The following is a 115343-nucleotide window of genomic DNA, read 5'->3' on the forward strand; positions in this document are numbered from 1 at the left end:
GGGGGGGGGGGGGGGGGGCTTTTGTTCCCCCCCCCCCCCCCCCCGCGGGGGCCCAGGGTAACCGAGCGAGACGGCAGAGAAACCCTGGGCCCCGGCCTTCGCCGGGGAGCGAGGGTGTGGGGAGCAACACCCAAGGAGAGCAGTTACAAAAGAAAAGGGGGAGCGTTGCCGCTCCCCCTTCGCATTTCCGATGATGCCGAAGGCTTATGCCCAGGCGGCCATCTTGGCTTCGAGGTTCTCGCGGATCGCCTCGAAGAACTGCTCGGTGGTCATCCAGGGCTGGTCCGGACCGATCAGGATCGCGAGATCCTTGGTCATCTTGCCGCTCTCGACGGTCTCGATGCAGACCTGCTCGAGGGTCTCGGCGAACTTGGTGACGTCCGGGGTGTTGTCGAACTTGCCGCGGAACGACAGGCCCTGGGTCCAGGCGAAGATCGACGCGATCGGGTTGGTCGAGGTCGCCTTGCCCTGCTGGTGCATACGGTAGTGACGGGTGACGGTGCCGTGGGCGGCTTCCGCCTCGATCGTCTTGCCGTCCGGCGACATCAGGACCGAGGTCATCAGGCCGAGCGAACCGAAGCCCTGCGCGACGGTGTCCGACTGGACGTCGCCGTCATAGTTCTTGCAGGCCCAGACGAACTTGCCCGACCACTTGAGCGCCGAGGCGACCATGTCGTCGATCAGGCGATGCTCGTAGACGATGCCGGCGGCCTTGAACTTGTCGGCGAACTCGGCGTCGAAGGTCTCCTGGAACAGGTCCTTGAAGCGGCCGTCATAGGCCTTGAGGATCGTGTTCTTGGTCGAGAGATACAGCGGCCAGCCGCGGTCGAGCGCATAGTTCATGCTCGCCTTGGCGAAGTCGCGGATCGACTCGTCGAGGTTGTACATGCCCATGGCAACGCCGGCGCTCGGGAAGTCGAACACTTCATATTCGAGCTCGTCGCCATTGGTGCCGACCCACTTCATCGTGAGCTTGCCGGCGCCGGGGACCTTGAAATCGGTCGCGCGATACTGGTCGCCGAACGCGTGGCGGCCGACGACGATCGGGTCGGTCCAGCCCGGAACCAGCCGGGGAACGTTCTTGATCACGATCGGCTCGCGGAACACGACGCCGCCCAGGATGTTGCGGATCGTGCCGTTCGGCGACTTCCACATCTTCTTGAGGCCGAATTCCTCGACGCGGGCTTCGTCCGGGGTGATCGTGGCGCACTTCACGCCGACGCCGTACTGCTGGATCGCCTTGGCGGAATCGATCGTGACCTGGTCGTCGGTCGCGTCGCGATTCTCGACCGAGAGATCGTAGTACTTCAGGTCGATGTCGAGATAGGGCTTGATCAGGCGCTCACGGATCCATTCCCAGATGATCCGCGTCATTTCGTCGCCGTCGATCTCCACGACGGGCGTTGCAACCTTGATCTTCGCCATTGCTCGCTGTTCCTTTTAAGGGGTTTGGCGAGCGTCTAGGAGGATGGGGCGGGGGGATCAAGCCCGCCCCGGCAACCGGTATCAGTCGTTCCAGGCCCACCACAGCTGCGCGGGCGGAATATTGATCCACTCCATCGCATGATCGATGTGCGACCAGTGCGGGGTGAGGAAGTTCTTCACGCGCGGGTTGTACTGGTAGACCAGGAATGCGCCGCCCTTGCGGATCACCTCGCGGGTCGCCTTGGCGATCGCGTCGCCCACGCCCGGGGGCAGGGTCGAGAAGGGCAGGCCCGAGGCGATATAGTCGGCATGCTCGAAGCCATGCTCGGCGATGATCTGCTTCACGTCGGCGGCCGAGCCCTGGACCGCGATCAGGCGCGGATCGGGGATGCTCTGCTTCAGGTAGCGGATGAAATCGGGATTGGTGTCGATCACGATCAGCTTGCCGTCGGCCGACAGCTTGTCGAGGATCGGGCGGGTGAAGGTGCCGACGCCGGGGCCGTACTCGACGAAGAGCTTGGTGTTCTCCCAGTCCACGGGCGCGAGCATCTTGTTGATCGTGAAGCGCGACGAGGGCGCGACCGCGCCGACCATCACCGGGCGCTTCAGGAAACCGCGGAAGAACATGCCCCAGGGCGACGGCGTGCCGGCAGGGCGGCGGTTACGCGTACGGGCCTTCGCGGCGGTGGAAGCGGGCATGGGCGACCTTATTACAATTTCAGGACAGTCGCCCGCATTTGGGCAATTCGAGCGAACATGCAAGCGCAGCGACTGCATTTCACCGCATCCGCAGGCGTTCAGCTGTGGGCAAGTCCCGGTTCGGCACGATGGAGGCGTAACGAAGGAGGGTGGCGTGATCGGATCGGCGATGATGTTGTGGCTGGCCGGGCAGAGCGTCGCCGCGCCCGAGCTGATCAGCAGCGCGGACAGGTTCGCACCCATCGGCGACGCCGCGCTGGTGGCGCTGGCGAAGACGCCGTTCGATCCGAAGAGCGATCGGCGCAAATGGGTGCTGGCCGTGGGCCTGCACCGGGGCGTGCAGGTGGTGGCGAGCTATGTCTGCTCGGACGTCTGCCCCGACTATACGAAGCGAATCATCCGCTACAACCTGCGCGCCGGGCCGGGCTGCGAGGCTGCGGGCGGCGTCTCCAAGGCGCTTGCCGTGCCAATGGGGATCGGCGTGGGGCAGCGGCTCTACTGCCCGCCGGCAGTGATCGCGGCGCTCCAGGACTAGTCGGGCTTGCCGCATCGATACGCGGCATATTTTCCGGGAAATAGGCGACGGGATGCGCGTTTTGTCAGGTGCGTTGTGTTCGCTGCAACAGGGAGCTAGAGCCTGCCGATGGCATCCATGGACAAGCCCCCGCTCGGCACTCCCACGATCAAGTGGCGTTTTCCCGACATCCACCCCGAGGGCCGCAAATATGTGGCGATCGCGGCGGCGATCGCGCTGCTCAGCCTCTTCGTGTTCGATTTCATCACCTGGCCCCTGGTGTTCCTCACCTTCGGCGTCGCGGCATTCTTCCGCGATCCGATCCGGGTGACGCCGCAGGCCGAGGGCGTGCTGGTCGCGCCGGCGGACGGCCTCATCACGATGATCCAGCGGGTGGAGCTGCCGCCCGAGCTCAAGGGCGCGCAGGCGCTGGGCGAGGCGCCGATGGTGCGCGTGTCGATCTTCATGAGCGTGTTCGACGTCCATGTGAACCGCACGCCGATCACCGGCACGATCCGCCACGTCATCTATATCTCGGGCCGTTTCCTCAACGCCGACCTCGACAAGGCGAGCGAGGAGAATGAGCGCCAGCACTTCATCGTCGAGGACAAGAACGGGCTGCGCATCGGCTTCACCCAGATCGCCGGCCTGGTCGCGCGGCGCATCGTCAGCTTCACCAAGCCGGGCGACATGGTCGTGGCCGGCCAGCGTGTCGGCCTGATCCGCTTCGGCAGCCGCGTCGACGTGTTCCTGCCCGAGGATTATGTGGCGCAGGTCACGCTCGGCCAGCGCACCATCGCCGGCGAGACGATCATCGCGAAGAAGGGCGGCGCGGCCGTCACCGGCATCTCGCAGTGAGTGACCGGCGCGGCGACACACGGTTCCCGCGCACGCTCCGGCCCCGTCGCATGCGGCGGATGCGGCCGGTGCGGGGCATCCCGCTGCGCGCCATCGCGCCCAATACCGTCACTGCGCTGGCGCTCTGCTCGGGCCTGACCGCGATCCGCTTCGCCATCGACGGCAAGTGGGAGCTGGCGGTGCTGATGGTCCTCATCGCCGGCCTGCTTGACGGGATCGACGGCAAGATCGCCCGGATGGTGCGCGGCGAGAGCCGGTTCGGTGCCGAGCTGGACAGCCTGTCCGACGCGATCTCGTTCGGCGTCGCGCCGGCGCTGATCCTGTATCTGTGGTCGCTGCAGACGCTGGGCCGGTTCGGCTGGATGATCGCGCTGATCCACGCGCTGTTCTGCGCGCTGCGTCTCGCTCGCTTCAACGCGCAGATCGACGCAGAGGAACAGCCGCACAAGTCCGCCGGTTTCCTGACCGGCGTGCCGGCGCCGGCTGCCGCGGTGCTGACGCTGCTGCCGCTCTATCTCTGGCTGTTCACCGACGAGCCGCATCTGCGGATGCCGGTGGTGGTGGCGCCCTGGACGGCGTTCATCGCGGTGCTGATGATCTCGAGCGTGGCGACCTTCGCGCCGCATGTCCGGCTCAAGCAGCGCATCCGCTTCGAGGCGATCGCCGTGCTGGTGGTACTGGTCGCGGCCCTGGTCGCAGCGCCCTGGCCGACGTTGGCGGGGATCGCGATCCTCTATCTGGTCTCGATCCCGTTCAGCATGCGGAGCTATCGCCGGATCAAGCAGCTTCGCGCAGCGGGAACGCCGCGGGGCGGCGCACCGGAGTCGCATAGCGGACAGTGACGCGGCTCGGCACCAGCTCGGGCAGCGGCTGGACGAGATTGCTGCCGATCAGCTCGCGCATGCGGGGAAGCGCGGCGACGATCGAGGAGACGATCGTCCAGCCGGCAACGGCGAAGGCGGCGGCGAACAGCAGAACGATAAGCAATGCAGTCATCACTTGGCTCCCAAAACGCGCCGAACTTGGCGAGAACCCTGCGATTCCAACCTTTTGGCGCCCGCTGACGTTCCCTGTCCGCGTTGTGAACTCGTTATGTTCCGTTAACGTTCCATTGTCAAGCGCATGTTCTTCGCTTGTTCCAATGCCGCGAAAGCGCGTGCTTGCCAGCATGTCCGGCTTGCCGATAGCATCGTGGGAATAAGGGGGAGGGACATTGCATGCGACTGAAGATCCTGGCCGCGATGGCGGCTGTGACGACGCTATATGCCGATGCCGCCGCGGCGCAGGCGATCAATCTCCAAAGCTGTCCGGCGACGAAGCTCGAGGCGAGTTCGCTGATCTCGAAGCTCAAGCAGAATGGCGAGGCGCCGGGCGGCACGCTTTCCTTCGATACCGGCAATCTGCGCTTCCAGGGCGATCCGGTGCAGGGCCTGTACACCAACCGGGATACGGGCTGGCTCCATATCCGTCTGCCGCGCGGACCGTCCGCCTATGCGGCGGTGGTACGGGCGGCGCATGCGGCCGACGCCGCGCGGGTCAATTGCGACGAACCTGACAAGGGCTGCTATATCCGCATGAACGACAAGCGTGCCTGGGGGCTCTACAGCCTCGACTTCTCGACCTTCGAGGGGCGGTTCGTGAAGGAAGGCGAGCCGGACGGGCGCTACCTGATCTGCTTCTATTGATCTGATTCCCTCCTATATGAACAGCCTGGTTGCGTTCCTGCGCGCTTTCGCGTAGGGGCGCCGCCTCAACCCCGCATGGGAAGCATCATAACCCGGTGCCGAACGCCGTTCGGTCACTCGCTTCCCAGAGGAACAACCGGAAGGAGTTATCCCTATGGCGGCACCTGTCGTCTCTCTGCAGCAGCTGCTCGAATCGGGCGCGCACTTCGGTCACCAGACCCACCGCTGGAACCCGAAGATGAAGCCCTACATCTTCGGCGAGCGCAACGGCGTTCACATCATCGACCTCTCGCAGACCGTGCCGCTCTTCGCGCGCGCGCTTGAGTTCGTGAACTCGACCGTCGCCGCCGGCGGCAAGGTGCTGTTCGTCGGTACCAAGCGCCAGGCCCAGGAGCCGATCGCCGAGGCAGCTCGCCGCGCCGGCCAGCACTTCGTCAACCACCGCTGGCTGGGCGGCATGCTCACCAACTGGAAGACGATCTCGCAGTCGATCAAGCGCCTCAAGACGCTCGAAGAGCAGCTCGGTGGCGACACGCACGGCCTGACCAAGAAGGAAGTGCTGCAGCTCACCCGTGAGCGCGACAAGCTTGAGCTCTCGCTCGGCGGCATCCGCGACATGGGCGGCCTGCCCGACGTGATGTTCGTGATCGACGCGAACAAGGAAGAGCTGGCGATCAAGGAAGCCAACACGCTCGGCATCCCCGTCGTCGCGATCCTCGACTCGAACGTGAGCCCGGACGGCATCGCCTTCCCGGTTCCGGCGAACGACGACGCCTCGCGCGCCATCCGCCTGTACTGCGAAGCGATCGCCATTGCGGCGACCCGCGGCAACCAGGACCGCCAGGCGAGCTTCGGCGTCGACCTGGGCGCCCAGGAAGTCGCTCCGGTCGAGCCGGCGCTGACCGAGACCGCCGAGCAGGCAGTCGAGGGCGAGCGTCAGATCGACGCGTAAGCTTGTAACTGATTGTCTCCGAACTGACATAGGCGCGCATTAGGCGCCCGGTCAGTTCGGGGCGTCATCCCATCCCCGTTCGGGCTGCGCGTGTCGAAGCCCCGTACTTCTTCTCCCGTGCCGGGCCAAAGAAGGCGGCCCTTCGACAAGCACAGGGCGAACGGGGATTGATTTATCGGCCGTGCCACGGCGCGGCCTAACCAAGAGGAAAGAAACATGGCCGAGATCACCGCAGCAGCCGTGAAGGAACTCCGCGAGAAGAGCGGCGCGGGCATGATGGACTGCAAGAAGGCGCTGACCGAGACCAACGGCGACATCGAAGCCGCAACCGACTGGCTGCGCACCAAGGGCCTCGCCGCCGCCGCGAAGAAGTCGAGCCGCACCGCCGCCGAGGGCCTGGTCGGCCTGGCCGTTGCCGGCACCAAGGGCGTTGCCGTCGAAGTCAACTCGCAGACCGACTTCGTCGCCAAGAACGACATCTTCCAGACCTTCGTTCGTGACGTGACCGCGGTTGCGCTCGAGCTGGGCGACGACATCGAGGTGATCAAGGCGGCTCCGCTGCCGGCCGGCACCGTCGAGGAAGTGCTGACCAACAACATCTCGACCATCGGCGAGAACCAGGTTCTGCGCCGCGCCAAGCAGGTGCAGGTCTCGCAGGGCGCGGTGATCCCGTACGTCCACAACGCGCAGGCCCCGGGCCTGGGCAAGATCGGCGTGCTCGTCGCGCTCGAGAGCGATGCCGGCGTCGATGTGCTTGAGCCCCTCGGCAAGCAGATCGCGATGCACGTCGCGGCTGCCTTCCCGCTGGCGCTGTCGGTCGAGGACCTCGATCCGGAAGTCGTCGAGCGTGAAGCCGCGATCCTGCGCGAGAAGAACGCCGAGAAGATCGTCGGCAAGTCGGCCGAAGTCGCTGAGAAGATCCTCAACGGCCCGATCGAGAAGTTCAAGAAGGAGAACGCTCTCCTGACCCAGCTTTTCGTGATGGACGGCAAGACCCCGGTTCAGGACGTGATCGCCAAGGCGGCCAAGGACGCCGGCGCTTCGATCGTGCTGAAGGACTATGTCCGCTTCCAGCTCGGCGAAGGCATCGAGAAGGAAGAGAGCGACTTCGCTGCCGAAGTGGCTGCGACCGCCGGTCTCACCAACTAAGGTCTTCCCGGACCTGATGCGCGGGCGCTGTCACCCCAGGGTGGCGGCGCCCGTTTGCATTTCGGCGATTATCCGTCGTCCGCGGCAGGGGGGGGCTGCAATGCACCGGTCGATCTTGCGGTGTCGGATGCTGGCGGTAAGCTCGTCTACGTTGTGTAACGCGGAGTGTTCGGCAATGCGGTTGGGGTGGGGCGCGGTTCTTGTCGCCATGGCGCTTGCCGGCTGCGACGGTGGCGGGAGCACATCTTTTCCCGCGCCGACACCGACGCCCACTACCACGCCGGCGCCCACACCTACCCCCAGTCCCAGCCCCACACCGACTCCCACGCCGGCGGCCTATGAGACCGCGTTCGATTTCTCGCGGAATCGCACCATTCCGATGTTGTTCTTCAATTATCCCCAGGGCTTCGAGTATGAGGTCGGCAAGAAGCCGCAGCCCTACATCGTGGATGATTTCCATTTCTCCCAGGATCCTGCCGCCGGAACGGTCGAGATAGGATATGGATATGGCGCTGTGGGAATGTCCTTGGGAGATTTCCACTTCTTCTATCGGGCAAATCCATACAACGGTGTTTTGTATAATTCTCGGGCCGATATCCTGCGTGCGGATACCAATACCGGCCCCTATTCGCGCCGTGCGGTAGTCATTTTTCCCGTCGCCGGCATCCAGTACGCCGCCACGGGCGAGGGGAATAAGCCCGTCGCCGGAGCGGGGGGATATTTCGAGAGAATGCTCCTGGGCGCCCGAACCCGGCCGGGGGATGCGCCCGCAGCCGCCACGCTGACTTATCCCATTGCTCCGGACAGCTACAAGACGCTGGGCAGCTCGGGCGTCGAGACGCTCCTGTATCCTTCAGGCAACCTGGTCGTGAACACGGCGACCAGGGCAGTCGGCGGTACGATAACCGTTCCTTCGCTGAGCGGCGGACCCGCGGTGCACCTGACCATCTCCGGAACGCTCAATGCAGCGGATCTGAGCCTGTCCGGTGACGTGACGAATGATGCATCGATACCGGCGGGATCCTTTGCGGGCTGGCTGTTTGGTCCGTCCGCGACGGAAGCCGGCATCCTCATTCAAGTTGCCAACACGAAGACCGTTCAATCCTATTTCTTTCCGGTGGTGGGCAAGCGCGCGTCCTGAGCGGGTCGCTCCCGATCGGTGGCAGCCCTTTGCGTTTCACATTGTTGCGCAGGGGCGGGTGCTGCCGCAATCTCTCGACATTGTGCGCTTGGTTTCCTACCAATCTAATACCTTTCACCGGCAGGAGCCTGTTCAATGCGAGAATCCCGTTCCCTTCGTGCTGCTGTTCTGGCCCTGGCGATGGGAAGCGCGATGCCGGCATTGGCCCAGGTCTCGACCGCGCCCGCGATCTTCCCCGCGCCGGTGTCGCTGCGCCTGTCGGGCCCGAGCGTCGCGCTGGGCGATGCGGTGGTTCTGGTGCGCGAGGCGGGTGCGGATGCAGCGACCGAGAAGCTGGTGCGCGCGGTCCTGACCGAAGCCGGCGTGAAGAACATCCGTGTCGAGACGGTGCTGCCGAAGCGGCTCTATCTCACCCATGTCGTGATCGGCGGCGCCGGGGGCGCGGCGGTACGTGACGCGCTGGCGCGGACCGGCGGCGAAGTGCCGGCCAAGGCCGAGGGTTATGCGCTGGCGAGCGCCGCGCAGGGCGACGGCGCGCTGATCGTGCTGGCGGGCAGGGATGGCGACGGCCTCTACCATGCCGCGCAGAGTCTGCGGCAGATCGTGGCGCGCGGGCGCGTCTCCTCGGTGGTCGTCTCCGACTATCCGGCGATGCCTGTGCGCGGCTCGATCGAAGGCTTCTACGGCAAACCCTGGTCGATGGCCGAGCGCGAGGACCACATCGCCTTCCTCGCCCGGTTCAAGGCCAATACCTATATCTACAGCCCGAAGGACGATGTGTTCGCCCGCGACAAGTGGCGCGATCCCTATCCGGCCGACACGCTGAGCGCGCTGGGCAAGGTGGTCGACGTTGCCAATCGCGAGCATGTCAACTTCGTCTATGCGATCTCGCCGGGGCCCTCGATCTGCTACAGCGACGCCGCCGACCTGGAAGCGGTGCGCCGCAAGTTCGCCGCGCTGCGCGGGCTGGGCGTGCGCAGCTTCTATGTCGCGCTCGACGACATCGAATATACCAAGTGGAACTGCCCGGCCGACGAGGCGGCGTTCGGCGCGCCCGGCCAGAAGGCTGCCGCAGCCGCGCAGGCGAAGCTGCTCAACGCGGTGCAGGCGGACCTGACGGCGGCGGGCCATGGCTCGCTGACCATGGTGCCCACCGAATATTACAACACCACGGAATCGCCCTACAAGGCGGAGTTGCGCAAGGCGCTCGATCCCCGCGTGGTGGTGCAGTGGACCGGCACCGATGTTGTGCCCGCCTCGATCTCGGTGTCCGATGCGAAGAACGCCACCAAGGCATTCGGCCGCAAGACGCTGCTCTGGGACAATTACCCGGTGAACGATTTCGGCGAGACCACCGGGCGGCTGCTGATGGCCCCTTATGACCGCCGCCAGGCCGGGCTTTCGGCGGAGCTGAGCGGTATCGTCTCCAACCCGATGAACCAGGAAGTGGCGAGCCGTCCCGCGGTGGCCGGCCTGCTGGCCTTCTCGTGGAACGACCGCGACTATGACGTCCAGCGCACCTGGCGTGCGGCGGCGCTCGACCTGGCCGGCGGCGATGCCGGGACCGCCGAGGCACTGCTGACCTTCTTCGATACCCAGCATGTCGCGCCGACCTTCGGTCACCTGCCCTGGCAGCCCCAGGCGCCGAAGCTCCGGGCGTTGATCGATACCGCGCGCGACGCGCTGGCCGACAACGACCCGCACGCGATCGAAACCGCGCTCATCGACCTGGGCGAGGCGGCGGACGCGCTGGCGGCGGCGCCTGACCGGATCCGTGCCGGGGTGGTCGTGCCCGGCTTCGTGCACGAGACCGGGCCGTGGCTCGATGCCGCGCAGCTCTGGGGCCGTGCCCTGCGCCTGACCGTGGACGGCCTGGCTGCTGCCCGCGCCGGCCAGCCGGGCGCCGCGCGCTATTTCGCCGAGGCGACGGAACTGACGAAGAAGGCTGCGGCGATTCGCTCGATCGCCGGCGCCACCCGCTTCGAAGGGCCGGTAAAGGTGGCGGACGGCGTGCTGGACAGCTTCATCAGCGACGCGCCGGGCCTGATCTACGTCGCTCCGGCGCCTTCGCCGAAGGACTGATCGCGCCGGAACCGGCATCGTCCACAGCTGTTACCGTTGTCACGAGCGGACGCATGGCAAATAGGCCGTGCGCCCGCTTGTCCCTTTGGGCGCGCTCCTCTAGGGTCCGCGCCGCTTCCCCGTATCCGGCGTAACCAAAAGGCTTTCATGACCGCTCCTCGATTCAAGCGCATCCTCCTCAAACTCTCGGGCGAGGTCCTGATGGGGCAGGGGCAGTTCGGCATCGATCCGGAGACCTGCGAGCGCGTGGCGCTCGAAGTGAAGGCGGCCAAGGAGAGCGGGCTTGAGATCTGCATGGTCGTCGGCGGCGGCAACATTTTCCGCGGCCTGGCCGGCGCGGCGCAGGGCTTTGACCGCGCCTCGGCCGATTACATGGGCATGCTGGCGACCGTGATGAACGCGCTGGCGATGCAGAACGCGCTGGAGAAGGTGGGTGTCGACACCCGCGTCCAGTCGGCGATCCCGATGGCATCGGTTTGCGAGCCCTATATCCGCCGCCGTGCCGAGCGCCACATGGAGAAGGGCCGCGTCGTCCTGTTCGCCGCCGGCACCGGCCTGCCGTTCTTCACCACCGACACCACCGCGGCGCTGCGCGCGGCCGAGATGCAGTGCGACGCGCTGTTCAAGGGCACCAGCGTGGACGGCGTCTATGATGCCGATCCGAAGAAGGTGCCGACGGCAAAGCGTTACGATACGCTGAGTTTCAACCGCGTCCTCGCAGACAATCTGAAGGTGATGGACGCCTCCGCGGTCGCCCTGTGCCGCGACAACAATATCCCGATCGTCGTGTTCAACATCCGCGATGCCGGCAACCTGACCAAGGTGCTGGTGGGCGAGGGCACCTCGACCATCGTCCAGAACGAAACCCAATCCGCATAAGAAGGAGCCGATAATGGCCGCTTACGACAAGGCCGACCTCGAGCGCCGCATGAACGGCGCGGTGGAGTCGCTGAAGCATGACCTGCAGGGCCTGCGCACGGGCCGCGCGAGCACCACGTTGCTCGAGCCGGTGACCGTCGAGGTTTACGGCGCACACATGCCGCTCGCCCAGGTGGCGACGGTTGCGGCGCCCGAGCCGCGCCTGCTCTCGGTCACCGTGTGGGACAAGTCCAACGTCGGGCCCGTCGAGAAGGCGATCCGTTCGGCCGGTCTCGGACTCAACCCGATCACCGACGGCCAGACGCTGCGCCTGCCGATCCCGGACCTGACCGAGGAGCGCCGCAAGGAGCTCGCCAAGCTCGCCAGCAAATATGCCGAAGCCGCCCGCATCGCCGTGCGCAACGTGCGCCGCGACGGCAATGACAGCCTGAAGGCCGACGAGAAGAAGGGCGTTTTCTCGGAAGACGAGCGCAAGCGCCACGAGACCGAGGTGCAGAAGCTCACCGATGCCACGATCGCCGACATCGATGCGGCGGCCGCTGCCAAGGAAAAGGAAATCCTGGGCAAGTGACGTCGTCGCGCGCCCTGCCTGTTTCTTGCCGGAATGACGTCAGCGGTGCGTTCTATGGCTGCTAAGCCCGTTCCCGAGGCGGAAGGTGCGGCGCCCCCGCGCCACGTCGCCATCATCATGGACGGCAATGGCCGCTGGGCGAAGAAGCGGTTCCTGCCGCGCATCGCCGGGCACAAGCAGGGCGTCGAAGCCGTGCGGCGCATCAGCCGCGCGGCGCGCACCCTCGGCATCGAGGTACTGACGCTCTACGCCTTCTCCTCGGAGAACTGGCGGCGCCCGGAGGAGGAGGTGCGGGACCTGATGGGCCTGCTCCGCCACTTCCTGGCGAGCGAGCTCGACGAGCTGGTTTCCGAGGGCGTCAAGCTCCGGGTGATCGGTGCGTGGCGCAAGCTCTCGCCCGATCTGGTCGCGATGATCGAAGGCGCGATGGCACGCACCGCGAACAATCCCGGCCCGACCCTGGTGATCGCGCTTAACTATGGCGCCCAGGCCGAGCTGGCCGAGGCGGCGCGCGCACTGGCCGAGAAGGCGCGGGCAGGGGAGATCGATCCCGCATCGATCGACGAGGCGGCGTTCGAGGCCGCGCTCGATACGGGCGACCTGCCGCCGCTCGACCTGCTGATCCGCACCTCGGGCGAGCAGCGCCTGTCGAACTTCCTGCTCTGGCAGGCGGCCTATGCCGAATTCCTGTTCGTCGACACGCTGTGGCCGGACTTCGACGAGAAGGCGCTGGCCGCCGCGCTCGACCAATATGGCCGCCGTCAGCGCCGTTTCGGGGGCCTGTGAGCAAGAACGGTTCCGAACTCGCCACCCGGCTGGGTGTCGCCTTCATCCTGATCGGCCTGGCCTTTGCCGCGCTCTATTCCGGCGGCCTCGGCTTCTGGGTGGTGGTCAGCGTGGCCGGCGTGCTGATGATGGGCGAATGGGCGTTGCTCGCCGGCGCCAGCGACAAGGGCAAACGGCTCGCGCAATATGCGATCTCGGTGCCGCTGGCGGCGATGGCCCCGGGCCTCGCGGCCGGGCCGGGTTTCCTGGCGCTGGGCCTGATCCTGGGCGCCTTCTTCTTCCTGGTTATCATCACCCGCGGGCTGCAGCTGGCACTTGGCGCCTTCTATGTCGGCCTGCCGATCCTGGCGCTGGTGCTGCTCCGCGAGCAGCCGCAACAGGGCCTGCTGCTTACCTTCTGGGCGATGGCGCTGGTCTGGGCGTGCGACAGTGCCGCCTATTTCGCCGGTCGTGCGATCGGAGGCCCCAAGCTTGCCCCGGCGATCAGCCCGAACAAGACCTGGGCGGGGTTCCTCGGCGGCGTTGCGGGTGCGACGCTGTTCGCCTTTGTGCTGGTCTGGCTGTTCCACCTGCCGGTCGCGCTGGCCTGGGCGACGCCGGTGCTCGGTGTGCTGTCCCAGCTCGGTGACCTGTTCGAGAGCCATCTCAAGCGCTGCGCCGGCGTGAAGGATTCGGGGAACCTGCTTCCCGGCCATGGCGGCGTGCTCGATCGGCTCGACGGGCTGGTCACGGTCGCGCCGGTGGCGGCGCTGCTGGTGCTCTGGCTGGCCCGATGAAGCGCAGTGTCACGATCCTGGGCGCCACCGGATCGGTAGGCGGCTCGACGCTCGACCTGATCGAGCGCGAACCCGATCGCTTCGAAGTGATCGCGCTGACCGCCAACAGCGATGTCGAGAAGCTTGCCGCGGCCGCGATCCGCACCGATGCGCGCCACGCGGTGGTGGCGGACGAGAGCTGCCTCCCGGCGCTGCGCGACAAGCTTGCCGGCACGGGCATCACCTGCGCCGGCGGCGCGGAAGCCGTTTGCGACGCGGCGCGGATGGGCGCCGACTGGACGATGGCGGCGATCGTCGGCCTGGCCGGGCTCGGCTCGGCAATGGCGGCGATCGAACGGGGCGGCACGGTGGTGCTCGCCAACAAGGAGCCGCTGGTTTCGGCCGGCGATCTGGTCACCGCGGCGGCACGACGCCACGGCGCCACGATCCTGCCTGCCGATTCGGAGCATAATGCGATTTTCCAGTGCTTCGATTTCGAGCGCCCGGAACGCGTGCGGCGGATCATCCTGACCGCAAGTGGCGGTCCGTTCCGTGATTGGGACCTGGAAGCGATGCGCGGCGTCACGCCGTCCCAGGCATGCGCGCATCCCAACTGGTCGATGGGCGCCAAGATCTCGGTCGATTCGGCGACGATGATGAACAAGGGTCTCGAGCTGATCGAGGCGGCGCGGCTGTTCCCGGTCGCTAATGACGCACTTGAAATATTGGTGCATCGCCAATCGGTTATCCACTCGATGGTGGAATATGTCGATGGATCGGTGCTGGCCCAGATGGGCCCTTCGGACATGCGCGTGCCGATCGCGCACACGCTCGCCTGGCCCGACCGGATGGCGACGCCGATGCCGCCGCTCGACTTTGTGGCAATGGCAAGGCTGGAATTCGAGGCGCCCGACGCGGTGCGCTTCCCTGCCTTGCGACTGGCCCGCGAGGCGCTGGAGGCCGGGGGCGCTCGGCCAGCGATCCTCAACGCGGCCAATGAAGTGGCTGTCGCGGCCTTCCTTGCGGGCCGTCTCAACTTTCTTGAAATTGCCGCAATCTCTGCCGATACGCTTGACCGCTATGACCCGGTCGCTCCGGAAAGCCTCGAAGCCGTTTGGGCAATCGACGCCGAGGCTAGGCGGATCGCGGGCGAGCGTGTGAAGGACGGCGTCGCTTGATTCAATCTCCCGGCATCCTGGTCACCATCCTGGCGTTCGCGCTGGTGCTCGGGCCGCTCGTGTTTCTGCACGAGCTGGGTCATTACCTCGCCGGGCGCTGGTTCGGCGTGAAGGCCGACGAGTTCTCGATCGGCTTCGGCCGCGAGGTCGCCGGCTTCACCGACAAGCGCGGCACCCGCTGGAAGTTCGGCTGGTTGCCGCTCGGCGGCTATGTCCGCTTCGCCGGTGACATGAACCCCGCCAGCCAGCCCTCGCCGGAATGGCTCTCGCTGCCGCCCAGGGAGCGGGCGCAGACCTTCCAGGCCAAGCCGCTGTGGCAGCGCGCGATCATCGTCGCCGCGGGCCCCATCATGAATTTCCTGGTCGCGATCGCGATCCTCGGCGCCTTCGCGGTCGCCTATGGCAAGGTCGTGACCCCGCCGGTGATCGGCAGCATCGCCCCCAAGAGCGCGGCCGAGAGCGCCGGGCTCAAGCCGGGCGACCGGATCCTGTCGCTCAACGGACGCCAGGTCGAGGATTTCGTCGATATCGGCGTCTTCGCGATGATCCGCTCGGGCGAGGCGGTGAACATCGAATATCAGCGTGGCGGCCAGACCGCCCAGGCCAGCGCGACGATCGGCTCGCTGACCGAGAAGGACCGGTTCGGCAACATCACGCATCGCGGCGTGCTCGGCATCGGCCGTGTCGCGTCGGAGATCCGCCCCGTCGCGCTCTGGGAAGCGCCGGGCGAGGGGATCAGGCAGACGGTAGGGATCGTGAAGACCACGATCGAGGGGCTCCAGCGGATCATTCTGGGACGTATCCCGGTGAGCGAGCTGGGCGGTCCGCTCAAGATCGCCAAGGTCTCCGGCGAATTTCTCGCCATGGGACCGGTTCAATTGGTCTATCTGATCGCGCTGATCTCCATTAATCTGGGATTCATCAACCTGTTGCCAGTCCCCGTGCTCGATGGCGGCCATCTCCTGTTCTACGCAGTGGAAGCCGTTCGTCGCCGCCCGGTGGAGCCGCAGGTTATGGAATGGGCTTATCGTGGCGGTTTGGTCGCAATTCTCGCGCTCATGCTGTTCGTTACGTTCAACGACCTCGGCACGTTTGGCGTGTGGAGAAATCTGGCCGGGTTGATCGGCTGATGTGGTTCGTGCAGGGCGGTGCAAGCCGCGTGGCTGACGGCCGGGTATTTTGATTCCGACTGGGGTGGGATGGTGACTGCGATCAAGGCAACGAAAATCGGCGCGCGCGCCACGGCGACCCTCCTCGCGGGCACGGTGCTCTCGGGAGCTGCGTTCGCGCAGACCGCGCCCCAGGCGACCCCTGCGCCCGCTCCCGCGGCGGCCCAGGCCACGCCTGTCCCCGGCCTGCCGGCCCCGGTGACGCGCACGATCAAGTCGATCCGCGTCCAGGGCTCGCAGCGCATCGAGCCGGAAACGGTGATGAGCTACACCCGCCTGCGCGTGGGCGACGCCTATACCAACGAGACGCTCGATCAGGCGATCAAGGACCTGCTCGCGTCCGAGCTGCTCGCCGACGTGTCGATCGAAGGCGCCGAGACCGGTGAGCTGGTGATCCGCATCCGCGAGAACCCCGTGATCAACCGCGTGATCTACGAGGGCAACAAGCGGCTCAAGGAAGACAAGATCAAGAAGGAAGTGAAGCTGGCGCCGCGCCAGATCTTCACCCGCACCGCGGTGCGCGCCGACGTCGCGCGCATCATCGAGCTCTATCGCCGCCAGGGCCGCTTCGCCGCCGTGGTCGAGCCGAAGATGGTCAGCCTCGACCAGAACCGCGTCGACGTGATCTTCGAGGTCCATGAGGGCCCGAAGTCGAAGGTCCGCCAGATCAACATCATCGGCAACGAGGTGTTCTCCGACGGCAAGCTGCGCGGCGAGATGGCGACCAAGGTGGCGAGCCTCGCCCACCTGATGAGCTCGAACACGTCGTACGACCAGGACCGTCTGGCCTATGACCAGCAGAAGCTGCGCCAGTTCTACCTGACCAACGGCTATGCCGATTTCCGCGTGATCTCGGCCGTGGCCGAGCTGACGCCGGACAAGAAGGACTTCATCATCACCTATGTGGTGGAGGAAGGTCCCCGCTATAAGTTCGGTCCGGTCACCGTCGACAGCGCGATCCGCGACTTCGACGACAAGAAGCTCGCCAGCGCGCTGAGCATCAAGGAAGGCGACTGGTACAATGCGAAGGCCGTGGAAGACACGGTCGAGCAGCTGAGCGAGACCGCCGGTATCGCCGGCTACGCCTTTGCCGATGTCCGTCCGGACTTCCAGCGCGACAAGGAAGCGCTGACGATGGGGATGAACTTCCACATCGCCGAAGCGAACCGCACCTATATCGAGCGCATCGACATCACCGGCAACCGCCAGACCCAGGACAAGGTGATCCGCCGCGAGTTCCGCGTGGCCGAGGGCGACGCCTTCAACACCTTCCTGGTCAAGCGCTCGCAGGACCGCATCAATTCGCTGGGCTATTTCCAGGACAAGTTCGAGATCGAGCGTGTCGAGGGTTCGGCGCCGGACCGTATCGTGCTCAAGGCGAACGTCGAAGAGCGTGCCAACGGCGAACTGACCCTGTCGGCGGGCTTCTCGAGCCTCGAGCAGTTCATCCTCCAGGCCTCGATCCGCCAGCGCAACTTCCGCGGCATGGGCCAGACCGTGTCGGCCTCGGTCGATTATTCGAGCTACTCCAAGTCGGTCGAGCTGGGCTTCACCGAGCCCTATCTGTTCGACAAGAACATCGCGCTCGGCGGCACGATCTTCCGCCGCGACTATAACGCGTTCAACTATATCGGATCGGATCGCTCGACCACCTACAGCCAAGTCTCGACCGGCTTCCAGGTCGTCGCCGGCGTGCCGCTGACCGAGTACTGGACGCTGTCGGGCCGCTACTATCTCGCGCAGGACGACGTGACGCTCGACAAGTCGAGCTTCTACACCGACGGCCAGTGCGATCCGCTCAAGGCCGGACGCTACTATTGCGAGGCCGTGGGCAACCGCATCACCTCGCTGGTCGGCGTGACGCTGACCTATGACAGCCTGAACAGCCGCCTGCGTCCGTCGCGCGGTCAGCGCCTGTCGCTGAGCGGCGACTTCGCCGGTGTCGGCGGCGACGTGCGCTATCTGCGCGCGCGCTTCGATGGCGACAAATACTGGAATGTCGGCAGCGGCTTCATCGCCTCGGTCTCGGTCGAGGGCGGCTATATCCACAGCCTCGAGAAGAGCCGCGGTGCGGGCATCGATCCGGTGCGCATCACCGATCGCTTCTATCTGGGTGAGCCGCAGTTCCGCGGCTTCGACATCCGCGGCGTCGGTCCGCGCGTGCAGCGCATCAGCTACACCGGCTCGGTGGCAACCGGCGACCAGCTGCTGGTCACCGATCGCGACCAGATCGTCGACGACGCGATCGGCGGCAAGGCCTATTACCTTACCAAGGCCGAGCTCGAGATCCCGCTGGGCGCCGGCGCTGCCGAAATGGGCCTGCGTCCGTCGATCTTCGTGATGGCGGGCAGCCTGTTCAACATCACCCGCCCGGGCAAGACGATCGAGTTCGAGCAGGCGCGCGACAGCGGCGGCAAGCTGCTGTTCAACGCCGACGGTTCGCCGTCGCTGCTCCCGAAGGACAATTTCATCAAGGATTCGGCGGGCAACCAGCTCTACATCGTGAGCGCGTCCGACCCGACCTATTCGGGCTATTACACCACCTGTAAGGTCGGTTACTCGGCGAGCGCGACCACCGCCTGCTCGGGTACCTCGATCAACGCTATCGCCAATTCGCCGATCACGCCCTTCTACGAGCGCTATGTGGGCGACAGCCCGTCGCCGCGCCTGTCGGTCGGCTTCGGTGTGAACTGGAATTCGCCCTTCGGCCCGCTGCGTATCGACGTGGCCAAGACGTTGCTCCACGCCAAGGGCGACGACACCAAGCTTGTAACCTTCAACGTAGGGACTCAATTCTGATGATTACCAAGAAGCGCATTCTCGCCGCGCTGCTCGCGGCGCCTGCCGCGCTCGCAGTTGCTGCTCCGGCACACGCGCAGGTGAGCGGCAGCATTGCCACCGCGAGCCCGGTTCGCGTCGTCGATTCGTCCAAGGCGTTCACCGCTGCCCAGCAGCAGATCCAGACGACCTACAAGTCGGCCTTCGAGCAGATCAACGCACGCCGCCAGGCCGCGCAGAAGGAAGCCGAGCCGCTTCTCGCCCAGCTCGACACCAACAAGGACAAGAAGGTCGACGACGCCGAGCTCAAGGCTGCCCAGGCTGCCAAGAACCCGGTCCTCGACAAGATCGCCGCGCTGCAGAACACCGCCAATGCGGACGTCCAGAAGCTGAGCAACCCGGCCGCCCGCGCCGAGCTGTTCGCGATCGAATCGATCCTGCGCCAGTATGACGCCGCCCAGCTGCGTGTCGTCACCGCTCGCAAGATCGGCGTGATCCTGTCGCCGGAAGTGTTCATGTACGCGCCGGATTCGGCCGACATCAGCGACGCGATCACCGCCGAGCTCGACAAGACCACCCCGACCGTCAGCATCCAGCCGCCGGCTGAGTGGCAGCCTGCCCGCGAGACGCTGGCGATGCAGCAGCAGCTGGCCCAGCTCGAGCAGATCCGCGCCTATCAAGCGGCTGCCCAGCAGCAGCGCGCTGCCCAGGGTGCCGCTCCGGCCCCGGCAGCTCCGGCGCCCGCCGCTCCGGCTGGCGGCAAGAAGCCTGCTGAGCCGCGGTGAGCGAGGAAGTAACGGCACGCGCCGACATCGGCCCGCTTGATATCAAGCGGGTGATGGCGGCGCTGCCGCATCGCTACCCGATGTTGCTTGTCGATCGCGTCGAGGAACTGGTCCCGGACCAGCGCATCGCCGCGATCAAGGCGGTCTCGATGAACGAGGAATTCTTCCAGGGGCATTTCCCCGGAAGGCCGATCATGCCCGGCGTCCTCCAGGTGGAGGCGCTGGCGCAGGCGGCGGGTGTGCTCGCGGTCGAGAGCCTCGGCCTCGCCGGTTCGGGCAAGCTCGTCTATTTCATGTCGATCGACGGGGTGAAGTTCCGCAAGCCGGTCGAACCCGGCGTGCTGCTCCGCCTCGAGGTCGAGTTCATCCAGAAGCGTAGCCGCGTCTGCAAGTTCGCAGGCAAGGCGCTGCTGAACGGCGAGGTCGCCACCGAGTGCGAATTCACCGCGATGATCGCGGATCCGCCTTCGGATTGAGCCTCGCGGCCATGGATTTGGAACGCCGGCGGGCAGGGCAACCTGCCTGGCCGGCGTTTCGCTGTCTGGCCGGATCGATGGGCTTTTGGGTGCTTCAGCCCCTTCAGCTCCCCGGCGAAGGCCGGGGCCCAGTTTCGGCGCACCATCGATAATTGCGGCGGAGCCTCTCGACCGACATGGCAATTGGGCCCCGGCCTTCGCCGGGGAGCTGAAGATGTCTTAGCCCGCCGGGCCCTCCGCTTGCTTCTTCTCGCGTTCAGCACGGCGCGCCGCAGCCTTCTCCTGCCGCTCGATCCTGCGAGCCTCGCGTTTGTAGTGGGCCCGCTGCGCCGGTGTCAGGATCGGTGCACCGCCGACAACGATCTCCTCATCCATCGCCGCCGCATTTGCGGGAGCCGCCTGGGCTGTCGGCGCATCCTGCGCGGCCGCGGGCATGGCCATGATGCCGGCCGCCAGAGCGGTCGCTGCAATCAGGGCCTTCGCCGCCGGATGCTTGTAGCTTACGCAAAGCTCCTCTCGGGCTTCGGCCAGCGTGCGCAGCCGCGCTGCCGTGCCGAGCTCGTCCAGATCGACCACGCGCTTGCTGCATTGCCGGCAGAAATCGCCGTCCATCACCTCATCCAGGCGATCGGCAACGGGGCAGGGGCGACTGATCCTGGGAAAACCATCCATGACGCTTCACTCCCCTGTTTATGCCCGCAGCCTATAATGTGCGCGGGCCGTTGCCTAGCGGCCACGTCTCTGCTAGGCGCGCGCCTTCCGCTGCCGGTCGGAAACCGGCGGCTTTCCAAGGAATTCGATGTGAAGAACGATACGCATCCCGATTACCACATGATCAAGGTCCAGATGACCGACGGCACCGTCTTCGAGACTCGCTCCACCTGGGGCAAGGAAGGCGATCTGATGACGCTCGACATCGACCCGCTGGCGCACCCGGCCTGGACCGGCGGTTCGCAGCGTCTTCTCGACCAGGGCGGCCAGGTCGCGCGCTTCAACAAGCGCTTCGGCGGCCTCAACCTCGGCAAGAAGTAATCTTGTGGGCTTTCGGCGCGTTACGTTGTTAACGCGCCGTTAGCCAGCAGGGTCTAGCTTGCCCGGCATGGCAAGCGCAGCACGAGCATTCGCAGCGGAATTCGAACCGGCCGAGGAACTTGGCCGGCGCAGGTCCATGCGCGCGCCGGTCTCGCTCGATGCGAAGATCGGGCGGGGCGGCCTTGACCGCGCGCTCTGCAAGGTGGTGGACGTTTCGCTCCATGGCGCCCGCATCCACACCTATTCGGTGGTGAAGGCCAACTCCATGATCTGGCTGGCGCTGCCCCGGATCGGGCATGTCGCCGCTCGCGTCGTCTGGTCGGACGATTTCGAGGCCGGCCTCGAGTTCCAGACTTCGCTCACGCCCGAAGCGTTCGAGATACTTACGGCATAATGATGGCCCTGTGCGCCGAAAGGATGCACGGGGTGATTGCGCATGGGCGCAAACTAAGACATCCTCCACGAACTTCACCTGCTGGGGAAACTGGTGATGCTCAAGGGTCTGCTGCTTTGCGCGGCGGCATGTGCCGCGCCCACGACGGTACTGGCAGGCGATAAGGACCTGCCGATCGTTCCGAACCTGAAGGCGATGCTCGCCGCCGATGGGGCTGCGCGCAATGCGCCGGGCCGCAAGGCCGCGATGGCGCGGCCTGCCAGCTTCGTGCCGATCGCCTATCGTGGTCTCGAACGTGGCGATCTCTCGACCACGACTGTCTCGCAGCCGCCGGTGCGGTTGCAGTCCGCCACCTCCGTCGCCGAGCTCAAGGCGGCGCGGGACTGGCATCTGTCGGTCGTGGAGAACAGCCAGAACACCACCAGCGCCCGTGGCGGCAGCTGGGCCGTGTACGATACGCTCTCCGATCATCGCAAACCGCGATTCCGCCGTTCGGCGCTGAGCACCATGCTGGTGCTCAAGATCGACGGGAAGGAAAACACTTCACCGGTCAGCGTCGGCGGTGGCGGTGTCGCATCCGCCCTGTGGAAGGCGATGCCGGGGGACTGATCCCCCGGGCGGCCGCTTAGCCCAGCCAGTCGATCCAGTTGCCATAGGCATGGCAGGTCGCGAGCCTGCGGGTCTCGCCGCTCGGCCAGCAGGTCAGCGTCAGCTGCACTTCGCTGCGCGTCGGCGTCCATTCGAAGCCGATCCAGGCAAGCGGCCGTTCGGCCGTGGCGCGGGCACCGGCGCCGTGGATCGCGTTGAGTACCGTCGCGCGGTCCTCGCCGGTGAAATATTGCAGCACCATCGAGTGGAAGACGACGCGGCACCGCCCGGCCAGCTGTGGTTCGGCGAGCCGCTCGACCAGCCAGGACGCGGCGTCCTGCCGGTCGATCCGCGGCGGGTGGCGCAGCGCCAGGTCGAGCGCGCGTTCCAGCCGGCGGGCGCGGCCGGGCTGGTCGGCCCAGACATAGGAAAGCAGCCGCTCGCGCGTCTCCGCATCGCCCGGGTCGAGCGGGTTGAGATCGACTCCGCGCGCCGAGGCGACCTCGATCGGGGCGGGAAGGGGCTCCGGCCCCGTCCATAGCGGCACCACCTGCACCGGTGAATCGACCTGACCGGCGGAAATGCCGCCCAGATCATAGCCATAGCGGGCAAGGTTGAGATTGAGTCCGCAGCTCGATCCCAGCTCGAGCAGTTCGAAGGGCAGCCCGAACCTGCGCCGCGCGACCATCAGCGCGGCGCCGATCGCGGCGGCCCGGCCGACTTCGTTGGTCTGCGGCGTATCCTGCATCCAGCGCGCGATGAACCCGTCGGAGGCAGCGAGGGCGGCACCGATCGCGCCGTCATAATCGTCATGCTCGCGGCGATAGAGCGCGCGCAGCGCCTCGGGCTCGCCGCGCCGCGCCAGCGCGTGGAGCGCGGCGTTGAAGCGCATAGCCAGCGCCGAAGCGGAGGGATCGCGCGGCCAGCCGGCGATCAGCTCGGCGGTCTGCGGCGCGAGATAGAGCTGGCGATGCCCGGCCTCGAGCACCGCCGCGACGAAGGGCGAGCCGAGCTTGCGCGCGACCCGGGACTGGCGGTGGAGCTCGCCCACCGGGGTGGGCACCATCATGCGCATTCTGTTTTCCTTGCCACCCTGGGGTGGAGACATGCGGGCATCCGGCGTCCGGCCCGGCGGCATGACGCCACCGGGCCGGTGCACCTCAGAAGGTCTGCCAGTCGTCGAGCGCGGCGCCATTGGCCGGACGCGTCAGCGCCGAGACCGCGGCCGCGGGCAGCGGCTTGGCCGAGATGTCGAACCCGCCGCGCGCAGCCGCACGCGGCGTCGCCCGGCCGGTCTCGCCGACCTTGAAGCGACGTGCCTGCTCGGAGAGCGTGGTCACTTCGCTCGCCAGGTGACGCGCGGCAGCCGAGGTCTGCTCGACCATCGCGGCATTCTGCTGGGTCGACTGGTCCATCGCGCCGATCGCGGTGCTGACTTCGCTGATCGCGGTCGCCTGCGCCTGATTGTCGGTCGCCATGTTGCCGAGCAGCGAGTGGACCTCGCCCACGCCGGTCGAGATGTTCGCCAGCGCGCCATCGACCTTCTGCACCGCGTCCACCGCCGAGACGATGTCGGTCTGCGTCGCGGTGAGCTGATCGCGGGCCCGGCCCGCTTCCTCTTCCGCGCGCATCGCCAGCGCCGAGACCAGGTCGGCGACGACCGCGAAGCCGCGGCCCGCCTCGCCGGCGCGACCGGCTTCCACTGCCGCGTTCATCGCGAGAACCCGGGTCTGGAAGGCGATCTTGTCGAGACCCTCGATGACCGAGTCGATGCCCTTGGCGCTCTCGCTCACGCGCGTCATCGCCTGCATCGCCTCGTCGGCGGTCTCGCGACCGTCGGTGACCGTGGCGATCGTCTCGTCGGCGCGGGCAACCGTGCGGTTGGCCGCGTCGGCGGTCGCGCGCAGGCGGCCGTTCATCTGCGTCACCGCCGCAGCCGTCTCCTCCAGGCTGGCGGCATTGGCTTCGGTACGGCGCGCCAGGTCCTCGGAGGCCTGGGCGATCTCGTTCGAGCCGGTGTTGATCGCCGCCGTCGATTCCATCACCGACGCGATCAGGCTGCGCAGCTCGCTCACCGCGGCGTTGAAGTTGGTCTTCACCGCTTCATATTCGCCCGGGAAGGCCTGGCTGATCTCGGCCGTGAGGTTGCCGCCGGCCAGTTCGGAGAGCTGCGCCGATACGGTCTCGACGACCATCTTCTGCGTGGCTTCGGCCTTGGCATTGGCAGCGTCGGCGGCCTGCTTGGCCACCGCGGCATCGCGGAACACCAGCACGGCGCGGGCCATGTCGCCCAGCTCGTCGCGACGATCGGCGTCGGGCACCGCGATGTCGTTCCGGCCGGCGGCGAGATCCGCCATGGTGCGGGTGAGGCCCGAGATCGGGCTCGCGATCAGGCGGGTGAGCACCACGGCGAGGGTGATGGCTATGCCGATCAGCGCGATCGCGCCGATCACCAGCACGAACAGGGCAGTGCCGATCGCCGATTCCTGGCGGGCGCCATTCTGCTCGATCGCCGCGGTCTGCGCGTCCTTGATCTCGCGCAGCGGCAGCACGGCGGCGCTGGTCAGCACGGCCTTGCCGGCGGCGCGGACCTCGGCTTCGGCCGCGTCACGCTGGCCGGCCTTGACCTTGGCGATCAGGCGATCGCTCCAGTCCTTACGCCACTTGAGCGTCTCCTCGCGCGACTTGACCAGCGCGTCCTTCAGCTTGGGATCCGTCAGCAGGGTCTCCAGCTCGGCCGAGGTCTTGTCATAGTCGTCCCGCCCCTCATTGTACGACTTGAGATAGGTCTCGTCCGCCGTCACCAGGAAGCCGCGCATCTGGCTGTTCTGGCGCAGCAATGCGGTCTCCAGCGCCTGCGCCTTGGCGTAGATCGACTGGCTGAGATTGTTGGCGTCGGTCGAGCCGCGAATCGACGAGATGCTGGAGTAGAACACCAGCATCACGATCGCCGCCGTCGCGCAGATCGTCAGGAACGACAGGCCCAGCTTCCTGGGGATCTTCATGGCCTTGAACATATTTCCTAGCCTTGATCGGGATGGTGGCGCCTGCGGCCGCAGGGCGCCGCCACCTCAGGGGTGCTTCCGATAGGGAGCGGGGCCCGGACCATGCCCCCCGGCATGGCCCGGACCCTGCGCCGGATCAGAAGTCGAAGCGGACCGCCGCCGAGATGGTGCGGCCGTTGAGCACATGCGCACGCGCCACGCCCACCGCCGGGATCACGGCGTCGTCGATCGCGGTGATCGCGATGACGTCGAACAGGTTCGCGGCGTTGACCGACAGCGTCACGCGGTCGAGCGGACGGAACTGCACGAACGCGTTGGTCGTCGTGTAGCCCGGCACCTTCAGCGTGTTCGCGGCCGTGGCCCAGCTGCCGGTGGTGCCGATGATGACGGCGCCGACGCTGAACTTCTCGGTCGTGATCTGCGGGGTCACCTGGTAGATCAGCTTCGCCTGGTGCTGCGGCGTGTGGCCGCTGTTCGCCGGGGTGAACACGTCGTTCGTGATCTCCGCGTCGGTGTAGGTCGCACCCGCGGTCAGGCTGAAGATGCCCATGCGGTAGCTGCCCTCGAACTCGGCGCCGATCGCCTTGTAGTCGCGCAGCAGCGGCAGTCCGGTGGTCGAGTCGAGGTTGCTGTCCTCGGCCTTGGCCCAGAAGCCGGTCAGGTTGAGCGTCAGCTTGTCGTTGCGGTACTTCACGCCCGCCTCGGCCTGGTGGACGACGTCGACGGCGTTGTCCTTGTCGACCATCTTACCGGTGGTCGGGTTGACCAGCGGGCTGAACTGGATGCGGTCGCCATTGGCGCGGCCGCCGCGGCTGTAGCGCGCGAACACCGCGAGCGGCTCGGCGATGCGCCAGTTGATACCGGCTGAGTAGCTCAGATAGCCATAGCTGTAGTCGACCACGCCCGGGGTGGCCGGGGTGATCGCCACAGCCATTTCCGGCACCGAGATCACGCCGTCGCCATTGACGTCGCGCGGGGCGACACCAACGCGGCCACCGCCCAGGTCGGCGCCGAACACAGTGCCTTCGGCCTTGCCGAAGTCATAGCGCAGCGAGCCGCCGATCGAGACGCCGCCGACCTTGAGGTTGACCGAGGCGAACGGAGCGTTGGTGGTGTAGCCGAGCTTGTAACCGCGGCGGAACTGGCCCGGGGTCGGCGCGCCATAGCGCAGCGTGCCGTCCTGGGTGACCTTGACGCCGCCGGCGGTGGCGACGTCGAGCAGCTGGGCATCGCCATTGTCCGAGATGCCGCTGAGCACGGTCGCCCAGTTCCAGTCGGAATCGATGTTCTGGTGCGAGCTGTAGAGGCCGACGGTGGTCGTCAGGTCATGGCCGCCGAGCTTCCATACCTTGCTGGCGCGGATGTCGTTGGTGACGTTGCTCAGGTCGTTCAGGTCGGTATCCGCGAGCATCATCAGCGCGCCGAGGCCGTTGCCGTTGAGCGTCGTCGGGTTGGCGACTGCCTGGCCGGTGTTCGGGCCGCTGGCATAGCGCAGCGTGCCACCCGGGGCGCCGAACGCCGCCGGCATCGCCGCGGCGGGCACGAACTGGGTGTAGTAGATGCCCATGTAGTGGTTGGTCATGTTCGAGTAGCGGAACTTCTCGGTCACGTCCCAGCCGGCGATCTCGAACTTCGCCTCGAGGCCCACGGACTTCTGGATCGGGTGCTGGCCGGCGGTCACGTCGTCGCGCACCGGCTGGTTGTTGCCGTCCAGGGTCAGCTGGGTCTGGTAGAACTTCGAGAACAGCGAGTCATGACGCACGTCATAGCCGGCGATGTTCTTGTAGGTCGGGTTGGTGTTGGTGCCGCTCACCGCGATCGGGGTGATGTCGTACGCGGGCGTGCGGTCATCCAGATACTTGGCGTAGAAGCGGATATAGCCGCCGTCGAACTCCTTGGTGACGTTCAGCTTGATCTGGCCGCCGCGGGTCGAGGTGAAGCCGGTCGCGCGCGGGCCTTCGCCGTCGCGGTAGAAGCCGCCGACATGGAAGCGCAGCGTCGGGGTGATCTTCGCGCCATAGTCGAAGTCGATGCGGCGCATGCCATAGTCGAGGCCGGCCGAGAGCTGCACGGCGCCGCCTTCGGTGTCGCCGGTCTTCGAGATGAAGTTGACGATGCCGCCCGGCGAGTTCGACGCGAAGGTCGAGGCCGAGCCGCCGCGGATCGCTTCCACCGCTGCCAGGTTCAGGTCGGCGCGCAGGAAGGTGTCGGCGGTGGCGAAGGCGATGTCGCCGAATTCGAGCACGGGCAGGCCGTCTTCCTGCAGCTGCAGGAACTTGGCGCCGGTCGAGGCGATCGGCAGGCCGCGGATGGTGATGTTGGCGCTGCCTTCACCGGTCGATGCTTCCGAGCGGATGCCCGGGATGTCGCGCAGGATCTCGGAGATCGAGCGGGCGCCGATCTTGTCGATCTCGGCGGCACGCAGCGCGCTGGTCGAGGTGGCGCTGTCCAGGCGGTCGCGGCCCTTGGCGACGCCGGTCGAGAAGACTTCCTCGGTCTTCTTGGCGGCCGGGGTCTTCTGGGCCTCGCCCTCGGGCTTCGGTGTGGTGTTGCTGGTCGCCGGAGCGGCCGGCGCGGTCTCCGACGCCATGGCAGGGGCGACGAGTGCGAACGGCGCGGCAGTGATCAACAGGAAATGCTTCTTCATGATTAGACGATCCACCTTTGAAAATTTTGTGACCCTCGGCGGGGTCGTTCCTTCCCTGGAAACCGGCGCTGCCGGTGCTGCCTCGGCGATGGCGGGCCCCCGTTGCGCGGGACCGGGCCAGCCATGCGGACGAAGCGGAATTTCTGCGGTCTGGATGGTTCCGGCCTGGGGCTGCACCCGAGGGCATCGACCGGCGATGGCTTGCGAACGTCGGGCACGCGCAGGCTCTCGGCCCGACGCGACGGGATCGCGCAGCCGGTGGCGAGATGATTGCGGGTGATGCGTTCGCGGAGCCGCCCCCCTCCCGGAGCTTTCCGCATCGATGCGCCGACGGCAGAAACGCTGCCGTGGCCGCCAGAACTTCCCTGGCCTCTTGCGAGGCTCTTGTACCGCTGCGCTCCTTTCCCCCTCAGCGGGCCGGTGGGCCCATCGGTTAATATAGTCGGGTCGGGAGAAGCGCGGTCAGACTACGCAAAATTTATATTATCTGACAAATCAGAGCATGACTCTGAGAAGCAAGGCTTTCTTCCAATACAGGGTGTGTACGGGTCGCGGTTCTTCGGCGGGTGTTGCGCCGGAACCACAGTAACCGAAGCTCGTCTTAGTTCGGCTTGGTCTGGCGTTGCGCGACGAGCTTGCGCACCAGCTCGGCATATTCGTTATTTGCGTCCAGCGCCTTTGCCTGGTTCGCGGCGTTGGTTGCGCCGGCCATGTCGTTCTGCGCGACCAGGGCGATGCCCTTCGCGGCGATCAGGTTGGCGCGCTCGGCGCCGGCCAGGTCCTTGTCGCTGGCCAGGAACCGGTCGACGAAGGGCGGCATCTCGCCATAGGCGGACAGGCTCAGCAGCGTCGCGACATATTCCTTGGTCAGGTCATGCTGGTTGGGGGAGATGGCGAGCCCCTTGGCATAGCTTGCCTTGGCGCCTGCGAAATCCTGCATCTCATACTGGATCCAGCCGACCGCATAGGCGAGCTCGGCATAGTGGAGGTTGGTCAGCACGAAGTTGGAGCCGGCCGGGAAGCCGTCGATCGCCTTGCCTGCCTTCTTCGCGGCGTCATAGGCGAGATACTGGTGTTCGTCATAGACGCGCACCTCGGCGCCGCAGCGTTCGGCCGCGGGCATCGCGGCGGGCAGGGTGGCATAATGCTTCTGCAGCACGGGAAGCAGGGCGGTGAAGCCCGGCTTGTCCTGCGCCTTCATCAGCGCGAACGCCTTGTCGATATCGGGCTGGACCCGGGCCGCGAAGGCCGCCTTGTCCTCGCAGGACCCGGCCAGGGCTGTGGCGGGCGAAAGCAACGCGATGGCGGCGACAGTTGCGACCCAATATCCACGCATGCCCATACTCCCTTGAAGAATATGGCGGAAAGGGTGGGATTCGAACCCACGGTGCGCTTCCACGCACGGCGGTTTTCAAGTCGCGGTCTAGAGAGGTTTCTCCATGAATGAGTAAGTATCCGTAGGTTGACAATATTTAGCGTTTCCAGAGGCTTGCCTATCTAGAAGTCCCGAACGGGTTCAGGTAGGTTTCCCCCGGCTGCTTACGATGTGCTTACTAAATCGGAGCAGCCGTATGGCCGTCAAACTCACTAAAACGTTCATCGAGAGCCTCAAACCCGGGGCCAAAGAAGCATTCTACTGGGACACCGAAGCCAAAGGCTTTGGCCTGAAGATTAGCAGCCGCGGTAGAATAAGCTACCTCGTTCAGGGCCGTGTCGATGGAAGTGATAAGAGCGCGCGTATCACTATCGGGACCCATGGCGTGTTCACGGTCGAACAGGCTCGTGAAGCTGCTCGCGAACATTTGCGAACAATGCGCCGGGGCGAGGATCCTCGTGAACTCAAAAGGCAGAAAGAGACGCTGGAACTCACGCTCAGGCAGATTGGCAACGACTACATGGCGCGGCCTGGCAAGCTGAAGCCGAGAAGCCGGGAGATCATTGAGCGCCATCTCTCGACCACGTTCGAAGCTTGGCAGCACAAGCCAATCGCTACGATCACCGTTCGGATGTGCCGGACGCGCTATCGCGAAATACTCACCAAGGGGCTGCGGGGGAAAAAGGGAGCGCCGGGACAGGCCAATCAGGCGTTCTCCGTTTTGAGCGGTCTAATCAATTATGCGAGTCGGCAGCATCGCCGGGCAGATGGCTCACCGCTTATTCCCTTCAACCCTGTGGCCGTGCTCAAGGATGACAGGGTGCGCCTCCGTCCCCGCAGCAGGCGCATACTCGATCACAGGGTAGGGGCGTGCTGGCTGGCCTTAAGGCAGTGGCGATGGGTCACCTACAATCACAGCACGCTGTCGGGAATCGACCTGGTCCGGTTTCTTTTGCTCACCGGACTTAGGATTGGGGAGGCCAGCACTCTTCGTTGGGATCAGGTGAAGCTGGAAGATGGCTTCTTTGACATTCCGGATCCCAAGAACGGCAACCCTGTTTCGATGCCGCTATCTTCCCAAGCGACGCTTCTCCTAGGTGAACGGGATCGGGAACGGATCGAGGGCAATCCTTTTGTTTTCCCGTCATGGAGCGGGAGCGGGCATGTCGTGAGCCCGCCCGGTACCATGAAACGGCTCGGCGAAGTTGCGGGCAACAAACTCGCGCCGCACGATCTGCGGCGTACCTACACCAATATCGGGCTGCGCCAGTGCCGGATCGAGAAATTCCGCGTCGACTTGCTGACTAACCATATCACCAAGGACGTCACCACGGAGCACTATTTCGATACGACCAACCTGCAATGGCTTCAGCCGGAAGCGCAGATGATCGGTGACTTCCTCGACCGCGAGGCTGATCGGGTCGCCGAGGAGCAATGCAAGGGCCTGAACGAACACAGGCTGCTCTTCGAGGACTAGATCGAATACAAATTTCGAGTGTGATGCCGTCTTTTCGGCAAAGCCCGAATGGAGGTATCCACGCCCAAGTTGGGGGGCGATCGGCCTGCCTAAGTTCAGGTCGATCGCCATCAGCTGCAGGCGCCAGCTTTCTCGCTGATTCCGTGGGTCAAGCTGCCTGCTTTAGTCGTGATAATAGACCGGCGGTCTCAAGCGCCCGCTGTAGGCCCGAATCGCCTACATAGGCGTAGATCGCGGTGGTCGAGATGTTTTCGTGACCGAGCAGGCGCTGCAGAAACCGCAGATCAACCCCATCCTCGAGCAGCAGGGTCGCGCAAGTGTGCCGCAACATGTGCGGCGTTACCCGGTGACGCACCCCCGCATCCGCTGCGAACGCGCGGAGCCGCCGGCGGACCCAATCCGTTGTCCAGCGTGCTTCACCGATTCCAAAGAGGCTGAGGCCGGCGCGGCGTGCGGCTAGCTTTTGCAGAAGTACTCCAAGAGCAGAGTCTGTTATGAATACTAGCCTTTCGCGATGGCCCTTGCCCTGGACGCGCATCGCCCCGTCATCGATGCGGAATTCGTCCGCCAACAGGTTGGTCAATTCGCCGACGCGTATCCCGGTGCAGATCAGAACTAGTACAGCCAAAGAAACCTGGTGGTCGAGCGTCTCGCCGCCGAGCCGAGCCTGCGACCATGCCGCTGTCGCGAGCAGGCGCGTATCGGCCCTGGATATCGAGCGCGGCAACGAATGCGCCCGCGGCAGCCGTAGAGCGATACCGTCAAAGGGAGAGCATTCGATTCCGCCTGTATCGGCGAGATGCTTGTAGAACCCCCGAAGGCAGGCGACTCGCCGGCGAATGGTGCGAGCGGCCGCGCCGCTCTGCGCCAAGCTCCGGATGTAGTCCAGGATCGTTTCGTTATTCGCTTGTTCCAATCCGGCGCCGCCCAGCGAACTCTTGAAGTGTTTCAGGTCCGAGGCGTACGCCAGCGCCGTGTGCTCCGACGGATTTCTCGTCGCGCGTATTTGGTTGATGTACGTTCGCGCCAAGTCACTCGATGCACACATTATCGACCTCGTTATTCATCCGAAATGGTTCCGATGTGCGGTGCTATGCGTTTCAGAACCGTGCACGTGGGAGTTGGAATGGCGGCCGATATTTGGGTCGCTTAGAGAATGGGCGGATAACTCAGAATTATGCGCAGCGAGCAGGAGGAGATTTGGGCTCGGTTACGCGCGCTAACCGACAGCGTGCTTGGCATGGCCGACGAGATCACCGTCGCGGTCGTGCTCAACCGCAAGGAGGCGATTCCTGACGATCCGGATGATCGGGCGACGGAATATCTGAGCGATCACGAAGCCAATGAACTCATTGTCGGCTTTCGAGAGGCCGGCTTCCGGACCCGCTATTATGAAGGCGAACATGCCTTCGTTTCGGCGGTTATGGACCAGGGCGGCAAGATCGGGGCGGCCGGGCGGTCGATCGTGTACAACCTTGCCCAATCGGGAACGGGGCCGGGCAGGAAATCGATGATTCCCGCCTTCTGTGCCCTCAATGATATCCCGACCTGCAATTCGAACGCCTATGCGGTTTCACTGGTGCGGCATAAGCTGCATGTACATGCGCTGCTCCGCCGGTTCGAGCTGCCGACGCCGGACACTTGGTCCTTCACCGCGCACTCGGGTTGGCTGATGGGCCAGGCGCCACCGAAAGGCGAAATTCTGATCGCCAAGGCCGCCTATGAGGCTGCGAGTGTCGGACTAGACCAGGAGTCGGTCGGGGTACTGTCGGCCACCTATGAGCGAATGCTCGCTGCCAAGTCATCAAGCCTTGGACAGCCCATGGTTGTCCAACGGCTGATCTCCGGCCGCGAATTCGAGACGCCCGTCGTCGAGATCGATGGACGGTTCCGCGCGCTTGGGCCGGTCGGCATCACTCTCGATGGCGATGATCGGTTGGACGACCGTATCCTGGCATATGATTCGGTTGCGCATGATGGTTACGGCTTCGCTCCAGGGACGGTCGAAGCACCACTCGGAGGACGGCTCCGCACCGCTGCTGCGAAAACCTGTGAAGTACTCGGGGTCAACGGATTCGCGCGGGTCGACTTTCGGGTGCCGGACAATGGCGACGCCCGCGTGATCGACGTGGCGACGAGCCCGCACGTCGTACACCACAGCTCCTATTGGGCCACGTTCGAGCATGCTGGCTGGAGTCACCCGGAAATGCTGGCCTGCATGATTGCCGTCAACGGCAACCGCCTGGGGTGGCTCGAAACCTAGCCCTCGGACCAGACCTGGATATCGGTCATCAGAAGGCCCCGGCCGATTGACCACCACGGATCCTGGTCCCCGTCGGGCGGGCGCCGCATGGCTGGGAACTCGTCGAAATCGCTTGCAGTCTCCAGCGCCGGATCGCGAATAGCTTGGCCGAGCAACGTCAGGCGGCGCAGATGGGCGCTTCTGAACCAGCGAGGCACCGCGCTGACATGGACCTCCAACGTTCCGACCAAGGCTGCGGCGGCATCCCGATCCCCCGTTAGCGCTTTGGCAATAGCCAGGTTGGAGCCGGCATAGAGCGCATAGTAGCCGTCCAGATCTTCGTCGCGGACATGCCGCCAAATTTGTTCTAGCAAGGCATGCCCTTCCGCAGCATTGCCGGCGAGCAACGCGAGGGCAGCCCGATTGGAAGCCAGGAGCGATCGATCCTGCCGGCGCCCCTGCTCGCCATCGGCGAGCAGCAGTCCCAACGCGTCCCCGGCGGAATGCGCGGTTTCCAGTCCGGCGCGATAGGCCGCTATAACATAGTTGTTGAGTGCCTTATAAGGCTCGGCCGTGCGCAATCCGCGAAGGTTCAACGCCTCGATCCATTGGACGGCGCCGCCGGCCGTTTCTGTCGCGGCAGAAAACCGGCCAAGCGTGAATTGCGCTCCCGCCAGGTTAACTAGGCTCGCGGTGTACTCGAAGGCATGGCGCGGGGTGTCCCCGCCATCGACGGGCCCGAACCAGTCGGCCGCGCGTGCGATATGCTTGATCGCGATTTCGGTCGTGAAGACCATGTCCGCCTTGCGATTGAGCGCTTCGGCTCGCGTGCGCGAGGTGGGGTCCTGCTTTGACTGGCGCATCAGATCGCGGGCCAGCATCGTGTATAGTTGGCTCGCCCGCTCGGTGTCGCCACATTGGATCCAGGCGGTAACGAGGATCGACATCAGTCGTTGCCAGAGCTCCGGCTCTTCCCGCCACTCGCGCCAATGTTCAAGCAGACTCACTGCTTCGCTGTAGGAATCCGGTGTCCGCCGCTTAATCTGGTTGAGCGCAATCAATGCCACAATTTCGCCCTGAGCGATGCCGAACTCGCCATTGTAGTGGGGCAGGACACGTGAAATCGCTTCGCGATGGTCGCCGCGATCCATTGATTGATAGGCCTTTGCCAAGGCGTCGAGCGCGTCCGCTAGGTCGCCAACTTCGGAAGTGCCGAGCGGTGCCTCACGCTCGCCGCGCACCACCTGCACCGCCAGTGCGAAGGCAAGCTCATTGGCTTGTTCGATCTTGCCGGACAGCAAGGCGTGGTGCAGGCGCCCGGCATAGTCGCCGGGGCGCAGGAGCTTCACGCATTCCGCAAGCTTCGCGTGGAGATTCGCGGCGCCCGCCGACCCGAGACGCTCCGCCGCGGCGCGCACGACTTCGTGGACGAAGCGAACCATGTCCCCGTCGATCGACAGCAGCTGCTTGCGGACGGCCGCCTCGAAAGCAGGTGCGAACTTGTCTTCGTCCATGAACGCGCATCGGAGCTCGGTTTCGAGAAATGCCGATCCCGCGCACGCGGCGATCGAGATCAGTCTGAGTAGGCTGTTTTCGTCGTCCGTACCGGCGATCCGAGCGCTCAGCAGCTCTGACATCAGTGCCGTAACGTCAGAGGTCCGGGCGAGGCTTTGCAGGTCAGTTTCCGCGTCGATGCGTACGATCTGCTTGGCGACCTCGAGATGTCCGTGCGACACGGCGTATAGCGCGTCGAGCAGCTTTCGGCCGAGTGTCCGTTTCAGGCCGAACGCCTCAAGTACCTTAGGGAAAGCCGATCGCGGCGCCCGGACGATATTGACCGGATCCGGCACGCGCAGCGAGCGAAGACGCTTGGAATCCAGCGTCGGGTCGGCGTCGAGATTCTCGACGAAGAGCAGCGATGCCGATTGGGCAAACGAATAGGCCCGCTGCACCTCCGGGCGGTCCAGGCTGAGCAACAGATCAGCGGTGTCGGGATCGAGCCAGCCCACATCATCGACTATGAGAAATAGCGGTCGCCCTGCTGAAAGGTTCTGCAGGCCCTGAAGAAGGTCCTGCTGTTCGGCGGACAGAAACTCGGGCGGAACGCCGCCCATGCCGGCAACCGCGACCTTCGCGAGGTCGGCCGCGGCACCGCCAACCAGCGGGATGATCCGCAAAGGCGCGGTGACACCCGTTTTCATGGCTTCTCGGACGGCTTTGCGCGGGCGCGTTCTCGCCAGAGCCCGATGAAGGGAAAGGAACTTGGTGCCGGAGTGACCAGCGTCCCCGGCGATGCGTACAACGACCCCAGCATGTCCGAGAAGCTCAGCGACCGCCGCCACGATCGTCGATTTACCCGAGCCCGAAGGCCCTTGAAGCCAAACGCGGGCAGCCGGCTCGGAAAGCCGCTGGATCAACCCGTCGATGATGACGGGCTGATCGAGCAGGTCCGCCAAATCACGCATAATTCTGAGTTATCGCTTAAGGCCGGTCGCTACTGGTCGCCTATCGCGTGGTCAGCTGACTCGTGGTCAGCAAATTGGGAAGGGCATTCTATAAATGAGCGACCTCTGGCCGATGTCGCTGTGGTTAGTTGTGGATGATGCGGCCGGGCGATAGCCCGGCCGCAATCTTCCTGATCAGCCCTGGATGAACGCCAGGAGATCCGCGTTGATCACATCGGCGTTCGTGGTGGGCATGCCGTGCGGATATCCCGGATAGGATTTGAGCACGGCGCCCGGGACGATCCCGGCGGAGAGCTTGCCCGTGGTAGCGAACGGCACCACCTGGTCGTCTTCCCCGTGCATCACCAGCGTCGGTACGGTGATCGACTTCAGATCATCTGTGAAGTTGGTCTCCGAAAAGGCTGCGATCCCAAGATAATGGGCGAGAACGCTGCCCATCATGCCCTGACGCCACCAGTTGCGGCGTACGCCTTCCTTCACCTCGGCCCCGTCGCGGTTGTAGCCGAAGAAGGGCAGGGTGAAGTCGTAGAAGAACTGCGCGCGGTTGGTCGCCGTCTGCTCGCGGACCATGTCGAACACCTCCATCGGCACGCCGTCGGGATTGCTCTCGTTCTTGACCATGATCGGCGCCACCGCGCTGACCAGGACTGCCTTGGCGACGCGGCCGGGCTTGGCACGGGCAACATAGCGGGCGACTTCACCGCCGCCGGTCGAATGACCGACATGGATCGCGTTCTTCAGGTCGAGTGCGTCGGTGAGTTCGATCACATCGGCGACATAGGTATCCATGTCGTGTCCGGTCGCTGCCTGGCTCGATCGCCCATGGCCGCGGCGGTCATGGGCGATGACGCGGAAGCCCTTCTCGAGGAAGAACATCATCTGCCCGTCCCAATCGTCGGAACTCAGTGGCCAGCCGTGGTGAAACATGATCGGCTGCGCGTCGCGAGCACCCCAGTCCTTGTAGAAGATTTGGGTGCCGTCCTTGGTGGTGATCGAATTCATGGTCGTTGTCCCTTTTGAATGGTGATAAAGCGGGTAAGCAGTACGGAAATTTGGTGGTTCAGGCGGCGTCGACGAGGACGATTTCGGCATCCTCGATCGCTGTGACCCGGAGCAGCGTTTCGTCGCTGATCGCGGCGCCATCGCGGGCATCGATGCGGGTGCCGTTCACTTCGACCGCGCCGGTGGCAGGCACGAGATAGGCATGGTGGCTGGCGCTGAGCGGATATTCGGCGGTCTCGCCGGCCTTCAACGTCGCACCCACCACGCGGGCATCGGTGCGGATGGGCAGGGCGTCGGCATCACCTTCGAACCCGCTCGCCAGGGTCACGAACTGGCCAGAGCGGTCTCCCTTGGGGAAAGGCTTGGCACCCCAGGACGGGGCTTCGTTGCGGGTCTTGGGCTCAATCCAGATCTGGAAGATGCGCGTAGTACCGGGCTCGCGATTATATTCCGAATGGCGGACCCCGTTGCCGGCGCTCATTACCTGGACGTCACCTGCTTCGGTACGGCCGATGTTCCCCAGGCTGTCCTGATGCGTGATCGCACCGTCGCGGACATAGGTGATGATCTCCATGTTGGCGTGCGGATGGGCGGGAAAGCCGGTGCCCGGCGCAATAGTGTCGTCGTTCCAGACCCGGATCGGACCCCAGCCCATCCGGTCCTCGTCATAATAATTCGCGAACGAGAAGTGGTGCTTGGCATCGAGCCAGCCGTGATTGGCACCGCCGAGGCTGGCGAAAGGGCGACGTTCGATCATCTCTGTGTCTCCATATTGAAGCGGGGGTCGCTTCGTTGGAGCTAAAGTGCCGTCGGTCCGGCCTTGACGAAATAGAATTGATGGCATTGTATCATTTCCGAAAATGACACGTCGCCTTCCCGATCTCGAAGCCTGGGCAATCTTCGCCAAGGTCGCCGAACTTGGCTCGTTCGCGCGGGCCGCGCACGATCTGGGCCTCTCCAATCCCACCGTCTCGAAGGCGATCGGCCGGCTGGAGGCCCGCCTCGGCATCGCGTTGATCGCACGCACCTCCCGTCGGCTCTCGCTCACCGAGGGCGGCCGTGCCGCGCTGGAGCGTGCCACGCGCATTCTTCGCGAAGGCGAGGCGGTGGAAGATGAAGCGGCCGAGCAATCGGCAAGCCCTCGTGGGCGGGTGCGGATCAGCGCGCCGCTATCGTTCGGGATCGGTCATATGGCCGCGGCGCTACCGGACTTCATGGACGTCTATCCCGACGTCATACTCGATTTCTCGCTGACGGATCGTCAGGTCGATCTGGTGGCCGACGGGTTCGACCTCGCGCTGCGTATTGCGCGGCTGGAGGATTCGTCGCTCATCGCCCGGCGCCTGACCCCTGTCCGGCTGCAGCTGGTGGCATCGCCTGCCTATCTCGAGAAGCATGGCCGCCCCACGCATCCCGGGCAACTCGCCCAGCACAGCGCGCTCGTCTATACGGGCGGCGCGGCCCCCGGCTCGTGGCGCTTCATTCATCCGCAGTTCGGTGAGGAAGTTGTGCAGCCGGCAGCGCGGATGTGGACGGACAATGCCGATATTCTCACCCCGGCGCTCCTTGCTGGCCAAGGGCTGGCGATCCAGCCTGAGTTCCTCGTCTGGCGAGAACTGCGCGCGGGCACACTCGAAGTCGCGATGCCTGACTGGTCGCCGCCGCCGCTTGCCCTCCATTTGATAATGCCGCCCTCGCCATTGCGGCCACTGCGCGTTCAGGCGGTCATCGATTACCTCGGCGTTACGCTCTCCAGAGCTCCCTGGGCGGTCCCGCAATCCTGAGAGATGCCGATTGGTGATAGGTGTCGTGTTTTCCCGGCACGCTATTGTGCCCGCGGTATCCATTGCGACAGCTTGTCGAGAGCATCCTCCACGTGCCGCAGCGCCGCGGCGGCCTCGTCGAGGCGGAGAAATTGTCCATGGGCGGGGGGATTGCGAAACCGGCCAACGGCGGCGGATCCGATCATCCCGGCGATCTGATCCAACGAGGATGTCCGCCGGCCGGCCTCGCTCAGCAGAGCGTCGAAGCCCGCCCGGATTCGGGCGCGCACGCTCTCGACCTGCAAGTTCGTGCCTGCCGGCTCGGTCAATCTTTCGATCAGCCCCCGCATTTCGCCAAACATGAGGCCATGTCCACTGCTCGCCAGGCCCGCGAGATTGCGCAGTGCCGCGCGAATCGCTCGGGCGTCATCGACCTGGGGCAATTGCGAGGTCAGGGCAGGGATGTCGAGGCTTGAAGCTAGGGGGCGCACCAGCCTTGCGTTAAGCTCGACCTCAAGCGCCCGGACGAGGCCGAGCGCGATCAGGCCGCAATCGCGCCAGATGTCCCCGGCGCTGCGCACACGGTCGAGCTCGGTCGCCGATGCGAGAAACGAGATACGTCCCATAGGCGTCAGGCGTGCGGCGACGGCGAGTCGCTGCGCTCCGGCCTCGACGGGTTCGAGGACATCGCTTGTGAGAAGTCGCTGGAGTCGCCGGGCCATCCGGTCGCCAGCCACGGTGGCGGCACCAAAGACGATGGCGACAATATCGAGCTCGCGCTGCCAGGGGAGGCCGGCCTTGCTCGGAAACCGCTTCGCCAGCGCTACGACGCCGGCGTGATCACCGGCAGCCGACAGCATTTCGACCGCGCTTCGAAAGGCAGCAACACTGCCCTTCGCCACAACGGGCGCGAGCCATCCGGCAATATCACCTGCCTGCTCCAAGCCTCGCAGCTTGTGCTCCACGAACATCGCGGCCGAGTAGCGGCGGTAGACAGGATCGGCTGCAATCTCTTCGTCTGAGGGAAATGTGCCGTTTGCCGCGCTCGCCTCCATGATTTCATGGTCACGGGCATTAAGCCGCCCAATCATCTGCGCGTGGAGCAACGCCCACTCATCATAAGCAGGGTCGGACGTGGTCACGTTCAGGACCGCAGGGAGCCTCTGCATGAGCACTTCGACTTCGTCTTTTTCCTCCGCCAGATCGAGCAACTCGAACAGATGAAGCCAGGCACAAGGTGTTAGTCGGTCGGTGATTTCGGCCAGCAGCCGCTCGAGCGATGGTGCATCGCCGAGAAGCGCGGAGGCCTTGGCCGCGAGCCATGCCGCGCGCGGCCGATCGATCGCATCCTCCGGGACAGTCTCCAACAGCTTGATCGTGCGCTCGAGCTTTCCCGCCGCGTAGGAGGCGAGTGCTTGCAGATAGGCGCGCTCGCCAATGTCGTGATCGGCCTCGTCGAGGCGGCCGAGCAGAAAATTGGCGTCCTCGAAATCGCCGTTCTGTATGGCGGCGATGAGCCGCATCCGCAGGACCGCAGCCGGTCCTTCCCCGGCATCAAGCGTGGGGTCCGCTGGCAGCGTGCCGTAAAGCAGCGCATTGGCCACCTGTTCCCTTCGGCCGCCGTCCGCGTACAGGCTGCGCAGGAGCTTGTAGCGTCGAATATCCATCGGACTTGGCTGGCCGTTCACGAGCCGCTGATGATAGCGGGTCAGTAGCATCATGGATGCTGCCGCGAACGGCGCGACATCGGAATGGACCTCTGCCGTCCGCTTCTCGCGCTCGCGTTCGAGATGCGGCGCCATGAAAATTTTGAAACCGGAATAGTCGGGGATCACGCGCGAGCGCGCTGAACGTGTGAGCGCGGTTTCAATCCGCGCGGCGGCCGCTGCCACCTTCGAAGAGCCAGTCATCGCGGGCATCTAGAAAGGCCCGGCCGGTTTCTCCATCGCTGATTGATCCATGCTGGTCACAAACCTGTGCCCCTTCACATGCATCGCTGGTTCTAGCGATCTTCGGGGAGCAGTGCGGCCCTTTCGCCGCGCAACCCTTCGTCCAACAACAGGCTCTTGCGTGCGCCATACCCTTGTTACGGGTTCTCAACGACCTATACCATGTTGACCATGGCAGATGCAGAACCAGATACTGGCAGGGACACCAGGGCCGACGAGCTTGTCGCGCGACCCGGCGAATCGTTAAATGTCGAGCTCAAGACCTGGCTCGATCCGACCGATGACCAGCATGTCGCCAAGCTCGTAAAGGGATTGTTCGCGATCCGGAACCGCAATGGCGGTTTTCTTGTCATCGGCTTCGATGACAAGACCCTCGCGCCCGACGCCTATCCATTCTCCCGTCCGTTGGAGGACGTCTACCATCTCGACGAAATCCAGGGGATCGTGTCGCGCTATGCGCATGAGAGCTTCGAAGTGGAGGTGCGCATGGGAGAGCGCGCCGGCAACCGTTATCCGGTCATTGCCGTGCCCGACGGCGTGCGGACGCCCGTCGCTGTGAAGCGCGATCTGCTCGACAAGGCGACCCAGAAAGCGCTGCTGGCGAAGGGCGACATCTATTTTCGCACGCTCCAGAGCAACGGCACCGCCAGTTCGGCGAGGATCACCCCTGCAGATCTGTCCGCGCTGCTCGAGATCTGCTTCGACAACCGGGAAGCCGATATCGGTCGTTTCCTGCGCCGTCAGCTCGGCGGAAACGTGCCGGAAACCTTGCGGGCGCTTCTCGGTCAGCAGCCGGCGCCGAGCGAAGCCGATCAGCTCCGCGCCCGCGCGGAAGCGGTCATCATGCGCGGCGATGCCGCCTTCGATGCTGCCCGGGCGGCAGCACCGCTCCCCGATTCCCGAAAATCTTTTCTGGACGGTCTCACCATGCGGGTCGGCATGGCCGCAAGCCCGATCCATCCGGACGCGCTTGCGACCAGCGAGTTCATGAACCGGTTCGCTTCCGCCAACCCGCAATATACCGGCTGGCCCGCCTGGCTCGATGCGCGCGGTTTCTACAAGGAGAAGGATCGCGCGAAGGTCGAGGGCGGCGCCTGGGTTGCCGATATCCGGGGCGGCGATGCCGGCGAACGCGAGCGGCTCGAATACCAGCTTTATGATCCTCGCGGCGACTTCTATGTCCGTCGCCTCATGCAGGACGACACGGCGGACAATGTCCAGCCATTCGTCGCACTCGATCCTGTGCTGATGCTCTATCGCGTGACCGAGTTCATTGCCGCTGGCATCAGCGCGCTTCGCGGAGCCGGGTGGAATGAAGCGGATAGTGCCGGCTTCGCTTTTTCATGGTCTGGTTTGAACGGCCGCCGTCTCACCTCCTGGGCCAATACCATGCGCTTCTTCGGCGCGGGGGAGGGCTATCAGTCGCACACGGCTGTAGCGAATTCCTATGTCGAGGTCGGGCTGGATACGCCGCACCTGGCACTGGCGCCGGCGGTCGAACGGGCTGTTGCGCCGCTGTTCGCCTGTTTCAACGGATACCAGCCGCCTGCAACCCTGGTCGAGGAAGCGGTGCGTGCGCTGATCGAACGCAGGCTATGAAAAACGGGCGCCCCTGAGCCTGAATGCGGGGATAGAGCGCCGGACATGGGGCCGGGAGGCCCGTTGTCGCGCGCTGCTGGGTGGAACGCCCTGTGGCGCTGTCCCCGGGGGCGATGAAGGAAAGGTTCCGGGCGGCGCTGCCGCTCCGGAACCCGTCCTTCGCTTGATCTACCGCCAGAGCGCTGCGTGAACCGCTCGCTCATCCTACCGCTCAGGCGACGGGCAGGAGCGGGTGGATCTCGATATTGGCGATCGTCCCGGCCGGCAGCCGTGCGTTGAAGATACGGAGCGCCTCTCCGTCCATATGGTGCTGCCAGATCTGGTGAGACGCCCAGTCCTCGACGAAGACGTACACGCCGGTCTGTGCCGGATTGCGGAATAGATGGTAGGAAAGGCATCCTTCCTCGAGGCGCGTCGCCGCGCACAGCGCGACCGCATTCTTCTCGAAAACCTCTTCCTTGCCCGGCGTGATGACCACGCGGGCGACGACCTTGATGCTGTCGGACATGAAGGATTCCTTGTCTTGGGGCTGGGGGGCTTGAAGGGGATGCCGGGTCGCGCCCGGCGCCGCGCGATGCCGGAAAGGTACCGCGGTTATTTCAGGCGCTTCAGCAGCTCGCTCGCGACCGCGGGGGCGGAGGCGGGGTTCTGGCCGGTGATCAGCTCCCGGTCGACGATGACGTTGGACGTCCAGGGGGTCTGGTTACTGACATAGCTGGCGCCGGCAACCTGCAGCGCCGTCTGGGGATAGAATTTCATCGCGCCGCCGCTCAGCAGGCCCCTGGCGAGTTCTTCCTCCTGGTTGCTGATCACCGTCAGGCGGTAGCCGGCATAGATCCAGTTCTGCGCCTTCGCGTACTTCCCAGTCTCGAGGCCGCGGACGAAGCCCTGTGCGTTTGCCATCGCCGAGAGGAGGGCGATGGGACCATGACAGGCGAGCGCCGTGACCTTGCCCTTTGCATGGAAATCCGAAAGCAGCCTGCCCAGGCCCGGGCTGAGCAGCAGATCCTGCATCGGCGCATGGCCACCGGGGATGTAGACGGCGTCGAAGTGATCATAGCCGATCTGCGCCACGCGCTCGAGGCTGATCACGGGCGACTCGGTCTTCGAGGTAAGCTTGAGCTGGTCCAGCAGGGTCGAGCTCGCCCGCAACGCCGTCTCGTCGCCGCCGAAATACATCTTGTCGACAGACGACTTGTCCAGCGTCGGTGCAACGCCGTTGGGCGTCGCGAACGTGACGTGATGTCCGGCATCCGTCAGCGCCTTCACCGGCTGCATCAGTTCGTTCAGGTAGAAACCGGTTTCGAAGACCTTGCCGTCCTTCAGATCGAGATGATCGGAATCCGAAAGGACGATCAGGATCTCGCCCGCATGGGCGTTGGCAGTGGTGAAGCCGAGCGCCAGTGCGGCGGCGGCAAAGTGCAGGAATTTCATGGTACTCGTTCCCCGAACGAGCCCGCTCCTGGCCACAAGGGCGCCGCGAGCTCGGATGATTGCTACTGGAACTTGTCAGGGCCGGGCGGCGAGAAGATCGCGCAGGGCTTCGCCGACCCCGGTTGCCGACTGCGGATTCTGGCCCGTGACCAGCCGGCCATCGACAACCACCTTGGCCGTCCAGTCGGCTGCCGGATGGTGGTGCGCGCCGCGTGCGGTGAGCTTGCTCGCGAGCAAGAAAGGCACGGTCTTGTCGAGGCCGACCGCGCGCTCCTCGTCATCGGTGAACGCTGCAACGTTCTTGCCCTGGACGAGTGGCGAACCATCGCTGAGCGTCACATTGACCAGAGCCGCCGGACCATGACAGACGGCGGCGACCACGCCGCCCGCCTCATAGATTTCCCGCGTGACGGCGTTGACCGCCGGGCTTGTGGGAAAGTCCCACATGGCGCCGTGGCCGCCCGCGAAGAAGATGGCGGAATAGGCTTCCGGCTTCACGTCCGCGAGGCGCCGCGTCGACCGGATCGCGCTGCGGAACATCTCGTCGTTCCAGTAGCGCGCGTTGGTCGGATCGCCGAGGTCGAGACCGTCGACTGGCGGCTCGCCGCCGTCGATCGACGCGAACTCGACGGGAATGCCGGTCGCCTCGAGCACCGCCAGCGGGTGGGTGACCTCGCCGAGGAAGAAGCCGGTCGGCGCGCCGCCCGGGCCCTTCTCGCCCTGGCTGGTCAGGACGAACAGGACGGGTCCTGGAATGGCGTTGGTCACGAAAGATCTCCTGATCGACCCCGCTTTGCGCGGGATCGGCTGGAGGTGATTTATTTCGTGCCATGGCGGCGATAAAGATGGCGACGGGGAATTCATCTGTTCTTACGAGGCAAGAATGAGTCGGCGGTTTGATCATCTGGGTGATGTCGAGGCGTTCATCGCCGTTGCTGACAAAGGGTCGATGACCGAGGCCGCGGTCGCGCTATCGACCACCCCTTCGGTATTGAGCCGGGCCATCACCCGGCTGGAAACCCGCCTCGGGGCGCAACTGATGCGGCGTACGACCCGGCGCCTCAGCCTGACCGATGCCGGACGCGCCTATCTCGACCAGGCGCGCGCCGCCTTTTCCCTGATCGATGACGCCGAGCGGGCGATCCAGGGAAGGGACGGTGAGCGATTGCGGGGCCATGTGCGCCTCAGCGTGCCGACGACCTATGGGCATCACAGATTGCCCTCGATGCTCAACGGCTTCGCACTGCTGCATCCCGAGGTCGAGATTGACCTGAGCATCACCAACCGCAATGTCGATCTGGTTGCCGAGGGCTATGATCTCGCGATTCGCCTCGGGCCCTTGCCCGACAGCGGCCTGGTCGCCCGCAAGCTCGAAGATGCGCCCCTGCGCCTGGTCGCAGCACCTGCCTATCTCGAGCTGCATGGCGTACCGCGGTCGATCGAGAGCCTGGCCGATCACCAGTGCCTGCCGTTTGTCATGCCCAGCACAGGGCGCTGCGCACCATGGTCATTTCAGCTGGACGGTCGCGAGATCGAATGGACGCCACCAGGCCGGATCCGGGTCTTTGACGACGTGCTCGGTGTCGTGTCGCTGGCCGAATCCGGCATGGGTATCTGCCAGACCTATGATTTCATCGTTCGCGACCGGATCGACCAGGCGCGGCTCGTCGAGATCCTGCGCCAGGCCGAGGGCCGCACCCGCCCATTCTCCCTCATCTATGCCCCGCACCGTCGTCTCTCGGCTGCTACGCGGGCGCTCATCGACTATCTCGGCTCTTTCTGAAGGATCATGATGCCGGCGGAGGTGCCTGGCGACCTTTCGAACCGGCATTGAAGCGGCGAAGGAGACTGGTGAACAGGGCCAGATCGGCTTCGCTCCAGCCTTCGAGGCGTTCGCGAAAAGCCATGCCTTTATGGGCAATCGCACTTCGCATGCGGGATGAGCCTTCCTGTGTAAGGGACAGGAATACCGCGCGTTTATCCGCATCACCCGGGCATGCCGCCAGCAGTCCAGCCTGTTTGAGCTGCCGAACGAGACGGCTTGTCGCGCTTCGATCCATCGCCAGCGCTTGTGCGACCTGGCTCGCCTGGGCGGGGCCAAAGGCGTGCAGCCACTGAACAACCTGGAAAGCCGCAGGCTGCAGATTCGCGTCGAAATTCGCCGAGGTTTCCGCCGCGACCACGCGGGCGGCGCTCAGCAGCGCGTTGAGTTCCTCGCCGAGCGCGAGCCATGATGCGGGAAACTGGTTCGATTCATTGTCTGCCATCGACGGCATGGGGTCCGCTTCCCTTCTCCGGTTTCAAGTATATGATGGATATATATCCACTAGATTCGGGAGAAGTACATGCCCAACCGCTCGGCCCCTATTATTGTGATGACCGGCGCGACGAGCGGGATCGGGCGTCTTGCCGCGATCGAGATGGCGCAGCGCGGCGCCCGGCTTGTCCTGATCGCCCGATCCCGGGCCGCGGCCGATTCCACCCAATGCGCGATTGCGGCAGTCGCGCCGAAGGCGGAAGTCGATATTCATTTCGCGGACCTGACCCGGTTGGATACCGTCGTCTCCGCGGGCCAGATCATTGCCGGCAGATATGAGCGGATCGACGTCCTCATCAACAATGCCGGGATCCACGCCTTCTCACCGCGTACGACGGCAGACGGCGATGACGAGATGATGGCCGTCAACTACCTCGCGCCCTGGCTGCTGACCCGAACCTTGCGGGAGACGATGATCCGCTCTTCTCCGTCGCGTATCATCACAACGGCATCGGAGGCCTCCCGCCGTCACGGACGGATGATGCTGAATGGCGAATTGTTCGTGCCCAGGCCTTTCTCCGCTCCGGGATCCTCGGCCGTCTATGGACGAACCAAGCTGCTGGACATCATGTTCTCGCTCGAGCTTGCCCGGCAGCTGGAGGAGACCGGGGTCGCGGTGAACTGCTTCGATCCTGGCTTCAATGTCACGGGCCTTGGACGCGAATTGCGCTTTGCGCCGGTGCTGGAGCGCATCCTCACCAGGCTGGGCGTCGGCGATCCCCGGCGTGGGGCGAATATCCTTGTCCGGCTCGCGCTGGATCCCGAGTTTGGAGCCGCGACCGGCGGATATTTCTCGGTCAAGGGGGGCAAGCCTTTGAGGCCCAGTCCCCCGGCCGACGATCTGCATGCGCGGGCCGAGCTCTGGAAACTGACCGAGGCGTATCTGAGAACGGAAATCGAGTTGCGCGTCTCTCCGACCTCGACGTCAGCTACACGGTCGCGAAGCATTTTACGCTGACGGTCGGTGCGGCGAACCTCTTCGACACTTATCCCGACAAGCTGAAGGCCAGCCCGGTCACGCCAATCTATGCATTGACCGGCAGCACCGCGGACGGACAAATCTATCCGCGCTCCGGCGGGCCGTTCGGCATCAACGGCGGGTTCTATTATGCCCGCCTGCGTATCAAATATTGAGGCCGGAAAGCAGGAAGGGGAAGGGGGCCGGCTGCCTCCTTCCCATCGCCTGGAGGCGCGCGGCAAGGAGCGGCCACGCCCGGGACCTGGACCACACCGCGCGTCATGGCTGGCCGGATTGTGGATGTCGTGGTGCCAGGCTTTCCTGCTCGAGTTGCATATTGGACGATACGAGAATGTCCCAGAGCGACCGGATCGCACTTTCGTGGGGCGGCGCATCCGCGGCGCGAAGCTGCTTGTCGCTTGGAACGCCGTGTAGCTCCAGCAGCACGGGATCCATCAAATGCGGGCGCAGCGCCAGGCCGTGCGATCCAACTGCCTGCTCAAGATAGCGGAAGATGCGGACACCGCCGCCGTCGAGATCGCCCCAATGATAGGAGGGGACCCTGGCGGCGCGGGCGAGCCTGACGATCTGGCGCAGATGGCCGCGTGACGGAAAGCCGCCCGTATAGATGACGAGCGCTGAGCGGTCGGCGTTGATCTCCCGAACGTGCCGGATGAACGATGCATAATTTTCGATGGTGAGGAGATAATCGATGTCGCCGGCAAGGCTGAGCAGATCGCCCTGCTCGGGCGGGACACCGTAAAAGCGTAGCGGCGGGAGCGTTGCGCCGGCCACGGCGATCGGGCCGCTCAGGACGAGCGGTTGCGGCGTGCGCAGCACGCCAAAGGATGCCAGCACATCGTCCGCATCGAGTGCCCCGGCGGGCACGCTTGCCGGATGGAGGCGTTCGAATATCCTGACAACAGTAGAGGTCACCCGCTCGAGCGCCTTGCTGTCGGTTCCCGCAGCGCGGGAAAAAGTCCGGAAGTCGAGAGGTACGGCGTCGCCGTCAGCAGCCCTCCCGGCGAGCAGGCGCACCAGCGCCAGCGCGTCCGCGAGCCCGGTTTCGTCCCGGGGAGCAAGGCCGAAGCGCCCGACGCCGCGCGACCAGGCCTCGGCGATCTCGTCGATCACCGCGTGCGCGGCCGCCGACAAATCCTCGCGGGCGCGTATGGCTTCGAGCGCATTTTCGACGCTGTCCTGTGCTGGCACGCGCTGGAGCTGGGCATAGAGCGGCGCCGGATCGACGAGGCGCACATGCCCTAGAAGGATGCTTCCATCGACACGGCGTCGCTGGACCGCGATGCCGCCGGTCTGTTCGGCCGCCAGAAGCGCCCGGGTGAAGCGGTCGCGGGCCTCGACGGTCGAAAATGCCTCTTCGTCGATATAGGCGAGGAGCCTGGTGGCTCCCGGGTTCGCTTCGTGCCGGTCGAGCAGATCGTGGATCAGGGTATCGACATTGCCGAAGCGCCGCCTGCTCATTCGGCCGCATCCGATGCCGGCTCGAGATAGCCGGCGAGCGCGGCATCGCTTAAGTGCTGGGGATTGGCGGCACGCATCTGGCTACGGGCATGCGCCTTGATGCGAACCGTTTCGGCGGTCGCGCTGTCGCCGTGACGGAACACATCGATGATACAGTCCAGATTCTCGTTGACCACCGACCGCTTTTCCGTCGGCGCGGCGATGACGACCTGAAGCCCGATATCGTCGTAAAAGTCGAGCAAGGTGCGCTGGTTGGGCCCGTCCATCTTGCTGAAGGCTTCGTCGAACACGGCAAGGCCGAGACCGAGATCCGCCTGGTCATATTGCCGGCGGGTGCCATGATAGATGCTCGCGAGCGCCGCCCCGATTATCACATAATAGGGAACCTGGCGTTCCGCGCCGCTCGCGGTCCCCTTGCGCTTGTCATAGCTGTATTGCCGGCCCTTCTCGACGTCTTCCATGCGAAGATCGAAGGTGAAATAGTTCCGATAATCCTGATAGGCGGTGAAATCGAGCGTATCGTCACTGAGCAGCCGCTCGACTTCCCGCAGGGCGCGCGCATGCTCCTCGTCGCGCGGGCTGCTGCGGCCGAACAGGGAATCGAACACATGTTCATCCGTCTCGCTTTCGCGCGCGAGACGATGAAGCGAGGCGAACTCCTCCTTCGGGCGCGCATGCAGCGTGTAGATCTCCCCGTGAAGCGGGCGTGCCTTCAGCGCGCGGGTCAGGTTTTCGAGTTCGGTCCTCAGATCATTGAAGCGTGCGTTGAGCTCGTGGATGAAGGCCGTTCGAAACAGCCGTCCGATCTGCTCGACGGCTTCGTCGGCCTGGCGGCGATACCGGATGAGCTCATTGTCCTCGAGCGCGCTGACATTGCCATCGACCCAGTGTTTGATCTCGGTCGAGATCGAGCCCTGCACCGCGATCGGCGCTGTGCTGTCGAAATGCGCGCGGTAATGGCCGAGTGCCTCGCGGATCTCGCCTTCGCGCGCGCGATAGGCATCGCGCGCCTCATCGGCGCGCTTGTTCATCGCCTGGGTCACCTGCGAGAGCGGCCGCGGGCGTTGCCCCACATAGGTTTCGCGCAAGGCACGCAACTGGACGCGCGACTGGATTTTTTCGCCAAATAATTGCCGCCGTAGGCGCAGGCTCAGCCAGGAGCCCGGATGGCCATCGCCGCCATCCAGGCGACGCTGAATATCAAGGCCCGCCTGGGTGAGCTGGCCGCGCTGGTCGACCAGCGCATCCTTGTCGTCGCTTGCCGCACGAAGCTGGATTTTCACCCGGTCCAGCCCCTCCTGAAGCGCCGGGTCGATCGTGGCCGCGATGCGCTCGAGCCGCTCCTGCAACACATTGCGGTTCTCGTCATGCTGATCGATCGCGCCGACGAGGAGCGCGAGCCGGTCGGTCTCGGCGGCTGCTTCGGTCAACGGCTCGAGCTTCCTGCGGATATCCTCGTGGAAGCGCTCGGCCTCGACATGGCGGGCGAGCCAGCCGCGGCGCTCGTCGATCTGCCGGGTTAGTTCCGCCTCTACGAGCGGCGCTGCGGCACCCCCGATCTTGAAGCCCTGCGGCTGCAATACCTCGACGACGATCCCGCTATTATAGGCGCCATCGCGCATGATGGCACGGCCGCCGCCAAGCAATTCCGCCTGGGTGTCGGCACGCCGCACCTGCCCGGTGCGGAAACGAAGGAACGCGAGCGCCATCGGATCTTCGCTGGCGAATACCGTAGCGAGAGAGTCGGCCTCGAAGCCCGGCGGCTGCTCCGCTAGGCGCCTGGTGTTGACAACCCGGCAGCCGCGGAAGCTGTCGCGGGCACCGCGCAGGATCTCGACCGCCCTGGATGCGTGATGCGGGTCGACAAGGATCGCTTCCCGGTCCCGGCCAAGCAGCGCCTCCGCTGCTTGGCGCCAGTCGGAATCGACGATCTCGGCTGCCTGGCACAAGGCGCGGGGCCGCATGCCTTCGCGTTCGAGTGCCGCCATCAGCTGGGTGGTGCGATCATCGAGCTGGATCTTGCCCTTGCGTGCGCGCTCGCGGCGCTCGACAAAGCCTGCAATTTCTTCCTGCAATGTATGGCGCTGCGCGATCGCGTCATCCCGCCTGCTAAGGATCTTGCCGATATTGGCGATCGCGACATCGCGGGCTGCCGCGATGCACGCCTCCATCTCGACAGGCTGTCTGGGCCATCGCGGAACCTCGAGCCCTTCGCCCATCGTCCTCAGCTTCTCGAGCGCCTCGAAGAGCGTCCCGAGCTTCAGGGGCGCGAGACGCTCGCGATGATCGAGCAGGCTGGTCGCCTGACTGACGCTCCGGAAGCGGGCCTCCAGCCGGCGAATGACCTGCGCACGCGCGAGCTCCAGCGCCTTCAGCTCACTCTGGACGACCGCGCGCTTGCCTGCCGCATCCTGCGCGGAGAATTGCGCCAGCAGGCTGTCCTGCTGTTCGCGCAGCGCTTCGATCTCGCTTTCGTGCCGCGCGATCTCGCGTTGCACCTCTTCCAGCGCCGCGCGGTTCTTGCGTCGCTCGGCGAGATTTGCCGTCAGGGCGGCGCCGGCCTCGATCATGGCCGCCAGCCGGGCGACGCCCCGGGCCGTTTCCTCGCGCTCGAGCAGCGTGACGAAATCGGCGACGAGGGCGGCAAGCGCCCGCAGCGCCTCGAGACGGCGCTCGAGCTCGTGAATGTCCCTCTGGATATCGCGATAGCGCTGGATCGACTCGCGCAGCTCCCCGATGTCGATGTCCTTCTTCGCCAGAAGGAAATTGTGCACGAAACCCTCGACGGTTCGCATGTCCTCGAACGAGAGCGCCATCACGAACGCCCGGATGAAGCGCTCGGGATCGCTGTGCCGCCGCCCGGTGAACAGCTGGCGCATATATTCGCGGATATGGTTGCGCGCGCCGTCAGGCCGGATCAGCGCGGTCCCGCTCGCGATGCAGGCCTGTTCAAGACGTTCGCGCACCAGCGACCACGGCGCCGAGCGCTGCTGGCCGCCGTCCAGCTGCTCGACGAACATTTCGGTATCCAGCCGCACGCCCGGCGCGACGTACCGGCCGACCACCTGTGCCTCGTCGGTTGTCGATGCCTCGATGCACAGGCCCACGCTTACCGGAGGGCGCGCGCCATCGGGGTCATCGAACACCAGCGCGATATGGGTTACCGCCTGGTCCCACAGGAATTCATGCTCGTTGAGCTGACCGAGACAATAGCCGCGCAGCGTGCGCTCGGACCTGCGGCTGCCGGTCTCGCCGGCCGAGCGGTTGAACCTGTACCATTGCCGCGATCCGCCGGTCATCACGGCCTGGATGAGGTCGATCAGCGTCGACTTGCCCGAGCGGTTCTGCCCCAGGATCGCCGTGTCGCCGGACAGAGAAAGATCTTCCCGGCTGAACAGATGCCACTGGACCAGCGCGATGTGGACGAGCTTCATCATGCCGCATCCTCCCGGTCGTCGTCGGGCCCGTCCGCATCACCGCGATCCTCGTCCGCCTCCTCCGGGCCCGTGTCCTGGTAATCGGCACGCGCGAGCAGTTGTTCCAGATGCGCAAGGAACTCGTCGCCGGCGACCGTCGCGACCAGGGCGCGAATGGTGACCGGGATGTCCTCGAGCTCATCGTCCATATCGCCCATGCGGACGATCGCGCGTCGCTCCAGCCCCTCCACCAGCGCCTTGAATTCGCCGATCTGCAGGGCAGGGCGCCGGGCGCGCGCCACCATATCCTGATAGGCATCATAGGCCGCGTTGAGCCAGACGAGAACGCTGCCATAGCGTTCGACATCGCCTTCCTGGACGCCTTCCTCCCATAGCCGGCGCATGAGCAGCAGCACGAGCGTCTCATCGATCCGCATGCGCGGATGGCCGATCAGTTCGGTATCGGGGATGATCCCCGCCCAGCCTTCGCTTTCGCGGACCACGAGCCGGAAGCCGGCCACGTCGAAATAGTCGGAGACCAGCCGCTCGATATCGGACTTGAGCAGGATATCGAGAAGGCTTGCCGACCCCCGATCCTCGACATGGAGGAACTGATTGCGCAGAAGATGGCTGATCACCTGCGTCACGCGCTGCATGCGGCGCGGGTCACGCGCGTCGAGCGTCTGGAATTCACTGAGCATGCGGTACCTCGATCGTCACGTGGTCAGCGGTGCGGGTCACGGTGAACCCGGCGCAGCTGAGCCAGGCATTATCGACCCCGGCAGCATCGGTGCGCGTGAAGCGGAACCCGGATTTGAGATAGTTCGCGACGGCATTGCCGCCTCCCGCTTCGTCGGACGCGAGAACCGACAGCCGCAATGTCTCGAAGGCGAGGAAATCATCGACGCTGTCGATCCAGAAGCTGCTCGCCTCGCTGGAGCCGAACGGGGGCACGCGCTTTTCCAGGAAACGGGCTACCTGTTCGGGCGTGACTGCGATGCGGTCGAGATATTCGCGCTCCAGCCGCTTGCGTAGATCGCGAAGCGGATCGGGAGGGGGAAGGACCAGAAGGCCGCCGACGATGGGGCTGCGATAGTTGCGCGGCCGTGCGAGCAGCAGGGGCGACCAGAAGGTCTGCCGGCGCTCCATCATGCCCGAGACCTCAAGATCCGGTTTGCCGCGTTCGAGCAACATGTCGAGCTGCAACAGGATCGGCTCGCTGCGCTGCAGGAATGTGCCTCCCCGGCGTCCGGCATAGCGAACCGTGTTGCGCAGCCGGGTCTCCAGTCGCGCGCGATGCTGCTGGATGCGCTCGAACGCTTCTTCGATCTGTTCGAAGACCCGGCGGACCTTGCTCAGGTCTTCATAGACAAGGTCTCGTGCCCTGGCGGCGTCGGGCGCAAGCCGGGCTTCGTGATACGCTTCTGCGATTGCGCCGATATCGGCGACCGAATCCTCGACCGCATCGAGCGCGCCTAGAATCCGGTGCCGGAACCGATAGGGGTGCGAGGTCGTCGAAATCGCCGCATAGTCCTGGAGCAGCACGCGCTCGACGAAGTCCTCGAAATAGTGACGCAGCCGCCGCCCCACGCTGTCGCTTCCGCGCACCTGATCATCAATATCCCGCAGCGCGCTCAGGACGCTGCGCAGGTACCGGCCGAACGATGCGGCATCACGCGCAGCCTTGTGCAGGCCGGGTGCATTTTCGCGGGCATTGCGTTGCAGCGCCTCGAGCTCGTTCTTCACCTGGATGACGAGCCCGCCCAACTGCTCCGACATGCCTTCCTGGAGGTTGCAGAGGAACTCCGCCAGCCGCATCGCCCCGGCGGGCATGTCGACCGTGACCTTCAGCCCATAGCGGCTCTCCTCGAGCCAGCCGGTCGCGCGCAGGCGATTATAGATATGGCGCGCCCGGATGATCGCCTCGCTGGTTGCCTGGGTGTCGGCGGTTCCGACATTGCGCCTTCGCAGGCGTTTGCCGCGGCGCGGAGCCAACTCGTCGAGTTTGACGGGCGCCTCGTCCTCCCGCCACAGATCCGCATGCTCGCCCAGATCCTCATAGATCCGGCGAACAATCTCGGCCTCGGAAGGGAACCGCAGATCCGAACGATAGAAATGCTGATAGATGCCGAGCAACACACGCTCGTAGAGAAAGCGGTTGGAGCCGGCGAAAAGGGCGAAGATATCGGGATCGAGCTGACCGAAGAGCATCAATATGCGGTGCCCATGGCCAGAGCAGTGACGCGGTAGTCGGCGCTGGAACGGAAATGCCGCGCCGCCAGCAGACTATTGCGGATCAAGGCCATTGCAGATCGCATTCCCCCACGCCCTGGCCGAGGCAGGAAGACCGCCCCGGAACCGTCTGGCGACTATCGAATAAAGCACAGGCCCGGGCAAGTCGCCCGGGCGATCGACAAAAGTCCCGATTTGGTTGTTTTTCTTGCCGCCGAGCGGCCGCCGGGGGTGGGGTCGGTTGTGGAAGCCGCAACAGGAGCCGGCCCGGTTAGCCAGACGCATTGCAGGCGCAACCCGGGTGCGGCACTCCAATATGCATGAAGACTGTTCGCGCCGCATTATGGCCGCTGCTCGAAAAGGCCAGGCTCTCCATGACCCCGGATCTGGAGGCGCAGCTCGCCGCCGAACTGGCGCCGCAGGAAAAGCGGCGTGTTGCCCATACGCTCCAACTATGGCGGCCTCTCGCCATGGAGTTGATGCGGACGACATCGGCGCGTGAGCGACAGCAGCTGATTGAACGCTATGCCGCGGGACGCCCCCATTGGGCGTTCTACGCCGTGGCGGCGTGGATCACTCGTACCCTGGCGCTTGCCGAACATCTCGAGCGGGCGGACCTGGCCATCCAGCCCAAGAAATGGGCAGCGATGGCGGCGTTGAACTGTGTCGACGACTTCGAGGCCGACGATGCATGGCTCTGGCCTTTCGAGACGGAGTCGCCTTGGCCCGAGCAGGATGACGATGCCTAAGCATGCGAGTTTTGCGCAGCAGGTCGCGTTACGAACACCGTCTGAAGGCAGGGCGATGGCTAAGTTCGGCGCGCCCGCTATAGGACCCTGCGGTCACCTGCTCTCGTAGAGTTCGGGGCCGCCACTCCCGGCAGAGATGATTGCCGATTGCGTCGCTCTGCCGGGAGACCAAATTCCGGGCGCCGGGATTGTATCTGCATTCGTCGACGGCGCCATATCCATCAAATATCCAACTTTGCGGGCGGCGGGATCACTCGACCGGTTTGCTTGGTCGTGCCGCAAGATAGTCGGCCAGCGGGCCCGCCAGCTCGGGTTTCAGGCGGGGAGCGATGATTGACATGAGCTTGCCGCGATGCCCGCGCAGGCGCTCCCAGTTTTTCAGCTCGAACTCGAGATAGGCCGGGTCCTGCGAGGCGAGATTGGGAAAGTCCGGGCGAATGCCGGTCGCATCCATCCGGTGGCACGCCGCGCAGGCCGGCAGATCGTCTTCCGGCCGCCCATGCAGGAACAGCTGTTCGCCCAGGGCAACGCGCGCGGGATCGCGCGGCCTCGCCGGCTTGCGCCAGATTTGCGCGTACCAGGCCGCCACATTATCGCGGTCGGTGTCCGAAAGGCCTCGCGCGATCGGTTCCATAATCGCGCTTGCCCGGTGATTGGGCGCCCCCGCTGGAGCCGCGAAGGCGGCGAGCTGCTTCCTGATATATTCGGGATATTGTTCGTTGAGCGTCGGGACGCGCGGCGCGGCATCGCCGCCCGGGCTGCCGTGGCAGGCAGCGCATTTGGCCTTGGCGATCTGCCCGCCGAGCCTGGGATCGCCGCCGAGGCGCCGGGCATCCGCGGTCCCTTGCGGCGAACAGGCCGCCAGCCCGAAGACAGCGAGAAGGGCGATCGAAACCGCGCGCATCATCCGATCCGATAGGTCGCGGGCTGGTCGGCGATGACCGGGTTGGACAGGGTACCGATCCCGGATATCTCGACCTCCGCGAGATCGCCCGGCCGCATATGGACGAGACCGGGCGTGGGGAAGGGCCCGAACTGCCGCGAGAGATCGCGCCCTTCGGCATCGTCTTCCGCCGGCGGCAGCGCACCCGGCGTTCCCATCGCAATCATGTCGCCGGGCCGCAGATGATAGCCTTGCGAGAGATAGGCGACCGTCTCGGCCACGCCGACCAGGAGATCGTCGAGTCCGGAGCGCTGGCGAACAATGCCGTTCAACCGGGTCTCGATGCTGTGCCGGGTCGGATCCCCGAATTCGTCGGCAGTCACCATCCAGGGGCCGTAGCTGCCCGACGCCTCGAAATTCTTGCCGAGGCCGAACTGCCGGTTGTGCATCTGATATTCGCGCACCGACCCTTCGTTCACGATCGTATAGCCCGCGACATGGTCGAGCGCCCGCTCGACCGGAATGTGGCGGCCGGGCTTGCCGATCACGACGCCGAGCTCGCCTTCATAGTCGAACGCCCGGGCGACATTCTCGGGCGGTGCCAGGATCGGTTCGCCGCTGCCGACATAGGATGCTGCTGTCCGCAGGAAGAGATGCGGATAGTCGAGCGAGGTGGTGAGCCCGGTCTCCGCGATATGCGTCTTGAAGTTGAGCGCGAGCGCCCAGAGCGCGTTGGGACGCTCCAGAAAGGGCAACAGGGTCACCTCGGCAATAGGGCGGCCGGAAGGGGCGACCGCCAGCAGTTCCGCCAGGCGCGCAAGCGCCCCGTCGGTACCGAGCAGTTCCTCGGTCTCCTGGGGCAGATCCGGCGCAAGCACCGCCATCTCGTGGAAGTTGATGCCGTCCACCGACACGCCAAGCGCGCGGCTCGCGGTTGCATCGCGATATGCAAAGAGACGCATTGTCCTTGCCTCTCCTTATTTGGCGGCCAGACCGACCACGGCCTCGAGCGCCGCGGTGATGACCTGGACGTCGATAGCCGAGGGCGCGCCGCTGGCGCCGATCGCACCGATGACGCGGCCGTCGATCCTGATCGGAAGCGACCCCACCGCCGGCAGCATCGGTGCGCCGTAGCCGAGGGATCCGGCATTGCCCCAGACCATCGGATTGTCGCGGTAGCGCTGGTCGAGATTGTCGCCGGGCTGCCCGCCCGTCGCCGCGCTGGCGAATGCCTTGCCGCGCGCGATCTCGATCGTCACGAACGGCGCACCGTCCATCCGCGCGGCGGCGACGAGATGGCCGGCTGTATCGACCACCGCGAAGGACAGCGCATGTCCCAACCGTTCCGCCTCGTCGATGGCTGTGTCGATCAGTTTGCGCGCCATCCGGCAGCTCACCAGATACTGTACGATGCAGGTGGAATCCGATTCCATGTTCATTCTCCGTGGGGAAAGGGGATTGGTCGGGCGGCACGGGCGAGGCCCAGCGCGGCCGCCACGCCGATCAGGGCGAGGACCGCGATCGCCGCGAATGCCGTGGCGACCGAAGCGCCGAGCCCGAGCATGATGCCGATCGCCAGCGGACCCAGCACCGTGCCGATGCGGCCGACGCCGAGCGCCCAGCCGACGCCGGTCGATCGCGCGCCCGGTGCATAAGTTCCGGCCGACACTGCCAGCAGCGTGCCGCCCCCGGCCGAGGTCGCGCATCCGGCGGCAATTGCCAGGGCGGCGAACCCGTAAGGAGCCGACGTCAGCACGCCCATCAAGGCGACCAGGCAAGCTGCCGCTGCCAGCATCGCGACGAGCGCCCGGTGCGCGCCGCCGCGGCCGACCAACATGCCGACCACCAGCGTGCCGATGATGCCGCCGCCATTGTTGAGCGCCAGCATCGTCGCGGCGTGCGGCCCGGTCCAGCCGGCGCGCTGGAGGAGGGCGGGGAGCCAGAGTGCCGTGACCACGATGGTGGACCAGGTCATGAAGGAGGTGACCCAGAGCAGCAATGTGGTCCCGCGAATGTCGCTCCTGAACAAAGCGGCGACGGGTGCCGCCTTGGCATGGGCAACCTCGCGGGATTCAGGGAAAAGCAGCGCGATCGCCGCCAGTACCGGGATCGGTGCGATCGCGCCGATCACGAAGATCGCATGCCAGCCATGGACGGGGAGGATCTGTCCCGTCGTATATGCCCCGACCATGCCGCCTAGCGGCACCGCCGCCCAGAGCATCGTCACCGCGCGTGCTCTCCGGTCCTCGCGGCTGAACTCGCCGACCAGGCTCACGAAATTGGGACTGGCACCGCCCAAACCTAACCCGGTCACGACTCGGCTGATGAGCAGGGCATTCAGCGATGCCGAGAGTGCGGTGGCAAGCGTACCGACCGCGAAAAGCGCCGTGGTCAACAAAAGCATGCGCTTGCGGCCGAAGCGGTCGCCCAGCGCGCCGAACAGGAAGGCACCCACAAGGAAGCCGACCTGCGAGGCACCGAGCACCGATCCCATCGCATCGGGGCGCAGCCCGAGTTGCGCTGCGATCGCCGGGATTGCGGGGCCGATCGCCTGGGTATCGAAGCCGTCGAGGAAGGCGACGATGGCGCAGCCGAGGATGACCCGCCGCGCCAGTGCCGCGCGCGCAGCGTCGAGAGGCTCGCTTGCGGCCATGCTCATGCGCCCGGGCGGAGCGACTTGGAGATCTGAGCGAGCCGCGAGGCGTCGAAGATAGCCTTGGGCAGCACGCCGTGCACCGCCTTGCGCGGCGAGCTCGTGTACACGCTTCCCGTCTGGTTGGCATATTGGGTGATACGGAAGCTGCCGGCGATGCTGGCGAGCGCATAGATGTCCTGGCCGGTCAGGCCGGTTGCACCCGAAAGCCAGGTGATCATCTGACGGATCGAGCCGGCCAACGCCTGGTCGACCGTGTCGCCATAGGCAAGGACGATCCAGGCATCATGCGTCTCGGCGACCGGCGTTGCGACCGCGACCTTCTTGTGGAGGATGTACTGGATCCGCAGATCCTCCATCGCGGTCTCGATCGCCGTCTGATCGACCACCCCGTCGCCCTGCGCGGCATGGCTGTCGCCGGTCCACAGGCGGCCTCCGGCCACTTCGACGCCGAGGAACAGCGACGTCCCTTCGGTCAGGTCGCGCAGCGAAATATTGCCGCCATAGCGGCCGGAAAGGATGCCGCTGACCGGCTTGTCGCCCGCCGGCTGGACCGCCATCACGGCCTGAATCGGTGCCAGCGGAATGCGGACGCCTTGGGCGAAGTCCGCGAAGCGGCGCTGGGCATCCATCTTGATGTAATGGAGATAGGGCTGGTCGAACGCGTCGGGGAGCGCCCCCATGCCCTTGGGCGTCGAGTTCCAGCCCCACCCGATCGGCTTCAAGCGGACCATCCGGCATTCGATGACGTCGCCGGGCTCCGCACCTTTGACGGCGACGGGGCCGATCAGCGAATAGGGGCCCGCGGGATAGCGTTTGCGGATCGACTCGCGCTCGGCGAACGCCATGCCGAACCTGGCCTCGTTCGCCCAGTTCACCCAGGTATTGGGGTAATGGACGATGTCCCCGCTCTCGATTTCGAGCACGACCGGGGTTGCGGGGTCCATCGCGCCGACCTTCACGGTCTGCGGGGTCGAGGGCAGCTCATGCACGCGGCCGGCACGCAGCGGAGTCGCGGCAACTGCGGGGCGCGCAAGGGCAGGGGTCGCTCCCCCTCGTACGAACATCGCGGCGCCCGCGCCGGCGGCAAGGATGCCGCGTCGGCTTATCCCGCGCTGATCGAGGGCAAGATCGACCGCCTCCCGGTCGACGCCGTCAACGGCGCGGGCATGATCACGGCTCGCCGACGCCTGGTGCATGGACAAATGATGCGGACAGGGGTCGTGCGCCGGGCAGCAGCTATGCGGTGAGTGCGTCATGCTCATTCTCTCCCATTTGGCCTTCTTTTGATGGGCCAGGGCTTATTCGTACCGTCGCTGCATGTATTGGCCGAAACCAATGGGTCCGCTGTTATCAAATCATCCGGATTTCAGGGCCGGCCCGAACATTCGGACGGCGTGATAAGCGGCAGGACTGGGCGACATCAGCGGAATGACTCCATCCCCTTAAGGTCTGCGCAGAGGGCGAAGGCGCCCGACAGGGGAGAGATACTGCATGTTGAAGATCTGGGGGCACCCCGCGGCGCCAAATGTCGCCAAGGTCCTGTGGACCTGCAACGAGCTGGGCCTCGACCATGCGCTGATCCCGACCGGTGGCCCGCATGGCGGTCTCGACGATCCGGCCTATCGCCGCCTCAATCCCAATGGCCGCATTCCGACCGTCGACGACAACGGCTTCATCCTGTGGGAATCGCATGCGATCATGCGGTATCTGGCGCGCCGCGAGGGGGACGAAGTGCTCTATCCCTCCGATCCCAGACGCGTGGCGCTGGTCGATCAATGGCTCGACTGGCAATCGGCGCATTTGGCGCAAGCCGTGCGTGATCTCGTGCGGCTGACCCTCAAGGCGACGACGCCGCCACCGGCCGAACAGCTGGCCCGCGCCGAGGCCGAAGCCGACATGCTGTTCGGGATCGTTGATGCAGCGCTGCAGGAGTCGCGTTTCATTGCAGGCTCCGCCTTCACCCTTGCCGATATCCCGATCGGCGTCGCGGTACGCCGCTGGACGACGCTGCCGATCAAGCGCGCGCCGCTCGCGGCACTGGATCAATGGTTCGAGGCGGTGCAGCGGCGTACCGGTGCCCGCCCCCCTTCAGCCTAGGGGTTCGTCGTCGACCTGGTGAGTCTGGCGACGGAACTCGCTCGGGCTCACCGCCATATGCTGGGCGAAGAAGCGGGTAAAATTGCTGTGGGCGCCAAAGCCCAGGCGCTCGGCCAGCTCGACCAGCGGCTCATCGGTCGTGCTCAGATACCTTGTCGCAGCGCGCATGCGGATATGGTCGATATAATGCTGCGGCGAGGCGCCGATACAGCGCCGGAACTGCTCGAAAAAATGCGACCGGGACAGTCCGACCATTTTCGCGATCTCGTCGATACGCGGATTCTCGAAGGCATGATCGTGGATGAAGCTCAGGGCCTTGCGGATCCTGAAATCGATGGGACGGACGCTGGTCGTGCCGGTTCGCTCGACCTCCGGAGCGATATAAGCACGGATGACGGCGTCGATCAGGTCGATAAGCAGCGCCTCGCGGTCGGCTGCATTTTCCACCAGATCGCGCGAGATGGACGCGGCGAGGCGTTCGGCCTGGACGCGGACGCTCTCGGTCATCTGTTCGCGAGGGCGCGGGAAGATCAGCCCGGCGCGCAGCCCCTGCGCTTCCAGGACACGATCGATCCATGCCTGCTCGATGATGAGCGACAGGATCATCGTCGGCCCGCCCTCATTGGCAAGCTTCAGATGCGGCACCCAAGGGTTGAAGAGCAGCACCGAGCCTTCGTCGAGCGGCAGGGTCTCCGAGCCGGATCGAAAGCGCGTATCTGCGCCGCCAAGCATGAAGAGCATATTGAACTGCTGGTGGGCATGTTCGACCAGGGCGCGACCCGTGATATTGACCGTTGCGCGGCCGAAATCGCCCGTCACGATCCAGATCGGTGTTTGCTCGTGCGCCACCATCCACTCCCGTCGCGGCGCCCTTGTCTCGCCTTTCCGTTGAGCTTCGCTCATCCTGCCTGGACTCTATGCCCCGGGCCCATGCTGCGCAACATTGTTGCGGCGGAAATGCGGACTGCATGCACTTCCGGCCCTTGGTCCCAGGCGCCATTACCGCCCGCATTTGCGATGCGACACACGATTTCCGGACGCTTTGATAAGCTTCCGGAGCTTGCTGTTATAAGGAAGCGGGCGCCCCGTCTCATAAGGAAGCAGGCCCGAAACGTCCGCACGACGGTCACGTGAAGAGGCTGGAGATGGGAGAGAGCCGTTCATGAACCGCATGCAAGATCGCAGATTTCGTCCTCAACTCTGCCAGACGGCCTCGCTGCTGGCGCTGACCATCGCATGCGGCGCCACGCCCGCGTTCGCGCAGGATCAGGCGGCCGCGCCCGTGACGGCCTCGGCCGCCGCTCCCCAGACAACCCAGCCGGCCCCGCAGGAGAACGCCACGGCGCCCAAGGACGAAAGTACCGCCGCGAGCGAAATCATCGTGACCGGTACCCGCGTCGCGCGTTCGGGCTACACCGCGCCGACGCCGACGACCGTGATCGGCACCGATCAGATTCAATCGGCGGCGCCCGCGTCACTTGCGGATTATGTCAACGAGCTTCCCGCGCTTGTCGGCTCGACGACACCGCGGGTGGCGACGACCGGCGCCTCGGCTACGGTTGGCGCGAACCTCTACAATCTCCGCGCTCTGGGCGCGAACCGCACGCTCGTCCTTCTCGACGGGCACCGGGTCGCGCCCTCGACGCTTACCGGAAATATCGATGTGGGGCTGCTGCCACAGGCGCTGGTCGAGCGCGTCGATGTGGTGACCGGCGGCGCCTCTGCCGCCTGGGGCTCGGACGCGGTCGCCGGCGTCGTGAACTATGTCCTCAACAAGAACTTCACCGGCGTCATGGGCAATGTCCAATCCGGTATCTCGGGGCAAGGCGACGCAAGCACGTTCAAGGCGGAACTGAGCCTCGGCGCCAGGTTCGCCGGCGGCCGCGGGCACCTGCTGGTGTCCGGCGAATATCATGACGACGGCGCCGCGGACTATGTGACCTCGCGCGACTGGTTCAAGAGCTACAAGGTCGTCAACAACCCCGCTTTCGTCGCTGGAAACGGGCAGCCCCGGCTGCTGCTGCAACCGGGTGTCGGGCTCGGCGTCGCGACCGATGGCGGCCTCATCACCTCGACCACGACGACCGGCAACGTCACCTCCTCGGGCGGCCCGCTGGTCAACACGCAATTCACCGCCGGCGGCAGCCCGGTGCCCTTCCGGCCCGGCTTCAAAACAGGCGTGCTCTCCTTCGGGGGTGACGCGCAGGATGTCAGCCAGATCATCCGGCTCGGTTCTCCCGTGAAAGGCGGGACGGTCTTCGCCCGGGCGAGCTATGATCTCACCGATAGCATCACCGCCTATGGCGAGTTCGGCTACGCCAACGTCAAGAGCAAGATCTTCGCGCGTGTCTATGAACGCGACGGCAATATCACCATCAAGGCCGATAACGCCTATCTGGATTCCGCCACCAGGGCGACGATGACGGCGAACAATCTTGCGAGCTTCACCCTGGGCAAGATGTTCCTCGACTGGGGTCCTTCGGTGGGGCGCAACGACCGTGAGCAGTTCCGCTATGTCGGCGGCCTCGAGGGCAAGTTCGCAGGTGGCTGGAGCTGGGACCTCTATGGCCAGCACGGCGAGACCAAGTTCCTGAACGGCGACTATTCGAACAATCCGATCACCGCCAATTTCAACAATGCGGTCGACGCGGTGGTGAACCCGGCGACCAGCCAGATCGTCTGCCGCTCGACGCTCACCAATCCGACGAATGGCTGCGTGCCCTATAACGTGTTCGGCACCGGAAAGAGCACGCCCGCCGCGCTCGCTTATATCTATGGTCAATCCTACCAGAACATCACGATCAAGCAGGATGTCGTTTCGGGGTCGTTGCGCGGTGAACCCTTCTCGACCTGGGCGGGCCCCGTGTCGATCGCGCTCGGCGGCGAATGGCGGCGCGAATCCTATGCCGCGACGACCACCGCGCTTGATCAGACCAATGCCTTCTTCCTTGGTAATTTCCGGCCCTCGAACGGCCATTACAATGTGAAGGAAGGCTTTTTCGAGACGGTGGTGCCGCTCCTGAAGGATCAGCCTTTCTTCCACGAGCTCGATTTCAACGGGGCGGTCCGCTACACCAGCTATAGCCTGTCGGGCGACGTCACGAGCTGGAAGGTCGGCTTGACCTGGGACGTGGATAGCCAGCTCAGATTGCGTGGGACGCGGTCGCGCGACATCCGCGCGCCCAACCTCGCCGAGCTCTTCCAGGCGGGCAACAACCTCAACCAGACGATCAACGACCCGCAGCTGAGCAGGAGCTACAGCGTCCAGCAGTTCGCGTCCGGCAATCCGGGCCTTGTTCCCGAAAAGGCGGACACGACCTCGGCAGGCGTCGTCTATCGTCCCAGCTGGCTGCCGGGCTTCGGCATCTCGGTCGACTATTTCGACATCAAGATCGACAAGGCGATCTATTCGAACACGGCGCAGGCGGTCATCAATCTCTGCCAGGGCGGCGACGCGCTGCAATGCTCGTTCATCACTCGCAATCCCGCCACCGGCCCCAACCCGAACCAGATCACGCTGGTCAAGCTTTTGCCGCTCAATATCGGCGGCGAGGCGACGCGCGGCGTCGATTTCGAGGCGAGCTACCGGCGCAACCTCTCGGATATCGTCAGCAACTGGGGTGGATCGCTCAATCTTCGTATGGTCGGGACCTACGTCTCGCATCGAACGGTGACGGTCGGTGGGGTGACCACCGAATATGCCGGGCAGAACGCCAATTTCGACCAGAACTCGCAGGCCGTGCCGAGCTGGCGCTGGCTGGCATCGGCGGGCTATGATTCGGACCATGTCGGCGTGACGCTCACCGAGCGCTTCATCGGCGCGGGCAAGCTCAACAACGCCTGGGTCGAAGGCGTCGACATCAACAACAACCACGTGCCGGCGGTCTTCTACACCGACCTGTCGCTCACCTTCAAAATTCCCGAGTTCGGCAAGGGCACGCAGATCTATTTCGCCGTCCAGAATCTGTTCGACAGGGATCCGCCCGTCGCTCCGATCTATGGCGCCACGGGCTTCCTCAGCACCGGCACCAACGGCTATCTCTACGACGTGATCGGGCGCCAGTTCCGCGCCGGTGTGAGGTTCAAGTTTTGAACGCACATGATCCTTCGACCTCGCCCGCTTCTTATCCGGCGGGCGAGGCAGTACAGGTCCTCATCGTTGGCGCCGGCTCGGCGGGCCTCACGCTGGCGATCGACCTGGCGCGCCGGGGCGTATCCTTCCGCCTCATCGAACGCGGAGATGCGCCTTTCGCCGGGTCGCGCGGCAAGGGCCTCCAGCCGCGTACCATCGAGATCTTCGAGCAATTGGGGATGATCGAGGCGTTCCTCGACGCTTCGGCGCCTTATCCACCGATCATCAACTACGGCGTCGATGAAAGCGGCCCGCAAGTGGTCGCCGCCAAGACCGACAGCCGCCCCGGCGAGCCCTATCCGCTCTCGCTGATGATCCCGCAGTGGCGCACCGAGAAGCTGCTGCGCGACCGGCTCGCCGAGCTTGGCGGCCATGTTGAATACGGGGTGGAGTTCACTGGCCTCGCCGAGACGGACGGCGGTGTCCAGGCGCGAGTGCTGGTGGACGGCGAGGAACGCACGATTGAGTGCACCTGGCTGGTCGGAACCGATGGTGCGCGCAGCGCTGTGCGCAAGGCCCTCGGTATCGGCTATCCGGGTGAGACGGGTACCTTCCGCATGCTGATCGCCGATCTGCCGGTCGCCAATTTGTCGGATGCGGGCTGGCACCGTTGGCCCAACGCCCCGGGCGGCGGGTTCGCGCTGTGTCCGCTGGCCAAGACTGACAGCTTCCAGCTTTCGGCCGAACTCACCACGGACGGCGAGCCCGAGCAGACCCGTGAGGCGATCCAGACGATGATCCTTGCGCGGACGGGCGATGCGACCCTTGTTGCCGGCGAGCCGACCTGGACCTCCGTATACCGGGTGAACTTCCGTCTCGCCGACGCCTATCGCCGGGGACATGCCTTCATTGCCGGCGATGCTGCGCATGCCCATCCGCCGACCGGCGGGCAGGGGCTCAACACCAGCGTGCAGGACAGTTTCAATCTCGGCTGGAAGCTCGCCGCGGTGCTGGCTGGCGCAAGCGAAGCGTTGCTCGAGACCTATGAGACCGAGCGCCGCGAAATCGGCGCGGGCGTCCTGGCAATGAGCAGGGGATTGCTCGCGCAGATGACCGAGAAGGCGGACATGCGGCGCGGGCGCGATACGCTGCAGCTCGATCTCAACTATCGAAAGTCCCCGCTCGCCGCAGAGGAGCGCACGACACCAGGTAGGGTTGAGGCTGGCGACCGCGCGCCTGATGCAGCCCTCGTCGCTCCGGACGGCGCGGCAGTGCGCGTCTTCGACCTTTTCCGCCACCCGGACTTCACGCTTCTCGCGATCGCGGGCTCAAGCGATCTGAAGGGCCTGGCCCGGAATGGCCTGCGGCTGGTCGAGATCGAGCGGGGCGAGGGGAGCTATCGCGACCCGGCCGGGCAGGTCTGCGCCAATTATGGCCTCACCGGCGATTGCCTGCTGCTGGTGCGGCCCGATGGCTATATCGCGGCGGCCGCGGACGGGGAGCGAGCTGACCTGATCGAGGCCTGGCTGCGCCGCTGGATCGAACCGGCACGAGTCCCGGCGTGAGCGGCAGTACGATGCGCTGGGTAGCAACCGCCGCAGGCGCCGCGCGGTCCGCGCCCGACGCGGAGCGGGTGCCCCTGGGCGGCCTGCTGCTCCAGGCGGGCGAACGGCCGTCGCGCTCGGTCTTCCTGTTCCTGCGGCCCGCCGGTGCGTGGCAACTCCTGCCGCTCGAGGAAGCGGTCGTATCGCGCGGGATCGACCTTCTCACGGTCTCGACGCGATATGCGCGCAACGAAGCGCTTGCGGTCGCCGAGCGCGCGCTCCTCGATATGGGCGCCTGGATCCGCTTCGCGCGCGAGACGCTCGGCTATGCGAGGGTCAACCTGCTCGGCTGGAGCGGCAGCGGCACCCAGTCCGCCTTCTACCAGGAGCAGGCAAGCCGGCCGACGATCGCGGCGACGCCCGATGGCGCTGCGCTCGACCTCTCCGCCGCCGGGCTCGAACCCGCCGACGGGCTCATCTTCATGGGCGCGCATGCCTCGCGCGCCCGCATGCTCGCCGACATGATCGATCCCTCCGTGATCGCCGAGGATATGCCGGCCGCGCACGATCCGGCATTCGACCTCTATGGCGGGATGGCACCGGAGCCGCCCTTCGATCCAGCATTCCTCCAATCCTATCGCGCGGCGCAGGTCGCCCGCATCCGCCGGATCACCGCGCTTGCCCGCGAGCAGCTCGGCCAGGGACTGTCCGATCCCTTCATCGTCCGGCGGACCATGGCGGACCCGCATTTCCTCGACGCCGCGATCGACCCGAATGAACGGCCGCCCGGCCGCTGCTGGCTCGGCGTGCCACGCCTCGTCAACGATGCGCCCTCCGGGATCGCTCGCGTGGCGACGCCCGAGGCATGGCTGTCGCAATGGTCGATCGATGACAGCAATGTCGACGCGGTGCGCTCCGTGGCGGCAATCGACACGCCCCTGCTGGTGATCGAGAACGGCGCCGACGATGCGGTCCCGCCGCAGCATGTGCGCGAGACGTTCGAGGCGGCCGCCTCGCGCGACAAAAGTTATCTCCGCATTCCAGGCGCGAGCCACAGCTATCAGGGCCAACCGGGAGAACTGGCCGCGGTTGCCGACGCCGTCTCGGCCTGGGCCTCCGAAAGGTACTGACCATGACCACCGCCATCTTCCCCAATGATCAGCGCGCGCAGCTGGAGCAGCTCTACGCGGCGATGCGCCCGGAAGGCCTCGCCCCTTTGTGGGAGGTGCTCGCCGCTTTGGTCTCGCCGACGCCGCAAAGCCCGGCCGTCGCGCATCACTGGCGCTATGACGATGCCCGCCGCCATTTGATGCGCGCGGGCGACCTCATCAGCGCCGAACAGGCCGAGCGCCGCGTCCTCATCCTCGAAAATCCCGGGCTTCCGGACCAGTCGGCGATCACGCCCAGCCTCTATGCCGGGCTGCAGCTGATCCAGCCTGGAGAAGTCGCGCCGGCGCATCGCCACACCCAGAGTGCGCTGCGCTTCGTGATGGAGGGCGAGGGGGCCTATACCACGGTCGATGGCGAGCGCGCGGTGATGCGTCCCTTCGATCTGGTGCTGACCCCGTCCTGGCAATGGCATGATCACGGCAACGAGACCGCGCAGCCGATGATCTGGCTCGATGGGCTCGACATACCGACCGTGCGGCATTTCGCGGCAAGCTTTGCGGAGAAGACCGAGGCTCCCGTCCAGGCGCGCCTTGTCCCCGACGACGACAGCCTGAGCCGCTACGGCCGCAACTTGAGGCCGCTCCGCGGGAGCATCGCCGACCGCCGCCCGGCGAGCCGTCCGCTGTTCCATTATCCCTATGCCGAGTGGCGCCGGAGTCTCGCCGACCTGGCAGTCGGCGCGCCCGACCCGCATCTCGGCCATGCGCTCGAGTTCATCAATCCCGCCGACGGCGGCACTGTCCTCCCGACCATTGCCGCCCAGGTTCAGCTGCTCCCTGCGGGCTTTACCACACGGCCGCGCCGCGCAAGCGATGGGGCGATCCATGTGGTGGTCGAGGGAACCGGCACCGCGCGGATCGGGGACCGCGAGGTGTCGCTTGGCGCCCGCGACATCATCGTCGTGCCTTCCTGGACGCGGCTCGAGCTTTCCGCCGACAGCGACCTCGTCCTGTTCAGCTATTCCGACCGCGCAGCCCAGCAGCGCCTCGAACTCTATCGGGAAGACCGTTTGTGACCGACCTCTTCGATCCCGCTACCCAGACTTTTGCCCCGACCAGCGACGGCCGCCTTTTCCCGGTCCGCCGCGTCTTCTGCGTCGGGCGCAATTATGCCGCGCATGCCCGCGAGATGGGGCGCGATCCCGACCGCGAGGCGCCGTTCTTCTTCACCAAATGGGCAGAGACCGTCGTGCCCGATGGCTCGGTCATCCCGTATCCGCAGCAGACGGCGAACTTCCATTATGAGGCCGAGCTGGTCGTGGCGATCGGCAAGGGCGGCCGCAATATCGCGGAAAGCGATGCGCTAACCCATGTCTGGGGCTATGCGACCGGCAATGACCTGACGCGGCGCGATCTCCAGCTCGCCGCGCGCGAGACGGGGCGGCCCTGGGACAGCGGCAAGAATGTCGAAGCGTCCGCGCCGACCGGCCCCATCCATCCGGTGCGCGAAGTTGGCCATCTCGCCAAGGGGGCGATCCGGCTGCTGGTCAACGACGTGGTCAAGCAGGACGCCGATCTTGCCGATCTCATCTGGTCCGTCCCCGAGATAATTTCGATCCTCTCGACGCTCTGGGCGCTCGAGCCCGGCGATCTCATCTTCACCGGCACGCCGGCAGGCGTAGGGCCGATCGTCACCGGCGACGTCGTGCGCGTCGAAATCCAGGGGCTCGCTCCACTCACCATCACGGTCGGGCCGGCGGCGTGATCCTTCACGGCTATTACCGCTCGACCGCAAGCTGGCGCGTACGCATCGTGCTCGGCCTCAAGGGCATCGCTGTGGAGCAGCGGGCGCACCATCTGCGCCGCGGCGAGCAGCGCCTGCCGGCCTTTCTCGCGCTCAATCCGCAAGGGCTGTTGCCGGTGCTCGAGCTCGATGACGACAACGTCCTGACCCAATCCCTTGCGATCGCCGAATATCTGGACGAGCTCCAACCCGAGCCGCCACTGCTGCCGAAAGAGCCGATTGCGCGCGCCCATATCCGCGCGATCGCCCAGCTTATCGCCTGCGACATCCATCCGATCCAGAATCTGCGCGTGCTCGCACGCCTGAAGACGCTCGGACACGACGAGGCCGAAGTACAGCGTTGGGCCGCGGATACTATCCGCGAGGGCCTCGACGCCTGCGAAGTGCTGCTCGGCCGCTATGCAGGACCATGGTGCCTCGGCGACCGGCCGACGCTCGCCGATGCCGTTCTCATCCCGCAGCTCGCCAATGCGCGCCGCTTCGGCGCCGAAGGCGACTGGCCGCGCCTCTCAGAGATCGCCGCGCAGGCCGCGACCCATCCCGCCTTCCTCGCCGCCGATGCCGGCGCGCAGCCCGATGCCGAATAGGAGCCTTCCCATGAAGTTCATCAGTTTCCGATATGCGGGCAAGCCTCGCTGGGGTGCGCTCAAGAACGATGATGCGATCGTCGACCTCACGGAAATGGGAGTCGGCGCGACGTTGCGGGAAGCAATCGCGGCTGACCGCATTGGGGAGGCTGCACGCCTTGCCGGGACGGGCGAGGCGCTCTGCCGCCTGGAGGACGTGGTGCTCGATAGCCCCTTGCCCGATACCGGCCGGATCCTTGCGGTCGGTGCAAATTACTCGGACCATGCAGCCGAAATGAACCGCGACGTCGGCGGCGATCCGCAATTCTTCATCCGCCTGCCCTCGAGCGTGGTCCCGCACGGCGCAGCGATCCTCAAGCCCAGCGTCTCGGATCATCTCGACTATGAAGGCGAGCTCGCAATCGTGATCGGGAAGGGCGGGCGGCATATCGCCGAGGCCGACGCGATGGAGCACATCGCCGGCTATACGATCTTCAATGACGGCACGGTCCGCGATTATCAGCAGGTTTCGCTCCCGGTCGGCAAGAATTTCGATGCGAGCGGCTCGATCGGGCCATGGTTCGTGCCGGCAGCGGACATCTCCTATCCGCTGACGGTCGAGACCCGGGTTAACGGCGAGGTTCGTCAGCACAACAACACCGATAATTTCACCTTCGGGCCCGCCCGGCTCATCGAATATGCGTCGCGCTTTGTGACCCTGGCGCCGGGCGACATCATCGCCAGCGGCACCCCGGCGGGCGTCGGCGCCAAGCGCAAGCCCCCGCTCTGGCTCAAGGCGGGCGACGTGCTGGAGATCGAGATCGGCCAGATCGGAACCTTGCGGAACGAGATAGCAAATGAGCCTGCATGACCCGGTGGCCGTTCAGGAGGTTGCCAAGCGCAGGGCCTTTCGGGCACCGATGCCGGCTGCCATGGAGTCTCCAGCGACCTCATCTTCCCTGACGCGCAAGGCGGTCGATCATATCCGCGATCTGATCGTGCGCGGTGAGCTGTCGCCGGGTTCGCGGGTTCAGGAAAAGCAGCTCTGCGAAATGCTGGGCCTGTCGCGCACGCCGCTGCGCGAAGCCTTGAAGGTGCTCGCGACCGAAAACCTGGTCGAGCTGCTGCCGCGGCGCGGTGCCCGGGTGACCGCGCTTGATCCCAGGCGGTTGCGCGAGCAATTCGCGGTGATCGCGATGGTCGAGGCGGAAGCCGCCCGCATTCTTTGCCGGTCGGGCACCGATGAGCAGATCCGCAATCTGCGCGTCATCCATGATGCGCTCAAATCCGCTTATGTCAGCCACGATCCGGCGCGCTACTATCTCTCGAACGAGCAGTTCCACCGCGCCGTCGTGGTTCAGAGCGGCAACCAGACGCTTGCCGACATCCATGCCGGGCTCATCGTCCATCTCCACCGCGCCCGCCATTTCGCGCTGACCATGAGCGAGGTGAACCTCGAATTCGCGCATGATCATGACGAAATCATCGAGGCAATCGAGCGGCGCGATACCGAGGTCGCTGGGCGCCGCATGACCGAACACCAGGCCGGCGTCGCTGATCATGTGCTGATGTCGCTCGGGCAAACGGGTAAGGGAGCACGTCATGAAGATTGACGGCTTCGTTCTCGCCATGCTGGGGGCTGTCGCTCTTGCGCTTGCCATGCCCTGGCTCGGTACGGGGGACGGCCCGCTTCATCTGGGACTGGTGACGACGATCGGCATCGGGATCGTCTTCTTTCTTCATGGCGCGGCGCTTTCACCGTCGGCGGTGCGCGCGGGAGCCGCGAACTGGCGACTGCACCTCGTCGTTCATGGCAGCACGTTCCTGCTCTTCCCGGCAATCGGTGCGGCCCTCTTCTTCGGATTGAAGGGCATGCTCGCGCCTGAGATCCGGCTCGGCATCTTCTATCTCTGCGCCTTGTCCTCGACCATCTCCTCTTCGGTTGCGATGACCGCGATCGGGCGCGGCAATGTGCCCGCCGCGATTTTCGACGCAACGCTCTCGGGCCTGCTTGGCATGGTGCTGACGCCGCTACTGGTCAGCCTTGTCGCCAAGACGGCGACCGGTCATCTGCCGCTTATCCCGGCAATCTGGGACGTTATGAAGACCTTGCTCCTGCCATTTGCGGCCGGACAATTGCTGCGCCCCTGGATCGGCGGCTTCGTCACCCGGAACAAAGCTTGGACGTCCAAGGCGGACCGGTTCGTTATCCTGCTGATCGTCTATTCGGCCTTCTGCGAGTCGACCGAGGCCGGTTTATGGTCGCGTTATGCCCCGCTGACGCTCGTCGTCATTGCGTTGCTCGTGCTGTTGTTGCTCGGCAGCGTGATCGCTCTGACGACGCTTGTCAGCCGTCTGCTCGGGTTCAACCGCGCCGACGAGGTCACTGCGGTCTTTTGCGGCTCGAAGAAGAGTCTCGCCAATGGGGCGCCGATCGCGCGCGTGCTATTCGGGCAGAATCCGGCCCTTGGCATGATCGTGCTGCCGCTCATGATGTACCATCAGGCGCAGTTGATCGTTTGCTCCATCCTTGCGCGCCGGTATGCGGAGAAGGCTGACCGCGAGACGGCGACTGAAGACGCGCTCAATCCCGCATGATCGAGATTCTCGAGTGGAGGGACGGCCACATGTCCCAATGGTGGGCAAGCGCTATCGCTGGCCAGCTGTTCGCGTGGGAGCGCTGCGGCGGGCAACCGAGGTCTGGAACCGATCAACCGGGCACTACTTCAACTCCAGTCGCGAACATTAGAGCCTGACGTGCCGGGCATCAGCTACTGGGCCGGCTGCAGACTGTCAGCTTCCAGACAAATAGAACTCGGAAGCTGCTGCATAGTGACGTGCTCCCCAGAAACTCCGCCAGTTTGAGCTAGAGTCCTTCATTGAGGAGGACGGAGATGAAGCGCAGCAGGTTTAGCGAGGAGCAGATCATAGCGATCCTGCGGGAGCAGGAAGCTGGGTCATCGACAGCGGATGTGTGTCGCAAGCACGGCGTGAGCAGCGCGACGTTCTACAAATGGAAGGCGACCTATGGCGGCATGGACGTGTCGCAGGCGCGCAAGCTGAAGGTGCTGGAGGACGAGAACGCGCGGTTGAAGCGACTGCTGGCCGACGCGATGCTCGACAATGCGGTGCTGAAGGAGGTTGCCTCAAAAAACTGGTGAAGCCTGCCGCTCGCCGAAGGGCTGTCGAGGATGTGCGGCAGACCTTCGGCATCAGCGAGCGTCGGGCGTGCGCCATTCTCAGCGTGGATCGATCGTCGATGCGCTATGCGCATCGGCGTGGTGATGATGGCGACCTGCGGTCGCGTCTTCGCGAGATCGCGCTCGAGCGTCGCCGGTTCGGTTACCGACGGCTGGGGATCATGCTGGCGCGCGAGGGGTTGGTCATGAACCACAAGAAGCTGTTGCGGCTGTACCGCGAGGAGAACCTGCGCGTGCGTCGGCGTCGTGGGCGGAAGCGAGCGATGGGCACGCGGGCACCGATGACGCTGCCGCAAGGGCCGAACCAGCGGTGGAGCCTGGACTTTGTGAGCGACACGTTGGTGTGCAGCCGGCGCATCCGCATCCTTGCCGTCGTCGATGACTTCACGCGCGAGAATCTGGCGCTGGTGGTCGATACGTCGCTGTCGGGCGCTCGTGTCGCCCGTGAGCTCGATGCGATCATCGCGGTGCGCGGCAAGCCGCTGATGATCGTCAGCGACAACGGGACCGAACTGACGAGCCTGGCGATCCTGCGCTGGGCGCAGGACCGGCGGATCGAGTGGCATTACATCGCGCCGGGCAAGCCGCAGCAGAACGGCTACGTCGAGAGCTTTAATGGTCGCTTGCGCGACGAATGCCTGAACGAGACGCTGTTCGCGTCGTTGAGCCACGCCCGCTCGGTGCTGAGCGGCTGGCGCCACGACTACAACCATGTGCGACCGCATAGAGGGATAGGCGGGCTGACGCCCGCCGATGCTGCCAGGCGGGTTGTGCAACCCCGCCCACAAGGGCACGATGATAACCTCGGACTCCAGTTATGACTGGAGGAGTTTTGGGGAGCACGTCACGGACGTCCCGCCACCCATTCTCCGCCAGCAATGCTGCGAACGCCTGCCGGTCCGCGAGCGCGAACGGCCCGGGAACGCCGGCGATCGGCGGCGGCACCTTGATATGCCGGGCAAGGATCGCGCGCGCGCCGCTCATCCAGGGATTCTGCTCGGGCGCGGCCCAGACCGCGAAGTCGCCCCTACCGCCGGGGACCAGCGCGTCTCCCAGATGCCGAAAGGCAGCCGCCGGTGCCTTGAAGAACATGACGCCGAGCCGCGAGAACAGCCGGTCGAAGCGATCGGAAAAGGCATAGGATGCGGCGTCGCCCGTCGCGTAGCGCAGTTGACCGAGATGTTCGTCGCCTGCGCGCCGCTCGGCTTCGGCGATCAGGGCGGGCGCAATGTCCACGCCAAGCACGGCTCCCTCGTTCCCGACGGAATGCGCGATCGCGCGCGACGTGGCGCCCCCGCCGCATCCGATATCGAGGACCCGCTCGCCAGGCGCGAAGGCCGCATGGGCCAGGATCGCCGCGCCCAAGGGGGCGAGCATGGTCTCGCTGGCGTCGAGATCGAGCAGCCAGCGCGCCCCGCGGTCGCCCTCCCAGTCGTCGAGCGGATCGATCGCGTACGTCATCGAAGTCCTTTCCGTTCAGCCCAGCAGCGCGGGGGCGCTCCGCCAAAGCATATAGCCTGCGACCGCGAAGATGAGGATCGCGAAAACCCGCGCCAGCCTGCCCGAGCCCGCAAGATGCCGTGCGGCGCGCGTGCCGGCAACGCCGCCCAGCACGCCGCCGCCGACGAACACCGCAGCGAGCGGCCAGTCGATCAGGCCCGACGCGGCATAGTTGATCGCCGTGGTCAGCCCGAAGGCAGCGACTGCGACCAGCGAAGTGCCGACCGCATTGAGCATCGGCATGCCCGTCGATGCGATCAACCCCGGTACGATGAGGAAACCCCCGCCAATGCCGAAGAAGCCCGAAAATGCGCCCGTGCCAAGGCCGAAACCGAGCACCTTGGGCGCGTTGGTGCGATTGCACTGCACGTCGGGCCGATCCTCGCCGGTCCGCTTGCGCAGCATCAGCATGCCGACCGCTACCATCAGCAGCGCGAACAGCGCGAGCAGCTTTTGTCCGTCGATTGCCTTGCCCAGCGTCGAGCCGGCGAGGGCGCCGATCAGGCCGGCCCCGGCGTATATGCCGCCGCAGCGCCATTTGACCGTCCGTGCCCGGGCATGGCTGACCAGCCCGGTCGCGGCGTTTGCGGCGACCGCGAGCGCGCTGGTGCCGATCGCGACATGCGCGCTGGGCACGCCGACGAGATAGACCATCAGCGGCACTGCCAGGATCGACCCGCCGCCGCCGACCAGACCAAGCGTGAAGCCGACCAGCGCGCCCGAGCCCGTGCCCAGCAGATACTGGAGCGGCTCGAGCATGTCAGCGGTGGACGATTTTCGCGCGTGCCTCGATCCGCGGGACAAGCGGCGTCTGGTCGTGGCCGCAACCCGCTGCTTGCCGGAGGATCTCGTCCGTCGTGCGCTTGCCCGCCTGTGACAGCGCCCATAGCGACGCAGCCCGCATTCCCGATTTGCAAAAGGCGAGCGCCGGCTTGTCGCAGCTCCCCATGGCAAAGCAGAAGGCATCGATATCTGCCTCGCGGAACTGGCCGGGAACGACGGGGATATGATGATATTCGATCCCCTCCGCCCGGGCGAGCGCTTCGAGATCCGCGCTCCGCGGCTGGCCGGATTCCTCATCATCGGGCCGGCAATTGATGATCGACCCGAAACCTGCCGCGCGGGATCCGGACACGGCGTTGGGCAGAAGCTGGGTAGTGACGCTGATGTCGGCGTCGAGAGCCTTATGGGCCATGGGGGGTCCTTCGCTGGAGGAGTGTGGATCAGATCGCGTCGAGCGGAATCTTGAGATAGCGGACGCCGTTTGCCTCGGGTTCGGGCAGATCGCCGCCACGCATGTTGACCTGGACCGAGGGCAGGATCAGCCGCGGCATGCCGAGCGTTCGGTCGCGCGCGGTGCGCATCGCGACGAACTCGGCTTCGCCGACGCCGTCATGGACATGGACGTTGGCGTCGCGCTCGGCGCCGATCGTCGTCTCCCAGGCAAAGGCGTCGCGGCCCGGCGCCTTGTAATCGTGGCAGAGGAACAGCCGTGCCTGGCGCGGCAACTCCAGCAGCCGCCGGATCGAACGATAGAGCAGGGCGGCATCCCCGCCGGGGAAATCGGCGCGCGCCGTGCCATAATCGGGCATGAAGATCGTGTCGCCCGCGAACACGGCGTCGCCGATGACATAGGCGAGGTCGGCAGGCGTGTGGCCGGGCACGTGAAGCACGGCGACGGAGAGATTGCCGAGCTCGAAACTATCGCCATCGTCGAACAGGCGGTCGAACTGCGAGCCGTCGCGCGCGAACTCGGTGCCGGCATTAAACAGCTTCCCGAACATCTGCTGCACGGCGACGATCGCACGGCCGATCGCGATGCGGCCGCCCAGCCGCTGCTGGAGATAGGGCGCGGCGGAAAGATGGTCGGCATGGGCATGGGTCTCGAGCAGCCAATCGACGGTCAGGCCCTCGCGCTCGACATAGGCGATGATCGCGTCCGCCGAGCCGTACGAGGTTCGTCCCGCGGCGGGGTCATAGTCGAGCACCGAGTCGAGAATCGCCGCGCGCCGCGTCGCGGGATCATGGACAACATAGCTGGCGGTGAAGGTCGCCTCGTCGAAGAACGCGCGCACCTGCGGCCGCGCGGCTGGGTCGTCGAGCGCCGTGGCGACGATCGCGCCCGCCTGGTCGAGCGCGCGGTCATGGATGGGGCAGGCGGTCTGGCTGGTCATCGGGAGTCCTTGGTGATCAATAGCGGCCGAGCAGCGCATTGAGCCGATAGCCCGCGGTCACACGGTCGGCCCGGGCCCTCAGGGCGAACACGCCCGCGGCGGTCGCCTCGCGCTCGGCGTCCAGCAGGTCGAGCTGCGGCTTCTGCCCGACCTTCACTTCGTCGCGTACATTGCGCGCAGCTTCCTGGGCGGCGGCGCGCTGCTCGGTTGCCGCCTGCTCGACCAGCGCGCTGCTCTCGACCGCCGCATGGGCGGCGGTGATGGCCTCCTGCATCTGGTCGCGCGCCGCCGCGAGCTGCGCGCGCGCGCCACGGACACCGGCGCTCGCTTCGGCGACCTGGCCCCGCACGCGCCCGCCGTCGAAGAATTGCCAGCGCGCCCGCAGGCCGACAGTCGCGGCGTCGGCACGATAGCCGGGAAAGAACTGGTCGCGGACCGTCGATGCCTCGGCAAAGGCGCCGACGGTGGGTAGCCGCTCCGCCTTGGCGCCACGCTCGGCGGCAAGCGCCGCATCGAGCCCGGCCTTTGCCTGGGCGACCGCCGGGCTGCTCTCCTCGGCCGCGAGGATCGTCGCCTCAAGATCGGCGGGTATGGCGGGCGGCGCGGGCAGGGGGGCGAGCGTGCCGGGATCGCGGCCGATCAGATTGGCGAGCCGGGCGCGTGTGACGCGCATCGCCCCATGCGCCGCTGCGACCTGCGCGCGCGCTTCGGCGAGGCGCGCATTCGCCTGGCTCAGATCGGTTCTTGGCGCATCGCCGACTTCGAAGCGGTTCTGCGCATGGCGGGCGAGTTCGGTCGTCGTTGCGACCAGCGCTTCGTAGAGCCGCTGCTGCTCTTCCGCGATGAGGACCGCGCCATAGGCTTCCGCCACCTGAGCCGCGAGGTCGGCGCGAGCGCCGTCGCCGGCAGCGCCCGCCATGCGTTCGCCTGCGCGTGCGCGGGCCATAGCCGCGCTGACCCGCCCGCCGGTGAACAGGGGTTGTTCGAGCGTTGCCTGGGCCGCGCGCGGCGTTACGTCCGCCGCCGGCAGCCCGAAGAAGCCGCCGGGATCGAGCCGGCCGATTCCGATGGTTCCGGTCAGCGTCGCGCTGGGCAGGCCGGCGGCGCGCGCCTGGTCGGTGCGCGCGGCGGCCGCGTCGCTGTCGGCGTCGGCGAGGTCGATCGCGGGGGCATGCGCCTCGGCTTCCGCGATCGCCTGTTCGAGCGTCAGGGGCTGCGAGACGGTTTGCTGCGCCGCGACTACCGCCAGCGCGAGGATCATCGGCGCGATCATGGCGATCAGCGGAAGGCGTTGCCGGGTCGCAGGCCGAGCGCCTTGAATACCATCGCCGCGGGGCACCAGCCGGTGAACGCGGCCTGGATCATGTTGAGACCGGCAAAGGCGGAAAGCGCGATCCACCAGGGATGGACGGTCAGCGACAGCAGGATGCCGGCGAGCACGACGAACCCGGCGAAGACGAATACGGCACGATCGACGTTCATGGCTCAGGCTCCAATGATTTCGGTGGATTTGGTGCGGGTAGGGCGGATCTTGAGCTTACCCACGCCCATGATCCTGAGCGCCAGCTTCTCGTAGAAGGGCTCGGCCTGGCCGTGCTTCACCTTGTACAGGAAATACTGCTCGAACAGCACCTTGGCGCGGTGCACCCATTTGCCCTGCGCCGCCCAGTTGACGTTGCGCGGCGGGATCTGCGGCTGGGCGACGAACGCCACGCCCCCGTCGCCGAAATCGGCGAGGCAGATCGCGTTCCAGCTCGCTTCGTTCTCCGGTGCCTTGCCGTCGAGCTCGTCCGCGATGTTCTCGACGATCGCGGCCATCATGCTTTCGATCATGAAGCCCGTCTTGGGGACGCCCACTGGCACCGGAGTCGGTCCCGTGGGTGGGATCGCGACGCAGACGCCTAGCGAATAGACGTTCTTGAAGGTGGGGTTGCGCTGGTGCTTGTCGGCGAGGATGAAGCCGCGCGGATTGGTGAGGCCCTCGATCCCGAATACCGCCGGCACGCCCTTGAATGCGGGCAGGATCATCGAGAATTTGAACGGCAGGTCGTGCGCCTTTACGACCGCGCCGTCGGCGGCGATCTCCTCGACATGCATCATGCCGTCCTCGACCTTGGCTATGCGCGCACTGGTGATCCATTTGATGTCTCGGTCGCGCATCCGGCTCTCCAGCAGCAACTTGGTGTCGCCGACGCCGTCGAGGCCGAGATGGCCGATATAGGGCTCGGCGGTGACGAAGGTCATCGGTACGCGGTCGCGGATTTTCCGCCGGCGCAGCTCGGTGTCCACGATCATCGCGAATTCATAGGCGGGACCGTAGCAGGACGCGCCTTGCGCCGCGCCGATGATCACCGGGCCGGGATTCTCGACGAACCTGTCGAACGCATCGGCCGCGGCTTCGGCATGACGGCCGGTACAGACCGATTGGGTGAATCCATCGGGACCCAGGCCCTCGACTTCGTCGAACGCTAGCTGCGGTCCGGTGGCGATGACTAGATAGTCATAGGCCATGCTCGTGCCGTCGCCCAGTTCGATACGGTTCTCGGCGGGAACGAGGCGCTTGGCGCCGGCACTCGAGAAGCCGATCCCCTGCTTCGCGAACACGGGGGGAAGGTCGACCTGGATATCCTTCACCTTGCGCCAGCGCACCGCGACCCACGGATTGGAAGGCACGAAGGTATAGGTGTCGCTGTCCGACAGCGCGAAGATATCCGCGCGATTCTTGAGGCGTTCGCGCAGCGCGAAGGCGGTCAGCGTGCCGCCGAGTCCGGCTCCCAGAACGACGATCTTCGGCTTGGCCACGGCACTCTCCTGTTTCGGTCGGCTTGTTTATATGCGTAGTTGCAATATATGCGCAACTAACAAGATTCGCAATGCGCGCTCGAGCGATGATGGAGATGTTCGTGGAAACCCGGCTGCCCTCCCATAAGGGATTGTCCCAATTCGGCCGTGTCTGGCCGGCTGATAGGCATGCCCGGTACATCGTGGCTGCCCGAAACGCGCCAGCCGGGGTGCAACGCCTTCAGCGGGAGAGAGCCGGAATGGCGCGGATATGGACATCGCTGGCTGGCGCGCTCCTGCTCACCGCTTGCGGCGGCGGCGAGCCGCAACCGCCCGCGCCGCGCCCGGCCCAGGGCGAACGGTTGACGATCCGGGAGAGCCAGGTGCCGCAGCGCAAGCCGCTCGCCGCCGAGATCACCACGCGTGACCAGGCCGAGGCGCTGGCGCGCATCCCTGGAACCTTGACCCAGCTCACGGTTCGCGAAGGCGACCAGGTTATCAAGGGTCAGCTGATCGGACGGATCGTCGACTCCCGGTTGGGCTATGAGACAAATGCTTATGAGGGACAGGCCGCGGCGGCCGTTGCCCAGGCCGAAGCGGCGCGCGCGGAGCTCGCGCGCATCCAATATCTCTACAAGCAAGGCGTCTATGCCAAGGCGCGGCTCGACCAGGCCCAGGCAGCCGCCCGTTCCGCCGACGCACAGGTGCGCGCTGCGCGATCCCAGCGCTCGGCAAGCGCAGCCGTCGCGGGCCAGGGCGCCATCCTCGCGCCGGCGACCGGCCGCGTTTTGCGTGCCGATATCCCCGCCGGTTCGGTGGTGGCGCCGGGGATGTCGGTTGCCACGATCACCGCAGGCCCTGCGTTGTTGCGCCTCGACGTGCCCGAATCGCTCGCGCGCCAATTGCGCAAGGGCGCGGGCGTCACGATCCTGGACGACGGCGAACTGGGCGGCCGGCGCGGTACGGTCGTGCAGCTTTATCCGGCGGTGTCCGGCGGTCGCGTTCGCGCCGATGTGGAAGTGGCCGGGCTCTCGACCGATCTGGTCGGCCGCCGCTTGAGCGTGATGGTTGATGTTGGAACGCACCCCGCGATCATTATTCCGAAGCGCTTCGTCTCCACGCGCTTCGGCATCGATTATGTCGATCTGGTTGCGAAGGACGGCACCGCCGCGGCGGTGCCGGTGCAGACCGCGCCGACGAGCGATCCCGCCCAGGTCGAGATCCTGTCCGGTGCAACCGCTGGCGACGTGCTGGTCGCCGGGAAGACCGCGCGATGAAGCTGGGCCTTTCGGGCGCGCTCACCCGCGCCACCATCCTGTCGCCGCTCACCCCCTTGTTCCTGCTCGCCGCGATTGCGCTCGGGCTGCTGGCGGTGATGTCGATCCCCCGCGAGGAGGAGCCCCAGATCAGCGTGCCGATGGTCGATATCCGCGTCGCGGCACCCGGCCTGTCGGCGACCGACGCGATCGAAGTGGTCGGCAAGCCGCTCGAGACGATCGTCCGTTCGGTAGGCGGTGTCGAGCACAGCTATACCCAGGCCGAGGATGATGGCGTGCTCGTGACGGCGCGCTTCCTGGTCGGCACCGATCCCGATGCGGCGGCAACCCGCATCAACGAGAAGCTGCACGCCAACTGGGATCGCATTCCCGTGGGCGTGCCCGAGCCGCTGGTCACGGTGCGCGGCATCAACGATGTGCCGATCATGGTGTTCACACTCTCACCCAAGGCCGGTGAGGCGGGGCGCTGGAACGCGGCGACGCTGCGCGAGATGGCGGAGCGGCTGCGCAGCGAGATCGCCAAGGTCGACGATGTCGGCCTGACCTTCATCACCGGCGGCGCGCCAGAGGAGATCCGCGTCGCGCCCGATCCCGCGCGCCTCGCGCTGCACGGCGTTCCGCTCGGCGCGCTGGCCGACGCGGTCGGCCAGGTCAATCGCGCCTTTCCGATCGGCACAGCGCGCGAGCAGGGCAAGGAACTGGCGGTCACCGCCGGGCGGACGCTGGCGAGCGCGGACGACATCAGCATGCTCACCTTGGCCTCCGCGAGCGGCGCGCCGGTCTATGTCCGCGACGTCGCGACCGTTACCCAGCAGCCGCAGGAGGCGCAGCAAAAGGTTGCGCGCTGGGCGAAGGCGGATGGCGGCTGGAGCGCCGCGCCGGCGGTGAGCGTCGCCGTCGCCAAGCGCGCGGGTGCCAATGCGGTGACCGTCTCGCAAGCGGTACTCGCCAGGGCCGAGAGTCTGAAGGGAAGCTTGATCCCCGCGGGCCTCGATATGGCGGTGACGCGCAACTATGGCGAGACCGCCAACGAGAAGGCCAACGAGCTGCTCTTCCACCTGGGACTGGCGACCTTTTCGATCGTCATCCTGATCGGCTTCGCGATCGGCTGGCGCGAGGCGGGCGTGACGGCGATCGTGATCCCGACGACGATCCTGCTCACGCTCTTCGCCTCCAACCTGATGGGCTACACGATCAACCGCGTCAGCCTCTTCGCGCTGATCTTTTCGATCGGCATCCTGGTCGACGACGCGATCGTGATGATCGAGAACATCGCGCGCCACTGGGCCATGGACGATGTCGCAGTGGAGGGCGGCCGCAGCCGCATCGATGCGGCGGTCGATGCGGTGGCCGAAGTCGGCAACCCGACCGTGATCGCGACGCTCACCGTGGTCGCAGCGCTGCTGCCGATGCTGTTCGTCTCCGGGTTGATGGGACCGTATATGGCGCCGATCCCGGTCAACGCCTCGGCGGCGATGATCTTCTCCTTCTTCGTGGCGGTGGTGATCGCGCCATGGCTGATGGTTCGCTTTGCCCGCAAGACGCTGGCGCACGGCCATGCGCAAGCGGGCGGAGGCCGGCTCGGCCGGCTTTATGCCCGGGTAGCATCGCGTGTGATCGCGACGAAGCGGAGCGCCTGGCTTTTCCTCGGCGGTGTCGGCGTCGCGACATTGCTCGCCTGCTCGATGTTCTATTTCGAGGCCGTGACGGTGAAGCTGCTGCCGTTCGACAACAAGTCCGAAGTGCAGGTGGTGATCGACTTGCCCGAAGGCGCCGCGCTCGAGGATACCGCCCGCCTCGCCGAACAGATCGCAACCGTCGCGCGCACGCTGCCCGAAGTGACGGCGATGGAATCGTACGCCGGAACCTCGGCACCGTTCAATTTCAACGGCCTCGTCCGCCACTATTTCCTGCGCGACAAGCCCGAACAGGGCGACGTGATGGTTACGCTGCTACCCAAGGGCGACCGCAGCCGCTCGAGCCACGCGATAGCGCTGGTCCTGCGCGACAAGCTCGAGGGCATCGCGCTTCCCGCCGGCGGATCGATCAAGGTGGTCGAGACCCCGCCCGGGCCCCCGGTGCTCGCGACCCTGCTCGCCGAAATCTACGGCCCCAATGCCGAAGTGCGCCGCAAGACTGCGGCGGAACTGGAGCGGCTGTTCAAGTCGGTGCCGTACATCGTCGATGTCGACACCAGCTACGGACAGCCGCGCCCGCGCCTGCGGCTCGTGCCGGACCGCTCGAAGCTGGACTATTACGGCCTGTCCGAGCGCGAGATGTATGATTCGATCGGGCTGTTGATGGGGTCGCGCACCGTCGGCTATGCCCCGCGCGGCGATGGCCGCACGCCGCTGCCGATCACCATCGAGCTCCCGCAATCGCAGCGCCGCTGGGACGCGCCGCTCGCCTCGACGCCGGTCGCGGTGGCGCGTGGAGCAGGGGCCGGGCGGCTGGTCGAGCTCGGCGAGGTGGTCGACGCATCGCAGGAACCCGGCAGCCATACCATCTTCCGTCGCAATGGCCGCGCCGCCGACATGGTCACGGCCGAGCTGGCCGGCGAATTCGAAGCGCCGATCTACGGCATGATCGCCGTGCAGCGCGCGATCGACGCCAATGACTGGGCCGCCAAGGGCCTTGTGAAGCCGCTCGTCAGCCTCCACGGCCAGCCCGATGACGAGAGCAAGCCGACCTTGCTGTGGGACGGCGAGTGGGAGATCACCTGGGTCACGTTCCGCGACATGGGCGCGGCGTTCGGCGCGGCATTGCTCGGCATCTATTTCCTGGTTGTCGCGCAGTTCCGCAGCTTCACGCTGCCGTTGGTGATCCTGACGCCGATCCCGCTCACCCTCGTAGGCATCGTCATCGGCCATATGCTGTTCGGTGCGCCGTTCACGGCGACGTCGATGATCGGCTTCATCGCGCTTGCCGGCATCATCGTGCGCAATTCGATCCTGCTCGTCGATTTCATTCGCCACTCCCAGGCTGAGGACAAATCGCTGCGAGACGTGCTGATCGAGGCGGGCGCGATCCGCTTCAAGCCGATCCTGCTGACCGCGCTCGCCGCGATGATCGGTGCAGCCGTGATCCTCAGCGACCCAATCTTTCAGGGCCTCGCGATCTCGCTGCTGTTCGGACTCGCCTCGTCCACTCTCCTGACCGTGCTCGTAATTCCGGCAATTTATGTGGTGCTGCGCGATGATGGGCGACTTGCAACCGGGCGCATGTCTGCATAGCTGTAGACCTGTGAAACAAGATATGCTTGCCGCGCTCGACCGCGCGTCGGAATTCCTGAAGTCGCTTTCGGGGCGCAGCCGGTTGCAGCTTCTCTGCCATCTCTGGGAAGGCGAGAAGCCCGTAGGCGAGCTTGTCCGCCTTACAGGCATGCGCGACACCGCCGTGTCGCAGCAATTAGCCCTGTTGCGCAAGGATGGGATCGTCGCGGCGCGCCGCGACGGACAGACGCTCTATTATTCGATCGCCCATGAGGGGGCGGCGCGCGTGCTCGAGACGTTGCATGGCGTTTTCTGCGCCGAGGATGCTCCGCGCTGAAATGCGCTAGGCACGTGGAGATGGGCGAGATGTCCTTCCGGCGGGGACAGTCGCTGCGGAGCCTCTGGTGCGCCGACCGAGGGCGACATAGATTGCCGGCGGCAACGGCCCTATTCTAACTCTTTCGCTCGGTGACGATACGCGGTGCGCCGCACAGCGCACAGATTCCGGTGCTGCGTGCGAAGCCGTTCGACCCTGCGAGCTCGCGAGCGGCCTGATTGGCTTGGCTGGGCCAAGGGAGGTCGAGCTTCTCCGCAACACATTCGTCGCACGCCGGCTCCGGCGCGAGCCGCGCGATGAGCGCGCGGACGCGTTCGAGCACTGAATTCTCTCCTCGCATCTATCCGCTATGCAGGGACAGGCTCGTCTTCCGCAATTGCAAAAGCATGGCAGGTCTTTGCTGCCTCGTCCCGATCAGCGTCGAAATTGCCAGCTTCTGCCGCCTTGCAGCGAGACGCCGCGCCCTAAGTGTCGCCTCGAGAGCCGGGGAGATCCCCGGCCACCCCGCCGATCCACGCGCAGGCACTGACCCCGGCACAAGGTGGACGACCTTAGTTGCGTGCGATCAGCCATCCCAATATGCAAAGCAGGCCGATCGACGCAATCACGGCGACGATCGCCACCGGCCAGTTGGGTGCCTCCGCCACCAGCGTCAAAGACGCGAGCAAAGCTCCGGTCACCAGCATGAGTGCGGCAACGAGTTTCGTTCGAGACAATCAGCCGCTCCCGCTATTGGCCGGCCGTATTAGCGGTTGAGAATGGCGACGTCACCATCCGGACATCTGCCCGTGATGCCTCCCACGGCGCTGGTGCAATCTACTAGCGACAGCTATCGAGCCCCTTCCAGCATGTTGACAGGTCCGGATGGTTTCCACGCGGCGCATCGTAAGCTATTTTACCTGGACGCGTCGGCGGGTGCGGTCGAGCGAGGCCGCGTTTATTCTCCTGGCGGTGTTCGTCGGCGCGGCGGCGGGCCTGGGCAGCGTCATTCTGGGCGCAGCCGCGCGGACGGCGCAACACTGGCTGTTCCTGCTGCCGCCGGCAACGCGGCTCAGCGCGACGCCGGCGCTCGCCTGGTCGAGCCTGCTCGTCCTGCCGCTCGGGGGCGCCGCGCTCGCGGTTTTCACGCGGGTGACCGCCGCGAGGAAACGGCCCCTCGTCGACGCCGTCGAAGCGAACGCGTTGCATGGCGGACGCATGTCCATGCCGGACAGTCTCGTCATCTCCGGCCAGACCGTCATCTCCAATGGGTTTGGCGCGTCGGTCGGGCTCGAGGCGGCCTATGCCCAGATGGGCGGCGCGATCGCCTCGAGCGTCGGGACGGCATTCCGCCTACGTCGTGCCGACCTGCGCAGCCTGGTCGGCGCTGGCGCCGGCGCTGCGATTGCGGCGACGTTCGGCGCGCCGTTGGCCGGAGCATTCTATGCTTTCGAGATAGTCATCGGGGCCTATACGCCGTCCGCGATCGCACCGGTGGCCGCCGCAGCACTCGCCGCGGTATCGGTCTCGAAGCTGTTCGGCGCCCATCCCTATGTGATCGATGCCGCCTCGGGCGGTGGCGTCCAGTCGTAGCATTATCTGCTCTATGCGGGCCTGGCGCTGCTGTGCGCCGTTGCGGGCATCGCCCTGATGCGGGCGGTGGCGTTCGTGGAAAACCTGTCGCGGCGCTTGCCGGCCCCGACCTGGTCGCGCCCGATCATCGGCGGCGCGCTGCTGATGCCGATCGCATTCTTCTCGCCGCAGGTGCTTTCCGCAGGACATGGCGCGCTCCATGCGGATTTGGCGCTAGGGGCGCCGCTGCTGTTCATCGCCTCGATCCTCGTCGCCAAGGCGCTGGCATCGATCGTCTCGCTCGGCTTCGGCTTTCGCGGAGGCCTCTTCTTCGCCTCCTTGTTCCTCGGCACGCTGATCGGCCATCTCTTTGCCGCCGGGATCGCCGGCGTGGCCGGACACGACGTCCTCGACCCCCGCAATGCCGCATTAGTGGGCATGGCCGCGCTTGCGGTCGCCGTGGTCGGTGGCCCGATGACCATGGCGTTGCTCGTGCTCGAGGCGACCCATGATTTCTCATTGACCGGCGCGGTGCTGGCAGCCGCGCTGGTCGCCTCGACCGTCGTCCGTGAGACGTTCGGCTACAGCTTCTCGACCTGGCGGCTCCATCTGCGGGGAGAAACGATCAAGAGTGCCCGCGACGTGGGATGGGTCAAGACTCTCACGGCGGGGCGGATGATGCGGCGCGATACCAAAGCCACGCCCGCCTCAATCACGATCGAGGCGTTTCGCCGGCGCTTTCCCCTTGGCGCGACCAGCCGCGTCGTGCTGATCGACGACGCGGAGCACTATGCGGGCATCGTCCAGACGCCGAGCGCCTATGCCGAGGGCGTGGATCTCGCCAAGCCGGTCGGCAGTCTCGCGATCAACCGCGAAGCGGCGTTGGCGCCGGAACTGGATATCGCGGCGGTAATGACCCGCTTCGACGTCTCCGGCGCGGATGAACTTGCGGTTCTCGATTCGGAGCGCCGCGTGCTCGGCATCCTCTCGGAATCCTTTGTGCGGCGGCGTTATGCCGAGGAACTCGAAAAGGCGCATCAAGAACTCTTCGGCGAGCGCTGAGCGCTGCGCTCTATGGCGGTTGCGGCAAGCAGAAAGCTACCCGATCTGTGATCGCGCATGGTGGACCGGCAACGACGGCAGATCGTGCGTTTGCCTAAGGCACGGCGGGTCGACGACGGCCGCCCGCGTACCCGCAAGCTACTTCGCATAGATAAAGGGCTCTTATCCCCTGTCAGACGAAGCCCAAATTCCAGGTCGATGCGTTGTAATTGCCGATATTGGGCAGCTCGGTCGACATGTTGCTGGGTGTCACGCCAAACCAGCTGGCCAGCGTCGACGCATATTGATCGACCCCGATCGTCGGCAACAGGCAGCCCTGTCCAACGTCGTCTGCGGTGTTGTTGCCGATCGCGGGCGGGGTTCCGTAGAAGCGCCGGCCGTTGACCGCGCCGCCGATTACGAAGTGCATGCTGCCCCAGCTTATCTCACGATATCAGCTTTAAAATCTTTTCCAGACCAGTTTTCTGGGGAGGTTTGGTCCTTTGCAGTTGCTGCCTAAAACCGCGTGCCGAGCTGGATGCCGATGGTGCGCGGGCGATTGATCGAGACGCTGGTCGGGCGAAAATCGAGCTTGCCGCCAACCAGGATCGGCGTGCCGGTATTTCCCTGAATCGCCTGATACTCGATCTCGTTGGTCAAATTGTCGACGAATGCCGTGAGCGACCAATGCTCGCCTTCCAGGCCGACGCGCAGGTTGACGAAATTCTGCTCGCCCATCCGGCTCGACGGATAATTCTGCGAAAGCGCGAAGCGCGAGCCGACATATTGGTAGGAGAAGTTCCCGGTGATCGAGAGATCGTCCCCGACCGGCTGACGGATATCGAGGCCGGCTGCTGCCGCCCATTCGGGCGTGTTCACCGGCCGGTTGCCCTTCTTCAGATCCTCGGTGAGGCCCAGCGTCGCCAGCGTCGCGGGATTGGCGAGCGTGGCGCCGCTCTGGAAGGATGCATCCTGCCAGGTGCCGCTCAGGTAGAAATTGACGCCTCGCGCGGCACGCCAGCTCGACTGGAGCTCGACGCCGTAGATTTCGAGATCGGGCCCGTTGAGCGTGAGCACGAACGGGTTGGCCGTCAGGATTTGCGGATCCTTGAAGTCGGTGTGGAACGCCGAAAGGTTGAGGGTCAGCGCATTGTCCAGCCAGCGCGTCTTGGCGCCGACCTCGAAGGACAGCACTTCGTCTTCGCGGAACGAGCGCGCCTGTTCGAACCGGGTGAGGCTGGGCGGATTGCCTGCGCCGCGCAGCGCAGAAGTGAAGGGGTTGAGGTTGCCATTGCGCACGCCAGTGGCGGCAATCGCATAGAGCATCGCATCGTCGCTGACGTCGAATTCGATCGCGGCCCGCGGCAGGAAACGACGGAGCTGGAAGGATTCCTCGAGCGGAATGCCCGCCGCTGTTGCGGTCGCGTTGACGTCCGCGATCACGAAGGGCGGGGCAAGGCCGGTTGGCCCGCCGCCGAACGCCGCGATCGACTGGATCGAGACGCTGGTGATCTTCTCGTCGACATAACGAACGCCCGCGATGAGGCGCAGCCGGTCGCTCGCCTTGAGCGTGCCTTCGACGAAGCCAGAGATCTGGCGCGAGTCCACCGAGCCGGCCTGACCGATCAGCGTCGTGCCTCCCGCGGGCACGGTGAACGGCGCGAACTCGGGAGCGCTGGTCGTCAGGTGCGCGATGTAGCTCGCGTCCTGATAATAGACGCCGCCGATCAGATCGAAGGCGCCGCCCAGATTGGTTGCGAAGCGGAACTCCTGGGTGAAGCTCTGGTCGTCGGCGTTGGACAGGCCGACCGCGGTCAAGGAAGTCGTAAACAGACCGAAGGCCGCCGCTGACTGGGCGTCGAAGAATTCGTCCCTGCGGCTGCGGCTGTACCAGCCGGTGATCGAGGTCAGCGTAACGGGTCCGGCATCATATTCGAGCCTGCCGGTGTAGAGCTCGAAATTGTCATGGTTGCTGCCACTGACCGGCGTCGAGAGCGTAAGCGCGGTCTTGGCGGCCGGGGGCGCGCTCACTTCATTAGTACCCCCGAACTCGTCGCGGCCGGCAAAGGCCATCAGTCGGACCGAGAAGTCGCCGGTCGGCTTCCACAGTGCGACCGCGCGGCCGCTAAAGGCCCGGTAATCGTTGAAATTCTCGATCCCGAGCCGGGGATTGTCGATGAAGCCGTCGTCCTTGCGGTAGTTTCCGACCACACGGATGCCAAGCTTGTCGGGCACGAGGATGAACGAGGTGGCGGCTGACGCGGCGACATTGGCGCCGCCTTCGTCGGTGAACGACAGGCTCGATTGGAACACCATGTCGGAGACCGTGCTGCCGCCGAGCTGCGGATCGCGCGAGAAATAGCGGATCGTGCCACCGACCGATCCTTCGCCGAACAATGTCGGTTGGGGACCGCGTAGCACTTCGATCCGGTCGAAGTCGAAATAGTTGAAGTCGCGCTGGCTGGCGGTCGCTGCGGCAACCGGGATATCGTCGAGGAACTGGCTCACCAGCGGGCCGGAGCCGCCGAGATCGGACAACCGTGGAGCAACGCCGTTGGAGATGCCGCGGACGCTGACGTCGTTCTGGCTTGGCCCGCGATCGATGGTCGACAGGCCCGGCGTGCGCCGGGCGATGTCCTCGAAGTCGTCGATGCCCTCGCGGGCAATCGCGCGGCCGTCGATCGCCGATATGCTGCCGCCGATGTCCTGAGCGGTCTCAGCGCGGAAGCGGGCGGTGACGACGATGTCCTGATCGGAGTCTTCCTCCGCCGGCTGCGCTTCCGCCTGGCTGGTAGATGTCGCCTGCGCTTGCGCTTTGGCTGTACACAGCGTCGCGCAGAGCGCGATCATGCTCGTCGCCAACAGCGTGCGGCCCATTTGCCGTTGCTTCATTTTCCAATCCTCCCCGCCACGCACGCTCTCGTTTGAAGCATTCTCGCGACGCGCTCTGTTACTCGGGAGTTACAGCTATTGTCAACGATACCAGGTATTGTTTACAACTGGCACCAACGACACGGAGAGGACAAGAATGACCGAGACAATGGGCCGCCGCGCCTTTGGCGTAGCGCTTGCCGGTTCCTGCATTTCCGCGATGCTGCCCGCGCCGGGCTTTGCCGCTGCAGGCGACGGCAAGACCCTGTCTGCTGCCCTCGACGCGTGGCTTGCCAAAATTGTCGATAATGGCTGGGTCAGTGGCGCAGCGGTTCGAATCGTCAGGCCAGGGGCCGCGACGCTCACGCGCCTCCACGGCTTCTCCGATCGCGAGTCGCGGACGCCGCTCAGTGAAGCGACGATCTACCGCGTCTACTCGATGACCAAGCCGATCACCGCTGCGTGCATGATGACGCTGGTCGAGGACGGAAAAGTCAGGCTCGACCAGCCGATACGCGAGTTCCTTCCCGAATGGTCCGAGCCGCAGGTACTGGTCCGGTTCGATGGCGACAAGCCCGTGACCGAGCCAGCCAAGCGCCCGATAACCGTGCGCCATCTTCTCACCCACACCTCCGGCCTGAGCGAGAGCTTCAACAAGGGTTTCGACCCGAGCGCCGAGCTTTATCATCGCATCGGCCTGGTTGCTGGCCAGTTCCGTCCCTCTCTCGGGATCACATCGCTCAAGCGCTACAGCGAAGTGCTGGCGACGATTCCCCTTGCTTTCCAGCCAGGCGAGAAATGGCTCTACAGCAGCGGGCTCGAGATCGCCGGGCGCATCATCGAGGCTGCATCCGGGCAGGACTATGCGACCTATCTTGGTGTCCGGCTGCTTAAGCCCCTCAAGATGGTCGATACCCATTTCGCGCTGCCCGCGTCGAAGCGGTCACGGCTCGCCACGATGTATGTCGGCGGTCCCGATGGCAAGACAATGCGGCTCAACCCGCCGATGATCCCTGCCTGGGGCGAGGACAATGTGATCCCGATGGGGGGCAGCGGCCTTTTCTCGACACTGGGAGACTATACGCGGTTCGCGCAGATGCTCATCGGACATGGCGTGCTCGGCGGCACCCGTGTGCTCAGCGCCAGGAGCGTCCAGGCAATGATGTCGAACCAGCTGCCTGCGGCGCTCGGCGACATGCCGCTCAGCGCAGCGGCCCGCTTCGGACTCGGCGGCGAGGTCAAGGGTCTTGGCTTCGGGCTGGGCGGCTCGGTTCTGGTCGATCCGGCCGCCGCCGGCGGTATCGGTCATCGCGGCGAATATGCGTGGGGCGGCGCCGCCAGCACGACCTTCTGGGTCGATCCGGTCACTCGCACCAGCGTCGTCCTGATGACTCAAAAGCTTCCCTCCGGCATCCACCCGTTGCGCGACGAGCTGCGTCGCCTTGTCTACGGGAACCTGCCTTGAACCGAAGAACACAAGCCCCTCTCGACGATACGCCGGCGGCCGAGCGTATCGCGGGCGAGATCGTGCGCCGCATCAACCAGGGTATTCTCGCGCCCGGCGCGCGCATTACGGAACAAGCGCTGGCCAATGAGTTCGACACAAGCCGTGGCCCGGTGCGCGACGCGCTAAAACTGCTCCACGCCAAGGGCTGGGTCGAGATTGTGCCCAAGATTGGTGCGCGGGTCGCTGCGCTCGACGGCTCGCCGACACTCGAGTCGATCCTGATTTCAGGCGCGATGCTCGGCCTCGCCTTCCGCTTTGCGGTGATGAAGGCGAGCGACGATCAGGTCGGCGAGTTCTTCGAGCGCGCCAATCGCGTCATCACGCTGGGTCGCGCGCCGGAAACCTCGCCGGACGACTTCGCGCGTGCCGCGATCGAAGCCGGCAACTTTGCCATCGCCGTCGCTGACAACCGGCGCATCGACGATATCGTCGGCCCTGTGCCCCAGGGCGCGCTGTCAGGATTCATCCCGATGAGCGTGCAGACCGAGCAGGCGATGGGTGAGGCGACCAATCTCTGGATCGAGCTCGCGACAGCCTTTCGCATGCGCGACGCCGAGGCCGCCGAACGGCTCGGACGTCAGATGACCGAAACCTCCTATCGCCGAATCCTTCGCTGGCAGGTCCAGCGCGGCGGCGATGCAAAGCCGAACGAATACCGGGGGGAATGAATAACCAAGAAGAGGAGAGGATAATGAAAAAGTTGTCGAAGAAACTCATTGGCGTCGGACTGCTATGCGCATCGAGCACCGCATTCGCCGCCTATGCGATCAACGCAACGGTGAATACGCCTCCGGAAGCGCCCGGCTCCGTCCGGATCGAAGCCCGTGCGCAGCTGCCTGCTGCCTCGGTCGGAACCGCGTTGTCGGTGCAGCCGCAGGCCCAGGCTGCGCTGGTCGACAAATGCGCGCCGATCCGCGCAGCGGTCGATGCCGCCCGGCTCCAGAATGTCGCGATCGTCTTCGGCAACGGCCAGGGCGAGATCTGCCGCTATAAGAAGGGCGCGATCGAATATAACCAGAAGCTCGCGCTCGCCTCGGCGACCAAGCTGCTGACCGGCATCCTTTCCTATCGCATGATCCAGGCCGGCAAGATCACTGCGGCTGCCAAGCCGCAGCAATATTTCGGCTACTGGACGAACAGCGCGAGCGACAACCGCAGCAAGATCACGCTCGAACAGCTGCTGGCATTCACCAGCGGGTTCAACACCAAGGACTCGAACCTGCTGAGCTGCGTCTACAACAAGCTGACCACGCTCGATCTGTGCATCCGCCGCATCTATAACGGCAACATCGACAGCGTCCCGGGTGCCGTCTATTTCTATGGACCGCACCACATGCAGGTCGCGGCCGGCATGCTCGATGCAGCCGATAGCGGTGATTTCGGCACTATCTTCGCCCGCTATGTGACGACACCGCTCGGGCTCACCAATACCAGCTACGCCTTGCAGAGCCCTGCCAATCCCTGGGCGGCTGCCGGCGGCGAGAGTACTGCGGACGACTACGCGATCATCATGCGCGCACTGTTGAACGGCCAGCTCGTGACCAACCTCGACAACTTCTTCGCGCCGCGCACGCTGACCGCGACGAAGGGCGAGGTTCCGGTCGCGATCCTCGCCAACAATGGCAGCCAATGGGAATATGCGCAGGGCAGCTGGGTCGAATGCGAATTCGGGACGGGCGGCGCGAACTATGCGACCCAGTGCGCGAACGACAAGATCAACTCGTCGCCCGGCGCCTGGGGCTTCACGCCCTGGATCGATCGCAAGAACGGCTATTGGGCAGTGATCGCCACCGAGGACCACGACAATGGCGCTGAAAAGGGTGTCGAACTCGAGCAGGTGCTGCAGCCGCTGATGGTGACTGCGCTCCAGCCCTGACAACAATCGATACGTTTCAGGCTGGCGGCGGGTCCGAGTGCTCGCCGCCAGTTCTGTTACAACGCGGTACCGCTGCAACCCTTGTTGCAGCTTTTCAGAGGCGAGTTCGGACAGGAGATCGCATGGGCCAGGTGATCCTGCGCGCAGATGCCGAAGGCGTCGTCACGATTACGCTCAATCGTCCGGACAAGATGAACGCACTGACCGAAGCGATGTACGGGCAGCTCGCCGATATCCTGTCCGACGTCGAGGCCGACGCGGGCGCGCGTGCCGTGCTGCTCCGCGCGAATGGCGCCAATTTCTCTGCAGGCAATGACCTCGCCGACTTTGCTTCGGCGGCGGCCGGCGAGCCAGGAGGGAGGCAGGTGTTGCGCTTCCTCGACAGGCTGGCAACGGCGCCGCTGCCGGTGGTCGCAGCGGTCCAGGGCCAGGCCATCGGCATCGGCACGACCATGCTGCTCCACTGCGACATAGTGATCGTCGCGGACACGGCTCGGTTATCGGTTCCGTTCGTGAAGCTCGGCTTGGTCCCCGAAGCCGCCTCAAGCAGGCTTCTCCCGGCTCGGATCGGTCATGCGCGCGCTTTCGAGATGTTCGCACTTGGCGAGAGCATCGACGCGCGGGAAGCTGTGTCGCTCGGCATTGCTAATCGATGCGTGGCGATCGACGTGCTCGACCGCGAAGCCGCGGGGCAGGCCCTTCGCATCGCCCGGCTCCCCCCGGGAGCGGTTGCCGCGACCAAGTGCCTGATGCGCGATGCGCGAGTCCTGTCCGAACAGATGGCGCGGGAAGACGGGCATTTCTCGGCCGCGTTGCAGACTCCCGAGGTCCGCGCGGCACTCGACGCCTTTGCCGCCCGCCGCGAGGCAGGCGCGCCTGGCCCGGTGCCTACTTGCGACCGGTCCTAAACGGGTTTTCGAGCCACTTCAGCAGCGCCCGACTGCCGTCCGAAGCTGCTCCAGGAGCTACCCGGTTACACTTCGTAACACTTTGATTCTTTCCCTGGCGCCGCGGCCTTCCTACCCGTTGCGTCTTGCAACCCGCCCTTCGGGGACGGGATCTCCAAGGCGGCGGCAGGGCTACCCTTTGCCCTTGTCGGCGCCCCGCCGTCGGACCTCGAATTGGGATTGTTTTGTATGGCGTATCGCGGACCCACGTCGCTTGCCGGATTGCTGCTGCTTGCAGCTTGCTCGAGCGGGGGGAGCGAGCCGACCCCTGGTCCGTCGCCGACTCCCACAGCAACGCCTTCGCCGACGCCCTCGCCATCACCTTCGCCCACACCGACGCCGAGCACTGCTGCACTGCAGGCAGCGATCGATGCGTCTCCCGTCGCCAATCTTTATGTGATCGTCGGCACGCGCGCAGGGATCGTCTATCGCTACCAGAAGGGGAGTTTCCCCTCGACGGCGACCGCATCGATAGCTTCGGCAACAAAGATGCTTTCGGGAGCAACGATCCTGCGGCTGGTCGAGGCCGGGCGGATGAGCCTGAGCGATCATCCGCAGAAATATCTGTCCTACTGGACAAATGATCCTGCCGACCCGCGCAGCCAGGTGACGCTGCAGCAGCTGCTCAGCTTCACTTCGGGATTCAACCCGCTCGAGACGGATCGCGGCTGCATCTCGGACGGCAACACGACCATCGCCGCATGCGCCCGCGAATTCTACGAGCGCGGACTGGACACGGCTCCGGGCACTGCCTTCAGCTATGGGCCGGCGCATCTCCAGATCGCGGGAGCCATGGCGGAGGCAGCGTCGGGCCAGTCTTTCCCGAGCTTGTTCCGCCAGCAGGTCGCGGATCCTGCCGGCATGAGCAGCCGGACCGCTTACTCGATCCCGAGTACCAGCAATCCCCGCCTGAGCGGTGGCGGGGTGTCCACCGCCGAGGATTATGCCGCGTTTCTAAGCGCGATGCTTGGCGGGCGCCTGCTTACCGACCTCGATACCTATGTCGCGGATCGCACCGCCGGCTTGCCGGTACTCGCTTCACCGGACGTGACGACGAGCATGGGAGAATGGCATTACGGATTGGCGTCCTGGCACGAGTGCGACGACACGCCTTTCTCGAGCCGGTGCGCGACAGCTCGACTGATCTCAAGTCCGGGGGCCTTTGGCTGGACACCCTGGATCGACTTCGACCGCGGCTATTGGGGGCTGATCGCGATGTATGAACCGATCGGCGGCTCCCAGCAGGGCGTAGCGCTCGAGCAGCAGCTCCAGCCGCTCATCAACACTTATCTCGGCTTGCCCTGAGGCCGAGAGATCTGGGCCGTTCGAAAATCTCACCGAGGAGAAGCACGCCGATGAATATTGCCGAGCTTGCCGAAGTTATCGCCTATCGCCACGACCTTCCGAAGAAAGCCGCGCGCGTGATCGTCGACAGCGTCTTTGCCGTGCTGACCGAGGCCACGATCGCCGACCGCGAGGTTACGCTTAGCGGCTTCGGCAAGTTCAGGCTGCGCACGAGTTCAGCGCGCGTCGGTCGCAACCTGCGCACCGGTGAACTGATGGACATCAAACCGGCGCCGAGGATCAGCTTCGCACCGGCCAAATCGTTCAAGGACAAGCTCGTCCGGCGCTAGACCGGCCGGAATCGTCAGGATGTGGTGTCATCGGCCGCGCGGTCTGCCGGGTAACTCAGCATTACGGACAAGCCGCCGCTCTCGGCATTCTCGAAGCGGACGCTTGCGCGGTCGCGTGCCACCAGCGCGCGGACGATGGCGAGGCCAAGGCCGGCGCCGCCGGTTTCGCGGTCGCGCGAAGGGTCGAGCCGATGGAAGGGCTCACCCAGCGTGGCCAAGGCCTCCTCGGGGACGCCCGAACCGTCGTCGCGCACTTCGATGCGGATGGTCTCGCCCACCGGATGGGCCGCGATCGAGACTTGCCGGCCATGGCGCCGGCCATTGTCGATCAGATTGGAGAGAACCCGCCGGAAGCCGGTACGGCGGGCGCGGATGACCATCCGGTCGAGCGAGCACCGCAGCTCGACGCCGTTTCCGAGTTCACGATGCTCTATTGCCAAAGCGATCAATTCGTCGGCGACGTTGAGCTGCACCGCATCTGGCGCGGCCTCTCCGCCTTGCGTCGCGAGCAACAGCGTATCGTCGAGCAGCATCGACATCTCGTCGAGATCGCGCGCAGCGCGATCGCGCTGCGCGCGATCTCCAATGTACTCCGCGCGCAATCGTAACCGCGTCAGGTAAGTTCGCATGTCATGGGCAATTGCCGCCAGGACGCGGGTTCGCTGCTCGACAAGAGCCGCGATCCGCGCCTTCATCTCGTTCAACGCTTGGGCGACTTCGCGTACCTCGCGCGGTCCGGTGACCGGTATGTCTGGCTCGTCGAGGTCGGCCGCGAAGCGGCGGACTCCGCGCGACAGCCTCACCAGCGGCCGGGTGGTTTGGCGGACCGCCAGCAGGAGGGCAGCGAGGAGAAGCGCCGCGCCGACTGCGCCCCAGATCGCGCGGCGGCGCAGATTGCGGTTGATGAGCGCCGATGGCCGGGATTCGACGACCATCCAATGCCCGTCGGCTAGGCGGACCGAAAGCGCCACCGGCGCCACGAAGCGCGCCGGCCGCGGCCGGCTTCCGAACAGGCGCCGAAGCCAGGGCTGCTCGCCGGAAAGCGTGACTTCCCGACCGGCAAGGGCCTCCGCATAAGCGGCGCGCAGCCGCAGCAAATCCTCGTCGCTGGAAGCCTGCGCCGCCACCGGCGCGATCCGGACCTGATAGAGCGAGTCGTTGAAGGCCGCGAGCAGGCCCGCTCGCGACTGCGGCCGGCCATGCTCAAGCGCATCCGCCATGGCGGCGACCTGATATGCCTCTGGGAGATTATAGGGGCGCTGGGTGTCGCCAAAGCCCGACCAGGCCAGCGACGCGAGCAGCAGGATCTGCAACGCGACGAAGCCGGCGAGCAGGATCGCGGCGATGCGCAGCGACAGGTTGGGGCTGAGCAGCATTCGCTCAATCCTTTGTGACGATCGCGGAGCAGACATAGCCGCCGCCCCGCACCGTCTTGATCAAGGTCTCGCCGCTGGCATGTGCGGCAAGCTTGCGCCGCAACCGGCTGAGCTGGACGTCGATCGCGCGATCGAAAGGGCCTGCGCTTCGGCCGCGCGTCCAATCGAGCAGCTGGTCGCGGTTGAGCACGCGCTGAGGTTGCCGAACGAACGCGATCAGCAGTTCGAACTCGCCCGCCGTCAGCTCGACCGGTTCGCCCACCGGATCGGTCAGGACTCGCGTCGCGGTATCCAGGGACCAGCCGGCGAAGCGGAATCGCTCCGCAGGCTGGGTCGGCGCGACGCGCTGGGCATCCCGAGTCCGGCGCAGGATCGCACGCACCCGGGCGACCAGCTCGCGGGGATTGAACGGCTTCGGCAGATAGTCATCGGCACCGATCTCGAGCCCGACGATCCGATCGACATCATCCCCCTTGGCAGTGACCATCAAGATGGGAATATCCTCGGTGGCGCGCAGGCGACGGCACAAGGACAGGCCGTCCTCGCCTGGAAGCATGACGTCGAGGATGGCAAGGTCAATCCGCTGGCGCTCGCGCAGGCGATCGAATTCGGCAGCGGTGCGGCAGCCGCCCACCTCGAAACCTTCGCGCGCGAGCAGGGCAGTGACGAGCGCCCGGATCTCATTGTCGTCCTCGACGACCGCTATGAAGCTGGTCTGCATGGCGATCTTGTGCCTCGGCCAGGCGCCATAGGCCAGCGGCCCACGGCGCAGGGTTACACTTCGTAACACTAAGTCACCGCCCTGACGCACTCTTAGGACAGCTCGGGTCCATATGCACCTCGACGGCGCGACCCGTCGAAGTAACTGCGTAAGGAGTATGAAATGCTGAAACACATGCTGAGCGTGATGGCGCTCACCGCCTCGTCGACGGTGGCGCTTGTCGCCGTTCCCGCTGACGCCCATGCCCAGGTCCGTCGCGGCCACACCGTGAGCGTGCAGGGAATCAACGGCCGGGGAATTCTCAAGTCGCGCTCGGTGGCCCAGGGCCCCGGCTATCGCGACGTCAATCGCAACGTCCGGACGAACAATGGGCGCGGCTATGATTCCGCCCGCAGCACTCGCTGGGGTCCGGGCTACGCCACGCGCAACGTGAGCAACCAGGCCAATAATGGCCGCGGCTATACCAAGTCGCAGAGCTCGAGCTGGGGTCCTGGAGCCTATTCTGGCGACCGCAGCGTCCAGGCCAATAACGGGCGTGGCTACACGAGCTCGCGCGACGCGAACTGGGCCGATGGCAGCTACACCGGCGGCCGCACCACCACGATCAACAGCGGCACGACGTTCGGCCGCAGCACCAGCATCACCAACAATGGCGATGGCTCGGCAAACTACAACTATAATCGCACCGCTCCGAGCGGCGCGACGGTTTCCCGCACCGGCACTGTCACGCGCCAGCCCTGAAGCTCCCTGGCGGCGGCCGCGCATCCCCCGCACGGCCGCATGCCGGCCCAAGAGAGGAATTTCGATGTTCAAGTTCATACCCCTCGGCCTCGCGACGCTCGCGATGTTCGCGATCGCGACTCCAGCGGCCGCGCAGGGCAGCCGTCTGGCGGCGGCCTTCGATGGCGCTGACACCAATGGCGACGGCCTGATCAACCGCGCCGAATTCTCCGCGTCGCGCCTCGCGCGGTTCGACAAGATGGACCGCAATGGTGATGGCGCGATCAGCCGGGCCGATCTGCCGCGCATGAAGCGCGCGGCGGACAAGCTCGGTCCGCTGATCGACATGATGGTTGGCCAGTCGGACGCGGATCATGACGGCAGGGTCACCCGCGCCGAGATGGCCAACGGCCCGATGCCGATCTTCGACCGTGCCGATGCCAACCGGGACGGTTCCGTCGACAAGAACGAGCTCGCGGCGATCCGCGAAATGCTCGGCAAGATGGGCGGCGGTCGCTGACATGAACTACGAGCGCTCGCCCCTCTGGCTCGTAGCCATGCTGGCGCTCATTCTGGCCGAGCTCGCCTGGCGGCTCGGCCGCAACCGCGGCTATGACGGCCGCGCCGCTCTGACGACGCTCGGTCTGGTCGCCGGTGGGCTGCCGTTCGCCGCGCTGAATGCGTTCGTCCTCGGCACGATGTTCGAGGCGGCATCGCGCCTTGCACTCTGGCAGCTTCCGCTCGCCGACTGGCGAACTTGGGGGCTAGGTTTCTTGGCTGTGGAGTTCGCCTATTACTGGTTCCATCGGGCGAGCCATCGCATCCGCTGGATGTGGGCCTCGCACGCCGTCCATCACTCTGCCGAGCAACTGACCCTCTTGTCGTCGTTCCGGCTTGGCTGGACCAACCTGCTGTCGGCCGGCTGGATCTTCTACGTGCCGCTCGTGCTCCTGGGGTTGCCGCCCGCTGGCGTGTTCGTCCTCCTCGCCGCCAACCTTCGCTATCAGTTTTTTCTCCACACCGAAGCGGTGGGGCGGCTTGGCCCGATCGAATGGGTCTTCAACACGCCTGCTCATCACCGGCTGCATCACGCCTCCAACGACTGTTATATCGACCGCAACTATGGTGGCGTCCTGATCCTGTTCGACCGGCTGTTCGGAACGCTTGCCCGCGAGGTCGAAGGGGAAGCGATCCGCTACGGCCTGGCGCATCGGGCCCCGAGCTACAACGTGCCCGGAATCGCCCTTAGCGAATGGTGGGGGATGGCCCGCGATGCGGTGCGGATGCGTGGGCTAGACCAGGTCGTGCGCGCCCTGTTCGGCCCGCCCGGTGCCGTAGCCGACACGGGTCACAGCTTCACTCAACCCAAATCCTGACCAACGCTTCGCGGGTCACCGTGGCGGTTCCACGCCGCTGCGATGCGTCCATCGCCGCAGCCAGCCATGCCCGAACCGGCACAGCAGCGCGCTGAGTATCAGCGCAAGCAAGTCACCCCTCGCGCCATCACTGCGGCGCGACCTTCTCGAGCGCCGGAACCCGCCATTTGCGCGCCAGCAACTCCGGCTTGGGCAGATAGGCGCGTAGCGCCAGCCGGATCGGACCCTTGGGCGCCGGCAGCCAGTTCGGCGCAAGCCGTCCCTCGGGCCGCTCGTGCTGGATCGGGATGATCAGGCTGCCATCGGGCTCATGGACGAGGCCGGGGGTCCGGTCGCCAATCGAATAGCGGCCGATCGGATTCTCGACCAGGAAGTAGCGGCCGTCGGGCTGGGGATCATACATGGTCAGCGACCAGAAGGCCTTGGCGGGCACGCCGCCTGGGGGCACGCGCCACTGATAGGCATTGTCGCCGGTAAGCCGCGCGCCGCTCCCATCGAAATTGGCGTGGAAGTACATCGCTTCCTTCTCGCCGAGCGCAGCGATGCCCCCCAGCGCGATCAGCGCGCGGAGCCGGTCGTTCCGGCCGAACTCACCGACGCCGCGCGGCTGGTAGGTCCAGCCGCCGACGACGAGGTCGCGAAACAGAAAGCCTTCCCGCAGGTCCTGATAGCCCTTGGGGAGATAAACCGACCATCTCGCCAGCAGCGCCGGCGACGGCGACTCGACGCCGATTCCGAGCGAGCGGAAGCGTGCCGCGCGGGCAGTCTCGCCCCGGCCATCGGGCGACCGGCGCAGGATTTCGGTCACGACGCCAAGGAAATTGGCTGCATCCGGCACGCCGGTGGTTGCCGGCATGGTGAAGCCGCGTGCCGTCCGCTGCCCACCGGGGACGTTCACCTGCACCTGCCCGAGCAGCGCCGTCGCGGCGGCGAGGTCGTCTGGACCCTCGACCAGGACACGCGCGAGCATCCACACGTCATTCGTCGAAGAGCGTAGTGCCCGAACGCCTGCCGGAACGCGGCCGCGCCACTGCGGCCCGACCACCCAGAAGCGGCCGCCTTTGCCGTTGGTCGCGCGCGTCCCGACATAAGCGAAATTGTCGGTGAACGCGTCCATGAAGGCGATCGAGAAATAGCGGTCGGGGATCGACGGAGCGATAATCTCGACCGGCCCGCCCGACAGCTCGAGGAACGACGAGGCGTAGATCGTGTCGTTATTGGGAGCAGTGACGTTGCGCGACTGCGGCCCGGAGAGCTGCGCGCGGCGGGTCACCGTGTTGAGGACGCCCGGCCCGCCCAGGCTGCGCCCCAGCGTCTGTTCGGTGCGCGCGAACTCGTACAGCGGATAGGCATAATAGAAGGCCGCGCGGATCGCCGCCTCATCGCCGCCGCGCGCGGGTTCAGCCGCACGTGCGCTGCTCGATCCAAGCGCGCCGGCCAGCGGCACTGCCGCCGCCGCGATCAGCAAGTCCCGCCGCGCCATTTGAAGATTGCCTTCGCTCATTCAAACTCTCCCAAACGTCTTTTGCGGCTAGCGGCGCGGAGCGGCGCCAAGCGCGCGCGGCAGCAGCGCGCGCTCGAGCACGTCATAGATCGGCTTGTCGAAACCGGTGCGCGGCGTGGTCGTCGCCGCGAAATCGAGCAGCGTACCCGCGGCCGGCGCATAGGCCGGCCAGGCGGGGGCGCCAGGGCAGACCGGCGTGCCGGTCTTGGCAAAGCTTACCCAGCAGCCATGGATCGTGCTTACCATTTTCTTGTCCTCGGGCGTTAGCGCCTGCGCGATCGCCGGTATCGCCGACCAGCTGTCGAAGACGAATGGAATCTCGCCGCCATGGCGCGCGCCGCTGCGCTGCGCGCGCATCCGCTCGGCCACATAGTCGAAGCGGTAGAGCCAGCTGGGCGCGCCGCCGGCGCTCTTGCCCGCAATCCAGCGCGCCGGCGCCGAGAAAGCGCCGTCGGCGAAGAGCCGGCGGGCAAGCGCCTCGTCAGTCGGGGCGCGCTCGCCATAGGCGGCTCTGAGCGCCGCGAGACCGGCCCCTGGTACGGACGAGAGCATTGCCGACGATCCCATCTGGAACGATTCCATCAGCGAGCCTTCGTCACTGTTGAAGCCGATGATGAGCGACACGTCGATGACATTGCCTGCCTCGAACGCCTGCGCCGTGCTTTGCCTGAGGAACCGCCCGTCGACGATCGGCCCGAAGCCGACGCCGGACTTAAAGCTCGCGAAGGTCTCGGGTGGCAGCGCGCGCAATTCTTCGACAGTCGCGCCGGGCTTGACCCCGGCCGCCGCAAGCGCGGCGACGCCCGTGCGCTCGGCCTCGGCGAGGCTCGGCGTCATGTTCCAGCCGTCGCCGGACTCGACGATGGCTTTCTGGAACAACCCCTTGGCTTCCGGCAGGGTCAGCAGGCTGAGCGTGGCGACGCCGCCGGCGGATTCACCAAAGACAGTCACATTCTTCGGGTCGCCGCCGAACGCAGCGATATTGGCCTGGACCCAGCGCAGCGCGGCAAGCTGGTCCATCGTGCCGTAATTGGCGAGCGGGGCATTTGCCGCCGCCTCGGCGGTCAGCGCGGGATGCGCGAAATAGCCGAGAAGCCCGAGGCGATAGTTGAAGGTGACCAGGATCACGCCGTCGCGGGCAAACGCGCTGCCGTCGTAAAAGGGCGCCGACCCCGAGCCGACACGGTGTGCGCCGCCATGGATCCAGACCATGACGGGCAGCGGCTTGTTCGACCTGACCGGTGCCCAGATGTTGAGCGTCAGGCAGTCCTCGCTGGAGGCACCGCGGATCGCATTGGCTTCGCGCCCGCCGCTGGCGGGGATGCGGCCCTGCGGACAGGAGGGACCGAACTCGGCCACCTGCCGAACGCCCCGCCACGGGGCCGCGGGCTGCGGCGGCTTCCAGCGCAGTGACGCAACCGGCGCGGCTGCAAACGGGATGCCGCGATACACTTTGGCATCGTCTTCTACGGTGCCGCGAACCTCGCCCTGCGCCGTTTTGACCAGCTCCGGCCGTGCCTGATTCTGTGCACAGGCAGGCAGCACGAGCCCGGCGAACGAAAGGATCGAGATAGCCAATAGACTACGCATCGTCATGACCTCCAGGTCGAATGGCAGGGATGGTCAGCCGACAAGACGGTCGCCCCCTTCCCAGAAAGGCTTCCGCAGCTCGCGCCGCAGGATCTTGCCCGCAGCGTTGCGCGGGATGGCTTCGACGAAGCGAACCTCGCGCGGGCATTTGTAGCCGGCGATCCGCTCGCGGCAGTGCAGGAAGATCGCCTCGGCGTCCGGCGCGGCTGCGACAGGCACCACGAGCGCGAGCACCGTCTCGCCCCAGCGCGGGTCGGGAATGCCGATCACCGCGACTTCGGCCACCTCGGGATGCGACTGGATCGCGTTCTCGACTTCGACCGGGTAGATATTCTCCCCGCCCGACACGATCATGTCCTTCACGCGGTCGCGGATGAACAGAAAGCCTTCCTCGTCGAGATAGCCGGCATCGCCGGTATGGAGCCAGCCACCCTGGATCGTCTGGGCCGTCGCGGCCGGATCCGACGCATAGGCCTTCATGATCAGCGGGCCGCCGACCAGGATCTCGCCGGTCTCGCCTGCGGGGACCGGCTTGCCATCGGCATCTACGACCCGCAGCTCCACGCCTTTGACGGCGCGGCCGCACGATGCCAGCTTGCCGCGCCCGGGCGCATGATCCTCGGGCCCGAGCAAAGTGATCGGCCCGGTCGTCTCGGTAAGCCCATAGCATTGCGCGAATTCGCAGCCGATCCGCTCCTGCGCTTCGCGCAGCACCGATTCCGCGATCGGCGATCCGCCATAGATGATGACTCGGAGCGGACCGAGATCGGCCTTTGCCATCGCCGGGCTGGCGAGGCAGGCCTGGATCATCGCCGGCGCCATCGTCGTCGAGGTTACGCGTTCGCAGGCCATGGTTTCGACCGCCGCGCCGGGATCGAAGGCGCCGGCGAGAACCAGCCGCGCACCGGACTGGATGCAGCGCAGAACCGGGCCGATGCCGGTGATGTGGAACATCGGCGCGGGCGCGTAGAGCACGTCACTGGTATCGAGATCGAGCGGCGGGAGGCTGAAGATCGCCAGCGACGCGAGCACATTGGCATTGGTCAGCTGCACGCCCTTGGGAAGTCCCGTGGTGCCGCTGGTGTACATCTGCAGCACGACATCCTCAGCCGTGCCGGGGGACGGATGGGCGCGGCCGCTCTGGCGATCACGCCAATGGCGATAGTCGGTCGAGCCGGTTCCGTCGATCGTCTGGATCGTGACGTCCCGCTCTCCAAGCGCGGCCTGAGCGGTCGCGAGGAACTCGGTGTCGACGAACACCCGGGCCGCGCCGGAATGTTCGAGAATATAGGCCATTTCAGCCGGCGTCAGACGCCAGTTGATCGTCAGCGCGATCTGGCCGGCCCGGATGGCACCCATCAGCAGTTCGACCTGTGCTCCGGAGTTGCGCCCGATCAACGCGACGCGGTCCTGGCGCTGCCCTTCGGCGGCTAGGCCATTGGCGACCTGGGACACGCGCCGGTCGAGCTCGGCAAAGTCGATCGCGTCGGCCAGCGTCCCGATCGCCAGCGCCCGGGGATTCGCCTTCGCCACTTCGCTCAGCAATCCATCGACAGTACCGTCGGAGGCGGTGCCTGCGTCTCGCCCGAGGATACCGAGAAGTGAGCGTATGAGGGTCAAGATGTCTTCCTATTTCTGTCGGCGGCCGCGCGCGGCAGCTGCCAAAAAGTGCCGGGAGGACAACGTCGCCCCGGCAGGCGGTGAGAGAGGGGTGTACTCCCCTCGGAACGCGCTTCGGGCCGCGGACAGAAACGGCTACGGAGCATCATTTGCGGACATGCTTGCTGAAGAAGTCCCACAGCACGTCCGTCGCGTTGACCTGGTCGTAGCGGTAACGCTCGAGCATCGGCGCACTCGCCGAACCGCCGCCCGGCCAGGTGTGATTGGCCGAGGCGAGGCTGTAGAAGGTCAGGTCGGCACCCTTGCAGTCCGTGAAGCGCTCGACCGTCACATCGCCTGAGGTGCTGGCTGCAGGAGACGTGCCGCAGCCATTGGCCCGCCGCCAGAAGTCGACCGCATAGCGCACGCTTTCGAAAGGTTTGCTCTGCGACTGCGCGACGAACCCGAGCGTGCTGGGGCCACCCTGATAGGGAACGACCTCGTCCTTCACTCCGTGCATGATCAGCATGGGTACCGGCCCGCGCGGCTGCGGCTCTCCGCCGAACAGCGCCCCGGCAACGACGCCGGCGCCGGCAAGGCGATTGCCCAGCGCGATGGCGATACGATGCGTCATCATCCCGCCGTTCGACATGCCGGTGACGTAGATCCGCCGCGGATCGGTGCGGCGAGACCGCTCCACTTCATCGATCAGCGCGCCGATGAACTGCACGTCCTTGCTCTTGCTGGTCATGGCATGACCGCAACAGCCTTCAGCGTTCCAGGTGGCCACGCGGCCGTTGCGTCCGACGCCATTGGGAAAGGCGATAACCAGGCCTTCCTGCCGGGCCTTTTCCGCCCAGCGCGCGACCATGGTCGAGGCATTGCCACCGCCGCCGTGCAGCACGACGACGAGAGGCGCTCCGGCACGGCCATTGGCGCCGTCCAGCAGCAGATAGTCGCGGGTCGTTCCAGCGATATTGATCTTGTGGCTCGTGGTGCCCGCCGGCACTGCGCTGTCCGCGCTTTGTGCCCGCATGGCCCGGAGCCGCTTGAATGCCTGGGCATCGGCCTCGACCGCGCTGAGCAGGCTAAGGCCGATGACACCGGAAATCGCGATACGGGAGAGTAACTGCTTCATGTGGGTCCTCACCAGTTGAAGGAAAGCGTTCCTCCCCAGGTCCGCGGGTTGTTGTAGTAGTTATTGCCCCCCACACTCACGACCCGGTAGATGTCGTTGGTCACGTTCTTGACGAAGCCCAGCAGGCGCCAGTTCTTGCCCTGGACGCCGACCGACAGGTCCGCGGTCGAATAGGGTTCGCTTTCGCGGGTGAGCGAGGCGTCGTCGAAGCCGCCGCCGGCTGCCTGATAGCTCGCGGTAAACAGGCCATCGATGCCGCCGCCGAGCGGATAGGTCATGCCGGCGTTGAGCGTGATCATATAGTCGCGGGCGCGCGGCGTGTCCTTGCCGCTCAGATCGAGCACCGTGCCCTGGAAGAGGATCGACGATCCATCCTTCCAAGTGCCGTGCGAGGTCGAGGCGCTTCCCGACAAGGTGAACTTGCCGACACCGACCGGCACGAGCGCGGCCAGCTCCAGTTCGGCGCCATAGACGCGATTGTCGCCGATATTCTCGAGCGTGAAGGCCGGATTGGTGGACGACAATGTCGTCGTCTGCTGCACGTCGCGGGTCTCGCCATAATAGACCGCAAGCTGGCCGCGGAACACCGATCCGCCGCTGCTGCGGAACACCGTCTTCACGCCGAGCTCACCCTGCGTCAGATCCTCGGGATCATAGGGAACGCGATCGAAGAAGCCGGGTGCCGGCGTCTGGTTGAAGCCGCCGGGTCGATAGCCGGTGGCGACGCGACCATAGAGCGTGACTTCGTCACTGACCTTATAGTTGACCGAAACCGTGGGCAGAAAGCGAGTCCACTGCTGGTCGAAGAAGGTCAGCGGGATGGCGTCGTTGGTGAGTGGGTCGAGGTCGAACCGCTGGAAGCGGAACTTCTTCGAATCAACCTGGAAGCGCGCTTCGGCCGTGACGTTGAGGCGGTCGGTCAGGTCATAGCCGAGCAGGCCGAACGCGGAGTAGGAGAAGAGGTCCTCGCGCGCATTGTCGAGGCGAAGCTGGCGGCGAACCGTGGTCGTAGCGGCAGGCGTTCCGACCACCGTCCCGTGCCGATTCGAATAGATGTTGCTCTCATAAGTCTGGAAGTCGGCGCCGATCAGCCAGCTGAGCGCGCCGTTGCCGGTCGATCCCCAGTGCACCTCTGCGCCGTAGCGCTCGAAGCGTTCGCCCTGATCGTCGATCAGCTGGATGTTGGGATTCCGGATGCTCGAATAATGGTCGAAGTCCGCACCGACACGATCGCCCTGGCGGCCCTTGTAGTTCGCGACGATCACCAGCTCGGACCCGCCGAAATTATGCGTGAAGTCGAACAGCATCTGGGTCTGGGTGATCTTGACCCGGTCGGTGGTGTCGAGCCCGGTGCGCACGAAGGGATCGGGATCGAGGGCCACATTCTGGCCGAGCGAGGTAAAGCCGGGCGCTTCCGAATCCGAATATTCGACCGTGAGATTGGCAGTGCTGTCGGTGCCGATGCCGGCGCCCAATATTCCGCGCACGCCCCAGCTCTTCTCGGTGTCGAGATAGCGGCCGGTGACCTGGTCGAGATAGAAGCCCTGCTTCTGGTCATTGTAGAAGCCGCCGATCCGGAGCGCCACCGTGCTGGCGACGGGCAGGTTCAGCGTCGCCGAGGTCTGCAGTTCCTCGACCGAATTATAGCCGACCTTGCCGCGCACCTCGAAATCGTCGGTCGGCTTGTGGCTGATGACGTTGACCGCACCGCCAACGGCGCTGCGGCCGTACAGAGCGCCCTGCGGACCGCGATAGACTTCGACGCGCTCGACATCGTAGAAATCGATGTCGCCATAGCTGCGGCCGCCAAAGCCGCCACCCGCCACATAGATGCCGTCGCGGTAGATGCCGGTGGTCGATTCCGAGAAGCCGAGGCGCCCGCCGCCCTGGCCGCGCAGCGCGATGTCGTTGAGATATTGCGGACCCGAGCTGATCAGGATCGCGCCTGGCGTCTGCCGCGTATAGTCGGCGACATCGCGGACGTTGAGCCGCTCCATGTCGTCGTCGGTGAGCACGCTCACCGAAGCGGGCACGTCCTCGATCGATTCAGACCGGCGGCGCGCCTGGACGAGTATCTCGCCCTCGGGAACGGTCTGCGACGCGGACGGGCTTTCGCTCGCACTGGAGCTCTGATCCTGCGCGCAAGCCGGAGTGGCCGCGGCGCAAGCGATGATCAACGCACCGAGCGCAGCGCTCGAACGCAAGACGTGAATCGACCCGTAATTCAATGCCTTAGCCATTCTTCTCTCCTCCCCCGACGAGTGCGACTTAGCCGCCTCGACTCTTGCTGTCACTTGTGGGTAACAGGATGTTACTTATGAGTAAACAGGCTAAGCAAAATGACCGAGGAGAGGCGGCCGGCACATGTCGGATTTGCCAAATCGGCCGGACTGGGCGAGCGTCGCGGCATGGGACAAACCTATTCGGAAATGATCGGCGCACACCGGGTCCAGCGCAGGGAGCAACTGCTGCGCTCGGCAGCGGAAGTCCTCGAGCAGGGCGGCATCCGCCAATCGACCATGGACCAGGTCGCCGCCCGCGCCGGCGTGTCGAAGGTGATTCTCTATCGCTACTTCAAGTCGAAAGACGCGCTGGTCCACGCGGTGCTCGAAGAAGTGGTGGAAGCCATTCTCGCGGCGGACCGCGAGGAAGCGGCCTGGTGGACCGATCGTGTCAGACGAACCCTGCCGGTTGCGCGCGAGCATGCCGCCGCAATGCGGCTGCTGGTCCGCCATGCCGCGCACGATCCCACCTTCGGGCGCCATCTCGAGCAATTGAGCGCCGCGCTGGTCCAGGCCGTTATCGAACGCGAGACCGACATTCTGGGTCCTGAGAAGAGCGCACCCGGCCCCACCATCATGATGGCAGAGGCCGTCACGGCGTTCATGCTGGACAGCTATGTGCGATGGATCGAGCAAGGTGACCCCGGGCGGGATGCGCAGTTCGTCGACTGGATCACCGCGTCGGTGCGCTCGATCGTCTATCACTGGCGCGGGTTGCAGCCCTAGCGCTCATCATAGGCTGCCCGCTTCGCTCAGGGGATTACCCGCGCGTCGTGCAGGAAGTCGATGTCGGGGTTTTCGCCGACGAACATCGACACGCTGCCGGCGAGGAGGTCGTCGCTGCTCCAGGGCGGCGCAGGCAACTTCGCCGCGGGCGCGAGAAATGCCGCCTTCCATGCCGCATAGTCGTCGAACCAGATTTCGATGGCGCGCGGATAGCCGGCACGATCGCTCACGGCATTGTATCGCCCGAACCGCTTTACGCCCGGCAGCGCCGCCACCGCCTTGGCAAAGCTTTGGTCGAACCACGCATCGCCGTCCGCTGCGGTTACCGAAGACGGATATCGGAAGAAGACGATCCAGCGCAGATAGGGCGTCTCCTTGGGCGGCGTCGCCAGCGAGACGTAGAGCATGTCCGGATTGACGGGGATCGTTGCCGTCCAGGTCCGGAACAGACGGTTGCCGCGCCAACCGCCGGGAGGCGGCGTGAAGGAATCGAGTTCGCCGCCATAGAGGCTGTTGATCCGGCTCTCGCGGAACTGCGCAAGCGAATCGAAGTGGATCTCCGTCATCCGTCCGAACTTGACGCCAAAGCTTTGTAGAGCCTCGGGAGCCGGTAGATAGGAGCGGAACGAGATATAGTCGCGCTGCCACGCCCGATAGGCGCGGTGCACCTGCGGGGCATGATAGGTGATGTACCAGCGGTCTAGCTCAAGCTGGTCGGCGCCCGGCAGCAGCTCGATCAGGATATAATGCTTGATCGCTTCCGCCGCCGCCCAGGCTGGCGTAGCGAAGGCCACGCTGGCCCCGGCCATACCGGAAAGAAGGGTTCGGCGGGTAAGCGCGTTGGGGGCTGTCATTTCGGAGCTCCGGCTGGTGCGGCCGGCAGTGCCAGCGCGACAAGGCGATGCGGGCTGGCGCGAAAGCCCATTCCGCAGACGATGAACTGCCGCCCGGCCGCCATATAGGTCATGGGCGGCCCAAGCGTGTGATCGGGAAGCGCGACCTCGCCACGCACCTCTCCCGTCCGCTTGTCATAGGCGCGCAGCACCTTCTTCGAGACGGGGCTATGCGGACCCTCGCCCAGGAACAGCAATGTGCGCGTGAGAAGCGGCCCGGTGCGGCCGGTGGTCCCGGTCCAGCCGGGATGATATGGCGCGAAGGCCGGCATGTCCTTCGCTCCGGGGCCGTTGGGACGGCTCCAGGCAATCTCGCCCCGATTGAGGTCGATCGCCGTGATCCGGCCATAAGGCGGCTTGAGCAGCGGCATCCCGCCGGGGCCACGCACGACGCTCGCCTGGCCCGCAATCTCCTGCGCGCCGTCGCCGGTATCGCTGCGCTTGCCCGAGGGGTCCAGCGCCATCGAGACCACTGCGGTCAGCGACGGCACGTAGAGCATGCCGGTCTCGGGATCGACCGCGGCGCCGCCCCAATTGGCACCGCCGACCCAGCTCGGCAGGACCATGGTCGGACGCGGGCCCAGCGGCGTGAACAGCGGGCCATGATCGTAGCGTCCGAGAATCTCTCGCGCTGATGCCTTCAGCTCGGGAGTGAAGTCGATCAGATCGGCATCCGAGACGCCTTGCCGCTCGAAGGGCGGCGGCCTGGTCGGGAAGGGCTGGGTTGCCGCGCTATGCTCGGAGGCGATTGCCGATTGGGGTACGGCGCGCTCCTCGATCGGCCAGAGCGGCCGCCCGGTGCGGCGATCGAAGGCGAAGCAGAAGCCATGCTTGGTTACCTGCGCCACCGCCGGCACCCGCGCGCCATCGACCGTCACATCGATCAGATTGGGTGCGCAGGGGAGGTCATAGTCCCACAGGTCGTGATGGACGATCTGGAAATGCCAGCGCCGCTTGCCGGTCCTGGCATCGAGCGCGATCAAGCTGTTGCCGAACAGATTGTCGCCGGGCCGCTCGCCGCCATAGAAATTGTTGGTCGGGCAACTGCACGGCAGATAGACCATCCCGAGTTCGTCGTCTGCGCTCATCGGCGCCCAGACATTGGCGTTGCCGTTGCGTGCCGCCGAACCTTGCTCCCAGCTGTCCGCGCCGAACTCCGTCGGCTGCGGGACGGTGTGGAAGGTCCAGAGCAGCTTGCCGCTGCGCACATCGAAGCCGCGCACGTCTCCGGCCGGCATCGGCGTCTGGGCCGTGCGGTCGTCGATATACTGGCCGACAACGACGACATCGCGGCAGATGAGCGGCGGGGAAGTCACCCCCATCAGGCTGCTCGGCGCGCCCGTGACCGGCCGCTGCAGCCCGATTGCGGAAAGATCGACCTCGCCTTGCTTGCCGAAATCGCGAACCGGCATGCCGCTTCGCGCATCGAGCGCGATGAGCCGATTGTCGCCGGTCGCGATCAGGATGCGCCGGTCCGGCCCATCGCGCCAATAGGCGACGCCTCGGTGCTGGAAGCCCTTGCTGGTGGGGTAGCCGCGCCGCCACGAGCCGGGATCGTGCACCCATAAGGTCTTGCCGGTCGCGGGGTCGATGGCTGCGACCTGCGACATGGCCGTGGACACATAGAGGGTGCCGTCTACCATGAGCGCCGTCGCCTGGAACTCGCCTGGCTTGAGCTCGGGATTGGCGGCCAGGATTGCGCTGTCCGGAGATATCCACTCCCAGGCGATTTCGAGCTCGGCGACATTGCCGGAATGGATCTGGTCGAGCGGCGAATATTTCGTGGCCGCGTTGGTCGCACCATAGACCGGCCATTCCTCCGCCTTGCGAGCATTGGCTATCGGGGCTGCATCGGCGCCGGCGGCGCCCGCAACCAGGATGACCGCCCCGCTCGCGAGCAGGGTGCGCCGGTCGATTCCGGGGCTGTTCGCAGTCATCGCTTCAATAGCCGCTGGCGAGGGCGAGCCGGTTCGCATGAAAACTGGTGTCGCCGAACATCTCGGCGAGCACACGGGCGCGCTTCATGTAAAAGCCGATGTCATACTCGTCGGTCATGCCGATCCCCCCGTGCATCTGGACGCCTTCCTGCACGACAATCGTGGTTGCCATCCCTGCCATTGCCTTTGCGACCGCGACCGCGGCTTCCGCATCCTCTCCGGCATCGAGCAATTGCTGCGCCTTGAGCGTCGCGGCGCGCGCCACTTCCATCTCGCTGTAGAGATGCGCCGCGCGGTGCTGGAGCGACTGGAAGCTGCCGATCAGCGCGCCGAACTGCTTGCGCTCCTTCAGGTAGGAGACGGCCATGTCCATCGCGCCGCCGGCGACTCCCAGCAGCTCGGCGGATGCCCCGATGCGCCCCGCTGCCAGCGCTCGCGCGAGCGGCACGTCGCCCTGGCCGACTTCGCCGACCACCGCGTCGGCATCGATCACGACGCCGTCGAGGGCGAGCCGCGCGGCGATGCTGGCATCGGCGAGGCGGAGCGGCGTGACGGTCAGGCCGCTGCTCTCCCGCGGAACGGCGAACAGGGTCGTGCCTTCCGCGCTCCGGGCGGCAACCAGCAGCAGATCGGCCACATGACCATGGGTCACGAATTGCTTCGTGCCCGTGAGGCGGAAGCCGTTGCCGGCGCGCTCGGCCTGCATCTCGATGCGGCCGTCATGCTTGGCGCGCTCGTCGATCGCCAGCGCCGCGACGATATCGCCAGCGACGATGCCCGGATACCAGCGCGTCCGAGCGGGGCTTTCGCGCAGCGCTTCGACTGCAGCGACCGCGGTCGTCAGGAAAGGGGAAGGCGAGAGGTTCCGGCCGATTTCCTCGAGCACCACGCCGGCCTCGACATGGCCGAGACCGAGGCCGCCGTCCGCCTCGGGGATCAGGATTCCCGTCAGTCCCATCTCCGCGAACTGCTTCCACAGATCGCGGGAGAAGCCGGTGGGATCCTCCGCATCGCGAAGGCCGCGCATATGACTGGGCGGCGCTTCGCTCGCGATGAAATCCTTGGCGGTGTCGCGCAGCATTGTCTGCTGTTCGTCGAGATACAGGGGCATGGTCTTCTCTCTTTCGCGAGGTCCGGGCGGGCTGGTCCAGGCCCAAGAATGGGTGAGGGCGTCAGGCCGGAAGCTCAAGGATCCGCTTGGCGATGATGTTGAGCTGGATCTCGGTTGTGCCGCCCTCGATCGAATTGCCCTTGGTCCGCAGCCAGTCGCGCGCCGCGGCACCATGGTGCGAGGCGTCGCTCTCCCATTCGAGCGCATCGGATCCGCGCGCCGCCATTAGCAGCTCGTGGCGCGCCTTGTTCAGCTCGGTCCCGTAATATTTCATCATCGACGGCTGGGCCGGGTGCGCGCGGCCGGCCTTGAGCTCATCCAGGAAGCGCTCGGACATCGCGGAGAAGGCTGCGGCGCGAACGTCGAACAGTGCGATCTGCGCGCGCAGCAGCGGATCGGCCAGGCGCCCGCTTCCGTCCACTCCGATGCTTCGCACCGCGGTGCCGGCGAGCGTGTCGGCACCATCCTCGAGACCCATGCCGGAGATCATCTCGCGCTCATGGCCGAGCAGATATTTGGCGACGTCCCAACCCTTGTTGAGGTCGCCGACCAGGTTTTCCTTGGGAACCTGCACATTGTCGAAGAAGGTTTCGCAAAAGGGTGAATAGCCGCTGATCAGCAGGATTGGCCGCGTCGAAACACCGGGGCTTTCCATGTCGAACAACAGGAAGCTGATGCCCGCCTGCTTGACCGACTTATCGGTGCGCACCAGGCAGAAGATCCAGTCCGCCTCATCGGCATAGCTGGTCCATACCTTCTGTCCGTTGACGAGGAAATGGTCGCCCTTGTCCTCCGCGCTGGTCTGCAGGCCAGCGAGGTCCGAGCCGGCATTGGGCTCCGAATAACCCTGGCACCAGCGGATCTCGCCGCGCACGATCTTCGGCAGATGCTCGAGCTTCTGCGCTTCCGTGCCATATTTGAGCAGCGCCGGCCCGAGCATTGAGATGCCGAAGCTGTGCAGCGGGTTCCGGCAGCCGAGCAGTGCCATTTCCTCGCGCAATATCTTCGCCTCCGCCGGCGACAGGCCCCCGCCGCCATATTCGGCTGGCCAGTCCGGCACGGTCCAGCCGCGCGACGCCATCGCGTCCATCCATTCCTTCTGTCCCGGCTGGAATTGCGCGCGCCGGCCGCCCCAGTTGGCGTCCTTGTCGGACTGCATCGGCCGGCGCATCTCGGGAGGGCAGTTCGCTTCGAGCCAGGCGCGGGTCTCGGCGCGAAATTGATCGAGGTCGGTCATGGTCTTCTCCGGTTTCGGGCCGTGCGCGAGCGCGCTCAGTTGAAGCTTTCGCCGGCCGCGGCCTTTGCGCGCAGCAGCTGCGACACCTCGAAGCCGTTGCGCTCGAGGCTGGCGACGATGTTGGAAAGTCCGACGGTGTCGGCCCAGAACATCGGGCCGCCGCGCCAGGCGGGCCAGCCAAAGCCGTATATCCACACGACATCGATGTCGGACGCGCGCTGCGCCATGCCTTCCTCGAGGATGCGGGCGCCCTCGTTGACGACCGGATACAGCGTCCCCTCAATGATCTCCTGCGCCGTAATCGCGCGCTGGGCCGCGCCGTTCTGCGCGCGAAATACCGAAATGAGCATGCCGACGCGCGGCGAAGGCGTCGGCGCGCGCTTCTCGTCATAATCGTACCAGCCCGCGCTGCGCTTCTGACCCCACCGACCCTCGGCCGCCAAGGCATCCCGCAAGCTCTCGATGCGGGCCGGATCGCGGTGCCAACCGATATCGAGGCCGGCGAGATCGGCCATCTGAAATGGCCCCATCGGCATCCCGAAATCGACATGAACCTTGTCGATCTGATGCGGCATCGCACCTTCCATCAGCAGCTTCACTGCCTCGTCCTGGCGCGGCATGAGCATGCGGTTCGCGATGAAGCCATGGCAGACGCCCGAGACAACCGGCACCTTCCCGATCTTTCGGGCGAGCGCCATCGCGGTCGCCAGCACATCGTCTGCGGTCCAGGTACCGCGCACGACTTCGAGCAGCTTCATGACATTGGCCGGCGAGAAGAAGTGGAGGCCGACAACGTCCTCCCGCCGGTTTGTCGCCGCGGCCATGTCGTTGATGTCGAGGAAGCTGGTGTTCGAGGCGAGGATCGCGCCCGGCTTCGCGATGCGGTCGAGCTTGGCGAACAGCTCCTTCTTGATGTCCATCGACTCATAGACAGCCTCGATGATGAGGTCGCAATCGGCCAGGTCGTCGAGACTGAGCGAAGGCGACAGCTGGCCCATTGCCCGCTCGACCTGCTCGGCGCTCATTCGGCCCTTGGCGGCCGTCGCCTCGTAATTCTTGCGGACCGTCGCAACCCCGCGATCGAGCGCATCCTGCGCCATCTCGACGATGGTCACGGGGATGCCCGCCGACAGGAAGTTCATGCTGATGCCGCCGCCCATCGTCCCCGCGCCGATCATGCCGACGCGCCGGATCGAGCGCTCCACGGTATCGCCAGCCATGTCGTCGATCCTGGCTGCCTTGCGCTCGGCAAAGAAGGCGTGGCGCAGCGCCCTGGACTGTTCGCCGAGCAGAAGCTCGACGAACACCTTGTTCTCCAGTTCCGCGCCTTCGGCATAGGCGAGGGGCGCAGTCTTCTCGAGGAGATCGACGATCGCGACTGGCGCCTCGGCCCCGGTAAACAGCCGCGGGTTGCGCTCGCGAAATGCCTGGAACGGGGCTATGTCCTGCGGAGCGGCGAGCGACGAAGCCCGCGGCAGCGGACGAAGATCGGCAACCTCGCGCGCGAAGGCGACGGCAGCCGCGACGAGATCGCCCTCGGCGAGCCGGTCGACGATGCCGGCTTCCTTTGCCTTGGCCGCGGAGATCGGCTCGCCCTTTGCGATCATCTCAAGCGCAAGCGCCGTGCCTGCGATCCGCGGCAGGCGCTGCGTGCCGCCCGCACCTGGGCAGATGCCGAGCTTGACCTCCGGCATGCCGAGCTTCGCCGACAAGGCGGCAACGCGATAATGGCAGGCAAGCGCGATCTCGAACCCGCCGCCGAGTGCCGTTCCATGAATGGCTGCGATGACCGGCTTCTCTGTAGCCTCGATTTTGTCGGCGAGTACGGGCAGGATCGGATCCGCCATTGGCTTGCCGAACTCGGCAATGTCCGCGCCGGCGAAGAAAGTCTTGCCTTTGCACGCAAGGACGACGGCGCGGACGCTCGCATCCGGCTCTGCCTCGGTCAGGGCTGCGGCAAGGCCCTGGCGCACATCGGCGCCAAGCGCATTCACCGGCGGGCTGTCCGTCAGGATGACAAGGATATCGCCCTGCCGTTCGGTCGCGATACGCGCCATCGATCTACCCCCATTTGCCGGATGGATTCGCTCCGACTCGTGTCGCGGCATCTCCTCGGCGCGACCGCCGCTAACGCAACCCAATGGAAATTGTCAAACAATCCTTGCGGGCTCTTGGCAGAAGAGGTCACGCATCAGGATGATGACAAGGCGTGCCGCGGCCGCCGCGGCCTGGGGCTGCCCCCGTTCGACGGCGGAGATCAGGACGCGATAGGCGTTGAGCGACTGGGCATCGGTCTGGCTGTCGCCGGGACGGATGAGGCGATGCTGCCAGAGCACGAGATTGCCGGCCTGGACGAGTTGCCGAAAGGCATGGCGGCTGTGGGCGGCAAGGCCGATGCGGCGGCCGATTGCGAAGGACAGGCGGTAGACCTCGCTGCGATCGCCTCCGCCTTCCGCCGCGACCTCCAGCTCGCTTAGTTTCTGTCG

The 115343-nt window shown here is 65.6% G+C and carries 101 protein-coding genes and 2 pseudogenes (1 of these 103 running past the window's edge); 52 read left to right on the top strand and 51 right to left on the bottom strand.

Annotated features, from left to right (window positions below; genetic code table 11):
- Positions 1-204: 204 nt before the first annotated feature.
- Positions 205-1425 (bottom strand): NADP-dependent isocitrate dehydrogenase, encoded by a 1221-nt coding sequence (locus AAHM44_RS02860; RefSeq protein ID WP_269575445.1) that lies wholly within the window; start codon positions 1423-1425, stop codon positions 205-207.
- Positions 1426-1506: 81 nt separating this feature from the next.
- On the bottom strand, positions 1507-2124 hold the full coding sequence (locus tag AAHM44_RS02865) for a class I SAM-dependent methyltransferase (RefSeq protein WP_184165816.1): 618 nt from the start codon (positions 2122-2124) through the stop codon (positions 1507-1509).
- A gap of 154 nt (positions 2125-2278) precedes the next feature.
- Between AAHM44_RS02865 and AAHM44_RS02870 the strand changes: the two genes are divergently transcribed.
- The 3 genes from AAHM44_RS02870 to AAHM44_RS02880 all read left to right on the top strand — a co-directional run bounded on the left by AAHM44_RS02870 (position 2279) and on the right by AAHM44_RS02880 (position 4338).
- A complete protein-coding gene (locus AAHM44_RS02870) occupies positions 2279-2659 on the top strand; it encodes a hypothetical protein (RefSeq protein WP_342248930.1) in 381 nt (126 codons plus the stop codon).
- A 108-nt stretch (positions 2660-2767) separates the two neighbouring features.
- A complete protein-coding gene (locus AAHM44_RS02875; RefSeq protein ID WP_184165822.1) occupies positions 2768-3496 on the top strand; it encodes a phosphatidylserine decarboxylase in 729 nt (242 codons plus the stop codon).
- Positions 3497-3546: 50 nt separating this feature from the next.
- Complete coding sequence (locus tag AAHM44_RS02880; RefSeq protein ID WP_342248931.1) at positions 3547-4338, top strand: CDP-alcohol phosphatidyltransferase family protein; 792 nt, start codon at positions 3547-3549, stop codon at positions 4336-4338.
- Here the strand turns inward: AAHM44_RS02880 and AAHM44_RS02885 are convergent.
- Positions 4274-4492 (bottom strand): hypothetical protein, encoded by a 219-nt coding sequence (locus AAHM44_RS02885; protein WP_342248932.1) that lies wholly within the window; start codon positions 4490-4492, stop codon positions 4274-4276. The genes AAHM44_RS02880 and AAHM44_RS02885 overlap by 65 nt on opposite strands.
- 221 nt (positions 4493-4713) lie before the next feature.
- On the opposite strand from AAHM44_RS02885, the gene AAHM44_RS02890 reads away from it, so the two are divergent.
- From AAHM44_RS02890 to fabZ, 14 genes are all read left to right on the top strand, one after another.
- Positions 4714-5181 carry a hypothetical protein gene (locus AAHM44_RS02890; protein ID WP_269575441.1) on the top strand — a complete coding sequence of 156 codons (468 nt, stop codon included), beginning with the start codon at positions 4714-4716 and terminating at the stop codon, positions 5179-5181.
- A gap of 154 nt (positions 5182-5335) precedes the next feature.
- The gene (gene rpsB, locus AAHM44_RS02895) at positions 5336-6133 is read left to right on the top strand and encodes a 30S ribosomal protein S2 (RefSeq protein WP_342248933.1); all 798 of its coding nucleotides are present in this window, start codon (positions 5336-5338) and stop codon (positions 6131-6133) included.
- Between the two features lie 216 nt (positions 6134-6349).
- Entirely contained in the window at positions 6350-7282 is a 933-nt protein-coding gene (tsf, locus tag AAHM44_RS02900; RefSeq protein WP_269575439.1) for a translation elongation factor Ts, read from the top strand.
- A gap of 379 nt (positions 7283-7661) precedes the next feature.
- On the top strand, positions 7662-8423 hold the full coding sequence (locus tag AAHM44_RS02905) for a hypothetical protein (protein ID WP_342248934.1): 762 nt from the start codon (positions 7662-7664) through the stop codon (positions 8421-8423).
- 135 nt (positions 8424-8558) lie between these two features.
- Positions 8559-10505, top strand: a complete 1947-nt coding sequence (locus AAHM44_RS02910) for a beta-N-acetylhexosaminidase family protein (RefSeq protein ID WP_342248935.1) — start codon at positions 8559-8561, stop codon at positions 10503-10505.
- Between the two features lie 147 nt (positions 10506-10652).
- Positions 10653-11384: a UMP kinase gene (pyrH, locus tag AAHM44_RS02915; protein WP_342248936.1), complete on the top strand. Its 732-nt coding sequence runs from the start codon at positions 10653-10655 to the stop codon at positions 11382-11384.
- Positions 11385-11397: 13 nt separating this feature from the next.
- Positions 11398-11955, top strand: a complete 558-nt coding sequence (frr, locus tag AAHM44_RS02920) for a ribosome recycling factor (protein ID WP_184165845.1) — start codon at positions 11398-11400, stop codon at positions 11953-11955.
- Between the two features lie 33 nt (positions 11956-11988).
- On the top strand, positions 11989-12741 hold the full coding sequence (locus AAHM44_RS02925; RefSeq protein ID WP_269575435.1) for an isoprenyl transferase: 753 nt from the start codon (positions 11989-11991) through the stop codon (positions 12739-12741).
- Positions 12738-13517 carry a phosphatidate cytidylyltransferase gene (locus AAHM44_RS02930; RefSeq protein ID WP_269575434.1) on the top strand — a complete coding sequence of 260 codons (780 nt, stop codon included), beginning with the start codon at positions 12738-12740 and terminating at the stop codon, positions 13515-13517. Before AAHM44_RS02925 ends, AAHM44_RS02930 begins: the two co-directional genes overlap by 4 nt.
- Positions 13514-14674, top strand: coding sequence for a 1-deoxy-D-xylulose-5-phosphate reductoisomerase (dxr, locus tag AAHM44_RS02935; RefSeq protein WP_342248937.1), 1161 nt, complete (start codon positions 13514-13516; stop codon positions 14672-14674). Before AAHM44_RS02930 ends, dxr begins: the two co-directional genes overlap by 4 nt.
- Positions 14671-15804, top strand: coding sequence for an RIP metalloprotease RseP (rseP, locus tag AAHM44_RS02940; protein ID WP_342248938.1), 1134 nt, complete (start codon positions 14671-14673; stop codon positions 15802-15804). Before dxr ends, rseP begins: the two co-directional genes overlap by 4 nt.
- A gap of 69 nt (positions 15805-15873) precedes the next feature.
- Positions 15874-18642 carry an outer membrane protein assembly factor BamA gene (bamA, locus tag AAHM44_RS02945; RefSeq protein WP_269575431.1) on the top strand — a complete coding sequence of 923 codons (2769 nt, stop codon included), beginning with the start codon at positions 15874-15876 and terminating at the stop codon, positions 18640-18642.
- Positions 18642-19406, top strand: a complete 765-nt coding sequence (locus AAHM44_RS02950; RefSeq protein ID WP_269575430.1) for an OmpH family outer membrane protein — start codon at positions 18642-18644, stop codon at positions 19404-19406. The genes bamA and AAHM44_RS02950 overlap by 1 nt, the downstream gene beginning before the upstream one ends.
- Positions 19403-19882: a 3-hydroxyacyl-ACP dehydratase FabZ gene (fabZ, locus tag AAHM44_RS02955; RefSeq protein ID WP_311768434.1), complete on the top strand. Its 480-nt coding sequence runs from the start codon at positions 19403-19405 to the stop codon at positions 19880-19882. Before AAHM44_RS02950 ends, fabZ begins: the two co-directional genes overlap by 4 nt.
- A gap of 219 nt (positions 19883-20101) precedes the next feature.
- Here the strand turns inward: fabZ and AAHM44_RS02960 are convergent, their stop codons facing one another.
- Positions 20102-20554, bottom strand: a complete 453-nt coding sequence (locus tag AAHM44_RS02960) for a hypothetical protein (protein WP_269575429.1) — start codon at positions 20552-20554, stop codon at positions 20102-20104.
- Between the two features lie 129 nt (positions 20555-20683).
- Between AAHM44_RS02960 and rpmE the strand changes: the two genes are divergently transcribed.
- The 3 genes from rpmE (at position 20684) to AAHM44_RS02975 (ending at position 21917) form a co-directional block, all read left to right on the top strand.
- Complete coding sequence (gene rpmE / locus AAHM44_RS02965; RefSeq protein WP_269575428.1) at positions 20684-20914, top strand: 50S ribosomal protein L31; 231 nt, start codon at positions 20684-20686, stop codon at positions 20912-20914.
- Positions 20915-21050: 136 nt separating this feature from the next.
- Entirely contained in the window at positions 21051-21308 is a 258-nt protein-coding gene (locus AAHM44_RS02970) for a PilZ domain-containing protein (protein ID WP_260396038.1), read from the top strand.
- A 96-nt stretch (positions 21309-21404) separates the two neighbouring features.
- Positions 21405-21917 carry a hypothetical protein gene (locus AAHM44_RS02975; protein WP_342248939.1) on the top strand — a complete coding sequence of 171 codons (513 nt, stop codon included), beginning with the start codon at positions 21405-21407 and terminating at the stop codon, positions 21915-21917.
- 16 nt (positions 21918-21933) lie between these two features.
- Here the strand turns inward: AAHM44_RS02975 and AAHM44_RS02980 are convergent, their stop codons facing one another.
- The 4 genes from AAHM44_RS02980 to AAHM44_RS02995 form a co-directional block, all read right to left on the bottom strand.
- Positions 21934-22971 carry a DUF2332 domain-containing protein gene (locus tag AAHM44_RS02980; protein ID WP_342248940.1) on the bottom strand — a complete coding sequence of 346 codons (1038 nt, stop codon included), beginning with the start codon at positions 22969-22971 and terminating at the stop codon, positions 21934-21936.
- A gap of 85 nt (positions 22972-23056) precedes the next feature.
- Positions 23057-24913, bottom strand: coding sequence for a HAMP domain-containing methyl-accepting chemotaxis protein (locus AAHM44_RS02985; RefSeq protein WP_342248941.1), 1857 nt, complete (start codon positions 24911-24913; stop codon positions 23057-23059).
- 124 nt (positions 24914-25037) lie between these two features.
- Positions 25038-27548, bottom strand: coding sequence for a TonB-dependent siderophore receptor (locus AAHM44_RS02990; RefSeq protein ID WP_342248942.1), 2511 nt, complete (start codon positions 27546-27548; stop codon positions 25038-25040).
- A 601-nt stretch (positions 27549-28149) separates the two neighbouring features.
- On the bottom strand, positions 28150-28884 hold the full coding sequence (locus AAHM44_RS02995) for a hypothetical protein (RefSeq protein ID WP_342248943.1): 735 nt from the start codon (positions 28882-28884) through the stop codon (positions 28150-28152).
- 235 nt (positions 28885-29119) lie between these two features.
- On the opposite strand from AAHM44_RS02995, the gene AAHM44_RS03000 reads away from it, so the two are divergent.
- Positions 29120-30400, top strand: coding sequence for a tyrosine-type recombinase/integrase (locus tag AAHM44_RS03000; RefSeq protein WP_342248944.1), 1281 nt, complete (start codon positions 29120-29122; stop codon positions 30398-30400).
- A gap of 148 nt (positions 30401-30548) precedes the next feature.
- Here the strand turns inward: AAHM44_RS03000 and AAHM44_RS03005 are convergent, their stop codons facing one another.
- Positions 30549-31430, bottom strand: coding sequence for a tyrosine-type recombinase/integrase (locus AAHM44_RS03005; protein WP_342248945.1), 882 nt, complete (start codon positions 31428-31430; stop codon positions 30549-30551).
- Positions 31431-31640: 210 nt separating this feature from the next.
- Here AAHM44_RS03005 and AAHM44_RS03010 point away from each other — a divergent pair, with 210 nt between their 5' ends.
- The gene (locus AAHM44_RS03010; RefSeq protein WP_342248946.1) at positions 31641-32663 is read left to right on the top strand and encodes a hypothetical protein; all 1023 of its coding nucleotides are present in this window, start codon (positions 31641-31643) and stop codon (positions 32661-32663) included.
- Here AAHM44_RS03010 and AAHM44_RS03015 read toward each other — a convergent pair.
- From AAHM44_RS03015 to AAHM44_RS03025, 3 genes are all read right to left on the bottom strand, one after another.
- Positions 32660-35107, bottom strand: coding sequence for an ATP-binding protein (locus AAHM44_RS03015; RefSeq protein WP_342248947.1), 2448 nt, complete (start codon positions 35105-35107; stop codon positions 32660-32662). The genes AAHM44_RS03010 and AAHM44_RS03015 overlap by 4 nt on opposite strands.
- 174 nt (positions 35108-35281) lie before the next feature.
- Entirely contained in the window at positions 35282-36109 is an 828-nt protein-coding gene (locus AAHM44_RS03020) for an alpha/beta fold hydrolase (RefSeq protein ID WP_342248948.1), read from the bottom strand.
- A gap of 58 nt (positions 36110-36167) precedes the next feature.
- A complete protein-coding gene (locus AAHM44_RS03025) occupies positions 36168-36866 on the bottom strand; it encodes a pirin family protein (protein WP_342248949.1) in 699 nt (232 codons plus the stop codon).
- A gap of 103 nt (positions 36867-36969) precedes the next feature.
- On the opposite strand from AAHM44_RS03025, the gene AAHM44_RS03030 reads away from it, so the two are divergent.
- Positions 36970-37893: a LysR family transcriptional regulator gene (locus AAHM44_RS03030; protein WP_342248950.1), complete on the top strand. Its 924-nt coding sequence runs from the start codon at positions 36970-36972 to the stop codon at positions 37891-37893.
- Positions 37894-37934: 41 nt separating this feature from the next.
- On the opposite strand, the gene AAHM44_RS03035 is transcribed toward AAHM44_RS03030, so the two are convergent.
- Positions 37935-39782, bottom strand: a complete 1848-nt coding sequence (locus AAHM44_RS03035; RefSeq protein WP_342248951.1) for a hypothetical protein — start codon at positions 39780-39782, stop codon at positions 37935-37937.
- A 156-nt stretch (positions 39783-39938) separates the two neighbouring features.
- Here AAHM44_RS03035 and AAHM44_RS03040 point away from each other — a divergent pair, with 156 nt between their 5' ends.
- A complete protein-coding gene (locus AAHM44_RS03040) occupies positions 39939-41420 on the top strand; it encodes an AlbA family DNA-binding domain-containing protein (RefSeq protein WP_342248952.1) in 1482 nt (493 codons plus the stop codon).
- A gap of 211 nt (positions 41421-41631) precedes the next feature.
- On the opposite strand, the gene AAHM44_RS03045 is transcribed toward AAHM44_RS03040, so the two are convergent.
- From AAHM44_RS03045 to AAHM44_RS03055, 3 genes are all read right to left on the bottom strand, one after another.
- Positions 41632-41928: a putative quinol monooxygenase gene (locus tag AAHM44_RS03045; protein ID WP_342248953.1), complete on the bottom strand. Its 297-nt coding sequence runs from the start codon at positions 41926-41928 to the stop codon at positions 41632-41634.
- Positions 41929-42014: 86 nt separating this feature from the next.
- Entirely contained in the window at positions 42015-42854 is an 840-nt protein-coding gene (locus AAHM44_RS03050; RefSeq protein ID WP_342248954.1) for a type 1 glutamine amidotransferase domain-containing protein, read from the bottom strand.
- Between the two features lie 75 nt (positions 42855-42929).
- On the bottom strand, positions 42930-43622 hold the full coding sequence (locus tag AAHM44_RS03055; RefSeq protein ID WP_342248955.1) for a type 1 glutamine amidotransferase domain-containing protein: 693 nt from the start codon (positions 43620-43622) through the stop codon (positions 42930-42932).
- 115 nt (positions 43623-43737) lie between these two features.
- Here AAHM44_RS03055 and AAHM44_RS03060 point away from each other — a divergent pair, with 115 nt between their 5' ends.
- A complete protein-coding gene (locus AAHM44_RS03060; protein ID WP_342248956.1) occupies positions 43738-44637 on the top strand; it encodes a LysR family transcriptional regulator in 900 nt (299 codons plus the stop codon).
- Positions 44638-44641: 4 nt separating this feature from the next.
- On the opposite strand, the gene AAHM44_RS03065 is transcribed toward AAHM44_RS03060, so the two are convergent.
- Complete coding sequence (locus AAHM44_RS03065) at positions 44642-45121, bottom strand: MarR family winged helix-turn-helix transcriptional regulator (protein WP_342248957.1); 480 nt, start codon at positions 45119-45121, stop codon at positions 44642-44644.
- A gap of 78 nt (positions 45122-45199) precedes the next feature.
- Between AAHM44_RS03065 and AAHM44_RS03070 the strand changes: the two genes are divergently transcribed.
- Complete coding sequence (locus AAHM44_RS03070) at positions 45200-46129, top strand: SDR family NAD(P)-dependent oxidoreductase (RefSeq protein WP_342248958.1); 930 nt, start codon at positions 45200-45202, stop codon at positions 46127-46129.
- Positions 46130-46408: 279 nt separating this feature from the next.
- Here AAHM44_RS03070 and AAHM44_RS03075 read toward each other — a convergent pair whose 3' ends face one another.
- The 4 genes from AAHM44_RS03075 to AAHM44_RS03090 are packed head-to-tail and all read right to left on the bottom strand — an operon-like array spanning position 46409 to position 53238.
- Positions 46409-47611 (bottom strand): Wadjet anti-phage system protein JetD domain-containing protein, encoded by a 1203-nt coding sequence (locus AAHM44_RS03075; RefSeq protein ID WP_342248959.1) that lies wholly within the window; start codon positions 47609-47611, stop codon positions 46409-46411.
- Positions 47608-51048, bottom strand: a complete 3441-nt coding sequence (locus AAHM44_RS03080) for an SbcC/MukB-like Walker B domain-containing protein (RefSeq protein WP_342248960.1) — start codon at positions 51046-51048, stop codon at positions 47608-47610. Before AAHM44_RS03080 ends, AAHM44_RS03075 begins: the two co-directional genes overlap by 4 nt.
- Positions 51045-51728, bottom strand: coding sequence for a DUF4194 domain-containing protein (locus AAHM44_RS03085; protein WP_342248961.1), 684 nt, complete (start codon positions 51726-51728; stop codon positions 51045-51047). Before AAHM44_RS03085 ends, AAHM44_RS03080 begins: the two co-directional genes overlap by 4 nt.
- Positions 51718-53238 carry a Wadjet anti-phage system protein JetA family protein gene (locus AAHM44_RS03090; RefSeq protein ID WP_342248962.1) on the bottom strand — a complete coding sequence of 507 codons (1521 nt, stop codon included), beginning with the start codon at positions 53236-53238 and terminating at the stop codon, positions 51718-51720. Before AAHM44_RS03090 ends, AAHM44_RS03085 begins: the two co-directional genes overlap by 11 nt.
- Before the next feature lie 341 nt (positions 53239-53579).
- Between AAHM44_RS03090 and AAHM44_RS03095 the strand changes: the two genes are divergently transcribed.
- Positions 53580-54008, top strand: coding sequence for a hypothetical protein (locus AAHM44_RS03095; RefSeq protein WP_342248963.1), 429 nt, complete (start codon positions 53580-53582; stop codon positions 54006-54008).
- Positions 54009-54258: 250 nt separating this feature from the next.
- Here the strand turns inward: AAHM44_RS03095 and AAHM44_RS03100 are convergent, their stop codons facing one another.
- From AAHM44_RS03100 to AAHM44_RS03120, 5 genes are read right to left on the bottom strand one after another with little or no spacing between them, the layout of a single operon-like run.
- Positions 54259-54912, bottom strand: coding sequence for a c-type cytochrome (locus AAHM44_RS03100; RefSeq protein WP_342248964.1), 654 nt, complete (start codon positions 54910-54912; stop codon positions 54259-54261).
- The gene (locus AAHM44_RS03105; protein WP_342248965.1) at positions 54912-55853 is read right to left on the bottom strand and encodes a fumarylacetoacetate hydrolase family protein; all 942 of its coding nucleotides are present in this window, start codon (positions 55851-55853) and stop codon (positions 54912-54914) included. Before AAHM44_RS03105 ends, AAHM44_RS03100 begins: the two co-directional genes overlap by 1 nt.
- A gap of 15 nt (positions 55854-55868) precedes the next feature.
- Positions 55869-56324: a GlcG/HbpS family heme-binding protein gene (locus AAHM44_RS03110; RefSeq protein ID WP_342248966.1), complete on the bottom strand. Its 456-nt coding sequence runs from the start codon at positions 56322-56324 to the stop codon at positions 55869-55871.
- 2 nt (positions 56325-56326) lie between these two features.
- Positions 56327-57550, bottom strand: a complete 1224-nt coding sequence (locus AAHM44_RS03115) for an MFS transporter (protein WP_342248967.1) — start codon at positions 57548-57550, stop codon at positions 56327-56329.
- Complete coding sequence (locus AAHM44_RS03120) at positions 57547-58743, bottom strand: acetamidase/formamidase family protein (RefSeq protein WP_342248968.1); 1197 nt, start codon at positions 58741-58743, stop codon at positions 57547-57549. The genes AAHM44_RS03115 and AAHM44_RS03120 overlap by 4 nt, the downstream gene beginning before the upstream one ends.
- A gap of 295 nt (positions 58744-59038) precedes the next feature.
- Between AAHM44_RS03120 and AAHM44_RS03125 the strand changes: the two genes are divergently transcribed.
- On the top strand, positions 59039-59644 hold the full coding sequence (locus AAHM44_RS03125) for a glutathione S-transferase family protein (RefSeq protein ID WP_342248969.1): 606 nt from the start codon (positions 59039-59041) through the stop codon (positions 59642-59644).
- Here AAHM44_RS03125 and AAHM44_RS03130 read toward each other — a convergent pair.
- On the bottom strand, positions 59636-60547 hold the full coding sequence (locus tag AAHM44_RS03130) for a helix-turn-helix transcriptional regulator (RefSeq protein ID WP_342248970.1): 912 nt from the start codon (positions 60545-60547) through the stop codon (positions 59636-59638). The two genes, AAHM44_RS03125 and AAHM44_RS03130, sit on opposite strands and share 9 nt — an antisense overlap.
- A gap of 259 nt (positions 60548-60806) precedes the next feature.
- Between AAHM44_RS03130 and AAHM44_RS03135 the strand changes: the two genes are divergently transcribed.
- From AAHM44_RS03135 to AAHM44_RS03180, 10 genes are all read left to right on the top strand, one after another.
- Positions 60807-63737 (top strand): TonB-dependent receptor domain-containing protein, encoded by a 2931-nt coding sequence (locus AAHM44_RS03135; protein WP_342248971.1) that lies wholly within the window; start codon positions 60807-60809, stop codon positions 63735-63737.
- Entirely contained in the window at positions 63734-65281 is a 1548-nt protein-coding gene (locus AAHM44_RS03140; RefSeq protein WP_342248972.1) for an FAD-dependent monooxygenase, read from the top strand. Before AAHM44_RS03135 ends, AAHM44_RS03140 begins: the two co-directional genes overlap by 4 nt.
- Entirely contained in the window at positions 65278-66390 is a 1113-nt protein-coding gene (locus tag AAHM44_RS03145) for an alpha/beta hydrolase (protein ID WP_342248973.1), read from the top strand. The genes AAHM44_RS03140 and AAHM44_RS03145 overlap by 4 nt, the downstream gene beginning before the upstream one ends.
- A 2-nt stretch (positions 66391-66392) precedes the next feature.
- Positions 66393-67445: a gentisate 1,2-dioxygenase gene (gene gtdA / locus AAHM44_RS03150; protein ID WP_342248974.1), complete on the top strand. Its 1053-nt coding sequence runs from the start codon at positions 66393-66395 to the stop codon at positions 67443-67445.
- Positions 67442-68134 carry a fumarylacetoacetate hydrolase family protein gene (locus AAHM44_RS03155; RefSeq protein WP_342248975.1) on the top strand — a complete coding sequence of 231 codons (693 nt, stop codon included), beginning with the start codon at positions 67442-67444 and terminating at the stop codon, positions 68132-68134. The genes gtdA and AAHM44_RS03155 overlap by 4 nt, the downstream gene beginning before the upstream one ends.
- Positions 68131-68760, top strand: coding sequence for a maleylacetoacetate isomerase (maiA, locus tag AAHM44_RS03160; RefSeq protein ID WP_342248976.1), 630 nt, complete (start codon positions 68131-68133; stop codon positions 68758-68760). Before AAHM44_RS03155 ends, maiA begins: the two co-directional genes overlap by 4 nt.
- Before the next feature lie 10 nt (positions 68761-68770).
- Complete coding sequence (locus AAHM44_RS03165; protein WP_342248977.1) at positions 68771-69610, top strand: fumarylacetoacetate hydrolase family protein; 840 nt, start codon at positions 68771-68773, stop codon at positions 69608-69610.
- Positions 69597-70352, top strand: a complete 756-nt coding sequence (locus tag AAHM44_RS03170; protein WP_342248978.1) for a GntR family transcriptional regulator — start codon at positions 69597-69599, stop codon at positions 70350-70352. The genes AAHM44_RS03165 and AAHM44_RS03170 overlap by 14 nt, the downstream gene beginning before the upstream one ends.
- On the top strand, positions 70342-71337 hold the full coding sequence (locus tag AAHM44_RS03175) for a bile acid:sodium symporter family protein (RefSeq protein ID WP_342248979.1): 996 nt from the start codon (positions 70342-70344) through the stop codon (positions 71335-71337). The genes AAHM44_RS03170 and AAHM44_RS03175 overlap by 11 nt, the downstream gene beginning before the upstream one ends.
- A gap of 296 nt (positions 71338-71633) precedes the next feature.
- Positions 71634-72760, top strand: a protein-coding gene (locus AAHM44_RS03180) for an IS3 family transposase (protein ID WP_342248980.1) whose coding sequence is annotated in 2 segments (ribosomal slippage) — positions 71634-71886 and positions 71886-72760 — 1128 coding nt in all. Because the reading frame shifts where the segments join, the coding sequence is not laid out codon by codon here.
- A gap of 46 nt (positions 72761-72806) precedes the next feature.
- Here the strand turns inward: AAHM44_RS03180 and AAHM44_RS24825 are convergent.
- The 7 genes and pseudogenes from AAHM44_RS24825 to AAHM44_RS03210 all read right to left on the bottom strand — a co-directional run.
- A pseudogene (locus AAHM44_RS24825) lies at positions 72807-73400 on the bottom strand (class I SAM-dependent methyltransferase); the annotation flags it as partial.
- Between the two features lie 15 nt (positions 73401-73415).
- A complete protein-coding gene (locus tag AAHM44_RS03185; RefSeq protein ID WP_342248981.1) occupies positions 73416-74198 on the bottom strand; it encodes a sulfite exporter TauE/SafE family protein in 783 nt (260 codons plus the stop codon).
- Between the two features lies 1 nt (position 74199).
- Entirely contained in the window at positions 74200-74634 is a 435-nt protein-coding gene (locus tag AAHM44_RS03190) for a TIGR01244 family sulfur transferase (protein ID WP_342248982.1), read from the bottom strand.
- A gap of 28 nt (positions 74635-74662) precedes the next feature.
- A complete protein-coding gene (locus AAHM44_RS03195) occupies positions 74663-75613 on the bottom strand; it encodes an MBL fold metallo-hydrolase (protein ID WP_342248983.1) in 951 nt (316 codons plus the stop codon).
- A 16-nt stretch (positions 75614-75629) separates the two neighbouring features.
- On the bottom strand, positions 75630-76886 hold the full coding sequence (locus AAHM44_RS03200) for a TolC family protein (protein ID WP_342248984.1): 1257 nt from the start codon (positions 76884-76886) through the stop codon (positions 75630-75632).
- Between the two features lie 5 nt (positions 76887-76891).
- Positions 76892-77095 (bottom strand): YgaP family membrane protein, encoded by a 204-nt coding sequence (locus AAHM44_RS03205; protein WP_342248985.1) that lies wholly within the window; start codon positions 77093-77095, stop codon positions 76892-76894.
- Between the two features lie 3 nt (positions 77096-77098).
- Positions 77099-78415, bottom strand: coding sequence for an NAD(P)/FAD-dependent oxidoreductase (locus tag AAHM44_RS03210; RefSeq protein WP_342248986.1), 1317 nt, complete (start codon positions 78413-78415; stop codon positions 77099-77101).
- A 239-nt stretch (positions 78416-78654) separates the two neighbouring features.
- On the opposite strand from AAHM44_RS03210, the gene AAHM44_RS03215 reads away from it, so the two are divergent.
- Genes AAHM44_RS03215 through AAHM44_RS03225 form a run of 3 tightly spaced genes read left to right on the top strand, consistent with a single transcriptional unit; the run spans position 78655 to position 83220 of the window.
- The gene (locus AAHM44_RS03215) at positions 78655-79671 is read left to right on the top strand and encodes an efflux RND transporter periplasmic adaptor subunit (protein ID WP_342248987.1); all 1017 of its coding nucleotides are present in this window, start codon (positions 78655-78657) and stop codon (positions 79669-79671) included.
- On the top strand, positions 79668-82904 hold the full coding sequence (locus tag AAHM44_RS03220) for an efflux RND transporter permease subunit (protein WP_342248988.1): 3237 nt from the start codon (positions 79668-79670) through the stop codon (positions 82902-82904). Before AAHM44_RS03215 ends, AAHM44_RS03220 begins: the two co-directional genes overlap by 4 nt.
- 10 nt (positions 82905-82914) lie before the next feature.
- A complete protein-coding gene (locus tag AAHM44_RS03225) occupies positions 82915-83220 on the top strand; it encodes an ArsR/SmtB family transcription factor (RefSeq protein ID WP_342248989.1) in 306 nt (101 codons plus the stop codon).
- A gap of 115 nt (positions 83221-83335) precedes the next feature.
- On the opposite strand, the gene AAHM44_RS03230 is transcribed toward AAHM44_RS03225, so the two are convergent.
- Both AAHM44_RS03230 and AAHM44_RS03235 read right to left on the bottom strand, forming a co-directional pair.
- On the bottom strand, positions 83336-83542 hold the full coding sequence (locus AAHM44_RS03230; protein ID WP_342248990.1) for a hypothetical protein: 207 nt from the start codon (positions 83540-83542) through the stop codon (positions 83336-83338).
- Positions 83543-83771: 229 nt separating this feature from the next.
- On the bottom strand, positions 83772-83900 hold the full coding sequence (locus AAHM44_RS03235; RefSeq protein ID WP_342248991.1) for a hypothetical protein: 129 nt from the start codon (positions 83898-83900) through the stop codon (positions 83772-83774).
- Between the two features lie 184 nt (positions 83901-84084).
- Between AAHM44_RS03235 and AAHM44_RS03240 the strand changes: the two are divergent.
- Positions 84085-85833: pseudogene (locus tag AAHM44_RS03240) on the top strand (chloride channel protein).
- A gap of 172 nt (positions 85834-86005) precedes the next feature.
- Here AAHM44_RS03240 and AAHM44_RS03245 read toward each other — a convergent pair.
- Both AAHM44_RS03245 and AAHM44_RS03250 read right to left on the bottom strand, forming a co-directional pair.
- Positions 86006-86242 carry a hypothetical protein gene (locus AAHM44_RS03245; protein ID WP_342248992.1) on the bottom strand — a complete coding sequence of 79 codons (237 nt, stop codon included), beginning with the start codon at positions 86240-86242 and terminating at the stop codon, positions 86006-86008.
- 86 nt (positions 86243-86328) lie between these two features.
- Positions 86329-88704, bottom strand: coding sequence for a TonB-dependent receptor (locus tag AAHM44_RS03250; RefSeq protein ID WP_342248993.1), 2376 nt, complete (start codon positions 88702-88704; stop codon positions 86329-86331).
- A gap of 136 nt (positions 88705-88840) precedes the next feature.
- On the opposite strand from AAHM44_RS03250, the gene AAHM44_RS03255 reads away from it, so the two are divergent.
- The 6 genes from AAHM44_RS03255 (at position 88841) to AAHM44_RS03280 (ending at position 94647) form a co-directional block, all read left to right on the top strand.
- Positions 88841-90148, top strand: coding sequence for a serine hydrolase domain-containing protein (locus tag AAHM44_RS03255; RefSeq protein WP_342248994.1), 1308 nt, complete (start codon positions 88841-88843; stop codon positions 90146-90148).
- On the top strand, positions 90145-90858 hold the full coding sequence (locus AAHM44_RS03260; RefSeq protein WP_342248995.1) for a GntR family transcriptional regulator: 714 nt from the start codon (positions 90145-90147) through the stop codon (positions 90856-90858). Before AAHM44_RS03255 ends, AAHM44_RS03260 begins: the two co-directional genes overlap by 4 nt.
- A 23-nt stretch (positions 90859-90881) precedes the next feature.
- A complete protein-coding gene (locus tag AAHM44_RS03265; protein ID WP_342248996.1) occupies positions 90882-92066 on the top strand; it encodes a serine hydrolase domain-containing protein in 1185 nt (394 codons plus the stop codon).
- A 122-nt stretch (positions 92067-92188) separates the two neighbouring features.
- Entirely contained in the window at positions 92189-92974 is a 786-nt protein-coding gene (locus tag AAHM44_RS03270) for an enoyl-CoA hydratase-related protein (protein WP_342248997.1), read from the top strand.
- A gap of 228 nt (positions 92975-93202) precedes the next feature.
- Positions 93203-94318, top strand: coding sequence for a serine hydrolase domain-containing protein (locus tag AAHM44_RS03275; RefSeq protein ID WP_342248998.1), 1116 nt, complete (start codon positions 93203-93205; stop codon positions 94316-94318).
- 50 nt (positions 94319-94368) lie between these two features.
- Positions 94369-94647, top strand: coding sequence for an HU family DNA-binding protein (locus AAHM44_RS03280; protein WP_342248999.1), 279 nt, complete (start codon positions 94369-94371; stop codon positions 94645-94647).
- A gap of 14 nt (positions 94648-94661) precedes the next feature.
- Here the strand turns inward: AAHM44_RS03280 and AAHM44_RS03285 are convergent, their stop codons facing one another.
- Together AAHM44_RS03285 and AAHM44_RS03290 are read right to left on the bottom strand one after the other, a co-directional pair.
- Positions 94662-96023 carry an ATP-binding protein gene (locus tag AAHM44_RS03285; protein ID WP_342249000.1) on the bottom strand — a complete coding sequence of 454 codons (1362 nt, stop codon included), beginning with the start codon at positions 96021-96023 and terminating at the stop codon, positions 94662-94664.
- 4 nt (positions 96024-96027) lie between these two features.
- Positions 96028-96744, bottom strand: coding sequence for a response regulator (locus AAHM44_RS03290; RefSeq protein WP_342249035.1), 717 nt, complete (start codon positions 96742-96744; stop codon positions 96028-96030).
- 162 nt (positions 96745-96906) lie between these two features.
- Here AAHM44_RS03290 and AAHM44_RS03295 point away from each other — a divergent pair, with 162 nt between their 5' ends.
- The 3 genes from AAHM44_RS03295 (at position 96907) to AAHM44_RS03305 (ending at position 98840) form a co-directional block, all read left to right on the top strand.
- Positions 96907-97485, top strand: a complete 579-nt coding sequence (locus tag AAHM44_RS03295) for a hypothetical protein (protein ID WP_342249001.1) — start codon at positions 96907-96909, stop codon at positions 97483-97485.
- Between the two features lie 64 nt (positions 97486-97549).
- Positions 97550-97984, top strand: a complete 435-nt coding sequence (locus tag AAHM44_RS03300) for an EF-hand domain-containing protein (RefSeq protein WP_342249002.1) — start codon at positions 97550-97552, stop codon at positions 97982-97984.
- Positions 97985-98021: 37 nt separating this feature from the next.
- Positions 98022-98840 (top strand): sterol desaturase family protein, encoded by an 819-nt coding sequence (locus tag AAHM44_RS03305; RefSeq protein WP_342249003.1) that lies wholly within the window; start codon positions 98022-98024, stop codon positions 98838-98840.
- A gap of 127 nt (positions 98841-98967) precedes the next feature.
- Here the strand turns inward: AAHM44_RS03305 and AAHM44_RS03310 are convergent, their stop codons facing one another.
- The 5 genes from AAHM44_RS03310 to AAHM44_RS03330 form a co-directional block, all read right to left on the bottom strand.
- Positions 98968-100344: a DUF1254 domain-containing protein gene (locus tag AAHM44_RS03310; protein ID WP_342249004.1), complete on the bottom strand. Its 1377-nt coding sequence runs from the start codon at positions 100342-100344 to the stop codon at positions 98968-98970.
- 27 nt (positions 100345-100371) lie between these two features.
- Entirely contained in the window at positions 100372-101934 is a 1563-nt protein-coding gene (locus AAHM44_RS03315; RefSeq protein WP_342249005.1) for a carboxylesterase/lipase family protein, read from the bottom strand.
- 33 nt (positions 101935-101967) lie between these two features.
- Complete coding sequence (locus AAHM44_RS03320; protein ID WP_342249006.1) at positions 101968-103554, bottom strand: long-chain-fatty-acid--CoA ligase; 1587 nt, start codon at positions 103552-103554, stop codon at positions 101968-101970.
- A gap of 145 nt (positions 103555-103699) precedes the next feature.
- The gene (locus tag AAHM44_RS03325; protein WP_342249007.1) at positions 103700-104671 is read right to left on the bottom strand and encodes an alpha/beta hydrolase family esterase; all 972 of its coding nucleotides are present in this window, start codon (positions 104669-104671) and stop codon (positions 103700-103702) included.
- A gap of 8 nt (positions 104672-104679) precedes the next feature.
- On the bottom strand, positions 104680-106911 hold the full coding sequence (locus AAHM44_RS03330; protein WP_342249008.1) for a TonB-dependent receptor: 2232 nt from the start codon (positions 106909-106911) through the stop codon (positions 104680-104682).
- A 99-nt stretch (positions 106912-107010) separates the two neighbouring features.
- Between AAHM44_RS03330 and AAHM44_RS03335 the strand changes: the two genes are divergently transcribed.
- On the top strand, positions 107011-107679 hold the full coding sequence (locus tag AAHM44_RS03335) for a TetR/AcrR family transcriptional regulator (RefSeq protein WP_342249009.1): 669 nt from the start codon (positions 107011-107013) through the stop codon (positions 107677-107679).
- A 26-nt stretch (positions 107680-107705) separates the two neighbouring features.
- Here AAHM44_RS03335 and AAHM44_RS03340 read toward each other — a convergent pair whose 3' ends face one another.
- The 6 genes from AAHM44_RS03340 to AAHM44_RS03365 form a co-directional block, all read right to left on the bottom strand.
- On the bottom strand, positions 107706-108533 hold the full coding sequence (locus AAHM44_RS03340; RefSeq protein ID WP_342249010.1) for a hypothetical protein: 828 nt from the start codon (positions 108531-108533) through the stop codon (positions 107706-107708).
- Entirely contained in the window at positions 108530-110509 is a 1980-nt protein-coding gene (locus AAHM44_RS03345) for a pyrroloquinoline quinone-dependent dehydrogenase (RefSeq protein ID WP_342249011.1), read from the bottom strand. Before AAHM44_RS03345 ends, AAHM44_RS03340 begins: the two co-directional genes overlap by 4 nt.
- 4 nt (positions 110510-110513) lie before the next feature.
- Complete coding sequence (locus AAHM44_RS03350) at positions 110514-111620, bottom strand: acyl-CoA dehydrogenase family protein (protein WP_342249012.1); 1107 nt, start codon at positions 111618-111620, stop codon at positions 110514-110516.
- Positions 111621-111681: 61 nt separating this feature from the next.
- Positions 111682-112857, bottom strand: a complete 1176-nt coding sequence (locus tag AAHM44_RS03355; RefSeq protein WP_342249013.1) for an acyl-CoA dehydrogenase family protein — start codon at positions 112855-112857, stop codon at positions 111682-111684.
- Positions 112858-112892: 35 nt separating this feature from the next.
- Positions 112893-114914 (bottom strand): 3-hydroxyacyl-CoA dehydrogenase NAD-binding domain-containing protein, encoded by a 2022-nt coding sequence (locus tag AAHM44_RS03360; RefSeq protein ID WP_342249014.1) that lies wholly within the window; start codon positions 114912-114914, stop codon positions 112893-112895.
- Positions 114915-115007: 93 nt separating this feature from the next.
- Positions 115008-115343: the 3' portion of a GntR family transcriptional regulator gene (locus tag AAHM44_RS03365; RefSeq protein ID WP_342249015.1), read on the bottom strand. It continues 345 nt past the right edge of the window; only the last 336 of its 681 coding nucleotides appear in the window; its start codon lies off the right edge, out of view — the gene reads right to left on this strand; the stop codon is at positions 115008-115010.

This window comes from Sphingomonas sp. OTU376, assembly GCF_038440415.1.
Lineage (GTDB): Bacteria > Pseudomonadota > Alphaproteobacteria > Sphingomonadales > Sphingomonadaceae > Sphingomonas > Sphingomonas kyeonggiensis_A.

Coding starts and splice junctions, on each gene's coding strand:
- AAHM44_RS03100 (WP_342248964.1), bottom strand. CDS start 54,912: ATGCGCGCGGTTTCGATCGCCCTTCTCGCTGTCTTCGGGCTGGCGGCC.
- dxr (WP_342248937.1), top strand. CDS start 13,514: ATGAAGCGCAGTGTCACGATCCTGGGCGCCACCGGATCGGTAGGCGGC.
- AAHM44_RS03135 (WP_342248971.1), top strand. CDS start 60,807: ATGAACCGCATGCAAGATCGCAGATTTCGTCCTCAACTCTGCCAGACG.
- AAHM44_RS03020 (WP_342248948.1), bottom strand. CDS start 36,109: ATGAATTCGATCACCACCAAGGACGGCACCCAAATCTTCTACAAGGAC.
- AAHM44_RS02890 (WP_269575441.1), top strand. CDS start 4,714: ATGCGACTGAAGATCCTGGCCGCGATGGCGGCTGTGACGACGCTATAT.
- AAHM44_RS03290 (WP_342249035.1), bottom strand. CDS start 96,744: ATGCAGACCAGCTTCATAGCGGTCGTCGAGGACGACAATGAGATCCGG.
- AAHM44_RS03315 (WP_342249005.1), bottom strand. CDS start 101,934: ATGCGTAGTCTATTGGCTATCTCGATCCTTTCGTTCGCCGGGCTCGTG.
- AAHM44_RS03015 (WP_342248947.1), bottom strand. CDS start 35,107: ATGCGTGATTTGGCGGACCTGCTCGATCAGCCCGTCATCATCGACGGG.
- AAHM44_RS03060 (WP_342248956.1), top strand. CDS start 43,738: ATGAGTCGGCGGTTTGATCATCTGGGTGATGTCGAGGCGTTCATCGCC.
- bamA (WP_269575431.1), top strand. CDS start 15,874: ATGGTGACTGCGATCAAGGCAACGAAAATCGGCGCGCGCGCCACGGCG.
- AAHM44_RS02990 (WP_342248942.1), bottom strand. CDS start 27,548: ATGAAGAAGCATTTCCTGTTGATCACTGCCGCGCCGTTCGCACTCGTC.
- AAHM44_RS03295 (WP_342249001.1), top strand. CDS start 96,907: ATGCTGAAACACATGCTGAGCGTGATGGCGCTCACCGCCTCGTCGACG.
- AAHM44_RS03030 (WP_342248950.1), top strand. CDS start 36,970: ATGACACGTCGCCTTCCCGATCTCGAAGCCTGGGCAATCTTCGCCAAG.
- gtdA (WP_342248974.1), top strand. CDS start 66,393: ATGACCACCGCCATCTTCCCCAATGATCAGCGCGCGCAGCTGGAGCAG.
- AAHM44_RS03350 (WP_342249012.1), bottom strand. CDS start 111,620: ATGCCCCTGTATCTCGACGAACAGCAGACAATGCTGCGCGACACCGCC.
- AAHM44_RS03265 (WP_342248996.1), top strand. CDS start 90,882: ATGAAAAAGTTGTCGAAGAAACTCATTGGCGTCGGACTGCTATGCGCA.
- AAHM44_RS03270 (WP_342248997.1), top strand. CDS start 92,189: ATGGGCCAGGTGATCCTGCGCGCAGATGCCGAAGGCGTCGTCACGATT.
- AAHM44_RS03300 (WP_342249002.1), top strand. CDS start 97,550: ATGTTCAAGTTCATACCCCTCGGCCTCGCGACGCTCGCGATGTTCGCG.
- AAHM44_RS03245 (WP_342248992.1), bottom strand. CDS start 86,242: ATGCACTTCGTAATCGGCGGCGCGGTCAACGGCCGGCGCTTCTACGGA.
- AAHM44_RS03285 (WP_342249000.1), bottom strand. CDS start 96,023: ATGCTGCTCAGCCCCAACCTGTCGCTGCGCATCGCCGCGATCCTGCTC.
- AAHM44_RS03070 (WP_342248958.1), top strand. CDS start 45,200: ATGCCCAACCGCTCGGCCCCTATTATTGTGATGACCGGCGCGACGAGC.
- AAHM44_RS03165 (WP_342248977.1), top strand. CDS start 68,771: ATGAAGTTCATCAGTTTCCGATATGCGGGCAAGCCTCGCTGGGGTGCG.
- AAHM44_RS03195 (WP_342248983.1), bottom strand. CDS start 75,613: ATGACCAGCCAGACCGCCTGCCCCATCCATGACCGCGCGCTCGACCAG.
- AAHM44_RS03345 (WP_342249011.1), bottom strand. CDS start 110,509: ATGACTGCGAACAGCCCCGGAATCGACCGGCGCACCCTGCTCGCGAGC.
- AAHM44_RS03340 (WP_342249010.1), bottom strand. CDS start 108,533: ATGACAGCCCCCAACGCGCTTACCCGCCGAACCCTTCTTTCCGGTATG.
- AAHM44_RS02860 (WP_269575445.1), bottom strand. CDS start 1,425: ATGGCGAAGATCAAGGTTGCAACGCCCGTCGTGGAGATCGACGGCGAC.
- AAHM44_RS03075 (WP_342248959.1), bottom strand. CDS start 47,611: ATGAGCAGGCGGCGCTTCGGCAATGTCGATACCCTGATCCACGATCTG.
- AAHM44_RS02875 (WP_184165822.1), top strand. CDS start 2,768: ATGGCATCCATGGACAAGCCCCCGCTCGGCACTCCCACGATCAAGTGG.
- AAHM44_RS03215 (WP_342248987.1), top strand. CDS start 78,655: ATGGCGCGGATATGGACATCGCTGGCTGGCGCGCTCCTGCTCACCGCT.
- AAHM44_RS03080 (WP_342248960.1), bottom strand. CDS start 51,048: ATGATGAAGCTCGTCCACATCGCGCTGGTCCAGTGGCATCTGTTCAGC.
- AAHM44_RS03190 (WP_342248982.1), bottom strand. CDS start 74,634: ATGGCCCATAAGGCTCTCGACGCCGACATCAGCGTCACTACCCAGCTT.
- frr (WP_184165845.1), top strand. CDS start 11,398: ATGGCCGCTTACGACAAGGCCGACCTCGAGCGCCGCATGAACGGCGCG.
- AAHM44_RS03335 (WP_342249009.1), top strand. CDS start 107,011: ATGACCGAGGAGAGGCGGCCGGCACATGTCGGATTTGCCAAATCGGCC.
- AAHM44_RS02865 (WP_184165816.1), bottom strand. CDS start 2,124: ATGCCCGCTTCCACCGCCGCGAAGGCCCGTACGCGTAACCGCCGCCCT.
- AAHM44_RS03170 (WP_342248978.1), top strand. CDS start 69,597: ATGAGCCTGCATGACCCGGTGGCCGTTCAGGAGGTTGCCAAGCGCAGG.
- AAHM44_RS03185 (WP_342248981.1), bottom strand. CDS start 74,198: ATGCTCGAGCCGCTCCAGTATCTGCTGGGCACGGGCTCGGGCGCGCTG.
- AAHM44_RS02970 (WP_260396038.1), top strand. CDS start 21,051: ATGCGCGCGCCGGTCTCGCTCGATGCGAAGATCGGGCGGGGCGGCCTT.
- AAHM44_RS03330 (WP_342249008.1), bottom strand. CDS start 106,911: ATGGCTAAGGCATTGAATTACGGGTCGATTCACGTCTTGCGTTCGAGC.
- AAHM44_RS03175 (WP_342248979.1), top strand. CDS start 70,342: ATGAAGATTGACGGCTTCGTTCTCGCCATGCTGGGGGCTGTCGCTCTT.
- AAHM44_RS03000 (WP_342248944.1), top strand. CDS start 29,120: ATGGCCGTCAAACTCACTAAAACGTTCATCGAGAGCCTCAAACCCGGG.
- AAHM44_RS02995 (WP_342248943.1), bottom strand. CDS start 28,884: ATGCGTGGATATTGGGTCGCAACTGTCGCCGCCATCGCGTTGCTTTCG.
- AAHM44_RS03050 (WP_342248954.1), bottom strand. CDS start 42,854: ATGAAATTCCTGCACTTTGCCGCCGCCGCACTGGCGCTCGGCTTCACC.
- AAHM44_RS03325 (WP_342249007.1), bottom strand. CDS start 104,671: ATGAAGCAGTTACTCTCCCGTATCGCGATTTCCGGTGTCATCGGCCTT.
- AAHM44_RS02880 (WP_342248931.1), top strand. CDS start 3,547: ATGCGGCGGATGCGGCCGGTGCGGGGCATCCCGCTGCGCGCCATCGCG.
- AAHM44_RS03120 (WP_342248968.1), bottom strand. CDS start 58,743: ATGCACCAGGCGTCGGCGAGCCGTGATCATGCCCGCGCCGTTGACGGC.
- AAHM44_RS03250 (WP_342248993.1), bottom strand. CDS start 88,704: ATGAAGCAACGGCAAATGGGCCGCACGCTGTTGGCGACGAGCATGATC.
- rpsB (WP_342248933.1), top strand. CDS start 5,336: ATGGCGGCACCTGTCGTCTCTCTGCAGCAGCTGCTCGAATCGGGCGCG.
- AAHM44_RS03115 (WP_342248967.1), bottom strand. CDS start 57,550: ATGAGCATGGCCGCAAGCGAGCCTCTCGACGCTGCGCGCGCGGCACTG.
- AAHM44_RS03045 (WP_342248953.1), bottom strand. CDS start 41,928: ATGTCCGACAGCATCAAGGTCGTCGCCCGCGTGGTCATCACGCCGGGC.
- AAHM44_RS03310 (WP_342249004.1), bottom strand. CDS start 100,344: ATGAGCGAAGGCAATCTTCAAATGGCGCGGCGGGACTTGCTGATCGCG.
- AAHM44_RS02950 (WP_269575430.1), top strand. CDS start 18,642: ATGATTACCAAGAAGCGCATTCTCGCCGCGCTGCTCGCGGCGCCTGCC.
- AAHM44_RS03220 (WP_342248988.1), top strand. CDS start 79,668: ATGAAGCTGGGCCTTTCGGGCGCGCTCACCCGCGCCACCATCCTGTCG.
- AAHM44_RS03025 (WP_342248949.1), bottom strand. CDS start 36,866: ATGATCGAACGTCGCCCTTTCGCCAGCCTCGGCGGTGCCAATCACGGC.
- AAHM44_RS02925 (WP_269575435.1), top strand. CDS start 11,989: ATGACGTCAGCGGTGCGTTCTATGGCTGCTAAGCCCGTTCCCGAGGCG.
- AAHM44_RS03200 (WP_342248984.1), bottom strand. CDS start 76,886: ATGATCGCGCCGATGATCCTCGCGCTGGCGGTAGTCGCGGCGCAGCAA.
- AAHM44_RS03280 (WP_342248999.1), top strand. CDS start 94,369: ATGAATATTGCCGAGCTTGCCGAAGTTATCGCCTATCGCCACGACCTT.
- AAHM44_RS03010 (WP_342248946.1), top strand. CDS start 31,641: ATGGCCGACGAGATCACCGTCGCGGTCGTGCTCAACCGCAAGGAGGCG.
- AAHM44_RS02885 (WP_342248932.1), bottom strand. CDS start 4,492: ATGACTGCATTGCTTATCGTTCTGCTGTTCGCCGCCGCCTTCGCCGTT.
- AAHM44_RS03355 (WP_342249013.1), bottom strand. CDS start 112,857: ATGACCGACCTCGATCAATTTCGCGCCGAGACCCGCGCCTGGCTCGAA.
- AAHM44_RS02905 (WP_342248934.1), top strand. CDS start 7,662: ATGTTGTTCTTCAATTATCCCCAGGGCTTCGAGTATGAGGTCGGCAAG.
- AAHM44_RS02985 (WP_342248941.1), bottom strand. CDS start 24,913: ATGTTCAAGGCCATGAAGATCCCCAGGAAGCTGGGCCTGTCGTTCCTG.
- AAHM44_RS02910 (WP_342248935.1), top strand. CDS start 8,559: ATGCGAGAATCCCGTTCCCTTCGTGCTGCTGTTCTGGCCCTGGCGATG.
- AAHM44_RS02975 (WP_342248939.1), top strand. CDS start 21,405: ATGCTCAAGGGTCTGCTGCTTTGCGCGGCGGCATGTGCCGCGCCCACG.
- AAHM44_RS03090 (WP_342248962.1), bottom strand. CDS start 53,238: ATGCTCTTCGGTCAGCTCGATCCCGATATCTTCGCCCTTTTCGCCGGC.
- AAHM44_RS03130 (WP_342248970.1), bottom strand. CDS start 60,547: ATGAGCGAAGCTCAACGGAAAGGCGAGACAAGGGCGCCGCGACGGGAG.
- AAHM44_RS03065 (WP_342248957.1), bottom strand. CDS start 45,121: ATGGCAGACAATGAATCGAACCAGTTTCCCGCATCATGGCTCGCGCTC.
- AAHM44_RS03110 (WP_342248966.1), bottom strand. CDS start 56,324: ATGGAATCGGATTCCACCTGCATCGTACAGTATCTGGTGAGCTGCCGG.
- AAHM44_RS03360 (WP_342249014.1), bottom strand. CDS start 114,914: ATGGCGCGTATCGCGACCGAACGGCAGGGCGATATCCTTGTCATCCTG.
- AAHM44_RS03275 (WP_342248998.1), top strand. CDS start 93,203: ATGGCGTATCGCGGACCCACGTCGCTTGCCGGATTGCTGCTGCTTGCA.
- AAHM44_RS03305 (WP_342249003.1), top strand. CDS start 98,022: ATGCTGGCGCTCATTCTGGCCGAGCTCGCCTGGCGGCTCGGCCGCAAC.
- AAHM44_RS03205 (WP_342248985.1), bottom strand. CDS start 77,095: ATGAACGTCGATCGTGCCGTATTCGTCTTCGCCGGGTTCGTCGTGCTC.
- pyrH (WP_342248936.1), top strand. CDS start 10,653: ATGACCGCTCCTCGATTCAAGCGCATCCTCCTCAAACTCTCGGGCGAG.
- AAHM44_RS03035 (WP_342248951.1), bottom strand. CDS start 39,782: ATGACTGGCTCTTCGAAGGTGGCAGCGGCCGCCGCGCGGATTGAAACC.
- AAHM44_RS03125 (WP_342248969.1), top strand. CDS start 59,039: ATGTTGAAGATCTGGGGGCACCCCGCGGCGCCAAATGTCGCCAAGGTC.
- AAHM44_RS03105 (WP_342248965.1), bottom strand. CDS start 55,853: ATGCGTCTCTTTGCATATCGCGATGCAACCGCGAGCCGCGCGCTTGGC.
- tsf (WP_269575439.1), top strand. CDS start 6,350: ATGGCCGAGATCACCGCAGCAGCCGTGAAGGAACTCCGCGAGAAGAGC.
- AAHM44_RS03095 (WP_342248963.1), top strand. CDS start 53,580: ATGAAGACTGTTCGCGCCGCATTATGGCCGCTGCTCGAAAAGGCCAGG.
- AAHM44_RS03255 (WP_342248994.1), top strand. CDS start 88,841: ATGACCGAGACAATGGGCCGCCGCGCCTTTGGCGTAGCGCTTGCCGGT.
- AAHM44_RS02980 (WP_342248940.1), bottom strand. CDS start 22,971: ATGCGCATGATGGTGCCCACCCCGGTGGGCGAGCTCCACCGCCAGTCC.
- AAHM44_RS02960 (WP_269575429.1), bottom strand. CDS start 20,554: ATGGATGGTTTTCCCAGGATCAGTCGCCCCTGCCCCGTTGCCGATCGC.
- AAHM44_RS03085 (WP_342248961.1), bottom strand. CDS start 51,728: ATGCTCAGTGAATTCCAGACGCTCGACGCGCGTGACCCGCGCCGCATG.